Here is a 105822-nt window from a genome sequence, read left to right on the forward strand (position 1 = left end):
GTGGTGCTCCGGCCCCGGAATGCGGGCCGAGATGTGGGTGTAGATCAGGTCGTCCCACCCGTGCAGCGCCACCAGCCGATAGAGCGCAGCCAACTCCACCCGGGCCTGCCACTCCTCGACAGCCACCTTGCCTTGCAGCGACATCACGCCAGCAGATCCGTCGGCCATAGCGGCCTCCCTTTGAGTTCTTGTTCTGTCCCTTAAGAATCCCCCTCCAGCCGGCGATCGTCAAGGGCGCGGCGTTCAGCCGTGGCTGAGCACCCGCCGCACGGCGTCGCGCCAGCGCGCGTGGCCGGCCAGGCGCAGGTCCGGGTCCAGGGCTGGGACGGACGGTTCGGTGGCCGGCCGCGCCGCAGCGGCGGCCTGGACATCGGCATAGAGACCAGCTCCCAGCCCGGCGAAGAGCGCCGCCCCCAGGGCCGTGGTCTCCTCATAGCTGGCCCGGGCGACCCGTTGGCCGGTGAGGTCAGCCAGCCGCTGGGCGAACCAGGGACTGCGAGACATGCCACCGTCGATCCGCAATTCCGAGCCTTCGCCAAAGGCCTCCGGCGCGTCCGAGGCCATGGCCTCGATCAGGTCGGCGGTCTGGTAGGCGCTGGCCTCATAGGCGGCCGCCGCAATCTCGGCCAGGCCGGCGTCGCGGGTCAGGCCGCTCAGGGCGCCGCGGGCCTCGGCGTCCCACCAGGGCGCCCCCAGGCCTGTGAAGGCGGGAACCAGCACCACCCCGTGATCGGCGCGCGCCTGGCGGGCCAGGGCTTCGGCTGCGGCGGGGGATTCGACGCCCAGCCCCTCCACCAGCCACTGGATGGCGGCGCCGGCGATGAAGATCGCGCCTTCCAGGGCATAGGTGGTCCGACCGTTGATCCGGGCGGCGACCGTGGTCAGCAGGCGGGCCTGGGAGACCGGGGCGGCCTCGCCGGTGTTCACCAGCAGGAAGCAGCCGGTGCCATAGGTGGCCTTCATCTGCCCCGGCGCCACGCACCCCTGCCCCATCAGCGCCGCCTGCTGGTCGCCGGCCACGCCGCAGATGGGGATGGCGCGGCCCAGCAGGCCGGCCTCGGTCTCGCCAAACAGGCCGGCGCAGTCGCGCACCTCGGGCAGGATCGCCCGGGGCACTCTGAACAGTTCGAGCATGGCTTCGGACCAGGCCTGGGCCCGGATGTCGAACAGCAGGGTGCGCGAGGCGTTGGTGGCGTCGGTGAGGTGCGCCTTGCCGCCGGTCAACTTCCAGATCAGCCAGGAATCGATGGTCCCGGCCAGCAGGTCTCCGGCCTCGGCCCGTTCGCGGGCGCCCGGCACATGGTCCAGCATCCAGGCGAGCTTCGTCCCGGTGAAGTACGGGTCGATCAGCAGGCCGGTGATCTCGGTGACGTGCGCCTCGGCGCCCTGGCCACGCAGGGCTTCGCAAAGGGCGGCGGTGCGGCGGTCCTGCCAGACGATGGCCCGGTGGACGGGCGCGCCGGTGGCCTTGTCCCAGAGCACCACCGTCTCGCGCTGATTGGTGATGCCGATGGCGGCCACCTGGTCCATCCCGGCGCCGGCCTTGGCCACCGCTTCGGCCATCACCAGGACTGCGGCCTCATAGATGTCCTCGGCGTCGTGCTCCACCCAGCCATCGGCCGGATAGTGTTGGGTCAAGGGGCGGGACGCCTCCCCTAACGCCTGACCCGACAGATCGAAGAGAATAGCCCGCGTGCTGGTGGTGCCCTGGTCCAGGGCCAGGATCAGGGGTTGGCCCATATTGATCTGCTCCTCACGTCACTGTCTTTAGAAACTGCGGCGATTTGGTCGACGCCGGTTTAAGCATGTTTTCATTTGCAGCCATCAGATTCGCCCCAACGAACGACTCGTAGCCGGAGGTCGCCTTGAGCGCGCTCGCGAGGACCGAAGAGATCCTGAGTCTGGCCAAGAGCCGAACGCCTGGCGATCGTGAACGGCTGCTTCTGGCCGTGGTGGATCTATGCGACGTGGCCGACAGCGGCCAGATCATGTCAGCCCCGCCCGTTCAGGACCTGTTGAATTCCATCTTCATGAGCCTGGTGGTCGAGGCCGAACGGGACATCCGTCGGCGTCTCGCCGAAAAGCTATCCGGCGTCGGCTGGGCGCCCATCGCCCTGATCAATGTCCTGGCCCTGGACGATATCGAAATCGCCCGGCCGATCATCGCCGCCAGCCCGATCCTCCAGGATCATGACCTGGTTCGCCTGCTCATCGAGGCGACCGTCGAACACCAGATCGAAGTCGCCCGGCGCCCGGGTCTCGGCGCGCCGGTGGTCGCCGCCATCCTGCGGCAGGCCGAGCCCGCCGTCCTCACCGCCCTGGCCGGCAACACCCAGACGGCCCTCGGCCCAGAAGACATGGCCCTGCTGGTCAAGGCCTCGCGCCGGGTGGCGGCCCTGCGCTCGCCGCTGACCCGACGCAGTGAACTGACCGAAGATCTGGCCCAGGAGCTCTATGCCTGGGTCGGCCAGGCCCTGCGCCAGGCGCTCACCCTCCGGTTCCGCCTCGACACCGAGGCCCTGGACGCCGCCCTCGGCCAGGCGGTGGGCGACGCCCATGCCGGCGCCCTCGTCGAGAACGGCGACGCCATCGTCTGGCAACAGGACGACGAGCGCGAAGAGATGGAGAAGCGCCTGATCAGCAAGCTGGTGGCGGCGGGCCAGCTGCGGCCCGGCTATCTGTTGCGCGCCCTGCGAGAGGGCAAGCTCTCCCTGTTCGTCGGCATCCTCTCGACCCTTGGCGACTTTCCCCCGGACATGCTGCGCCGGGCGATGGACGGCGAGCAGCCCGAGCACCTGGCCCTGGCCTGCGCGGCGGTGAGCATCGACCGCAGCGCCTTTCCCACCATCCTGGAGCTGGTTCGCGGCCTGAACGACAACAGGCCGGGCGGCGGCTCCGAGGGCGCGCGGCGGGCCCTAGCCGCCTTTGGTCCCTTCGCGCCGGACCTGGCGGCTGCGGCCTTCCGCCAGACCATGAGTTCGCACCAGGCCTGACGCAGCCTTGCGATCGGCGTTTGACAAGGCGCCTGCGCTGTCGGCTTTTGCACGCCCATGTTCAAAGCCGAACCCTTCGTGACCCGGGTGGCCTTCGCCGCCAGTGACCGCCCCGAGGCGCAGGACGCCCTGAAGGATCTGACCGCCCGCTATGGCCAGGTGCCCCAGGACCAGGCGCAGGTGATCGTCGCCCTGGGCGGCGACGGCTTCATGCTGGAGACCCTGCACGGCAATATGGGCGCGCCCAAGCCGATCTATGGGATGAACCGCGGCTCGGTCGGCTTCCTGATGAACGAGTACAGCGCCGATGGCCTGCTCGACCGGATCAACGCCGCCGAGCGGGCGCTTATCCACCCCTTGAGCATGGTGGCGGTGGACGCCCGGCGCCGCCAGCACCGGGCGCTCGCCATCAATGAGGTCTCCCTGCTGCGCCAGACGCGGCAGACGGCCAAGCTGCGCATCTCGGTGGACGGCAAGGTGCGTCTGAACGAGCTGTCCTGCGACGGGGCGCTGGTGGCCACCCCGGCCGGCTCGACGGCCTATAATCTCTCGGCCCATGGCCCGATCATTCCTCTGGACGCCAAGGTCATGGCCCTGACGCCGATCAGCGCCTTCCGCCCCCGCCGCTGGCGCGGGGCGCTGCTGTCCCACGCCGCCCGGGTGACCTTCGAGATTCTTGAAGCCGACAAGCGGCCGGTCAGCGCCGTCGCCGACAACTTCGAGGTGCGCGACGTGGTCGAGGTGCACGTGGCGGAGAACCGCGACATCAGCCTGACCATGTTGTTCGACGCCGGCCGAAGCCTTGAGGAACGGGTGCTGGCCGAGCAGTTTTCCGCCTGACGGCCCGTCTCATTCGTTGTTAAGGTTCGCTCACTACGGTGGCCCCGTGCGTCCCCGAGGAGATGGCCGTGAGTGAGCAGAATACGGGTCAGGTGATCCAGGTCCCCAATACCCTTCGCCTCAAGGTCGGCGGGCGGTTTGGCGCGGTCGACGCCAGCGCGATCGCCAAGGCCGAAGCGGCTCTGAAAAGCCTGTCGGGCAATTTCGGCGCCTGGCTTCAGGACGAGGTCACCAAGCTCGAAGCGGCCCGGCAGCAGGTGAAGACCCAGGGCGCCACGGCTGAAACGCTCGAGGCCCTCTATCTGCGCGCCCATGACCTGAAGGGCCTGGGGACCACCTACGAATTTCCGCTGATCACCCGCATGGCCGCCTCGCTCTGCAAGCTGATCGACGACAAGGACAAGCGCATGCAGGCGCCGATGGTCCTGATCGACGCCCATATCGACGGGGTCAAGGCCGCCGTCCGCGACAGCATCAAGACCGACGACCACCCGGTGGGCAAGATCCTGGTGGAAGAGCTTGAGCGCCGGGTCGCCGCCTCCGGCGTCGTCTGAACCCCTACATTCCCGGGACGAAACGCTCGCTGACGGCGCCGTAGCCGGCGCTTTCCGGCAAGACCAGCCGCGCGCCGTCGGGCCCTGTGCGAACTTCCGGCTGTACGGCGACCAGGGGCCGCGCCTGGGCCGCAGCGATGGCGGCCGCCGCGCTCGTCGCGTGCGCCAAACGCCCCAGATTCATGCGTGTGGGAAAGACCAGCTTCCGCTCGCCCCGGGCCCCGGCGTCCAGGGCCGCCTGGGGTGAAAGCCAGCAGGCGTCCACGGTCTCCCGCCCGTCGCAGACCGCCAACTGCCCCGCCGGGGCGTGGGCGGCATAGAACCAGGTGTCGAACCGCTTGGGCGTCACCGGCGGCGTGATCCAGCGGGCGAAGACGGTGAGGGCCGAGAGGTCGAGCCGCGCCCCGGCCGCCCGCACCACCTCGAGGAACGGGGTCTCCCCGCGATCGACCGATTGTCGGAGCTCCAGTGGCGCAGGCTCGACCTCGAGAGGTCCGCCATCACGGCGCGTGGCGAGCAGCAGACCCGCTTCCTCAAAGACTTCCCGGATGGCGGCGATGCGCAGGCCCCGCTGCTCCCCGTCATGGGCCGCCCAGCCGGAGACATGGTCGCCCCAGGCGTCCTCATGGTCGCCCGGATGGGACTTGCCGCCCGGAAAGACCAGGGCGCCGGAGGCGAAGTCGATCTGGTGATGGCGCTCGACCATCAGCACTTCGAAGGCCGGATCGTCCCGCAGGAGCAGGAGGGTGGAGGCCGGCCGGATTTCGGCGTTATCGGGGGTGACGCTCATCCGCGAAATCTGGGGCCAGCCAGCCCGATCGCCAAGGAATAGCTGATCAGGCCGTCTGCATGGCCGGCGCGGCGCGCTCGGCGAGGCGGTCCATGCGGTCGAGGAGATAGTCGGCGTCGTCCCGGGCGCCCACATGGGGCTGGGTCAGGAAGCGTTCGAGCATCTTCTTCTGGAACCGGTCGCGATCGCGGGCCCCACCCTCGAACTCCATGGCATGGAAGGTGTCGACGCCGGCGCGGAAGGCCGGCAACAGCCGCGCCGGCAGGCCGGCCCGCTCATAGATGGCCTTGAGGCCCAGCGGCCCGGCGTCGTGGATCATCAGCCAGGTGCGATGGTGCGGCACGCCGGCCAACTCAGCCAGCCCCCACTCGAAGAAGGCCATGTGGCCGTGGGCCAGGCCTCGCAGAAGCAGGGAGGCGGTCAGGCGCTCGTTGCGGTGCAGGTGGGCCACGAAGGCCTTGAGGTCGGCCGACCGGCCAGCCTGGTCCACCAGGTCGAGGGTCGCCCGCTCCTTGGCGCCGGTGGCGATCTGCAGGGCCAGTTCCGGCGATACCGGATGATGGGTGAGCAGGTGGTCGCGGACCTGGTCGCTGACCATGTCGATCAGTTTCTCGGTCACCGCCAGGGGCAGGGTCTGGCGATAGGCCACCGCGGCCAGCACCCGCTCGGACCGCTCGAACCGCGCCAGGACATTCATCAGCGTGGCGTCGGCGAAATCAGCGTTGTCGTTAGCGCAGGCCACTTCCACGGCGCGCTCGGCCCCGGTCTCCACGAGAACGTCCGTGACCCGGCGCGACAAACGCGGGCGTTTGGCGATGGCCACCTGGCGGACAGGACCGCCCAGCCGAACGATCTCGGCCAGTTCCTCATCGGTGAAGACCGGCGAGAAGCTGAGGATCGGCTGGCAGACGCTTTCCACATCCCGGGCCAGCGTCAGGGCCACATCGTGGGGGACGAGGGGCGAACTCTTGAGCGTGACCGCCAGGGCGCGGCGCACCAGTTCGGCGGCGTCGGCGGCCATGACCCGCAGAATGTCCTGCGCCAGCACCTGTTCCTCGGGCGTCAGCGGCAAGGTGTCGATGCGCCGGCAAAGCTTGTGGGCGACCAGGGCGCGCTCGTCCGGGGTGGCGCCCTTCACCAGGGTGCGGATGTCATCCTCGGTCAGCGCCGCCCGCGTGGTCGTCATAGGACCCGTCCCCCTCCGTCGAGACTTCCATCCCGTCCAGCGACAATGATTGGTTAGGCTTAACGGACGGTTTCGCACGCGCCTGTGGATTAAGGCTATCGCGTAACGTCCCGCCAACCCTGAGCCTCTACCTTCGCGGGCGTCGCCGCAAAGGATATGCCTGTGTCATCCAAAGCCGATTCTGTGCGGTTTGCCCCCCGTGGCGCAACGTCGCTGACGCGTCAGGCCCTGGACGCCCAGGCGGCGCTGCTGCCCTATGCCCTGGTGGCCTTCCTGATCAGCCTGCCCGTCTTCGTCTGGGCTGGCTCCTTCGCCCCGAATGCGGCCTGGATGACGGCCAACTTCGCCCTGTTCGCCATCGCCTGCGCCACCACCTACGCGGCTGTCGGCTGGCTCCGCACGCCCGCCGCCGAGGACCTGGTGAAGCGCGGCCGGGTTCATGTGGTCACCGGCCTGGTCTGGGCCGGATGCGTGGCCCAGATCGCCGCCTTCGCCGACAACGCCGGACCGATGCGCGAGGCCCTGCTGCTGATGGCGACGGCCGCCTCGGTGGTCTGCATCTTCTTCACCGCCCCTTGGCTGCCCAGCCTGCTGATCGTCGGCGCCGCCGCGGCGGCCGGGCCGCTGATCGCCCTGTTCGCCACGCCTCACACCCAGAGCGCCGCAAGCCTCGCCTGGGGCGGCGTGGCGCTGGCCTTCGCCCTCTCCCTGATCCTCAACCGCATTCTCCGCCGCCAGTTCGCCATGGCCGCCGAGCGTGAGGAGCTGATCGCCGACCGGGCGGGCAAGGTCGAGGAAGCCAGCCGCCTGGCCCGCTCCAAGTCCGACCTGGTGGCGACCCTCAGCCACGAGATCCGCAACGGCCTGACCGGCGTGGCCCATGTGCTGGCCGCCGCCGCCGGTCGCAACGGCCGGGCCGCCCCCTCGCGGGACCAGCTGTCGGCGGCGCTGGACGCCGTCAGCGACCTGATCGGCGTGCTCAACACCACCCTGGATTCAGAGACCGCCGAGGCCGGCCGACTGGCCATCGACATCCGGCCCATCGATGCGGCGGGCCTGGTGCGCGATCTGATCCTGCTGAACCGCCCCCATGCGGCGACCAAGGGTCTGGAGCTGAACGTGTTCGTCGCGTCGGCGCTGGAGGGCCGGGTCGGCGCGGCGATGGCGGACCCGACGCGCCTGCGCCAGATCCTGGCCAATCTGCTCGGCAACGCCATCAAGTTCACGGTCAGGGGCCGCGTCGAGGCGCGGCTGGAGCTGACCGACTCCGGGCGGCTGGCCATCGAGATCGCCGACACCGGCCCCGGTCTCTCGCCTGAGGAGCTGGAGCGCGCCTTCGAGGCCTTCCACAGGGTCGAGCGCACCAGCGCCGGCGTGCCAGGCGCGGGCCTTGGCCTTTCCCTGTCGCGGCAACTCGCCCGGCTCATGCAGGGCGAACTGACGGCGAGCAGCGCGCCTGGCGTCGGCAGTTGCTTCCGCCTGGAGCTGCCCTTCGACATCGACGCCGCGCCGCAGGTGGATCTGGTCGTTCAGGACGCCGCTGATTTCCCCGCCGAGGGCCGCAAGCTGCGCATCCTGATGGCCGAGGATGACGGCCTGAACGCCGCCATGATGCGCGCCGTGCTCGAACAGCTGGGCCACCAGGTGGTTCACGCCCAGGACGGCCGCCGGGCGGTGGACCTGGCCAAGGTCTGCGACTTCGATCTTGCGCTCATCGATGGCCGCATGCCGGGCCTGGACGGGCCCGAGGCCACCGCCGCGATCCGCGCCCTGGAGGGGCAGGCCGGGCGCCTGCCGATCATCGCGGTGATCGGGGGGGACGCCGACGAAGCCCAGGCCTGCACCGAGGCCGGCGCCGACGCCGTGCTGCGCAAGCCGGTCAGCGTGACCGCCGTCGCCCGGGCCGTGGCCGACGCCACCGCCGCCCCCCGCCGCCTGAGCGCCGGGCGTCGCGTCGCCTGATCCTGAAGGCCTGACCCTGCGGCAGGGCCAAGTCCAGCTTTCCCCCCTCGCCCGCCCCGGTCACTATGGCCCCAAGCGGACCGTCGCCGACCCAGGCGCGGCCAGGGCGGAGGACAGGGTTCAGTGATACTCAAGGGGCTGAAGGTGGTGGAGTTCGCCACCTATATCGCCGCGCCAGGCGCGGCTGGCGTGCTGGGCGACTGGGGTGCCGAGGTGATCAAGATCGAGCGGCCCGGCGGCGACGACATGCGTCACGTCTTCGCCGACGCCAAGAGCGACCTGGGCGCCAATCCGACCTTTGAGATGGACAACCGCGGGAAGCGCTCGGTGGTGCTCGACATCTCCAAGCCCGAGGGCCGAGACGCCGTGGCCCGACTGGCCGCCGGCGCAGACGTCTTCCTGACCAATGTGCGTCCCGCCTCCCTGAAGCGCGCGGGCCTGGATGAGGCCAGCCTGCGCGGCGCCAATCCGCGGCTGATCTACGCCCTGGTCACCGGCTATGGGATGGAGGGGCCGGACGCCCATAAGCCGGGCTTCGACGTCACCGCCTTCTGGTCCCGGGCCGGGGTGGCGCGGATGACCACGCCCAAGGGGGAAGACCCCTTCCTGCTGCGCACCGGTTTCGGCGACCACATCACCTCGCTGGCCACCACCTCGGCGATCCTGGCGGCGCTCTATGAGCGCGAACAGACCGGCGTCGGGCGGATGGTGCAGACCTCGCTGCTGGCCACCGGCGTCTATACGGTGGGCTCCGACCTCGCCGTCCAGCTGCGGTTTGGCCGACTGTCGTCCAACCGCGCCCGGCGCGAGCCGCTGAATCCCCTGGCCAACTTCTTCCAGAGCCGGGAGGGCCGCTGGTTCGTCACCAATCCCCGGGGCGGTTCGGCGGACTGGGCGGCGATGACCAAGGCCGCAGGGCGGCCAGAGCTGCAGGAGGATCCGCGCTTCGTCACCGGGCGACTGCGCAAGGAAAACACCGCGGCCCTGACGGCTGAATTCGATGCCGCCTTCGGCGCCCTGGACTGGGACGAGATCACCGAGCGCCTGGACGCAGCCGACCTCGTCTGGGCGCCGGTTCAGACCCCGGCCGAGGTGGCCGCCGATCCACAGGTCCGCGCGGCCGGCGCCCTGGTGGAGGTGGAGGATGGCCGGGGCGGGTTCGGCGATTCGCCCGCCGCCCCGGCGCAGTTTCCGGGGATCGAGACGACGCCACGGCCGCCGCCCCCTGGCCTGGGCCAGCACACGGTCGAAGTGCTTTCGGAGGTCGGCTACAGCGCCGGCGAGATCGAGGCGATGCGGGCGAGCGGCGCGGCGGTCTAGGGCGCGCGCCTTAGCTGCCGTCGCGGGCCTCGGACAGCATCCGCAGCATCTCGCTGGAGAACAGCGAGCCGCCCAGGCGCTGGCCCGCGCCGGCGCCCTCGGCCGGCTGGGAGCCGCGCAGGATGAAGTCCACCAGGACCTCCTGCTCGCGCAGGGCTTCGGCGCGACGGGCCGAGGCGTATTGGAAGAACCCGCCGTCAGGGACCACCGGCGACGTCTCCCGCGGGCGGACGGCGTCGCCGCCCCCGCCGGTGCGGGTCAGGTTGGCGTAGACCTCGGCCACGGTGGCCGGGCGGCCGCCCTTGTAGAAGATCGCGCGATTGGCCCGGGCGGCTTCGGGAAACAGGCTGGCGGCGCTGGCGCCGGGTTGGGACCGGGTGGCCTCGATCAGGCGCGCCGAGCCTTGCGGCCCCAGGAAGTGGGCGGCGTAGAGCTCGCCCGCCGTGGGCGTGCGGCCGACGCGGCCCTTCAGATAGGCGGCATGATCTGTGGCCAGTTCCCCGGCCATCAGGGAGGCGGCCTGGGGATCGAACCTGAGATCCATCACCGTCTTGCGGGCCTCGGCGCCGGACACCCGATAGCGGCCGTCGGAGCCCTGCTGGATCAGCTCGGCATAGCGGGCATAACCGTATTTCGAGCCATGCTGCTTGAGGGTGGCCAGCCAGGTCTGCTCGACGAACTGGAAGAGGCCGGCGGCCGACGAGGTCTTCGCCTTGGCCGACGGATTGTAGCCGCTCTCCCGGTGCGCCGTGCCCATCAGAAAGGTGAAATCCACCCCCGTCGCGCTGGATGCGCGCTGGATGGCGGTTTCAACCACACCTCTGAGACCCTGGACGGACATGGCCCCTGAATGCCTCCAGCATGGTTAACGGCCCGCTAACCACGTTTTGCGAGCCTCAGGCGCTGAAGCGGCCCGCAGACAATCTGTCCGCCCAGATCCCAGGGTCTTGCCCCAGCGCATAGGCGCAGACCATGGCCCCCACCAGGGGCGCCAGCAGCCAGCCATTGCGCCGCGCCCCGGCGGCCAGGATGACGCCCGGGGTGCGGCCAGGCCCCACCAGGGGCAGGCCGTCCGGGGTGGCCGCCCGCACGCCGGCCGCCGGCGTCCAGGAGCGGTCCGCCAGTCCCGGAAAGATGGCGATCGAAGCCCGGGCCAGGCTGGAGGCCACATCATCCTGCACCTGGGGGTCGGCGATCCCCGTCTCCATGGTCGCACCGATCAGCAGGCCGGCGGCGGCGGGCGCGGCATAGGCGCCTGGCCCGCGCAGGACGGGCCCGTCATAGGCCAGGTCGCCATAGCGCAGGATATGGCCCTTGATGGGCTCAAGGGCCGCGAGCTCCGGCGCCTCTGCGACAAGGTCACGGGAGGGTCCCGTGGCGACGACCAACCAGTCGAGATCCTGCGCCGGCGGCGGCGCGACGCTGAAGCGAACGCCGAGCGCTGCGGCGGCCTTCGCCAGCCCCCCAAGGCTGGCCGCATCGATTCGCTGGTCGGCCTGGACCCGGAGCGCGCCGTTGATAGCCGCCCCATAGCCTCCCGGAAAGGCGGGTAACTGATCGGCCTTCAGAGCCGGCAGGTCGATCCCTAGATGGCGGGCGGACAGCGACAGCGTCGCCAGACGCGCCTCATCCCCCAGCAGCAACGCGCCGCGGCGATCCAGGACAAGATCCCAGGTCCGGGCGAAGTCGGGCCAGAGATCGAGGGCGGCCATCATGAGATCGAGGTGCGGTAGGGCTGTGGGATCCGTCAGCGCCTCGCTCACCGGCGCCAGCATGCCGGCCGCCACGCCGGAGGCGTTGGCGCCCGCCGGCCCCGGATCATGCAGGCTGACCTGCGCCCCGGCCCTCGCCAAGGCGAGCGCGCTGGCCAGCCCAAACACCCCGCCCCCGGCCACGGCGATTCTCAGTCCCTTGGTCATGGGGCTAACGAGGGGGCCCGGCCTCGGAAATCAAGGGGAACCTACGTCTTCGCCCTCGTGTTGAAGCCCCACCTTCGAGAAGGACTATTATGATGGCCGAGGCCCTGGATCTTGCCGTCCCCCCCGCCCTGGATGACCTGGTGCGTGACGTTCTGACTCTGGCGTGTGACCGGGACCTGAGACTGGCGACGGCGGAGAGTTGCACCGGCGGCCTGCTGGCCTCATTGCTGACGGACATTCCCGGCTGCAGCCACGCCTTTGAGCGGGGGTTCGTGGTCTATACCGAGGCGGCCAAGCACGAGATGCTGCAGGTGCCGAGGGAGATGCTGGAGACCCATGGGGCGGTATCCGAAGCCGTCGCCCTGGCCCTGGCCCGCGGGGCCATCGCCAACTCCCAGGCCGACATCGTCGCCGCCGTCACCGGCTTCACCGAAGCTGGCCCCAATCCGGGCGAAGACGCCGGCCTCGTCCACTTCGCCAGCGCACGGCGCGGCCGGGACGCCCGACACCAGCTGGTTCGCTTCGGCGATATCGGCCGGGGCCACGTACGCCAGGGCGCCTTGGAGACGGCCCTGGCGATGATGCGCGAGGAGATCCTGCGATGAGGCCGCGCAGCATCAGGCTCTAGCGGCGCCATCACAGGACTTCGGATCTACTCAGCGGCGATGGTCACCGGAGCGGCGTGGCGATCCTTGAAGTTGATCTCCTGCAGGTACTTGATCCCCGCCTCGGCGATGTCGTCGCCGACCATCTTCTCGCCCTCGGCCTTGAGCTCATCCATGTCGACATAGGTCGCATAGAAGGCCCGGGTGCGGTCGGTGATCAGGCCGGCGTTGAACAGGGTCTTGATGAGCACCCGGAAGATGTTGGTCTGGCTCTTCAGGCGTTCCCGGCGGCTCTCGTCGTTCTGATAGGTGGCGCGCATCTCGGCGACCACACGCTCCGGGTCCAGGCCAAACTGGGTGTAGATGGCCGCCTGCTGCACAGGCGAACCCATGTTGAACAGCAGGGACTGGAAGCAGTGGGCGGCCCAGTCCTCGACGATGTCGCGCTCTTCCTGCGTCATCTTCGGGATGGTGCGGTCGGCCCAGATCTTCCCGAACTTGTGGTGGAAGGCCTCGTCGGTCATCACCAGCTGGAACAGCTTCTTCGCCAGCGGGTCGCGGTTGTACTGGAAGCCCGCGGCGAAGGCGCCCATGGCCAGACCCTCGACCAGCATCTGCATGCCGATGATCTTCTTGTAGACCTCCGGCGCGCCGATGATGTCCACCAGCAACTGCTGGAGAGTCGCGCCGCAGGGCCGCGGCCGGCCCCAGCGGGCCTTGATGTATTTGGCGAAGCCGGTGACGTGGCGGGCTTCCTCGCGGGTCTGGTTGGCGGCGTATTCCTGCGCCCCCTGGTCCTTCAGCACATGGCAGAGGCTGGCCGACAGGTTCAGTGCGCCCTGCTCGCCATGCAGGATGGACGAGAAGTTCCACAGGACCATCTCGTTGATGAACTTGACCTTCTGGCCGGTCTTTTCGAGGTGGTCGAGGACATAGGGCACCCCCAGGGCCATCACCTGGTCGTCCGGCAACAGGGCCTCGTTCTCCATGTCCCATGGCTCGGAGAAGTCGATGTACTTCGGATCGAGCGGATCCCAGAAATGGTCGTGGGTCGCAGAGATGATCTTGTCGAAGGCGGTGGATCGGGCGTTGTAGCGATCCAGCTCCAGCATGGATTCGAAGTCGTCAGGGGCCACCGCGTCATACATGACGTCTTTGGTGATATTGCCGTCGGCCATTGGGTCCTCCCGGTACAGCAGGCCGCCAGAAGACGACCTGAAACATCGTTTGGATAGGCCTTGCTGATCGGCGATTACTGAAGACGGTTCAGCGGCGCCCGAACATCAGCTCAAGGCCCTGGATCACGTCCTCCATCAGTTCGTCCTGACGCAGCGGGTCGGCGGTGCGCAGGGAGGCCGCCCCATGGCCGCAGGCCCAGACGGCGCGAGCGATCTTGTTGATCTCGACGGCGTCCTCCCGGGCCGGCAGGGCGACGGCGACGGCGCCTTCCAAGACCGCAAAGCAGCGGTCTCGGGCCGTCTCCACGGCGGGATAGGTGGCCACGGCGGGATCGAACATCAGGCCAAACAGGGCGGACTCGGACTTGGAAAAGGCGAAATAGGTCCGCGCCAGGGTGCGGATGCGCCCGCCCTGGGGCGCGGTGGCCATCGCGTCGCTGAGCTCGAGCTCCAGCTGGTGGAAGCCCAGCGCCGCCAGCTCGGCCAGCAGCTCGGTCTTCCCGGCATAGTGGTGATAGACCGAGCCGGGCGCGATCCCGGCCCTGGACGCCAGGGTGCGCAGGTTGAGCTGCGCCAAGCCGCCCTGATCCAGGATGGCGCGCGCCTCCTCGAGGAGCTGCGCTCGGAGATTGCCCACATGATAGCGGCGGCGGGCGGCGGCGTCGGACCAGGCCATGGGAGCGAAAATCGACCCTCAGGATAAAAACATGCCATAGATTGGGCCGCACTCCCTTCAGGAAGTCCAGTGGGCGGGCGGCCAGACGCAAAAAATGGAACCAGGCGCCCGGGGGCGCCGTTGGAAGCCCAGGATATTATGAGGGACTCGTGATGGCCCAGACGGCAAACAACACCACCCCGCACCAGTCAGAACCCCGCCGCCGCCGGGATTGGACGGCGTTCGAGAGCCTGGCTTTCGTCGCGGCCTCGTCGGCCTTGCTCTGGATTGCGATCATCCACCTGGCGCAGGCGGCCTGACCCACTCTACCATTTGACGATCACGATAAAATTAGGACACGTCTGAGGCGACGAAGCTTGGCTTTGCGGAGGATGCCGTTAAAGCGTAGTTCATGTATTTGCATGGTGCGCGCCATAGTGAGCCGCTCGGGGGTCAGATGCAGCAGGTCCTGGCGCGGCCCGCCCACGATACTCCACCTAGGGTTTACTCAGAAACTCGCGCCGAGCTTAAGGCTCGTGATGACTCCAAGCGGTGGTCAACCCGGCGGACGGTCGCCTTCATTATCCTGGCGTCGCTGCTTCTATGGGGACTGGCGATCGGCGCGGTCATTGGACTGATCTTCCTGATTTGAGCCGGGACCGCCCGCCCGCGCGGCGGCGAAGTGGTGCAGCACCACCCCGCTGGTGGTCGCCACGTTCAGCGAATCGAATCCCGGCGCCATCGGAATCCGCACTGTGCGCGCCGCCGACAGCAGCGCAGGCGGCAAGCCCGGCCCCTCGGCCCCGAACAGCACCGCGCTGCGGGCGCCGGGCCGGAATTCGGCCAGGGTCTCCTCGCCCGACGGCGTCAGGGCGACCGGCTCCAGCTTCGCCGCCCGCAACACCTCCAGCAGATCCTCTCCCGTCTCCAGCCGCGCGAACGGCATGATCAGCGCCGCCCCCACCGAGACCCGGATGGCCTTGCGATAGAGGGGGTCGCAGCAGGTCGAATCGATCAGCACCGCATCGGCGCCAAAGGCCGCAGCATTGCGGAACAGGCCGCCCATATTGTCGTGATTGCCTACCCCGTGCACGGCGACCACCACGGCCTTCTCCCCCAGCCCGCCCAGCAATTCCGCCGCGCTTGGCCGGGTCCGCAACCGGCCCAGCCCCAGAAGGCCCCGATGGATCGGGAAGCCGACGATGGCGTCCATCACCGCCTGGGACGCCGCATAGACCGGAGCGGCGACCTCATGATCGCCGATCAGGCCCTCCAGACGCCCCAGCCTGTCCTCCGCCGCCAGCAGGGCCAGGGGCTCGCAACGGGGTGAGGTGAGGAGATGGCGCAGCACCACCTCGCCTTCGGCGATGAACCTTCCCTCGCGGCCGATCAGGTCGCGCTCGCGCACCTGGGTGAAGCCGGCGATCCGCGGATCGCCGGGGTCATCGATCCGGATGATCTGCACCGTCAAAACCTCGCCCTCTTACCCCAGGTAAAATCGTGCGCTGAGCGAACGCTAAAAGTTGACGCAGGCGTCATCTTTAGACTAGGCTGATCGAAAATATGGAGGACTCCCATGGCTGACGGTTCGGTGGACATCTTGAAGGACGCACGGGCCAAGGCCTATGCGACGGCCCTGGCCGATCTCAATCCGGCGCAGCCCGAGCTCTTCCAGTCCAACACCATGTGGCCGATCTTCGAACGGCTGCGGAAGGAAGACCCGGTCCACTTCACCGCCGAGAGTGAATACGGCCCCTATTGGTCGATCACCAAGTACAACGACATCATGGCGGTGGACACCAACCACCAGGTCTTCTCCTCCGAGGGCGGCATCACCATCGCCACCCAGGACGGCGATGAAGGCCCCCTGCCCATGTTCATCGCCATGGACCCGCCCAAGCACGACGTGCAGCGCAAGACGGTCAGCCCGGCCGTCTCGCCGATGAACCTGGCGATCCTCGAGCCGCTGATCCGCGAGCGGGCCGCCAAGATCCTCGACAGCCTGCCCATCGGCGAGGAGTTCGACTGGGTCGACAAGGTGTCGATGGAACTGACGGCCATGACGCTGGCCACCCTGTTCGACATGCCGCAGGAAGACCGCCGCAAGCTGACCTACTGGTCCGACGTGGTCACCGCGGTGCCCGGCCACGGCCTGATCGACACCCTCGAACAGAAGATGCAGATCTTCATCGAGTATCACGCCTACTTCACCGAGTTGTGGAACCAACGGGTGAACGCCGAGCCGGCCGGCGACCTGATCTCCATGCTGGCCCATGGCCCGGAGACCCGGGACATGTCGCCCCGGGAGTATTTCGGCAACATCGTGCTGCTGACCGTCGGCGGCAACGACACCACCCGCAACACCATCACCGGCTCGGTCCTGGCGCTGAACCAGAACCCCGACCAGTACAAGAAGCTGCGCGAGAACCCGGACCTCATCCCCTCGATGGTGTCGGAAACCATCCGCTGGCAGACGCCGCTGGCCCATATGCGCCGCATCGCCACCCAGGACTTCGAGATGGGCGGCAAGACCATCAAGAAGGGCGACAAGGTCGTCATGTGGTACGTCTCGGGCAACCGCGACGACGAGGTCATTCACGACCCCGACAGCTACATCATCGACCGCGAGCGTCCGCGCCAGCACATCTCCTTCGGCTTCGGCATCCACCGCTGCGTGGGCAACCGCCTGGCCGAGCTGCAGCTCAAGATCATCTGGGAAGAGATCATGAAGCGCTTCCCCGACATCCAGGTGGTGTCGGAGCCCAAGCGCGTCTTCTCGACCTTCGTGAAGGGCTATGAGTCCATGAAGGTGATCATCCCTACCCGCCTCTGATCGCCCCCGGCGATCACGCACGCACGGCCCCAGGCCCCGTCGTCCCACCGGACGGCGGGGCTTTTGCTTTGGCCCTGAGCCCCGTCGGCGGCTATGCGAGAGCCATGAAGCCCTGGATCCATCTCGACACCGCCCAGATGCCCGACGGCGGCGGCGACCTGCGCCTGATGCGACGCGACACCGAATTCTCGATCATGGCCGGGTCGATCGAGCTGATGAACAGCCGCCTCAGCGGCTCGGAGGAGGCCCTGGCGACGCTCGCCTGGGACCGGCTGGCCGGCCGCCCGGGTCCACGCATCCTGATCGGCGGTCTCGGCATGGGCTTCACCCTGCGCGCGGCCCTGGCCGTGCTGCCGGCCAATGCGCAAGTCACGGTGGCCGAGCTGGTCCCGGCCGTCGTCGCCTGGGCCCGCGGGCCCCTGGCCGAGGTCTTCAAGGGCTGCCTGGACGATCCCCGCGTGACCGTCCATGAGGGCGATGTCAGCCCGCTGATCGCCGGCGCGCCCACGGCCTGGGACGCCATCCTGCTGGACGTGGACAACGGCCCCGAAGGCCTGACCCGCAAGGCCAATGACGGCCTCTATGATCTGCCCGGCCTGGCCCGAGCCCAGACCGCCCTGCGCCCCGGCGGCGTCCTCGCCGTCTGGTCCTCAGCCCCGGACGAGGGGTTTACGCGCCGGATGCGCCGCAGCGGGCTCGCCACCGAGGTCCTGCGCGTCCCAGCCCGCAAGGGCGGCCGCGGCGGCCGTCACGTGATCTGGCTGGGGGTGCGGGTTTAGGGGGGTGGAAGCGTGTGGCGCGTGCACGCCAGAGCGTGCGATCTCCACGCCCCTCTGACCGACGCTCCATCAAACGAACGTCGTTCTTTGAACTACCCGCTCCGGGAGAAATAGGTCATAGTGCACGCGGGGCCTGTGATGGGAGGGGGAGATGGCGGTCAATCTGGCCGAACTCAACGACGAGACGCGTGTGGCCTGCCGTGCGTTCATGCGGCAGCGATTTAGCGGCGCCAATCCGCCGGCGCCGATCACCATGAGCCGGAGCATGGGTGATGGCGGTGGCTACGGGTTCAATGTGACCGACGTCGTGCAACTGCTGGCCAGCGTTCAGGATCGGCTGCGCGCCCTCCCGGCGTTCGCACCATACGCGGCGCATATCGACATCAAAGGCGGCGCCGCCCTGCCGGGGCTGGTGAGCAAGTCGCTGAGCGATGTGGCCCATCACGCCGCTAGCTCGGTCGCCGCGTCGCTCAAGAATGCCGGCGTGGAGCTGATCTGATGCGCTTGCCATTTCTGACACTCCTGATCGCCGCCGTTCCCGCCGCCGCCATGGCCGATCCGCTCGCCGCCCTCAAGCCGGCCGACTGCGGGCTGACCGGCCGCGTCGACAATCTGGTGCTTCGGGATCGGATCCTCGCCAAGCGAAAGGTGGTCCTCGATCTCCAGCTGGCCCGCGCGCTCACGGGCGGTGACCTCGGAACCTCGGCGTCGCAGGCCAATGCGGCCTGTCTGAAGGGCGCCTGCAACCTCAACCAGGAGGCGCTGAAGGGCGTATTCGAGGACGCGCTGGATCTGACATCGTCGGAGCCGCCGGACTTCGCCAACCACGTGGTGCGCCTCGACAGACGCCTGACTCCCGCGCCAGACGCGCCCCGAACCCGGGCGATCCAGTTCCTGGACGGCGTTTCGCCCTGGCTGTCGGTCACCTGCAAGCCGGAACTGCTCGCAGAGGCGCAGGCGGCGGCGCAGGGCGGCGGCGGCGCGGCGGATCCCCCGTCGCTCCTCACGCAGCTGGTCGTGGGCGGTTCGGTCAGCGACCTGGCGCAGAGCTTCGATAAGCGCGGCTTCGGGACATTCGGCTATTCCGAAGATGGCAAGACGGGCACGGACACCAGGACGGCTGAAATCATGCTGGGCTTCCGGCCGATGGCGCTCGCGGGGAAGGGATCGCTCGAGGAGCTCGCCTGGACGCCCTATGTCGAGTTCAAACGGAAGACCGCCGCGACGCGGGCGAACGAGCTGAATGACCTCACCTTTGGGGCGACGGCGATCACCGCCCGGACTTTCGGCCCGCTGGCGGCGGTCTTTCAGGGCGAGGCCGGGTGGCAGACCGACGACCGCTTCAACGCCTCGGTCTGGCGCGGCGCCCTGGCGGTCACGCCGCCGTCGCTGCCGGCCTGTTTTGCGGGGGTGACGGAGCACACCAGCCTTCGATGTTCCGCCCGCATGTTGGTGGACTACATCCAGGTGGATGATCCGGGGGACAAGGCCAAGCTGGCGACGTTCGAGGACTATGCCCGCCTTGGCCTCGACCTCGAGGTGGTGTTTGGCTGGCGATTGGCCGACGAGGCCGTCATATCCCTGCGCGGCGGGTATCAGGCGCGGCGGCCGATCGACGGATCGGAGTCAGATGCTGAGCTCTGGACCGCGGAAGTAGCGCTGGCGCCGTCCAAGGCGTCCCACTTCAACATAGGCCTCAGCTACACCGCGGGGGAGTCCCTGGACTCCCTTGTCTCTGTCGAGACGTTGCAGCTGAAGCTGGGCGTGCGGAAGTGAGGCGGCCGAGCGGAGCTGTGCGGACCGGGCGCCGCGGACCCAAACGGCGCCGATCGCCTCAACCGGCCGCCGGCCCGGCGCGGCCTGGACTCTGAACCAGCCCGGCAAGGGTCTGTTCGAAGACAAATCGGCCTGCGTCGCGGGCGTCGCCGTCGCGGCCGCCCTGGGCGCGGAGCATGGCCACGCCGTTGGAGGACACCAGGAGCGCCTGCAGGCCGAAATCGACATCGACGGCTAGACGGCCCTCCCCTTGGAGGCGCTCCAGCCGTCCGCGGCACCAGGCCGTCGCCCGCTCCAGAAGGGTCGGATCGGCCTGGGCCCGGGACATGAGCAGGCTGAAAAGCTGCGGCTGCTCGCAGATGAAATCCAGATAGAGATCCCAGGAGGCCACCAGATCCGCCAGCGCGTCGTCGCTCTCCGGCAGCCCGGCCCGATGCGCAAAATAGCGCGTCACGCCTTCCGCAAGGAGCGCGTCGAGCAGGCCATCCTTGTCCCCGAAGTGGTGGTAGAGGGTCGGCGCCGTCACCCCGGCCTCATCCAGCACCGCCCGCGTCGTGACCGCAGCCGGCCCGCCGCGTTCCAGCAAGGATGCGGCCGCATCGAGCAGGCTCCGCTCCGTGGGCGAACGGTTGGGGGACATGGACTCCTCGCGCGGTGCGCGACGCTTAGCGCACACCTGTCTTTCCATACCGCGCCGGGCCGCGGCAACCCTATAGCGCGGATAGGCCGCCGGCCGACCAGGCCACCAGCCCCGGCTCTATAACGACGCTATAGACAGGACTATAGCGGCGCTATATTTCTTTTGGGGCGACGTCGGCCTTTCACGGGCGTCGTCCCGTGGCCGGGGCTCCGCGCCTATCCAGGGATTCAGAACATGAGCCACGACACCCAAGTCGCGCTGGTCACCGGCGCCAACCAGGGTATCGGCCTGCAGATCGCCAAGGATCTGGCGGGGCATGGCTTCACCGTCCTCGTCGGCGCGCGCAATTTCGAGCGCGGCAAGGCGGCGGCCGAAGCCATCGGGCCGAGCGCTCTCCCGGTTCAGCTCGACGTCACCGATCCGGCCTCCATCGCCGCCGCTGCGGCCTATGTCGATGGCGCCCTCGGCCGCCTCGACGTGCTGATCCAGAACGCGGCGATCATGACCACCGGGGCGCATCCCGGCTCGGTGGAGGACTACGCCAGGGCCACGCGCGCCAGCGTGGCGCCCCTCGATGAGATGCGGGCGGTCTGGGAGACCAATGTGTTCGGCGTTCTCGCCGTCTACCAGGCCATGCTCCCGCTGCTGCGCCGGACGCCGGGCGCGCGCATCGTCAATGTGTCAAGCGGATCGGGGTCGCTGACCGTGGCCTCTGACCCCTCGCTGCCCTATCGCTCGCATTTCAGCCCCCTCTATGCGGCCTCCAAGACAGCGCTGAACGCCTTGACTGTGGCGATGGCCATCGAGCTCGAGGCCGAGGGGATCAAGGTCAACGCCGTGTCGCCGGGCTTCACCAGGACGGCGATGAACGCCTACGAGGGGACCGACACGGTCGAGGAAGGCGCCGCCGAGGCGGTGCGGCTCGCCCTCCTCGGGTCCGCGGCGCCGACCGGCGGCTTCACCCATGCGACGTTCGGCGCGATTCCCTGGTGAGCAGAGCCAGCGCCGCGTCTCCCGCGGCCGGCGCGGCGTCCGAGCGAGCCCAAGACCTCCATCCGCTTCAGTCCGGACATCACCATCAACAATGTCCAGCCTGGCCCGACCGACACCGATATGAATCCGGCCGTTGGCCCCAAGGCCGAAGCCCTGCACGGCGTCATGGCCATTCCGCGCCATGCCCATGCCGACGAGGTGGCCGCCATGGTGGCTTATCTGGCCGGCCCCGAGGCGGCCACGTTGACAGGGGCGAACCTGCTCATCGACGGCGGCTTCGCCCCCTGAACCTTCGCCCGGTTCCGCCACCAAAGCGGATGATCCCATTCAGAAGCAGGACAGACACCCGATGAACCAAGTCGTTCTCATAACCGGCGGAACCTCGGGCATAGGCCTGGCCCTCGCCGAAGCCGCCCTGGCGCGTGGGGACGCGGTCGCGGTCTGCGGGCGCTCGACCCCGGCGCTCGACCGGTTGTCGCATCGGCATCCCCAGGCCTTGGCCGTCCGCTGCGATGTGACGACAGGCGCCGATAGAGCCGCCCTGCTGAAGGCGGTCGCCGATCGGTTCGGTCGCCTCGACATCCTCATCAACAACGCCGGGACCTTCGTCGAGCGGGACTTCGTCACGGATCCGGAGGCCACGCGGGACCTGGAGGCGGAGGTCGCCCTCAACCTCACGGCCCCGATCCAGCTCACCCACGAGGCGCTCAGCCAATTTCCGGACCTGCGCGCGATCGTCTTCGTCACGTCAGGATTCGCCCTGGTGTCTCCAACCCGCGCGCCGACCTACGGCGCCGTCAAGGCCGGCCTGCATGGCTTCGCCGAAGGGCTGAGGCGCCAGCTCGCCCCCAAGGGGGTTCATGTCCTCGAGCTCCTGCCGCCCGCCACGGACACGCCCATGAACGCCAGCTTCACGGGCAAGAAGATGTCGCCGGCGGCCGTGGCGGCCGAAACCCTCGACGGGCTCGCGCGCCGCCGGTCCATGGTCCTGCCGGGGCCGGCCAAGCCGCTTCCGCTGCTGCTGCGCATCGCGCCGGCCGCCGTCAAACGCATGGTCGCCGGGATGTAACGGCGCCGGGCGCTGGCCAGCGCCCGCCCCTACTCCGCCGCGCCCAACACCTGCGCCAGGAACGCACCGCCCAACCGCAGGCCCGGCTCGTCGATGCTGTGGCCAAGGCCGGGGGCGGTGTGGGTGGTGATGGGGAAGCCCAGGCGGGTGAAGTCGGCCTGCGCCTGGGCCAGCGCTGAGTAGGGCACCATGGGGTCGGCGTCGCCGTGGACCAGCAGCAGGGGCGGCTTGGTCTTGACCTCGGTCTCCAGGGCCTCGGGGTCGGCCAGCATGCCGGAATAGCCGACGACGCCAGCCAGGGCTTCGGGCCGCCGGGGCGCCACGTGCAGGGCCATCATGGTCCCCTGGCTGAAGCCGACCAGGGCCACCTTGCTGTTGGGCAGGTCATAGGCGGCCCGGTGCATGTCGATGAAGGCGTTCACCAGGGGCGCGGCCTGTCGCACGCCCGCGGCCCGGCTTTCCCGCCCGAGGTCAGTCAGGGACCACCACTGATAGCCGCCGGGCGCGCCCGGGCAGGCCTCAGGCGCGTTGGGCGACAGGAAGACGGTGTCGGGCAGGCTCGCGCGCCAATAGGGCACGAGGCCCATCAGGTCGTCGCCGTTGGAGCCATAGCCGTGCAGCAGGACCACCATGGACTGGGGATCGCGGCCGCTGGCCGGGGCGGCCATGGGTCCGGTGAGACGGGTCAGACTGGTCATGGCGGTCAGGCTTCGGCGTTAGCCGTGGCGCGGCTCGGCGCCTGAGCATGGGCGCGGGCCGGGGCGTGGGCTTGATGGACCGCGGCGGACGACGCCTTGGCCGGATGGCGGCGCGCAGCCTGGCTGAACGAGATCAGCCGGCCATTGGCCTCGTCCCACAGGGAGAGGCGCGCAAAGCCGAAGCTCTCCACAAGGCCGATCTTGCTCATGGCGCGCAGTTCGGGATGGTCGCGCATCACCTGACCCAGGCGATAATAGGGGATGCGGCTCGACAGGTGGTGGACGTGGTGGACGCCGATATTGGCCGTGAACCAGTGGAGCGCCGGCGGCAGGTCGTATTGCGAGCTACCCAGGAGGGCGAAGTCGTGGCGGTTCCACTCACCGTTCCGCGCCCAGGCGACGCCCTCGTATTGGTGCTGGACGAAGAACAGCCAGACCCCGGTGGTGGCGGCGACAAGCACAGTGGTCAGATAGATCATCAGCACCGGCCAGAGCCCGAAGACCGCGGCTGCGCCGCCGATCAGGACGGCGGCCACCGCGGTGGTCCCCAGCGTGCTGGCCCAGGGCCGCCAGCCCAGATGCATGAGACCGACCGGCAGGCGGTTCTGCAGGAAAAAGGTGAAGGCCGGACCCAGCCCAAACAGCACCAGCGGGTGGCGATACAGGCGATAGCCGAGCCTGCGCAGACGCGGCAGGGCCCGATACTCGTCCACGGTGAGTAGGTCGATGCCCCCCAGCCCCCGCCGGTCCAGGTTGCCGGAGGTGGCGTGGTGCATGTTGTGGGTGCGCCGCCAGTAGTCATAGGGCGTCAGGGTGAAGACGCCAATGGTCCGGCCCGCCCAGTTGTTGAGCCGGCCGCCGCGGAAGAAGGCGCCGTGGCCGCAGTCGTGCTGGATCAGGAACAGCCTGACCAGGAAAAGGCCCGCCGGCAGGGTGAGCAACAGCGCGGCCCACCACAGGCCGTTCTGATAGGCCAACCCGGCCAGGGCCCACAGCAGCAGTAGGGGTCCGGCGGTGATCGCGATCTCGGCGGCGCTGCGACCATGGCCAGGCTCATGATAGCTGGCAAGCTGGCGCGCCCAATTCAATCCGCCCGGCGTCTGTTCAGTCAATGTCGCATTTCCAGATGTGTCGGCCAGATGGTCTCGGAAGGGTGATGAACCCGCCCGGGCCTTGCTGATAGGCGCTCTAAAACCGCAGGTGAGCTTTTTCCGGAGTCTCCCGAATTTATCAACCGCGATCCGATGAATTCTGCAGTTCCTGATGTCGCGGCGCTCGCCCGGGACCTTTCAGAAGCACGGGCTCGCGGCGGAACCAAGGCCTGTGGCTACCGAGGGCCGATATCGAGGCCGTGTGGCCCCTTTTCGACATCGTCGCCCAGGGGGTCGCCATGATCGGGCAGTTCGGGAATGTCCTGTCCGGGCGGGCCCTCGCTCGGCAGTTCGGAAGGCTGGTCGGGCCGTTCGCCGTCGGGATCGGGGAGGATTTCGGGGTCGGGCATCGGAGCTCCTTGCGGGGTTCACGCCCTCAACGCCGGCGCGCAACCTCTTGATCCCTCGCCCTAACTCAGATTGCGGCCGAACAGGGCGATCAGCCGTTCCCAGTGGCGTTCGGCGGCGGCCTTGTCATAGGCCGCGCGCTGCGGGAAGGCGAAGCCGTGGGAGACACCGGGATAGAGTTCGAGCTCGGTGGGCGCCTCACGGGCCTCAAGGGATGCGGCCAGATCGCGCACCATTTCCAGGGGCGCCCAGCGGTCGGTTTCGGCGCAGGCGAAATAGAGCTCGGCCTGCGTCTTGTGGGCGGCCAGGTGCGGGCTGTCGGCCTTGTCGGTGACCAGATAGGTCCCATAGATCGAAGCTGCGGCTGCGATCCTGTTGGGATGACGGGCTGCGGCGTTGATCGAGAACTGGCCGCTCATGCAATAGCCCAGGCAGCCGGCGGGGCCCTTGGCCGCGGCGGAATCCTTGTCGGCGAAGGCCAGCAGGGCGTCAGCGTCGGTCATGACCATGGGGATGGTCAGGCCATACATCAGCTCGCCCATCCTCGTGCGCACCGCCTCATCGGCCATGTCGCCGATCTCCATGACGCCGGCCCGGTGATAGAGATTGGGCAGCATGACGTAGTAGCCGCAGGTGGCCAGCCGCCTCGCCATGTCGCGCAGCTCCTCGCGGATGGCCGGGGCGTCCATGAAGAACAGGACTGCCGGGTGCGGCCCATTCCGTTTGGGATGGACCACGAAGGTGGTCATGGGGCCATCCTTGGTCGGGACCTCATGACTCTGTTCGATCATCCCGCGGTCTCCGCCGGCGGGACGAGCAGGCAGGCCCGGGCCAGGGACACCCGGGTCAGGTCCCGGCGACGCAGGAAGATCTGCATGGCCTCGGTGGTCGGGTCCCGGGAGGTCTGCCATTCGCCGAGATCGCGATAGCGGGTCATGAGCAGCAGGCGTCGCGCGCCCTGCGCCCGGTCGGTCGCGCTTTCGGCTGCCAGGAAGAGGCCGAAAATGGTGGTCTCGAACCGCGCCTCGAAGTCCGGCCAGGCCTGGCCGGAAAGGTCCACGAACTCCTCGACCGCATCGCCATCAATGGTGAACCAGTTGTGGACATAGACCCCGCCGGCCAGCGGCCGCGCGCCCCCCGCAGGCCGCAGGGTCGGCGAAAGCGCATGGGCCTCGGCGCCCTCCAGGGCCGGGAGGGCGAACCCCGCCTCCCCCAGCACCAGGGCCTGGTTGGAGGCGAAGCCCAGCAGGGGCGCGAAGACCGCCACGCAACCGGCCTGGGCGTAGGCGTCCCGCGCCAGGTCGCGCACGGCGGTGCGCTCGCGACCCAGTTCGGCCTGGAAGTAGTTATATTCCATGGGCTTGACCCCTAGAAGTTCACGCGGCTGGAAATAGCGCCGTCCACCAGCATGTTGATCCCGGTGGTGAAGGCCGACCGCGGACTGGCGAGGAAGACGGTGGCTGCGGCGATCTCTTCCGGCGTGGCCATGCGGCCGGTGGGGTTGCGCTTGATGATGGTGTCGAAAAACCCCGGCGCATTGGCCTTCACATTGCCCCAGACGCCGCCCTCGAAGAAGACCGTGCCCGGCGAGACGACGTTGCAGCGCACGCCCTTGGCCGCGCCTTCCTTGGCGACGCCCTTGGCATAGTGGATGAGGGCCGCCTTCATGGCGCCATAGGCCGAGGGACCGCTGGCTTCGGCCGCCGAGACCGACGAGGTGATGATGAAGGCCGCGTCCCCGCCGGCCCCGGCGGCCTTTTCCAGATGGGGCTTGGCCGCCTGATAGGTGCGCACCGCGCCCAGCATGTCGATCTCGAACATGGCCCGCCAGTCGTCCTCCGACCCGCCATTGACCAGGGCGCTGGCGTTGGAGACCAGGATGTCGAGGCCGCCTAGTTCCTTGGCCGCGTCCTCGACAAATCCGGTGATCGCCGGCCCGTCGGCGATGTCCACGGCCCGGCCCCAGGCCTTGACGCCCTTGGCCGCCAGGGCCTTGACCGCCGCATCGACGCCGTCTTGCCCTCGGGCGCAGACGGCCACATCGCAGCCCTCGTCAGCCAGCAGCTCGGCGATCGCCAGGCCGATCCCCCGCGACCCGCCGGTGACCACGGCCTTCTTGCCCTTCAGTTGCAGATCCATCGGCGTCTTCCCTTGGCGTTGGTTGGCGGTGTTGGGCGACAGTTACGACGCGCCTTGGGCGGCGGATCAAGACCACGCCCTGAGATTCCTGATCATTGTTCTGTTTGCCGTTGCGCCCCTGCCCGCCTGCGGCCAAGCTGAAGCGAAGGCCCGCCGCCAAGAGCTGGGCTGCTTTGGGAGGATGATCATGCGGAGCTTCGCGCTCGCCCTGTGCGCCTTTGCGCTCGCCGCGCCCGCCTATGCCAAGACCCTCGCCGTGGCGCCTGGGCCCGACGCGCAGGACGCGCTGCAGTTGGCCCTGCTGGACGCCAAGCCCGGCGACGTGGTCGAACTGGCCGCCGGCCGCTTCGAGCTGACCGACGGCCTGTCCCTCGATGTGGACGAGGTCACCATCAGGGGCGCCGGGCCCGACGCCACAATCTTGTCCTTCGACGGCCAGCAGGGCGGCGCCGAGGGCCTGCTGATCACCTCCGACAAGGTGACCGTGCGCGACCTGGCGGTGGAGAATTCCAAGGGCGACGGGGTCAAGTCCAAGGACGCCGACCAGATCAGCATGATCAATCTGCGGGTCGAATGGACCGGCGGGCCCAAGGCCACCAACGGCGCCTATGGGGTCTATCCCGTGGGCTCGTCCAATGTGCTGATTGATGGGGTGACGGTGCGCGGCGCCTCGGACGCCGGCATCTATGTGGGCCAGTCCAACACCATCATCGTCCGCAACAGCGTGGCGGAATTCAACGTCGCCGGCATCGAGATCGAGAATTCCAGCCAGGCCGACGTCTATGGCAACACCGTCACCCACAACACCGGCGGCATCCTGGTGTTCGACCTGCCCAACCTGCCGGTGATGGGCGGTCACTCGACCCGGGTGTTCGACAACAGGATCGTCAACAACGACACGCCCAACTTCGCGCCGGAGGGCAATATCGTCGCCAGCGTCCCGGTGGGCGCCGGCGTGATGATCATGGCCAACCGCAACGTCCACATCTTCGACAACGAGATCGACGGCAACCAGACCGCGGCCATCATGCTGGTGGGCTATACCCGCGAGTTTGACGACGAGAGCTACAACCCCATCCCCCGCGAGGTGGTGGTGCGCGACAACCGGATCGGCCGCAACGGCTGGGCGCCGGCCTTTCCCGGCGGGACAGAGCTGGCTGCCGCCGTCGGCGGGACCCTGCCGCCGGTGATGTGGGACGGGGTGGCGCCAGACGGCGGTCCCCAGGCCATGCGGCTGACCGACGGCCCCGTGCTGAACCTCAACCTGCCCAAGGCCGGGGCCATGGATCAGGCCAATCCCTCGGTCACGCCGACCCTCGAGCGCGGCGAGATCACCGAGCCGGCGGCCGTGGTCCTGCCAGAGGCCCAGGCCGCCCTGACCTCATGAGGCGAGGCCTCGGCGCCCTGCTCGGTCTCGCCGCCCTGGCGCTGAGCGGGGCCGCGGAGGCCCCGGCCCCGGTCCGCCTGGACATGGTGCTGGCCGAAACGCCGGCGCCGCACCTGTCGGACTATGGCCTGTTCCAGGACGCGGCCGCGCGCACGCCCAGCCCGGGCGTCACGCCCTACGACCTGACCACGCCGCTGTTCAGCGACTATGCGGCCAAGCACCGTTTCGTCTTCACGCCGCCAGGCAAGAGTGCGGCCTATAGGCCTGACGGACCTTTGGATTTCCCGGTAGGCACGGTGCTGGTCAAGACCTTCGCCTTCGCCCCGGACATGCGCCAGCCGGCCGTGGACGAGCGCTATGTGGAGACCCGGCTGCTGATCCGCAAAGCGGCCGGCTGGACGGCGCTGGCCTATGTCTGGAACGCCGACCAGACCGAGGCTGTGCTCAAACGCACCGGGGCGCGGCTGGAGGTCAGCTTCATCGATCCCTCGGGCGAGGCCCAGGCGATCAGCTATCTCGTGCCCAACCAGAACCAGTGCAAGACCTGCCATTCGGCGGACGGCGAACTGATCCCCATCGGCCCCAAGGCGCGCAATCTCAACCGCGATCTGGACTATGGCGAGCGCACCCAGAACCAGCTGGCCGCCTGGCGCCGGCTGGGTCATCTGATCGGCGGGCCAGAGCCTGGGCAGGCGCCGCACACAGCGGCCTGGGACGATGCGGCCGAAGGGCTGGAGCCCCGCGCCCGGGCCTATCTCGACGCCAACTGCGCCCATTGCCACAACCCGGCGGGCATGGCGTCCACCAGCGGCCTGTTCCTGAGCCTGGAGGAGACACGGCCGGCCCATCTGGGGATCAACAAGGCGCCGGTGGCCGCCGGCCGGGGATCTGGCGGCCTATCGGTCTCCATCGATCCTGGCCGCCCGGACCGCTCGATCCTGGTCTTTCGGATGGAGTCCACCGATCCCGGCGTGATGATGCCGGAACTGGGCCGCGCACTGCCGCACAAGGAGGGGCTCGCCCTGGTGGCCGACTATATCGACAGCCTGGCGCCCTAGCCCCGACTAGCCCCAACGGCCGAGAATATCGATGGCGAGCCCCTGGTCGGTCTGGCGCGGCCGCGCATCGATGCCGTACGCGGCGGCGAGGATTTCCGGGGTCATGGCCGCGGCCGGCGATCCGTCGGCCAGCACGCGACCATGCCCCAGCACCAGGACCCGGTCGGCCAGGCGGGCCGCCAGGGTGAGGTCGTGGAGGGTCAGCAACACGCCGCACCCCGCCCCCGCCAGCCGCCGGAACAGATCGCCGGCCTCCAGGGCGTGGCGGGGATCGAGGCCGGCAAAGGGCTCATCGGCCAGCAGCCACTCCGGCTCGCCGGCCAGGGCCCGGGCGATCAGGGCCCGCGCCCGCTCTCCGCCCGACAGGGTGGTGATGTCGCGGGCGGCCAGGTCCTCGACCCGGGCGGCGGCCAGGGCGCGGTCGATGGCGGCCTCGTCGGGCGCTGACAGACCCCGGGCGCCGAGCCAGGGCAGACGCCCCAGACCGACCACGGCGCGCACCTCCAGACCCCAGGCGATCTCGGGAGTCTGCGGAATGAATCCCAGCCGCTGGGCGCGGCGCCGCGGGGCGAGGGCGAGCAGCGGGCCGTCATCCAGGCGCACCTGACCTCCCTTGGGCTGGGACAGCCCGGCCAAGGCCGCTAGCAGGGTGGACTTGCCGGCGCCATTGGCGCCGAGGATGGCCGTCACCTGACCGGGGACGAATTGGGCGCTCACGCCGCTGAGCACGGTCCTGCGACCGGCCTGAAGGTGAAGGTCGCGGGCCTCGAGCAGGCTCATGACAGCCTCCGGCGTTGGACCAGGAGCAGGCCGAGGAAGAAGGGGCCGCCCAGGGCCGCCATGGCGACGCCGAGCCGCACCTCGGCCGCCGAGGGAATCAGGCGCACCAGGATGTCGCCGGCCAGGACGATCACCGCCCCGCCGAGCGCGCTGGGCAGAAGCAGGCCCGCCGGACGCGGCCCCAGGAAGGGCCGCAGCAGGTGCGGCGTCACCAGCCCGACGAAGCCGATCACCCCGGTGACCGCGACGCTGGCGCCCGCCGCCAGACCAACGCCCAGGGCCAGCAGCAGCCGGGTGCGGCTGAGGCTGATCCCCAGGGACTGGGCGCCGGCCTCGCCCAGGGTCAGGGCGTCCTGGGCGCGGCCGGTGGCGAGCAGCAGAGCAAGGCCCACCGCGACGAAGGGGGCGGCCATCTGCAGGTCGGCCAGGCTGCGGTCGGTGAGCGAGCCCATCAGCCAGTTGACGATCTCGTTCACCGCCCAGGGATTGGGGGCGAGGTTGAGCGCCAGGGCCACGCCCGCGCCGGCGACGATGTTCAGGACGACGCCCGCCAGGACGAAGGTCACCGTACCCGACGCCGAGCCGGTCAGCCCGATCAGGACCAGCACGCCGATCAGGGCGCCGGCCATGGCGCAGAGCGGCATCAGCCAGGCGATGCCCGCCAGGCCGGGGACATAGAATCCGAAATAGAGCGAGACCACCGCGCCCAGGGCGGCCATGGAAGACACCCCCAGAACCCCCGGATCGGCCAGGGGATTTCGCGTATAGCCCTGCAGCGCCGCCCCGGACATGCCGAGCGCTGCGCCCACCACCATGGCCAGCAGGGTGCGGGGGATGCGCAGCTCCAGGATGATGATCCAGCCCGGATCGCCGGCGCGCCAGGCCTCCAGGGGAACCCAGACCCGCCCGGCCATCAGGCTGAGGGCGCCCAGGGCCACCAGGGCGGCGGTCAGGCCGATCATCACCGCGGAGGGAGAAAGCCGTCTCATGCCGCCCTCAACACATTGCGCCGGGCGGTCGCCAGGGCTGCGGCGGTTTCGATCAGCACCGGGCCGCCGCAATAGAGCAGGCGCTGGGGGAAGACCTCGCGCTGCATCCTGCCCGCGATGCGGTTCAGCGCCGGATGGCTCAGCACCCGGTCGGCCCAGGTCGGCGCCCCGGGCGCCGGCTGGCCGGCCAGCAGCACCTGGGGCGGATCGGCGACGATCTGCTCCAGGCCGATATTGCCCCAGCGGCCGAGGCCATAGCGGGCGGCGACATTCTCGAACCCGGTGAGCCGAAGCATCTCGTCGGTCAGGGTGCCGGCCCCGGCGGCGAAGCCATTGGGCTGGTAGACGATGGCGGTGAGTTTCGGCGCGCCGGGCGGCGGGGCGGCGGCGGCCAGGGCCGCCTCGATCTTCGCGACCACAGCCGCCCCGCGGGCCGGCTGGCCGATCAGGCGAGCGATCTGGCGGATCTGCGCCAGGCTGGCGGCCACGGTCTGGGGCACGTCGAACATGGCGGTGGGGATACGCAACCGGGCCAGGGCCTGGCGGGTGGCCGGGGCCGAATGCTCGCTCATCAGCACCAGGTCCGGGCGCAGGGCCACCACCTCCTCGGCGGTCTCATAGGTGATCGGCACGGCGCGTGCCGCCTGGGCCAGGGTGGAGGCCTGGGCGTCCCGGGCATAGTGGGTCAGGGCGGCGATCTGATCCCGCGCGGCCACGTGGAAGAGGATCACGTCCAGGCAGGGATTGAGCGACACCACCCGCTGAGGCCTTGGCGCCGGGGCGGCGCCGGCGAGGCCGAGCGCCAGGCCGCCCACCGCCGTGCGGCGGGTGAGCAAGCCGGGGTCCTGCCTCGCCGGCCCGCGCATCAGAACCGCGCCCGCACGCCCAGCGCGCCGAAACGACCCAGCTCCCCATAGCCCCGGGTGGAGGGATCACGGTCGTCGAAGACGTTCTCCACCCGGCCGTAGACCTCGAAGGTCTCGCTGACCGGCCAGGCGGCGCGGACGTCCAGCAGGGCGCGGGGCTCCAGCCTGTTGAGGTTGGCCGCGTCATCGAAGGCCTCGCCGATATAGCGCACGGCAAGCGTCGCCGACGCGCCGGCCGACCAGACGTGCGTGGCCGACATATAGCCCTGGTGCTCGGGCCGCCGGGCCAGCTGGTGGCCCTCATTGGCCGAGCCCGACACGGCATTGGTGGCGTCGGTCCAGGTGTAGTGGGCGGCCAGATCGAAGGGGCCGACCTTGGCCTGTCCGGTCAGTTCCAGCCCCTGGGCCTCGGTCCTGGCGATGTTGTTGTAATAGCCATACCGCATGACGCCGCCGACCATGCAGAGCGGATCGGTCCCGGTGAAGCAGGAGACATAGTCGATCTGGTTGTCGGTCTCGCGCTGGAACCAGGTGGCCGAAACCACGGCCAGGCCGCCGGCCAGGACCTGTTCGACGCCCAGATCCCAGGCGTCGGCCTCCTCGGGTTCGAGGCCCAGATTCCCGTACTCGCTATAGAGCTGGTAGAGGGTCGGCGCCTTGAAGCCCTGGCCGAAGCTGGCCCGCAGGATGGTGTTCCCGTCGTTCAGGGCCCAGGCCAGCGCCCCCTGCCCCAGGGTGTGGCCGCCGAAGGTGTCGTGCTCGTCGCGACGAACGCCGACGGTCAGGGTCAGGCCGGTCAGCAGCGGGCCCTGGACCTGGACATAGGCGCTGTCGAGGTCGGCGCTAGCCTCCAGGGTCGGCGGATTGGGATTGAAGGCGCTGGGCGAGGCCGTGCGCATGCTGGCCTCTTCCCGCTCCAGGCCGAACACCGTCTGCCAGACCTCGGTGAGGGCGAAGGTCCCCTGGTACTCAAAGCGCTCCACTTCGGAGAGGGCGTCGAAGGTGACGTCCGTCACCGCCTGCGCCGGGTTGAGGCTCTGGCGATCGGTGCGCGTGCGGGAATAGGAGAGCCGGTTACGCAGCCGGTCGTCCAGCAGGGCGAGGTTCAGGCCGGCATAGCCCGCCAGCTCCTCGGTCACGCCATATTCGGCGGTGTCGCCGAAGCTGTAGGCCGGGGCCGGATAGCCGTCGACCTGCACGCGGCCATAGGAATAGATCCCCCGCAGATCGAGGGAGAGGTTGTCGGTGACCTTGATCCCCAGGCGTCCATTGGCGCTGGTGTGCTGGAAGCCGTCATCCTCGGCCCCGCCCGCAAAGGCCGAGACGCCGTCGGTGGTGTAGTAGCCGGCGCCCAGGCGCCAGACGAGGCGCTCGCCCGCGCCGCCGATCCCGCCGCGGACATAGGCGGTGGCGTTGTCGCCGCCTTCAACATCTAGGCTGGCCTGGAAGGGCTCAGTCGGCACGGTGGTGACCACATTGACCACGCCGCCGATGGCCTGGCTGCCCCACAGGGTGGACTGGGCGCCGCGCAGCACCTCGACCCGCGCCACATCGCCAGTCAGCAGATTGGCGAAATTGTAGCCGCCGCCGGGCTGGGCCACATCATTCAGGCGCACGCCGTCGATGACCACCAGGGTCTGGTCGGTCTCGGCCCCGCGGATGCGCAGGGCGGTGACGCCCCCAGGTCCGCCGTTGCGCGACAGGGTGACGCCGGCGGTGCGGCCGAGCAGGTCCGGCAACAGGATGGCCTGGCTGGCCTCGATCTCGGCCCGATCCAGGACGGTGATCGCCTGGGCGACCTCGGCCGCGGCGGCCGGCGCGCGATTGCCCGTGACAACGACGCCGCGCACGGCGTTGGCGGCCGCAGCGCCGGCCACGTCCGGCGCCGACGCCGGCTGGGCCAGGACAGGCGAGGCGAAGGCCGCCAGGGCGGCGGTGGAAAGGGCGGCGGTGGAAAGCAGTGCGAGTCTCATCTGGGTCTATCCCCCTCGTTGACGACAACGAGCCGCGAGGAACGAAAGGACCACGGAGAGGACGAACGACGGGCGCGCGACCCCGCCGGGACCCACGCCACGCGCGGCCCTGGACGGTTGTCGCCACCCGGGAAGACCCGTTCGCATGGCGCACCCCGGCCAGACGAAGGACGACCGCGACAGGCAGGTCTCCTGGCTCGCGGGTCATCGCCCTGATGCGCGCCGCCTTCCCAGGTCGGAGGACCCAGTGGCTTCGTGGCGTGCGGGCTCACCGCTTACAGTTGCGGGGGCAGCCCAGGTCTTACACCTGAGTTCCCTTTTGATCCCCTTGCGGGGAACCTGTCACCGGGCAGGCCATAGGGGGGCTCGGGACCGCCGTCAACGCTGACGCTGCGGCGGCCTCACAGGTTGAGCAGCGCTCAGGGCGCTTCGGCCGGCAGGCGGAGGGCGTGCCGCATCACCTGGAACAGGTAGGGCTGGTCCATGGAGCCGGTCACCAGATAGGCGCCGGGGCCGTCAGCATAGGCCGGCACGTCCTCGCCGGTGTGCGCCGCGCTGCCGATCAGGACGCCGGCCTGACGGACATGATCGATCGCCGTCACATCGACGCCTTCCAGGGCCGGCCGCCCCTCCCCGGCCTCAGGGCCCCCGGGACCGGTGGCGTAGAGCAGGATCGGCAACGGCTTGCCATCGCCGGCCAGGCGCGGCGCGCCGGTGGGTCCCTTGATCAGGCCCAGGACATCATCGCCGCGCTCGCCGCCATTGATGGTCAGGCCATGGCTGTGGTCGGCGGTGACGATGATCAGGGTGTCGGCCGGATCGGTCAGCTCCCGGGCGGCGGCCACGGCCTTCGACAGCTCGATGCCTTCGGTCAGGGAGGCGTTCAGCAGGCCGGCATGGTGAGCCTTGTCGATATGGGCGGCCTCGACCAGCAGCACATAGCCCTGGGGTTCGGTGGCGAGCCGGGCGATGGCCGCGCGGGTCATCTCCTCCAGGGTCGGGATCTGCGGCGTCGCCGTCGGACGATCGACCTCGTGGGGCATGTTGACCTCAGCGAAGAGGCCAAGCATATCGCGGCCGGCGGTCAGGGCGGCGTTCATTCCGTCGCGATCCGTCACGACGGCGGCGTTGGGCCGAGCCGACCACAGCGCGGCCAGATCCTGCCCATCCTTGCGCCGCCCACCTTCGGCTTCGGTGCGGAAGAAGCTGGCGCCGCCGCCCAGGGCGATGTCGGGTCGCAGGTCGTCGTCGGCCAGGACGAGCTGAGCGGCGATGTCGACGCAGCCCGCCTGCCGGGCCGCCGGCGGCATGTCCACGTCGCTTTGCCAGCTGCGGGTTGGGGCGTGGGCGTAGAAGGCCGCCGGCGTGGCGTCGGTCAAGGCGGCGGTCGAGACCACGCCGACCGCCTTGCCCAGCTCCCGCTTGGCCCGCTGCGCCAGGGTCGGCACGTTGCGCGCCGTGTCGCAGACCCCGCGCCGCGCAGCCCCATCGACCCCGATGCCGCCATTGATCGTGCGATAGCCGGTGGTGATGGCTGAGGCGCCATTGGCCGAGTCGGTCACCAGTCCGTCGACCGAATAGGTCCGCACCAGGCCGCCATAGGGCATGGTGTCGAAGGCCAGGTCATAGGAGGCGCCATCCACGCCGGCCCGTTGTCCGGCCAGGATGCGTGTGGCCGTGACGGTGGAGACTCCCATGCCGTCGCCGATGAACAGGATGATGTTCTTGGCCGGCTCGGTCGCAGGCTGACGGGCCAGGGCGGCCTCCAGGGCGGCCTGCGGCTCCATGGCCTGGACGGCGACGGCCGTCATCGAGATCGAAAGGGCGACGACGCCGGCCGCCAGGCCCGCGCAGGGATGGATACGAAGAGTCATGAACGCCTCTGCCTCGGCCCGCGCAACGCCGGCCAGCTAAGGCGCCCGCTTATGCCTGCACTTCGTGACGTCCCTGCGAACGCCGAACTGAAAAACAATCTGGAAAACGGCTGTAAAACCGACACCCGGACGCGGAACGGTCCGCCACCCCAGACGCAAAAAAGGCCTGACAAGTCAGGCCTTTGCGCGATGGTACCACCTCTCGGGTTCGAACCGAGGACCTCCAGAGCCACAATCTGGCGCTCTAACCAACTGAGCTAAGGCGGCGCATCGCGAGGGATAGGGTTCTAGTGGCGCCGGCCAATGGGATCAAGAGCCATCGGCGCAGGCGCGCGGCAAAGAAAAAGGCCCCGGAGACCTGGGTCCCCGGGGCCGATTTTGTCGGTCCTTTCGCCGTCCCTTAGCCGGGAAGACGGAAGGAGATCGGGATCCGAACCGTGCCACCTTCGACGGGCGCGCCGTCGGCGGTGCGCGGACGCATCCGGAACAGTCGGGTCATCCGCATCGCGGCGCTGCCGAAGTCCTGGTCTGCGGGGCTTTCTTCCACCACAGAGCAGTTTTCCAGCGTGCCACGCGCAGTGACCGAGCAGCTCAGAACCACCCGACCCTCTGCTCCCATCCGCTGAGCGCGGTCGGGATAGTAGCGGGCCACGTCCTCGCCGCTGGGCAGTCGGGCCCAGTCGGGATTGGTGATCACCGACGGACGCGGCGGCGCAGGCGGCGCCGGAGCCGGAGGCTCAGGCCGCTCGACCCGTTCCTGCACCGGCGGAACCGGCAGCGGGGGGATCGACGTCACACCGACGGGCGGTGCGACCGGCGGACGCGGCTGCAGCTTGGGCGGCGGCGGCGGCGGGGTGTTCGTCGGCGGCGGCGGGGGCGGCGGAGGCGGCGGCGGCGGAGCGGGCTTAATGATCGCCACGTCCGTCACATCCTCCGAATACTCCCGATACTCCGGCTCGAACTTGGTCTTGTAGAGGTAAAGACCCAGGGCGACGTGCACCACGATCGAAACGATGATCGCAATGATGATGCCCTTGTTCCGCTTAGGCGCCGGGGCGTCGAACGGACTGTGATGAATGTGAGTCGTGTCACTGGTGTCAGACATGCCTCACCTCCCTCAATTGTCTTCTTCGCCGATGAGCGCCACGCTGTAGAACCCATTGTCCTGCAGCATGTTCATCACGCCCATGAAGTCACCGTACATGGTGTCCCTATCGGCGCGGATGAATATCCGCTCTCGTTCCGGGTTCCGCTGCCCAATGTTCGATCGCAGGTCGTCGCCCAGGGCCGACAGATCGGTAGCGAAGTCACCGATGTAGATGGACCCGTTCGACTGGATCGAAATGTAGACCGGTTTAGGCGGGTTCGCGGATGGCTCGGCGACGGCTGGCGGAAGAGCGACTTGGACCGTTACGCTGGCCAGAGGCGCCGCCACCATGAAGATGATCAGGAGAACCAGCATGACGTCCACGAAGGGCGTCACATTGATTTCGCTGTTCTGATCCGTCTCGTACCTGCCACCCCCAGACCCTGAGAGTTTAGCGGCCATTGGGATTAGGCCCCCTTGTCGAGCTGCCGGGAAATCGCGTTCAGAAGTTCAGCGACATACCCTTCCGAACGGGCGCCGTAAGCAGAGATGCGCGTCTGGAAGTAGTTGTAGAAGATAACCGACGGGATAGCGGCGAAGAGGCCCATGCCGGTAGCGAGCAGGGCTTCGGCGATACCGGGCGCAACGACGGCCAGGTTGGTCGTGTTGGTGTTCGCGATACCGATGAACGAGTACATGATCCCGTAGACGGTGCCGAACAGACCGATGAACGGACCGTTGGAGCCGACCGAGGCCAGGAACTGCATGCCGCCCGAGAGGCGCTTGGCGAGCGAGGCTTGCACGCCGCTCACCGCGGCGATCGCGCGGCCGATGGTGGTTTCACGGTGTTCGCCGGTGATGTTCAGGCCCGCTTGACGCGAAACCTCAACTTCTTGAACGGCGGCCGCAGCCATGTCGGCCAGCGGGTTGCCTTCGAACTCGTCGGACATGGCGACGCGGCCAATGTCGTTGATGTTCTTGGCGCCCCGGAAGGCTTCCAGGAAGCGGTTCGATTGACGCTCCAGGGCCGAGAACTCGAAGAGCTTGGTGAGCAGCAGGGTCCAGGAGAAGATCGAGGCCAGGGCCAGGCCGATCAGAACGGCCTTACCGACCGGCTGAGCGTCCAGGAACATGGTCATGATGGTCAGTTCGCCGTGACCACCAACATCAGTCGAGACTTCTTCCGCCGGGGCTTCAGCTGCCGGAGCAGCTTCGCCGGGGGCGGTTTCGGCGGCCGGGTCGGCAGGAGCCTCGGCGGCGGCCGGATCTGCGGGAGCGGCGTCCTGAGCGAACGCCGGCGCACCCATCACAAGCGCAGCGGCGCCAATGAGAGCGATGAAGGGGATCTTCCGTTTATTATCGAGCATCTGTCGCCAGTTCCTAATGGTCTAGCACGTTTGGACCGAGGGTCGTCACGCGAGAGCGTCTCCACCCTAGTTGAATAAGCCTGGCCCCGAGACGACTTTCGTCGCGCCGAGACCGAAACCGCTATCGCTGCACCCGACCCGTAGCGCCACTCTCCCACATTCGTGTGAAGACCGGCGCCGCGATTGGGCGAGGCGAGACCGCTACACCTTTCGGAAAGCGGACCCTCACCGCAAAGTTAGACGTGCGGCGAGGCTCCTTTGGCAACCCCCAAACGGAGCGTCAAGTGCGAGAGCCGCCAGCTAACCGCCGATAATCTAATCAGAAATTTGGGTATTGCTGCGCCGCACAACATGAATTGGCTGCAATAATTGGCTAATCTCGCCTAAGCCGGGAGGAATATTGCTGCGCCGCAACAGCCGGCATCGAACGCCGGTAGGTCAATATGGGCAAATTCTGGCGAGAATCGTCCGGCCAGCGCTTAGCAATTGCGCACCTTGGCGTTGCTGGACGGCAAATGAGCGCGGCGCCCCGCCAAGTCAAGGCGGCCGCCCCTTTCGCGGCGCAACCAAGCCGCCCGCTGTCACCGGAAAGCCTCACCCCCGGCGCCTGGCCCACCCATTACGGGCGGCCGCTTAGCCGCGGGGTATGGTCGAGTGAAGGAAAAGTGGCCCAGGACGGCGGCGCGGGACCTGGGAGGGGCCGGTCACGGGCTCAGCCGCCGGATGAGGCGTGGAGAGCCTGCCCGCCCGGCGCGCCGCAGATCCAATTCGCAAGAGGGGAAGTGTGGTGCCTGGGGGCGGATTCGAACCACCGACACGCGGATTTTCAATCCGCTGCTCTACCAACTGAGCTACCCAGGCCTGGGCCCGCCGCGCGGGAGCCGCGTCTATAAAAGAGCCGCCGACCGAAGTCCAGCGCTCCGGACGCCGATCTTCTCAGACCTAGTCCTCGTCGTCGGAAACCTCTTCCTGTTCAACGGCCGGCACCGCATAGGCGCCGGTGAACCAGCGCTGCAGATCCACGTCGGCGCAGCGCTTGGAGCAGAACGGGCGAAACTCGGCGACGGCGGGGCGGCGACAGATGGCGCATTTGGGCGCGGTGCTGGCGGGCCGGCTCATCGGGCGTGAACCTCGATCTTGTCCCAGGCCGCGGCCGGATCGCTGGTCACCTCGAATCGGGCGCCGATGCGGGCGGCCAGCAGGACCAGGAGGGGCTTGGCGGCCTCGGCCACCATGGGCGAACAGCGGGCCGACAGCCGTCCGCCCGGCGCCGCGCGGCCCTCGGCCTCCAGCCGACGGACAAGACGGTGGGCCAGGGTGTCGGCCGAAACGCGGCCGGCGGCGTCGATCAGGATGTCGGTGATCGGCCGGGTGCGCCGGGGCACGGTCAGTTCGATCGTGCCGAACCGGCTGATCGGGCCGATGGAGACGCCGGGATTGTCGGGATTGAAGGCGGCCCGCGCGGCGGCCATCAGGGCTGCCCCGTCGTGTCCGCGGCCCGCCATGTCGAACACCACCAGTCCGCCCAGCCCCTTCAGGCGAAGCACACGGGCGGCGACCCCCAGGGCGGCCAGATTGGCCTGGCGGGTGACCCGCTTGGCCTCCGCACCCTTGCGCTCGCCAACATCGACGTCGATCGCGGTCAGCGCCCGGGTGGGCTCAATGGCGATGCTGCCGCCGCCAGGGAGCGGATGGAGAATTTCCAGGGCCTCGGCCTCGGCCTCGTCGGCGATCTGGCGCGCGGCCTTGCCGGTGATCAGCTCGCCGTCCCTGGCCAATTCGCGCATCTGGTCGAGCAGGCCGGGGGCGGGCGACAACAGGGCGGGATCGCCCTTGGCCGGGCCGATGAGGCGCGCAGTCGCCAGCTTGCCGATCCGCGCCTCGGTGCGGATCTCGATCTCGACGGCCTCGCCCTGCCGCGGGCGGGAATCCGGCTTGAAGGAGAGGCTGGCCTCGGCCCCCTCACCCAGGTCGAGGAAGGCCATGGAGAGCGCCGGCTCCACATGCCGCACCCGGGCGCGCAGCCGCGCGCCGAGCGCCAGTCGCTGGGAATCGCCGTCCCGCTGGATCAGCAGCCGCTCCGGCCTGTCGTCCAGCAATACGCCGCCCCGGATCTCCCCAAGGCCCTCGTCGAGAAAGTAGGTCCGTCGGCTCATGCCGCGGGATAGCCCAGACCCTGCAGCAGACAAAGGGTTTCATAGAGCGGCAGACCGACCACGGCCGGATAGGACCCCTGCAGCCGCAGGACAAACCCCCCGGCCCGGCCCTGGATTCCATAGCCCCCGGCCTTGCCGATCCCCTCCTGACTCTGGAGGTAGGCGGCGATCTCGGTCGGGCTGAGCCGCTTGAAGGTCACCCGGGTCTCCACCAGCCGGTCGGCGGTCCGGCCATCGGGACCGTGAACCGCCACGGCTGTATAGACCCGGTGGGTGCGGCCGGAGAGCAGGTCCAGACAGGCGGCGACCTCGCCGTCGTTCTGCGCCTTGGGCAGGACGCGGCGACCGACGGCCACCACCGTGTCGGCGGCCATGACATAGGCCTCGGGGTGAAAGGCTTTGACGGCGGCGGCCTTGGCGGCGGCCAGCCGCAGAGCCAGCAGTCGCGGGGTCTCGCCCCGCAACGGCGTCTCGTCGATGTCTGATGCGGCCACATGGTCTGGCGTGACGCCGATCTGGGCCAGCAGGTCCAGGCGGCGCGGGCTGGCCGAAGCCAGGACGAGACGGGGGGCGGCAGGCGTCGTCAGATCGGCCACGCCTAGCGAACGCGGAAGGTGATGCGGCCCTTGGTCAGGTCGTAGGGGGTCATTTCCACCAGCACCTTGTCGCCGACGGCCACGCGGATGCGGTTCTTGCGCATCTTGCCGGCGGTGTGGGCGACGATTTCATGCTCATTTTCGAGCCTTACGCGAAACATGGCGTTGGGCAGCACTTCGCTGACCACGCCGGGGAACTCCAACAGCTCTTCCTTGGCCATGCCGGCTCCATGGGCGCTCACCTAAGCGAACGGGACGCGCCTGGAATCGGGCCGCGAGCCGTCAACCTGCCGATTATAACCCAGGTTGAGGACGGCCCGGTAGAGCCTGGCGCATCACTCGCCGTCCTCGCCAAATCGCTCCCGGAGTCTCCGGGCCAGGGCGTCACGGACCTCCCGATAGGCCGCCAGCCGATTTTCCCGGGGACCGTCGGCCAGGGTCGGGTCGTGGGTCGGCCAGTACTCGATCTGGGCGGCCCGATGCCGGGTCAGCTCGACGGCTCTGTGCTGGGCCTCCGGCGTCAACGAGATCACCAGGTCAAAGGAATCGTCGGTCAGGTCGTCGAAGGTTTTCGGCCGGTGCCCCTCAAGATCGAAGCCCTGCTCGGCCATCACGGCCTGGACAAAGGGATCGGCCCCCTCGGCGTCGAGGTCGGGCTTCAGGCCGCAGGAGTCCACATAGACCCGGTCGCCGAGAATCTGCTTGGCCACCGCCTCGGCCATGGGCGAGCGGACCCGATTGAAGTTGCAGGCGAACAGAATGGCGCCGGGCAGCGGCGGACGAGACCCCGAACCCATGGCCCCCTCAGTTCCGGTGATGCAGGGCGCAGATCAGGGTGAACAGCCGCCGGGCGGTGTCGAGGTCGGTCTCGATCTTGCCCGCCAGCCGTGTCCGCAACAGTTCGGAGGCTTCGTTGTGCAGGCCGCGACGGCCCATGTCCAAGGCCTCGATCTGGGCCGGCGTGGCGTTGCGGATGGCCTGATAATAACTCTCGCAGATCATGAAATAGTCTTTGATCAGCATCCGGAACGGCGACAGCGACAGGATATGGCGCTTCTCATAGGTCGGGCCGCGCACGTCGAAGACCAGGCGATTCTCCATCAGCCCCATCTGCAGGTCGTAGGGGCCGCTCTCGGCCCCATCGGGGGCAAAGTGGTTGGACTCCAGCAGATCGAAGATGGCGATCTGCCGCTCCTGCTCCTGGTCGCGCGAAATCGCGCCCAGGGAGTCCTGGTCGATCTCGACGCTCTGCAGCCGGTGGTTCTTCTGGTCGTCGTCAGCCATGACGCTCTGGCGAAGCGCTGGAGCGCGTTCCGTAAAGGTGGAACCCGGTTTTACGGTCGAAACGCGCTCGAACTCTAAATTCTCGAGCGCGATTCAACGATCAGACGGCCCGTCTGATCGCATCACGCTCTAGGCGTCAGCTTTAGTGCAATCTGGCCCCCAACGTCATCCCGCCATGCGGGCGCAGGACGGGTCCAGACAAGAAAAATCCCCCGCCGCCGGAGCGACGGGGGATCTTCGCGCCTGTGGAGCGGCCTCTAGTAACGATAGTTGGCGTTGCGATAGCCTTCCGGCTGGACATAGGCGCCATGGACATAGCCCACGCCCACGCCGTTCTGGCCCACCAGGACCCAGTCGCTGCCCCGCACCTGGGCCAGGGCCTCGAAGCGCTGGCCGGCGCGCAGCTGGCCGACCCGCGGGCTGCTGGTGGTCGGAGCGGCGCGCAGGTTCACCGTCGAGCGGGCGACCATGGCCCCTCCGCCGCGATTGAAGCTCGCCGGCGCCAGGTTCCGGTCGAGGCGGTAGCCGTCGTGGGTATAGGTGGCGGGCTGGTTATAGGCGTAGCCCTGGCCCTGGGCGTAGCGACGATCCTGATCATCATGCTGCAGCTTGCAGCCGATCGCCGAGCCGGCCGCGGCCCCGACGACGGCGCCGAGCGCCGTGCCCGTGCCCCGGTCGTTCTTGGCCAGGTTGGAGCCGGCCGCGGCCCCCACCAGGGCGCCGATCAGGGCGCCGCCCTCCTGCTTGCCGCCGCTGGCGTTGCACCCCAGCACGCCGCCGAAGTTCTGGGCCTGGGCGGCGGGCGCCGTGGCGGCCAGCAACAGGGCGCTCATCATCGCGGTGGCGGCCGCGCCCGAGGCCAGTTTGGAAACACTCTTGTTCGGCATGACTTGCCTCCATCAGATCGAGTTCGCCGGGCCGCGAGTGGCCCTACGAGACTGACCTTAGAAGGCCTTGGCTGAACGCCCCCCCGACGCCGATTGACAGTTTTCGTTCAGACTTTAGGGGCCGCGCCCTGTCCCAGGCGCAGGGCGGCCGAGCGGGCGTGGGCCGGCAGCCCCTCGGCCTCGGCCAGGGCGACCGTGGCCGGGCCCAGGGCCTGGAAGGCCGCCGCGTCACACTTCACAAACGATGTCCGCTTGATGAAGTCATAGATGGAGAGACCCGACGAGAACCGCGCCGCGCGGCTGGTGGGCAGCACATGGTTCGAGCCGGCCACATAGTCGCCGATGGCTTCAGGCGCATGCCGGCCGAGGAACATCGCACCGGCGTGGCGAACCTGGGCGGCCAGGGCGTCGGGGTCGGCGACGGCGAACTCCACGTGCTCGGGCGCCAGGCGGTCCACCAGGGCCGGCGTTTGCGCTAGCGGCGCAAGGATCACCGCGCCATGGTCGCGCCATGAGGCCTCAGCCACGGCGCCGGTGCTCAGGGTCGCGATCTGGGCTTTGACCTCCGCCTCCACCTTGGCGGCGAAATCAGCATCGTCGGTGATCAGGATCGATTGGGCCGCGGGATCATGCTCGGCCTGGGACAGCAGGTCGGCGGCGATCCAATCGGCGCGATTCTGAGCGTCGGCGACCACGACGATCTCGGAGGGGCCGGCCAGGGCGTCGATCCCCACCACCCCATAGACTCGCCGCTTGGCGGCGGTGACGAAGGCGTTGCCGGGGCCGACGATCTTGTCCACCGGCGCGATCGGCCCGGCCCCATAGGCCAGGGCCGCCACTGCCTGGGCGCCGCCGACCCGCCAGATTTCCGTCACGCCCGCCGCCTTGGCCGCCGCCAGCACGGCGGGCTGCAGGCGGCCCGGCGGGGTGACCATGGCGATCCGCGACACGCCGGCCACCGCAGCCGGCACAGCGTTCATCAATACGGTGGAGGGATAGGCCGCGCGGCCCCCGGGCACATAGATTCCTACGGCCTCGATGGGCGTCCACCGCCAGCCCATCTCCACCCCGGCCTCATCGGTGAAGCGGGCGTCGGCGGGGCGCTGCCGTTCGTGATAGCTGCGGATGCGCTCCGCGGCGAAATCGATCGCCTCGCGGACCTCCAGCGGACAGGCCGCGGCGCCGGCCTCGATCTCGTCGGCCGTGACCCGCAGGTCCGCCTCGCTGATCTCCATCCCGTCGAACTGCGCGCCATAGCGCAGCACGGCGGGCAGGCCCTCGCTGCGGACCGCCGCCAGCACGTCGCGCACGATGGCCTCGACATCCTCGGGCGTATCGCGGCGTTCGTTCACCAGGGCGGCGAAGCGGGCTTCGAAGTCGGGATCGGAAAAGATAAAGCGGCGCATGGCGTGGCTATGTAGCGATCCTGGCCGGCCAGCGCCATGGCGCCGCGGCCACAGGGCTGGATCGGTGGGCCTTACGCCTCGTGGCGGGGAGTCCGAGGGGTCGGCCAGGGGTCCGAGACGTCGGCCAGCACCGCCTCGATGCATTCGACCTTGATCTTGAGGTCACCGCCGCCGGCGAAGTTCAGCACCACAGCCCCGCCGGGGGGCTCAACCTCCGGCTCGAAGGTGATGGCCAGCAGTTCGACCACCGCGTCGGGCGCATCGCGCCGCAGCCGCCGCGCCTCGACCTGTTCGACCGATCCAAGCTGCAAGGCGCTGCGCACGCGCGAGCGGCCTCCCGCCTCCCAGCGGTAGCGGTTGAACGCGATGGTCAGCAGCCGGGTCTGGGCCTCGAAGCGGATGTCGCCGATCTTGGCCACGGCGTCCTGAAGGGCCGCAGAGATCACAGCCAGATCCTCGGCGTCCTCGGCCCGCAGCTTCAGGGGTCCCCGGGAAACGTCAGGCATCGGCGGTCATGTCCTCGATCATCTCCGCGCCCTGCAGGCGCCGGATCTTCGCTCCGCAGGCGCCGAGCTTGGCCTCGAGGCGCTCGAAACCTCGATCCAGGTGATAGACCCGCCCCACCTCGGTCTCGCCCTTGGCCGCAAGGCCCGCGATCACCAGGCTGACCGAGGCGCGCAGGTCAGTGGCCATCACCTGGGCGCCGTTCAGGCTCGAGACCCCGCGCACCCGGGCTTCGCCGCCCTGGATGGCGATGTCGGCGCCCAGCCGGGCCAGTTCCGGCGCATGCATGAAACGGTTCTCGAAGATGGTCTCGCGGATCACCGATTCGCCGTCAGCCAGGGTCATCAGGGCCATGAACTGCGCCTGCAGGTCCGTGGCGAAGCCGGGATAGGGATCGGTCTCGATGGTCACGGCCTTCAGCCGCTGGCCGTTGCGCTTGATGGTGACGCCGTCGTTATGATGCGTCACATCGACCCCGGCTTCTTCCATCTTGTCCAGCAGATTGGCGATGAAGTCGCTGCGGGTCCGGGTCAGCCGCACCTCGCCGCCGGCCATGGCCGCGGCCAGGGCGAAGGTGCCGGTCTCGATTCGATCAGGAATGACAGAGTGTGTCGTTCCGCCCAGTCGGCTGACCCCCTGGATGCGGATCAGGTCCATCCCGGCGCCGCTGATCCGCGCGCCCATCTTGTTCAGGCAATCGGCCAGATCGACGATCTCGGGTTCGCAAGCGGCGTTACGCAGTACGGTCTCGCCCTCGGCCAGAACCGCCGCCAGCATGGCGTGCTCGGTAGCGCCCACTGAGACGAAGGGAAAGACGATCTCCGCGCCGATCAGGCCCCGCGGCGCCTGGGCGTACACGTAGCCCTCGTGGAGATCGATATGAGCCCCGAGCGCCCGCAGCGCCGACAGGTGAAGATCCACCGGCCGGGCGCCGATGGTGCAGCCGCCGGGCAGGGAGACCTTGGCCTGGCCGGAGCGGGCCAGCAGCGGCCCCAGCACGTTGAACGAGGCCCGCATCTGGCGGACCAGGTCATAGGGCGCGATGGCGCTGATGATTTCGGACGTCTGCAGCACGGTTTCGGCGCCGTCCGGCCCGTCCCGCTCCTCGACCTCGGCGCCCAGACGCCTGAGCAGCTTGCCGAGGAACCGCGTGTCGGCCAGACGCGGCATGTTGGTCAGCCGCAGAGGTTCGTTCGTCAGAAGACTGGCGGCCATCAGCTTGATGGCCGAGTTCTTGGCGCCGCTGATGGCGATCTCGCCTTCCAGACGCGCGCCGCCTTCGATGACGATTCGATCCAATCCCAGCCCCTTCAAGCGCCGCAGCCCCGCAGCGTGAACAACCCAAGAGGCGCTTCTATCCTGAGGCCACCGCGGCGCAAAGCCACGGGACTCTCACGAACGCTTGTCATCCTCGGGGTCCGGAGCATCCGGCGCCCTTGGCGCGGCCTTGCGGCGGCGCAGATTGGCGCGAAGAGCCTGGGCGAGCTTGGCCTCCCGATCGGTGGGGGACGGCGATCTGGGCTTTTCCGGCGGGCTCATGAACAGGGCTTGCGACCGGGGCCCTGCGAGGTCAAGTCCGAGAAATCCGGATTTGGGGGCTTCACGCGGGCCGTCGGGTTGGCTATAGCCCCCGCCTCGCCTTTCGCCGCCGTAGCTCAGTGGTAGAGCGCATCCTTGGTAAGGCTGAGGTCGGCAGTTCAATCCTGCCCGGCGGCACCACTATCCGGAGGCTGGTCCACCCAGCCTCAAGGCGTCTCCGGAGCGGCCCTGCGCCGCTCCGGAGCTCCCCTCACAGGTCCAGCGTATCGAACTTGTCAGGCGGCCGTTCGAGCCCCCTTTGTCGAGGCCCCTTCGAGGCCTTCGAAAAAATAATCCACCCCGACCCGCAGAACCCTGGCGATCTCATAGAGCCGCGAGGCGCTCAGCCGGTTCATGCCCCGCTCGTACTTCTGGACCTGCTGAAAACTGATCCCGAGGTGTTCGGCGAGTTCGGTCTGCGTGATCTTCAAATCCCGCCGCCTGAGACGCAGGCGCATGCCCACGTGCAGGTCGACGGGGTGGATGCTGACGCTGGCCACCATGACTCAGCTCCCCGCCTGCATCAGCGGCGAAGATTCGAGGCTGAGCCGCACCCAGACGGGAGCGCCGGCGGAAAGCGGCAGGGCCAGATGCAACCGCCGGTGTTGGGAGGCGGCGTCGAGGACGATGGCTTCGTACTGTCGGGGATTGCGCCACTGGGCGTTCAGAGGCAGCCAGAGCCGGCGGATTTGGACCGGCCGAACCCGGTGGCGCGCCGCCACCTCTGCGAGGATCGCATAGTCGCCGGCGCGAGAGCCTAGATACCTCCAGGCCAGGGCCGCGCCTGCCGCAAGGACGACAGCGCCGGCGCACAGCGCCAAAGGCGATGGCCGGACGGCGGCCAGGACGGCCACCCCAAGGATGGCCGGCGTGAACCAGGCCAGTCCCGCGAGCGCCGGAGCTGGTGGCTCCAGCCGGCTGGGTTCACTTCCATTCTGGCCCGATGAAAAGGCTGTTGGCCGGCAATCCATGCTTGTTCTCCCCCGCAGGCACGCGCTGCAGTGGGGGGGATGGAGGCCCTCAAAACAAGGCTTCCGCATTTGAATTTACAACTGTTTACATAGTTAAGCCTGCCGCCGGACGGGCGTGGGATTGCGCTTGCGCGGCCTATTAGTGGATCGCCCCGAAGCGCTGGTGACCCGGCGCCGAAATCCCGCCGCAGTAGTGTTCGATGGTCTCGAACAACGCCTTGGCCGCAAAGGGCTTGCTGATGACCGCATCCATGCCCGCCGCCAAGCAGGCCTGTTGATCCGCCTCACCGGCGCCGGCCGTGATCGCCACGATGGGCACGCGGCCCAGGCCCAGGCTCGCCTCGGTGCGGCGGATGATCCCCGTCAGGGCGAGGCCGTCGATCAGCGGCATTTTCACATCCATCAGGATAAGGTCCCAACGCGAGCCCCGCCACGCCTCCAGGGCCTCGGAACCGTCCCGGGCGATGACCGGGGTCAGGCCGACGAAATCCAGCAGGGCGATGAGCAGCCGTTGGGTTCGCGGATCGTCTTCGGCCACCAGGATCTGGACCTGCCCAGCCGGGCCCTTCGCTCGCCCCCCGGCGGCCAGTTCAGATGACATCACGCGCAACCCTCCTCTATTGAGGACGGCCTCGACTCTCTCTGACCCGACCTCATTCGGGCCTAGTAACGCTAAGCGAACCGGCTGCACGGCTTTGAGGCTGAGTTTTACAACTTCTTACAATCCGTTCTCCGCCATTGCCCAAATTGGGCCGGTTTCACATTATAGGGGGGCATCGATAGTGGCGTGTACGGAGGCGACCCGTAGCCGAGGCCTCAGGCATAGCTCCAAGAGGTGTGCGAGCGCTTCTTCGGGGAGGAAAAGCCTCATGAGGGTCGCGATACTGGAGGATGATCCCGCCCATGGTGATCTGGTGGAAGCCGCCCTCCTCTCTGAAAATCACCTCTGCCTTCGCTTCACGTCCGGAGCCCCCCTGCTGGTTCGCCTGCGCCAGGAGACCTTCGATCTTCTGATCCTGGACTGGAATGTGCCGGGGCCATCAGGTCTGGACGTCTTGGCCTGGTCCCGGGCCAATTTGCAGGCTCCGCCGCCCGTCCTGATGATTACGGCCCGGGCCTCGGCCGAGGATATCGTCACCGCCCTCGACGCGGGCGCCGACGACTTCATCATAAAGCCGATCGAGCGGTCGGTGCTGCTGGCGCGTGTGAACGCCGTCCTCCGCCGGGCCTATCCCAGCGGCGCGACGATGCGCCCCGAGACTTTCGGCGATCACCTGTTCGATCCGATGGCTGAGACGGTCACCCATGGCGAAAAGGCCGTGAAGCTGACCACCAAGGAGTTCGCCCTGGCCCTGGCCTTCTTCCGGAACATGAACCGGCCGCTGGGCCGAGCCTATCTCCTGGAGACGGTCTGGGGTCGCAATCCGGATCTTCCCACACGCACCCTCGACGCCCACGTCTCGCGCATCCGCGCCAAGCTCGACCTGCGTCCGGCGCTTGGCTACCGACTCGCCCCTGTCTACAGCTATGGCTACCGCCTGGAGGCGATCTCAACCGACGCCGAGGAGTCGTCCGCCCCATGAAGGTCATCCGCCTCGCCGTCGCCGTCGCCTGCGCCATCGGCCTTGGCCTCGCGCCCCTCACGGCCAAGGCCCAGACCCCCCAGACCGCATCTGACATCGCCACCTATGTGGTTCGGCCTGGTGACACACTCTACGACCTGGCCGAGCGCTACATGGTTCGGCCCGGTGACGCCCAGCGGGTGGCCCGCCTCAATCGCATCGCCGAGCCGCGGCGCCTCCAGCCAGGAACAACCTTGCGGATTCCCGTGCGCCTGCTGCGCACCGAACCCGTCGTCGCCCGCCTGAGCGCCTTCCGTGGGGATGTGACCATCACAGCCCCGGCGGGTCCGCTGGCCCCGGTGATCGGCCTGGTCATCCCGGAAGGTTCACGCCTGACCACCGCCGCGGGCGCCTTCCTGACGCTGGAAATGCCGGACGGCTCGCGGATCACCCTGCCCTCCCAGAGCCGGGTGGTCCTCGACCGCGCAAGGCGGGTGCTGCTGAGCGGCGACATTCAGCGGCGGCTCACCCTGGAGGCCGGGCGCAGCAGCTCGGTGGTCGCCCCGGCTCCGACGCCCGGCAGCAGCTTCATCATCACAACCCCGCTCACCGTGTCTGCGGTGCGCGGGACGGAGTTCCGCGTCGCTCATGACGCCGAGGCCAACCGTTCGACTCTTGAGGTGGTGGAAGGCTCGGTTGGCGCCCGGGCCAGCTATGAGGCCAGCGAAATTCTCGTGCCCCGGGCCTTCGGCCGCCGGGCAGACGCCACCAGCGCCACCGCCCCGCAGGCGCTATTGCCCAGCCCCAAGCTCCGCGCCCCTGGACGAGCCCAGGACGAACCGGAACTCAGCTTCGACCTCGTCCCCGTCGATGGAGCGCAAAGCTATCGAGGCCAGCTGGCGACGGACGCGGGCTTCGTCGATATCTTCGCCGAGGCCGAAAGCGAAGGTCCGACCCTGACCTTTGGTTCGGTCCCCAACGCCATCTACTTCCTGCGCCTGACGGCCATCGCCGTTGACGGCCTGGAGGGGCTTCCCGAGGTCTACGCTGTGGAGCGTCGGCTGAACGCCATTGGCCTTGCGCCACCGGCTGGCCTGGAAGGGGTTGATCGCAGCTTCCTGTTCCGCTGGAGCGACTCTGGCGAAGGCGCCGCCAGCTTTCGCTTCCAGCTCGCCGTCAATGCCGAGATGGACGGGCCGATCATCGACGAGCCAGGCCTGACCGAACGACAGATCTCGGTCGCCGAACTCCCGGACGGCGTCTACTTCTGGCGGGTGCTGGTCACACGCTTCGAGGATGGTCGAGCCTCCGAGAAGTGGTCGCCGGTCCAGCGGTTCCAGCTGGGCGGCTGATCCTGTCGCCCATTCCACCTCACAGGGACCGACCTCAGCGATCATGGCTGATGGGCGAATGGCTGCTGACGGCGGCCTTCACCCTGGCGCTGACGGGGCTCCTGGCCTGGAGCGGGGGCGCAAGCCGACTCGACCACCTTCTGTACGACGCCCTGGTGCGACAGGCGCCCCAGGCGATCAGCGACGACATCATCCTGGTCGTCATTGATGATCGAAGCCTGCAGGAGGTCGGGGTCTGGCCCTGGCCCAGGCAGGTCCACGCAGACCTCGTCGACCGCATCGCCGAGGCCAACCCCAAGGCGCTCGCCTATGATGTCCTGTTCGTTGAGCCCGGCTCCGACCCGGCCGGGGATCGGGCCCTGGGCCAGGCGTTCGCCAAGACCGGCGTCGCAGCCCTTCCCCTGGTCATCGAGACTCCGGGTCCCGACGGCGCCGCCTTCGCCCTTCGCCCCCCCGTCGGCGTGATCGCCAGGGGCGCCGCGGGGCTCGGCCAGGTGAACCTACAATTTGATCGTGACGGCGTGGTCCGCCGCGCCGCCCTTCTCGAGAGCGCCGGCGCGCAGAAGGTGCCTCATCTCGTCGAGGTCGCCCGTCGCATCGGCCAGGGTCTCCCGCTGCCGGATCTCGCGCGTCCGGCCACAGGCAGCCCCCTGGTGCGGACGAGGCCGATCCTCATTCCCTATGCCGGGCCGCCGGGCCACTACCGCTCCATCTCCGCCAGCAGCGTCCTGGCCGGCGAAACGCCCCCGGAGTTCCTGCAGGGTCGCTACGTTCTCCTCGGCGCCACCGCCGCCGGGCTCCACGACAGCTACGCGACGCCCACCAGCACCGCCGCGCAGTTGATGCCCGGCGTCGAAATACAGGCCAACCTGCTCGACGCCCTCCTTCAGGGCCGCACCATCCAGCCGCTGAATCCTTGGGTCCAGACAGCCCTGTCCCTCGGCCTGGTTCTCGTCCTGCTGATCGGGCTTCTGCGGCTCGGACCTCGAGAAAATCTTCTGCTGGGCGCCGCCCTCATCCTCCTGGCGCCCGGCGCCAGCGCCATCGCTCTGATCAGTTTTGGTCTCTGGGCGCCGCCGGCCGCGGCCTTGATCGGGATTCTGGTCGTCCTCCCCCTTTGGGCCTGGCGGCGGCTGGAGGCCTCGAGCCGCTACATGGTGCGCGAACTGGCCCGCTTCTCAGCCGAGCCGGATCTCGTCGCCCGCCCGCCTCAGTCCCCCGCGGGACAGGATATCGTCGCCCGGCAGATCGCCCTCATGGAGGACGCCATCGCCCGGGCGCAGGACGCCCGCCGCTTCGCGCTCGACACCCTGCAGGGCCTGCCAGATCCCACCCTCGTCGTCACCGCCGCCGGCGAAGTCACCTTCGCCAACACTGCGGCGCGAGCGCTCTTTCCCCAGGCTCTGGGCGCCGGGCTGCCCACCTTGCTGGAGGGCTGGTCGGCCGATGATGCGCCCGTTGCGGCGCTGATGCTGGGCGAAACCCACTTGGCTGGCGAAGTGGTCAGCCCCCGGGGGATGATCTTCCAGGTCACCCGCGTGCGACACCAGCCGGGCGCCGAGGCGCCGCCGGCCTGGATCGTCCGGCTCACCGACATCACCCCGATCCGGACAGCCGCCGCCCAGCGCGAGCGCCTGCTTCAACTCCTCAGCCACGACATGCGCTCGCCGCAGGCCTCGATCCTCGCGGTGCTGGACTCCCTCTCTGCGGAAGGCGCCCCCAACGCCATCCTCCAGCGCATCGGCGGCTATGCCCGCCGCACCCTGGCCCTGGCCGACAACTTCATCCATCTCGCCCGCGCCGAATCGAGCGCCATGACCTGGGAAATCCTGAACCTCGCCGACCTCGCCACGGAGGCGGTCGACGACATCTGGCCCCAGGCTCAACGTGCGGCCACGACCATAGATCTCGATGTCCCGGCCGAGGAGCTGCTGGTGCGCGGGGACCGGGCGCTTCTCTCCCGCGCCCTTGGCAACCTGCTCGACAACGCCCTGAAGCACGGTGGCCCATCCGGCAAAATCACCTGCGCGCTATGGGCGCAGGACGACCAGGTCGTGTGCGAGATCACCGACAGCGGACACGGCGTCGCGGATGACGCCATGGCCCAGCTTTTCCAGCCGTTCCAGCGGCTCGGTCGGCCAGACGCGCCCCGCGCCGAAGGTGCGGGCCTGGGCCTGAGCCTGGTGCGCGAGGTCGTGCAACGTCATGGCGGCGAGATCTCCTGCCGCAATGCAGGGCCAGATGGCGGGGCCATCTTCACCCTGCGCCTGCCGCAGGTCACCGAGGCCTGAGACGCTCGGCCAGGGCGGCCGTCAGCAGCGGCGCCATCTCCGCGCCTTCGCCGGCGGGGCCCTGCTGTTGGGCGTTGGCGCGAAAAGCTGGCGTTCCGGTTTGCGTATCCACAAGGACGACGGTCAGGCTGTAGTCGCTCCGGCGTCGCTGCCAGAACCGCGCCTTGCGGCTTTTCGCCAGCCAGTGAGGAGCCGCCCCCTCCGCCCCGGGTACAAAGGCCCCGACCCCGGCGGGACGCTCCGCGAAGCCGGCCTGCACCAGATAGTCCGCCCTGACGTCATTCCCCTCCACCAGATGGAAACCCGCCGCCCCAAGCGCGGCCTCAAGGTCCTCCCCCCAGGTCGCCGCCTCGACGGGGAGGCGGACACGCGCCCCAGGGGGCGGCGCCTCGGGCGCCAAGCTCAGCTCAACCGGAGGCGTGGCGCAGCCCGCCAGTCCCGCGCACATCAAGCCTGCAATAACCGTCCCGCGTCGCATGTCGCCCCCGTCCGCCGTATGGCCCGAGTAAACATGCGGAAGCTCCCAGGTCCAATCCCTCACGGCGCCTTCTTTATACCCGGATGTTATTGACGCCATCATCGCCGTGCGTCAGGAAGCGACATGGAGCCAGCCTTGACCCCCACCCTGACCGCCTTCGTCGATGGCGTGCGTATCGCCAGTGGCGACCCCGCCCAGGTCGCCGCCGTTCTGCGCGCCCGCGCTGACGCCCACGAGTCGCCGCCGATCCTGCTGTCTGACGCCGACGGCCGGCCGGTGGACATCGACCTACGGGCGTCGCCCGCACCTCCGACGGCTGAGGAGCCATCCCCCGCCCGAGCGACTCGGGGCCGACCGCGCCTCGGCGTCGTCCCGCGGGAGGTCACCCTCCTGCCCCGCCACTGGGACTGGCTCGCAGCCCAGCCCGGCGGCGCCTCGGCCGCCCTCCGCCGCCTGGTGGAGGAGGCTCGCAGGACGCACGCCGACGCCGACCGCCTTCGCACCCGGAGGGAAGCCGCCTATCGCGCCATGTCCGCCCTGGCTGGTGACGCCGCCGGCTTCGAGGCCGCCGCGCGCGCCCTGTTCGCCGACGACCGGACGGCGCTCGACGCCGTCCTGACGGCCTGGCCTCCGGATGTCGCCGCCTACATCCAGGCGCGCCTGGAGGCCTAGCGGCTCTTCCCCGCGCCCAGCGCCTGCTGAGCCTGGTGGGTCCCGACCGCAAGTCTTCGGGCGGCGTCGCAAGCGACCAGATCCGCGCCCCGCATCACATAGCCGATCTCCAGATCCGCGAGGGTCGGCGCCGGCGGCAGCACATGCAGCTTGCAGGGGCGCAGGGCTTCAGGCGCCAGGCTCAACTGCGGCGCAGCCGACAAGCTCGGGGGCGGCTTGGCACAACTGGCGATCAGCAGCGTGCAGGCGATCGGCGCGAGCCGCATCAAGGGGCGCATGTCCGTCCTCCGTGTTCAGGGCTTGGGGAATGAAGGCCGCCGCAACCTGGTCGGCGCGGCTGCTCCGGGCCAGCGCCTCGCTAAGGCGCGCCTGGGCCGCCCGCTCCCCTTCGGCCTCCAGGCGGGCGACGTCTCGCTGCTGGGTGAGCGCGGCGACGGCGTCCCGATGAAGCTCGGCCCCATCCCGGCGCCCGGCCACATAGAGCGACAGCGCCGAGGCGGCCAGGCCGCCGGCCGCGACGGCGATCATGATCAGGCGCAGGTTCATGCCGAAAGGCCTCGCACATAGCCGCCGCCCGGCCGCCAGGTCAGCACCTCGCGGCGCCAGCGGCCCCCAAGACCCAGGTGAATCCAGGCGCCGGCCTCTTCGATCAGCTGGTCGAAGGCGAGATCCGACTCCGCGATCGCCCGGCACACCGCCAGGGGCGAGCCAAACCGCGGGCAGATGAAGTCCGCGGCCTCGCCGCGCATATGGGCGCTGGTCGCCGAGCCGCCCACCGCCCGGTTCACCGCCGGCGAACGATAGCCGCTGGTGATCAGGACCGGCGAGTCCCCGAGCAGGGTTCGAACCTCTTCGAGCACCTTCGCCGTGGCCTTGAGACGCCTGAGCAAGGCAGGCGTCGGCTGGTTGTCCAGGCCGCGCTGCTGGGTGGCGATCATTTCCTCCAGGGAAAAGTGCGCCGAAAGCCATGTGGTCATGGCCGACCTCCAGTTCATCGATCGATGGGAGAGGGCTCAGGGCCGGTCGCGGCGCCCGGCGGCCACCAGCTTGGCCCAGTCGGTCACCGTAGCCCCGGCGAGATAGAGCGTGCCCAGCACCACATTGGCGCCGATCAGGGCCAGGCCCAGCCACTTCAGGGCGACGGGGTCGTCCAGCCGCAGGATGATCGCCGCAAGGCCGGCGAAATTGGCCCCACAGGCGCAGTAGGTGAAGATGCGGCGATAGAGCCACCGCACCTCGATGGGCGGCCGCGGCTCGCTCACGGGCTGCTCGCCGGCTTCAGGCCCAGCCCCGCCAGAAAGGCGATCAGGCCGGTGGCCAGCCACGGCATGCTGCGGGCCAGCCAGGTCCAGAAGTCGGCGGCCCCCGCGACCCGGTCACGCTGGCTTTCCAGCTGGTCGATGCGGCCCAGGGCCCCCTTCAGCTCGCCGCGTAGGCCCTCCACCAGCTTACCGGCCTCCAGGGCCTCCAGCCGCGCCAGCCGCTCGCGCACATCGTCCATCTTGGCGGCCAGCCCTTCCAGCCGGGCGGTCTGGGCGGCCACATGTTCGCCGATCTGCCGCAAGGCGACGATCTGGGCGTCTGCCATTTCCAACGCGCCAGTCATCCGGTCCCCGTCTTCGTAGGAAACATCGCTTTGCCCAAGCTGAAGATGTCGCCCGCGATCCCGGTGGCCTGCGCCAGATTGTCGAGGAAGCTCGGCGTATCTGTCCGCGTCCCCGTCGTGCTGGACGTTCCCTCGGTCGTGGACCCGCGGAACAGCTCCAGGGGCAGCTTGGCCATGATGTCGGCCTGGCTGTTCAGGGCCGTATAGGGCGCCATCCGATAGGCCTGATCCACGCTCCGCGCCTGCGCGCCGATCGCCGCCTGGGTCGCCACGTCGTCCCGGTCGCTGGCCGCCCGGGATCCGGCCAGGCCGGCAAGACTGTTGGCCGCCTGCAGGCGCAGCGCGGCGTTCTGGGCGGCCAGCTGCGCATTCTGAGTCGAGGCCTGCTGCCGGCGATCGGCGTCCTGGCTGGCCAGAGCAGCGCTGGTGTTGAACATGCCGGCGAAGAGGTTGGACACCTGGGCGTTCCGCGCTCGGGCCAGCTCGCCTTCGGTGAGCGAGCGGGTGAGCGCCGCGCCGGAGCCGCCAAACGCGCCCTGCCCGGCCAGATCTAGCGCCTGGCTGGCCCGCGTGCGCCCGGCTTCAGCGTCGAAATCAGCGGTGGCCGCATCCACCACCTGGTTCCGATAGGGATTGTAATAGGCCTCGATCCCGTCCAGCAGGCTGGCGGACTGGACGCTGGGCGTTTCCTGCGCGGCCACGCCCCGCACCCAGTCGGCGGCCTCGTCATAGGCGAAGCCATAGCCGTTCAGACCAGCCGCGCCCCGCATCGCCTGCTGCTCCAGCCCGCTCAGGGGCGCGACCAGGCTATAGGGGTCCACTTGGCCCAGCTGGCTGACCCGGGCGCTCAGGCCCTGGACGCCATCGGTCACCCATTGGGGGTTGGTCGGCGTCACGGTCGCCCGTTCCGTCGTACTCGAACTCGTCTTCGTCTTCTTCTTGCCCATCACAGGCTCCTTCTCAGAATCTCGCCATGCCGCCGGTAGCCCAGGGCGCTCAGCACCCGCGCCCAGCCCGATCGGCCTTCGATGGTGACGCACACGCATCCCAGGCCCCGCGCCCAGGCCTCGACGCCCGGCCGCAGGGCCAGGATCGTGTCCAGCCGGCCCCCCGCCAGCCAGACGTGCAGGCTGCGGCCCTCTGGCCCCTCGACGCATTGGGTGACCAGAGCCCCGCCCTCGCCAGCCCAGAGCTGCGCGTCTCCCGCCAGAATCTCGTCTCGCAGGGTCGCCTCGTCCCCATCCTCGGGGCGCAGGGCTGGCAGCAGCCAGCTGCGGCACGCCGCCCAGGTCTCCGCCCTCACCGCATGCCCGCCGGCGCGACATCGAACACCGGGCGGCCAATCCGCCCGCCGGTCGGCGAGCCCTGGCCGCTCAGCCGGACGCGGAACAGCCGACCGCTCGCGCGCACGTCCACCCGCTCGACGCCTGGCGCCAAGGGATAGGGGCCATAGGTCCGGCTCTCCCCCTGGGGCTTCAGCCGAGTGCTCAGGCGCAGCGCGGCCGGCCCCGCCTGCCCAACCATGTCCGGCCACAACCCCCGCACCATCAGGGTCTGGTCCTCGCTCAGAAGCTGGTCGGCGCTCTCGATGAACCAGGTGAAGGCCCCGCCATCAGCCGAGCGGCCCCGTTCGTGCCAGAACACCTGGCCCCCGGGGGTCACGCCGATCGGATCCTGCTGCGGGCCGGCGTCCACAAAGGCGGTGCGGGCCATGACCCCCTTGGACCAGGACCCATCACCCAGGCAGACCGCCAAGTATCGGCTGTTCTCATTGCCATCACGGGCGTCGGGATAGTCGAAACGGATCTCGTCATAGATGCTGATGGAGGTCGCCGTGATCTTGTCACCCTGGGCGCTGGCCAGGTTCTGGGCCATCTCGTCACGGATCGGGCACGGGATGATCTGCACAGCTCCACCCAAGGCGTAGCTGCGAAACTGCAGGTCCGGCGCCAGCCACACCGCCTGCGAGCCGGCGACCGCAAAGGCGTTCGGCCCGATCAGGCCGCAATGCTCACCCACCGGATCGAACCGCCAGGGCTGGTTCAGCGCGCCAACGAAGGTTCCGACGAACAGCCGGTCCGAGGTCCAGACCAGGATGAACTGTCCGGCCACACTAGCCCCGACGATGCGCCCGCCGCCGGCCAGGACATATTCCCGCGCTGTGGTGTGGCCCGCGGTGATCCACTCATCGGCCCGCCTCACCCCGCTATGGCGAATGCACAGCGGGTTGAAGACACCGGAAACTTCCTCGTTACAGCCCAGGGCGAAAATTTGGTCGGTGTGCGAGACCAGCGACGCGGTGATTTGAGCCGGCGCATTCGCCAGCGGCGCGGCTGCAGCGTCCGTGTCATTGGCCCACGCATAGAGGGCTCCGCCCCGGGGACTGGCGATCAGCCGCTCACCGAAGGCCGAAAGACTCCAGGTCCGCGGGAAATAGTCCGCCGACGAGGGCGAGGAGTAGGCGCCGGTTGAATAGGCCCCGGTGCCGTATCCCTGGCCCCCCGTGCCGTCGATCGCCCCGGCCCCGAAGGGCGCCTGGGGCGCGACAACCACGGCCGGGCCACCACCGGTCGCGCTCGATGCGGCCGCCGACATGGCGTCATAGGTGAAGTGATCGGCGTCGATCACCGTGACCGACGCCTCTTCGATGTTCGGCGTCATCCCGCCCAGGTTCGCTGCGCCGGACACATCGACCAGATCGCCGTCGGCCAGCCCGTGCCCAGCCATGGTGACGCTCACCGTGGCCTCGCCCTCGCCGACCGACAGGGGGTCGACGCCCAGGGCCCGGGCCGGCTGCGCCAGTTCCGGCGTGATGTCGTGCAGGCCCCCGCCGATCCAAACCTGCAAGGCGTTGTGAGCGCCGAATGCGACGTTCAGCACCGCGGCGTTGTCCGTCCAGGCGAAGACCTTGCGGCAGACACCGGCCAGCAGCTCGCTGGTCAGGCCCTCCCAACCCCCGACGACTTGGGGTCGCCCCCGCCAGAACCGCACATTGGAGCCGTCCGCCCAGCGGCCCGCGACCGCGAACGAGGTATCGTCCCCCACCAGCCCCGGCGGAATATCGAGAGGTATTCTCATCACATTTTCCCCTGGCTAGAATTGGGCCATGGAAGCCAAGCGCTATTTCGTGCCGACGCCCTACGGTGAGGTGTCCTTGGTCTTCGCGCCAAAACCGCGCGAAGAGGTTGTCGTGATCATCCACGGCGCAGGCCGCCGTGCGTTCCAGCTACGGTCCTGGCTCGCCTACGACGCGGTGCGGGCGGAACTCCCTGGCCATGACCAGGGCCCTGAAATGGCTGGCCTTGGGAACACTCTGCGGCACACGCCGGACAGGGCGGCTCAGTCTGACGCTCACCCGCTGATGGTCTGGGCAATGCCGCGCCATAACCCGCCGTTGGACTCGTCACGCCACCGACCAGCGGAGACGTAGGATGTGTCATCGCCAATCAGGCCGGGCGGATTTTGGGATATCCTAATCGGTCGCCCTCCAAGCTATAGTGCGGCGATGGACGCTCTGCGACACACCGCTGTGGAGACCCGGCTAGGGCCGGTATGGTTTTCGGCTGGCCCGATGCAGGCGGGGCCTGCAGTATTTCTGCTCCACGGCGCCATTAGGTCGGCGGCGACTGTTCAGCACATGATGGATCTCGTGCCGAACTGCGTTCTAGGCCATCTACCGGGACACGGCGTATCTGAACTTGCCGATCAGAGCGTTGACGGATGGTCGAAGGCGTTCGCGGTCGCCGCGGCCACCTATTTTAAGGGCCGATCCGTGGTTCTCGCTGGCGAATCGCTGGATGCTATCATTTCCCTTGGCATGGGCCGCTTCCGCCTGCCCCCGTTTCGCTGCGTTGTGGCGATTGCCCCCCCTCGCCCCGGCATGGCCGGTTCGACGAGCCGCCATCGCAGAACCCATGGCCACCATGATGAAGGCGCCACTACATCACATCTTTGAGGCCCCCAATTGCCGGTGACGCTTCTAGTGGGAAGCGAGCCGTTGGAGCCTGAGCGGGTCGTCGCACGGACGCCTTCCGTGGTGTCGGCGGCCGATAGGGCAACCCTGTACCCTCTCGTCATCGACGGCGGCCATGACCTGTTGTCACAAAAACCAGAGGCGTGTGCTCGCGTGCTACGCCAGACGACTGAGAACATAGATCAGCCGACCTACGCCACCAATGCCTGACGGGCCACCGCCGTCACTACCGCCCGCCCCGGCGCCGGGTGCGCCGCCAGCGCCCGACCCGGTTCCATAAGCCGACCCGGCGCCGCCAACGAAATCGGTGAAGTTGCTGTACTCGCTGAGCGAAGGCGCTGGGGCGCCGGCGCTATTGTTTGTCCCGGAGGCAGTGCCATGCTTGTTGATAAGGCCGCCCGACGCCAGGCCGCCAGCCCCCGTAGCTTTCCCGCCGCCGGCCGTGACAATTAGCCCCGTTGGAAGCCTTACCCAGGTGTCGCCACCATCGGAACCGGGGTTTGGAGCCGCAGTCTGTGAACTCCCTCCAGCCCCAACCACATACGGCACACGCTGGCCGGGTCGCAGCTTAGCGATCGCCACCGATGCCGCGCCAGAGCCGCCGCCCCGGTTGCTGTTGGCCTGGACGGAGCCAGAAGCGCCGGCACCCCAAAGAAACGCCTGAAGCACACAGCCTTCGGTAGCCAGAATTTCCCCGGTGCCCGCGCTGGTTACGCGCTTAATGGACAAGACCTCGAAACGCGCGCCCCCCTCGCGCCGAGGCTGCTCGCCCCTCGGTCCGTACGCCGCCATCACGGCAACGGGGAGTAGGAGCCGCCCGAGGCGCGGCAGACGATCCCGTCGGCGACCGTGACGCCGATGGCGAAGGACAGGCCCTCGCCTGGATGCAGGAACAGCGGGTCCTCCTCACTGAGGCTGAACGGCGTGCGGGCGTTCGCTACGGTTCCGCTCGCCGCCACATCCGGCAACAGGACGCTGTCGATCAGCACGTGAACCGCGCCGACCGTCCGGTACAGCTGACAGTTCACCGCCGAGGTCGGATCGGCCCGGGCGATGGCGTAGATCCGGGTCAGCCGCATCCCCTGGGGGTTGTCCCCCGGCGGGATCAGTTCGACCGCCTGGGTCGGGGTGTCGAAGTCCGTGTTGGCCGCCGTCGCGACGGCCGTATAGGCCACCGGACTCTGCACGGCGATGTAGGCGTTGGTGGCGATGGCGCTCATGGGCTCTCCTCAACCGAAATAGGTCAGGCCGGCCGCGCGCCAGTCGGCCGCGGCGGCGCGTTGGATCTGATCGTGGGCGTAGTCGGGAAGGCTGGTGACCAGGCTCCAGCCGGCGTCGTCGCCGTTGGTGGCCACCACCTTGCCGGCGTTGCCGGTCTGGGCCGGCAGGGCGCCGGCGTTGTAGCTCCAGGCCACGGCCTCCACATAGGCCTTCAGGGTCAGGCCGCCGACGCCCAAGGTGAAGACATTGGTCCCGTCGCAGGCGGCCAGGGTCACGTCCTGGCTGTCGACCACAGCCGTGATTCCCGCCCCCGTGGTCAGGGTCACCGGTCCGCTGGCGGCGTTGCGCACCAGGTAGATCTTGCTGGCCGCAGGCAGGGTCACTGTGGCTGGGCCGGCGCCGGAAAAGTCCAGCATGGCCCGCCCGGCCTCGTCGTCGCCGACATTGGCGCTGGTCAGCACATGATCGCCTTCCAGCACGATGGCGCTGCGCCCGGCGATCGCCTGGTCCAACCGGTCGATGACCGCGTTCAGCCGCGGCGCGCCCCAGGTGTTCAGGTTCTCCCCGGCCGCCTGCATCTCCAGGCGCAGGGAGGGGGTGTAGGTCGAAGGCATCAGAGGATAGCTCCCGTGTCTTGCCGCACCCAGGCGCTCCCGTTCGAGACCGCCAGGGTCGAAAGGTCGGCCACCAGGACCAGGGTCTGCGGCCAGGCCTTGGCCGGCGGCAGATCGGCGGCGTCGCAGGCGAAGATCCGCGTCGGCGCCCCGGGCTCACGCAGGACTCGCACCGCCTCCACCAGTTCGCCCACCAACGGCCGCAAGGCCGGTGGAACATCCGGGCCTACGGTCAGCATGTGATCGCCTCCCGCCGCGGCAGGTCCGTGACCAGGGTCGCCATTCCGTGCCGCCGGGCGTCGGCGGCGCGGGCCTGGGCCAGCGCCATCTCAAACCGGGCGTTGAAGTGGCCGGCCATCTCCCCGTCCCGCAGATAGGGGCAGGCCTCGGCCAGGGCGGCGAACAGATAGAGGTCCGGGTGCTCGGCCAGGACCGCATTGCTCGGCGCCTCGGCGCCGAGCGCCAGCCGCCCCACCTGCCGCAACACGAAACTGGTCTCCTGATCGCAGGGCCGCTCCAGCACGATCGCTCGACCCTCCAGGCTCCAATAGTTTGGCCGGCCGCCCACATCGCTCCGCGGCAGCAGGCCGGCCGGGCGGTAGCGCATGGGCGCGCGCAACGCTCCGTCCTCCCGCCACAGGCCGAGCGCCTCGCGGCAGTCGGCCGGCAGGTCCAGGCTCCTCGCCCCGGGAGGCGCCACCAGACTGGCCTCGGACTCCATCACCGCCAGCCGTAGCTCGCGGTTCATCCGCGCCTCGGCCAGGGTGATGAAGTCGCCCGCCCGCCCGGCCAGGTCGCTCCGCTCCAGCCAGTCGGCCACGGCGGTCTTCAGGTCGTCATAGGTCATGAGCGCCATGCGCCCTCCTCCCTGCCAGACGGGCGGCGGCGGGCCAGGCCCCCGCCGCCCCGGTTCGTGTCACCCCCATTCTCGTCGAACGGCGGGTGGGCCTAGTTGTTGGCCAGGCGGCAGGCGAGCTGCGGGCGCAGGGTCTGGAAGCCATAGAGGACGTCCAGGCGGCAGGGGAACTTGTCGTTGTTGATGTCGTACTGCCGCACGATCCGCATCGACACGCCGTCGAAGACCTCACGGGCGGCGAAGTCCACCCCCCGCGGCATCACCATGTCGGCGGTGGCGAAGGCGAAGGCGCCCTTGTGATAGGCCATGGAGATCCCGTGTGCGGCCGCGCCGGTGCCGGCCACCTGGATCTGCATATTGTCCCCCGGCGCGTTCGACACGTTCTGCGCGGCGCCCGTGGTGATGATGGCCGGCGAGATCTGCAGGCTCGCCACCCCCGACCCATTGGAGCTGGCGTCGGCCCGAACCACGAACTGCTGCTGCACGCCCGTGGACTGCTTGGTCTCCGGATGCACCCGGAAGACGCCGGTGATGGTGAAGACGTCGCCGGCCTTCAGGATCGCGGAGCTGTTGGACCAGCCGTCGGTGGCCAGCGTCCCGCCGGTCTGACCGGCGCCGTTCACAAGCGGCGAGCCGGCCTTGGTCCCCACCGTGTGCGAGGGCCACAGCGTATTCTCCATGAAGTCGAAGCCGGCGCTGCGGCCCATGAAGCCTTCGCGGTACTGCTTGGAGATGCTGGCCTTGTCGTTGAACAGGCCCTTCAGGGCGTCCACCAGGTCCACATTGTCCTGGGTGTTCAGGTTGCAGGTCCGGCCGGCCAGGGGCGCCAGATTGTCCACCTGGATCTTCCGGCCCTGCAGGATCTTGGCGAAGCTGGCGGCCGCGCCCTGGTTGTTCACCTGGTTGTAGACGTCCTTGTACATGCCCATGGCGTCGGCCTCGATATTGGCCGCCAGCACGCTCATGGCCGGTTCGATGATCCGCTCGGAGAAGTCGTCCAGCGACAGCGTCAGGTCCACCGAGGTGAAGTTCAGGTCCACCCCCTTCTGGGTCTGCACCTTCAGCTCGACGCTGGTCTCGGTGGTGTCCTGGGCGTCGAGGGTCGGCCCGGTGCGCACCACATACTGGTTGGGCAGGCGCACCTTCAGGGTGTCGCCCACCTTGGCGCCCTGGCGTGCGAAGCTGTCGTCATACTCCCGCGTGATCGAGCCCACGAAGTTCAGCTTCTGGTGCAGCACACGCAGGGCCTCGCGGGTGACCGCGGTCGGGGAAAGCAGCGAATTGGCCATGAGGTCTCGTCTTCCTTGAGGATGGAATGCGGGTCGGCGCAGCTGCGCCGTTCGGGTTGTCGGATAGGGATCAGGCGCGCACGTGCGCCCGGAGGGTCGCTCCGGGGGCTGCCGCGCCTACGATTTCAGAATGCGGCCCGGCGCGCGGCGCCGGAGCCCTTAGTCGACGAAGGTCACGCCACGCTCCGGCGCCAGGCGAACGCTGACAATATCCTTGAGCGCCAGCTCGCCGTCGAAGTCCTGGCCAGGGGCCGGGATGAACATGTTGACCACGTCCGGCCAGGTCCTGGGATCGATGCCCAGGGCGTCGCCCGCATAGCGTGGGCCGACCGCCACCATTTTCAGATCCTCGGGCGGCAGGCCGTCATAGAGGATCGGCGGATCCATCTCCATCAGCCACCGCCCGCCATTCAGAGGCCGCACCAGCTCGCCGGGCCAGTCCTGCTCATCGCGATTGTCAACCTTGCGCAAGGTCAGGCAGGCCCGCCCCCAGACAGACATCGGGACAGGCGTGTGAGGCGCCGGCTCACTCGGCTTCGAACGCCCGAACAGGCGACGGAACAGTTCCAACCTGACCTCCTTGGAAACGGGTCGGCGAAGCTTCAGACTTGCCTCGGGTGGAGACGCAGCTAAACTAGAACAAATGACGAACTACGGCAAACTTTCGGTTCAAGACGAGGGCTTCGTCTTCCAGGCGCCAAAGCGAGGCTGGTTCTGGCAGAAGCCGCCACCTCCCTTCTCCGCGGCCTTCGCGGCGATCGAAGAGATCGTCGCCCTCAAGCTCGACCTCATCACCACCGACGAGGTGGTCTTCGACATCTGGCTCGACGACGGCCGCAGCGTGAGGCTTTGGGAAAGTGTTGAAGGCTTCGTCGAGCTGGACGCCGCCCTCGCCAACCACCTGCCCCATTACTTCCGCGACTGGCGGGGGGTCGTGATTTTTCCGGCCTTCGAAGAAAACCGGACGATCATCTTTCGGCGGGAGACTGAGAATGCCAACTAGTGGGCGCCCCCAACTCAGAACTCGGGATTTACCCCCGACACGCGTGTGGTCCGCAACTGAGACGTCGGGTCTGGCACGATGACTTCGTCCCAACCGCCACGATTGGGACCAAGCGGCTGTGCAGGCCGAGTTTTGAAGTTCGTCAAATCGTGTGTGCGCCCTTGGATGACAAATCGTCCGCTGTTCTGAGGGGGCAGACCCGCATCGTCACGAAAATCAGGTGACCCGTCGGGCCTACGTCGCGTCCACGAATGGCCGTAAGGCAGAGCCTCATCACCGAAGACGCGATAGAGAGTTTGACCAATATAGGGCTCTCCACGCACCCGGCGGCCAGCGTTGATCAGACCGGCTGCCACGCGCGGAGCTGCGACCGCTGCGCCGCGGATAGCGGCCACTCCACCACTGATGAAGTCGGCGGGTGAAGGGGCTTCGTCCACCTTCCCAGTGGCGATCCACCGGGCGGAATGCACAGCGCCATCGCTTTGGAATCGGGTCACGGAGAAGGCTTCAGCGCCGTTGTTCCGGGTCTGTACGATCTGGGTCGTCATCGGCTCCAGAGATGCGCCCGGCGAACGTCGCCCCTGGGCGACGGGGTAAGCATGCCCCACCATCACCGCCCCGCCATGGCCTGAGCATTCCTGCGACGCATCCATTCGGCCGCGCCCATGTCGTCGCGCACGGCGCTGGCCGGAGCCGAGCCGCCGCCCACCTGCACGGCGGGGCGCACCTGCATGGCCGGCGCCCGGGCCGGCGCACCGCCCATCTGCGGCGCCTGCGTCTGCGCCTGCAGCGCCGCCTCACCCTGCTGGGCCCGGTGCAGGATCATCCATAGCCGCGGATCGGCCACCTCGCGCAGCTCCTCCAGGGTGACGCCGAAGGCCTGGGCGTATTCCACCAGCTTGGCCGCCACCTCCGGCGACCAGCCCTCGATCTGGCCGGCCAGGACCCGGCCGGTCTCTTCCAGCTCGATCCGCGCCCGCTCGCCGGCCGCAGCCCGGGCCATCTCGTCCTGCTGGGCCAGGGCCTGGCCATAGGCCTCGCGGGCCTGGGCGACGTCGTTCGCCTGCCCCCACAGCGCCTGGGCCAGCTGCGGGTCCTGCTGGCTCAGCGCCTGCCAGTCGACGCCCTCGAACTGCGCCAGCTGCTGCTCAAGCGCGATCAGCACCGCCCGGTCCTGCGCGCTGGCGCCGGCGAGCTCGGCCTCCAGCTCCATCATCTTCGCCCGCTCGGCCAAGGCCCGGCGCTCGGCCGCCACCGCCTGGGCGGCGCTCTCATGATCGATATTGGCCATCAGCTGCGCCTTCAGCGCCCGCGGCAGGCGGTAGAACTGCCCGCCGTGCTCGATCTCGTCGATGGCGTCAGCGTCCGCGCCGGGGCCAGACAGGCGCGGGTCGGCGCCGCCCAGATAGGTCGGGTCTTGCATCATGGGGTCGTGTCCTTGGATGTCATGGCGCTCAGCGCCGTCAGGGGGCGCCTGGCTCAGTCGAAGTCCGGCCAGGCCAGGTCCGGGTCGATCTCGATCACGGGGGAGTCGGCCAGCCGCGCGTGCGCCTCCCGGTGGGTGGGGTCTTCCCGCACCGCCAGGGCCAAGGCATAGCCCCCCGCCAGCGGGCCGGCGGCGATCGCCCGCGGCTTCAGTCGCGGCCCCGCCACCGCGATCACGGTGGCTTCGTCCAGCAGCATCACGCTCACGCCCATGCGCCCACTCCCCGCAGATAGGTCGCCAGGGCGGCATGGGTCAGCGCCATCTGGGTCGGGCTCAAGCCGGCGCCGAAATGCGCCGCCCCCAACCGCCAGGCGGCGAGGCCGCTGGGATTCCCTGTCGTCCCGTAACCCAGCAGGATCAGGGGATGGCCGGCCAGGGTGGTGTTGGCGATGTCCGGTTCGCCCAACAGCGCCCCGTCCTTGACCACGTGATAGCGCTCGGTCTCCGTCCGGCTCATGGCGGAATGGCCAAGCCCCGAGTCCACCGGGCTCTGATCGCTGATGGTGCTGTTGGACCGGGTCAGGATCTGGCCGGCGCTGGTCCAGGGCTGCAGTCGGTTGCGGCTGTTGCCGAACACGATCCCCGTCCCGCCGCCGTCGACGACGAAGACTCCGGCATGGTGGTCGGCGATCTTGTACTTCATCGCCGATGACTGGACGAAACCGGTCTCCAGATAGCTCGTCGCCCCATCGCCCTGATAGCCGAGGTCGGGCGCGAAGTCGGGGCTGTTCACGGGCGTCAGGGACGCCCCCCCCGGCGCGGCCCAGTTCAGCCCCGCCGCCTGGGCGTCCGCCGCCGCCATGACAAACAGTGCGTCCAGCCGCGCCCAAACCCCGGCCGCCTTGAGGGCCGAGACCAGGTTGTCCATCAAGGCCGCCCGGCGGCCATCCGGGCTGATGGCCATCGCGGCCGCCACGGCCTCGGTCTCCGAGTGCAGCGCGCGATCGCCGCGCACCGGCACCCCGGCGGCCAGGCCCCGCGCGGTCCTGCAGGCCGGCGTCATTGGCTCAATCGGTAGCTCACCGCCCCTGAGCTGAGCGTGGAACAGTTCAGGCGGTACAGGACCCCGGCCTCCGGCTCCTCCAGGACCAGCGACACCGGTGTGGAATAGACGGCCGGGGTCCCGGCGCCATCCCGGGAGCAGCCGATCCAGCTGGCGCCGCGGTCAAACGACCGCTCCACCCCCACCACACCGGTGAAACTCCCCCATAGCGACAGGTTGAACCTGCGCGGCGCGCCCGGCCTGGAATCGGGCGCGAAGCTCTCACTCGGGCCCGTCTGCGAAAACGCGCCCGTCACCTTGCCGGTGGCCATGTCTTGCTCCTCTCAAGCTCTCAGGGTTCACTCGGGCGCGCGCCCGGCGGCCAGGGCGCGCATCCGCTGCGTCTCGGCCTCGAAGGCGGCGATCTCCAGCTTCCGCAGCTCCAGCGCCTGGTCGCGCCCCATGGCCTCCAGCTTCTGATTGGCGCCCGCCAGGGCCTGGGACAGCTTCTCGATGGCCGCCCGGGCCTCGCCCAGCTCCGGCGCCTCGCCGCGCACCTGAGCCGGCAAAAGGCTCGAGAGCCGCTGGGCGATCTCATCGGCGCCGGGCCAATCCAGATTGCGCGCCAGCAGGTCCCCGATCACCGGCGCTGCGGCCGGATAGGCCTGGATCAGCTGGATCATCTGGGTCGCCGCCTCTTCCCGGCGGCTGGTGAAGCTGGGGCCGGCCCGCACCGTCAGGTCATACTTGCCGACGCTCAGATCATAGATCCGCCGCACCTCGCGCACCTGGCCCTGCGCATCGGCCTCGCGCACCGCCACGGGCTGGTTCACCTGCGCCAGCCTCGCCTCCCCGCTCGGCCCCAGCACGCGGACCACCCGCGGCGCAGCATAGACCTTGGGGATCAGGTCGATCAGGATTCGACCGGCGTGCCGGATCGCCCGGCTCAGATTGTCGATATAGTGGAAGGTGGAGACGTCCCCCTCCCGCTGGCGCGCCATGATCGCCCGGCCGCTGGTTTCATTCGACCGCGCCCCCAGGCTGGCGTCATGCAGGCCCATGATGGCCTTCATGTCGTCGCTGGCGTTCAGCGCCTCCTGCAGCGCCCCGGCCGGCACCCCGGCGAAGGGCTGGCGCATGGGCGGCTCGGGGCCGTCATATTCCAGATAGGCGTGGGTCTGAACATTCGCGCTCGCCCACTTCTCCGCATCGGTCTCGAAGGCGCCCTTGCGCCCGATGAAGGGCGCCTTGGGCGCCAGCGCCACCAGCTCGGTGGTCGTGGTCCGCCAGTAGTTGAACATCCGCTGCGGGTCCTTGGCGTCGCGGACCAGGCTGCGCAGCCGCCGCCGGCCATCGATCCGCAGTTCCTCGCCATAGACCGGCACGATGGGGATGAACCGCCCGGCCCATTCCACGGTCTCCAGCACCTCCGCGCCGGTGACCACATGCTGCACCACGCGGTGGCTCGCCACCTCCCGCGGCGCGCCCACAATGCTGATGCCAAGCGCATCGAACAGACCCTTCTGCGCCTCATAGGCGGCAAGCTCGATCACCTGCCCGTCGCTCAGGGCCACGATCTTCCGGCGCACCGCCTCGCGCCGCCAGAACTCGGCCACGGTCACCCGATCGCCGTCGCCCCAGGCCTCGGCCAGACCGCCATAGGCCGCCCCCGACCAGTCCACCGCTTCGGCGCCTTTCCAGCGCGCCTGGAAGGCGGCCCGCGGCAAGCTGTCGACCACAAACGCGGTGTTCCAGTCCGAGGAGTCGGCCGCCGTGGAGTCCGGGTCCCCATAGACGCTGAACGGATCGGCCACCCGCTCGATGACGATGTCCTGCTCGAAACTGTCGTCCCGGGCATAGCGGGTGTTGATCCGGAAATAGCCGAAGCCGCAGGTGACGGCGAAATCCAGCGCCGTGTCATAGGCCACCTCGGCGTCGCTCGACTGCTCGATATGGCGGATCAGCCCGTTGAAGATCTCAGCCGTCTGCGGGTCGGCGCCGTCGTCCACCGGATGGCAGGCGATGGCGGGCTTGTTCAGCCGCGCATCGTTGACCACCTGGCGGATGAAGGCCGGCAGCCGGTTGATGGTCAGGCAGGGCCGCCCGTCCAGCTCCCGGTCGCGCCGCACCTTCTCGGGCCACTGTTCGCCCAGCCTGGCGAACCGGAGGTCATCGCGGGCCTCCTCGCGGATCTCGGCCTCCTGGGCCTGCACACGCTCGAACGCGTCGCGGGCGTCCCGCAGGATGTCGTCATGGGTCATGCAAACGCCCTTTAGCGTCCCAAGCCGGGGACGCTGTGTCAGAGAAATCCGATTTTCTTTAGGTCCGGCGGGCGCTTAGTCCGCCGTCTTCACGAACGCTGCACCATCCCAGGCGAAGGCCTCGTCCTCGCCGTCCGCGGCCTTCACCACCAGGGATGGCGGGCTATTGGCCTCAGCCTCATGCACCGCCAGGGACCTCCCGGGCAGCGCCGTCATCGGCCGGCCCGGCGCCAGCATCACTGGCTCGCGGCCCGCCGGAAACGCATAGATCGCGAAACTCTCATAGGCTTCGTCCAACAGGATGGCCGCCTGGTCCTCACGCCCGTCGCCATCGAAGTCCGCCCGCACCGCCAGCCGCTGATAGTGGTCGAGCGCCTTCATCCAGGGAGGATCGTCTCCATAGATCGGCATCAGGTCCGCCGTCGTCCGGAAGACCCAACCGTCCGGCGGGATCACTGTCAGGCGCGGCATGTGACAGTCCAGTCGGCTCCGAACGCCACCATGGTCGCGGCAGCGCTCCCCGTACTCGAAAGCGCGGCCATTGCAGCCGACAACACAGGAGCCCATCAGCAAAACGACCATCACGACTGACGCGAGCAGGCCTCTCAGCAGCCGCCAAGTGGGAAAGGGAGGCGGCTCGATCGTCATGACGCCACCTCGACCAGGCGGCCTTCCGCCCAGGTGTAAGTGGTGTCCTGGGCCCTCCAGTCGATCCTCTGCCGCAAAGTGAAGCTCGCCGCCGCAGCGGAGGACGGCGCCGGCTTGTTAAATTCCACGGACACCTCATCCACCTCAGCGATGGGCCGCGCCTCGGTCAGCGCACGGGCCGCATCCCCGGAGAAATCATCCTTGGCGAAGAAGGCGAAGACACGGAACTGGGTCAGCGTCGGGTCCACAAGGACCGCGACCGCATCGCCTTCGCCGTCGCCGTCGAGATCGGCCCCGGACGCTGTGAGCCGCCCCCAGTCATGAGCCACGTCCTTGACCGCCGCCAACTCCGCGGCCTGCACGCTCTGCCAGCCGCGCGGCGTGCTCTGGCGCGCGCCGATGATGTAGCAGAGGCCATCTTCCCAATAGCCAGCCTGGTCATTGCAGCCGTCACCGATCCAGAAGCCGCCGGTGGCGTAGCCGCAGCTGCCGGCGCTCAGCATCGCCGCCCCTGCCGCCACCCATCGCCACTGCCGCCACGTCCAAGCCATATCGATTAGCACCCGCAAACTCAAAATAAACCAATGGCCAAGCCCAGGAACATAGCGAGAACACGAAGCTATTGAAAAGGCAACCTATCGGTAGCGCTGCGGGAGAACGACCCAGCTTTTCATCAAGTCCTTACAGCCCTCGTAGCACTGGCCGCCGGCGCTACCCACTCGCCGTCCCTGGCGGTTTGCCTCTCGGTCGGCCTCTTCGGCGCCGCCCTTTGTCGTGTACTCGTCGATAAACTCCTTCGCGTTGTCACTTGCCCAGCCGGCGGTTGCCTCCGCGACAGGCCCCGCCTGAGCGGCCTGGCAGTTGGCTCGACAATGAAAGTACTTATCCCGGTCTGAGTATTCCGTTTTTGGAACCGTCGGCGGTCGACTGGCCTCGACGGCTGCCTTCGAAGCCGGAACATTCGCCCAGTTCCCCGCCAAGGCCGCGAAGGCGACACCTAATTGGGCCGCCGCCGGCATGCCACCTCGGCCGTAGCCGGGTCGCAGGCCCTGCGCGGGCTCGCCGTATCCGTCGGTCGCGAGACCCGAGGCGCCGTTTAGCCGCTGCACCTCCGCGTCCGTTCCCAGAACGCGTCGCAGCCCATCGCTCACCCACCCCGGCAGGCCAAGATCGTCGAAACGCTTCGCCATCTTCTTCTCCGTCTCCATCATCACCCCATCCAGCTCCCGCTCGCCCCGCCGGCCCCACGCCGCCCGGCCCTCCGCGCCCCCGCCCCGCGGCGGTTAAGGGCGAATTCGCCGAAGGCGTCGGCGCCGTGGCTGGCGGCGTCGTGCAGCGGTCCGCCATAGGCCCGCGTCGCCGCATTCCAGCGCTTGCGATAGGTCCGCAGCCGGTCGAGCCCCAGCGCGCAGGCCTCACCGTCGAACCAGGTCATGGGGATCATCAGCCGCGCGGCGTTGATCCGCTCCTCCGGATGGGTCGCCTGGCCCACCTCAATGGGTGAGACGCCCAGGCCGCCCAGGGTCTCGAACCGCGACCGCCCTCCAGCGCCCAGCTCGCGCACCATCACGTCGTGCGGCAGGTGGTGGGCGCCATAGACGTAGGGTTTCGCCGCGATCGCCTCGCGCACGATGGCCTGCAGCCCCTCGCCGCTGGTTTCGAAATAGTCGATGGCCCGCACCTCAGGCCCCACCTGCTGGAAGAACCAGACGGCCGTATAGTCGTCGATGCCCAGGTCCCAGGCCGTATGCACCGCCAGGGCCGGGTCGTGCGGAACACGTCCGATCCGCCCGGCGCCCTGCGCCTCCCCCAGCTGCCCGGCATAGTAGGCGCCTGGCGCAGCCGCATCGAAGTCCACCAGATATTCCGAGGCGAACCGGGCCTCCCCCTCCTCCTTCGACCCGGTCTCGGCCACCAGCTCGGCCCGTTCCCGGGCCAGCTGGGCCGGCGTGAAAACCCCTGTCTCCGTGGCCGGCGAGCGCTGGGTGAACCAGGCCGCGTCCCGCGCTCTCGCCTCAAAGGCGCGCACCGCGTGGTTGCGTCCCCGCGGCGTCCACAGAAACAGCGCCCAGCCGCCATTCTCCGCCAGGATCGGCCGGATGTAGGTCCAGGCCTCAGGTTTGGCGAGCGCCCATTCAGAGAACACCACGCCGACCGGCGGCGCCCCCACCAGGCTGTCATAATTGTCCGAGCCCAGCACCTGCCAGACCGCGCCATTGGCCAGGCGGATGCTCATGTCGCCGTCGCGGGTGGCGCTGCGGATCTGCGGCGGGAAGGCCTCGTCGATCCGCCGCCTGCCCGTGTGCGGGTTCACCGCCTCCCAGATCGCCTTGCGCCCCTGGGCGCTCTCCGGCAGCAGGTGCCAGTAGACGCCGGGCTTCTGCACCGCGCTCACCGCGGTCCAGTTCAGCGCCACATCGTCCTTGCCCCAGCGCCGGTGGGCGGCCACGTCGGCCCTCAGGCCCCCGCCCTCCAGATAGCGCCAGAGGCTCGCCTGATAGTCCCGCGGGCGCCAGCCATGGGGCAGCTCGATCTCGGCGCCCTTCATTCGGCCGGGCCAGGCTCGGCGTCCCCGGGGTCGGAAAACCGCCGCACCACGATGGTCAGCCCGCCCTCGCCCTCGGCGGGCTTGCCCTTGGCGTGGGCGCGGTCCAGCACCTCCCGGGCCGCGGCGATGCGCGCAGTGTCGCTGCCGGCCCCGCGCATGATCTCCGCCAGGGTCTCCACCGCCAGCGGCGCCAGGGCCAGCACCGCCTCGCGCGGATCCTTCCGCCGCCGCACCGCCCGCGCCATGGCTGACCTCATACTCAGGAAACAGGTTGGGCCGTCCGCCCCGCGCCCGCTCCGCGCCCCACGAGAGGCGCGCACATGGCTCCTGGAGCCGGGCGCGGGGCTCCTGCTGCGCCTGACAACGCCGCCTCGCACACACCACCTCAGGGCGCGCCGCCGCCCCGGGGGAGGGACAGGGGGCGGCTTCAGCCCAGCCACGCGCCAGGCCGGCCGCCGAAAGGCCGCCGGCTCAACGCTTCGCCAGGAGAGATGTCATGCCAGTGCGGGGCCTCGCCCGCCGCGGCGTCGTCAGCGCCTCAGACGCAAGAACGACCCATACACAGAACCTACCAAAATCCCGCGGGAACGCAAGAACAAAATAGGAACAACTAGGGGTTCGCCCTCAATTGGCAACCGCGGCGCCCCGCGGCACGTTCAAGCGATCCTGCAACAATCGGAGCTTCCAGATGATACTTCCCAATGGCGCCCATGTGGCTGTCGTCGATGGCGAAAAGCTGGCGCTCTTCCAGAATGTCGGCCACACCGACATCGACCTGAAGGCCCTGTCGACGCCCGAGATCGAGGATCGCGCCTCCGGGGCCGCCGGCCGCATTTCCAGCGACGCCAATCCCGACAATGACACCCAGGCCGAGGACGGCTTCGCCATGGGCGTCGCCGACGTCCTGAACCACATGATCCTGACCCACCGCGCCGAGAAGCTGCTGGTCATCGCCGCCCCCAAGACCCTGGGTCAGCTCCGCAAGGGCTGGCACAAGGAGACGGAGTCCCGTCTGGTCGGCGAGATCGCCAAGGACCTCACCGGCCACACCACCGACGAGATCGCCGCGGCCATTCAAAAGGCCTGAGCCCTAACGACAACAGGCGGGGCGATCCTTCGCTCCGCCTCCCACACTCGCCTCAGTCCGCCGACCGCGCCGCATAGGCGCCCATCAGCCGCCCGAAGTCCGCCGGCTGCGGAAAGCCCTCGAACCCCTCCACCGCCGGCGTGCTCACCCAGGGCAGCTTTTCCGCCGTCATGGTCTCCATGAAGGGCTCCAGCCCTGACGGGTCATCGAACAGGGTCGAGCGCACATTGACGAACCGGTCGGCCCCCTCCGGCCGCGTGAAAATCCAGCTCATGCAATACGGACAGAAGAAGTGCCGCGTCGGGCCATGCAAGCCCCCGATCGCCGGCTCGCCGGCCGTCACCTCGAAGTCGTCCGAAGCAAACAGCGCGCTCAGCGAGAACGCGCTGGCCGTCATCTGCTGACAGCCCCGACAGTGGCAGGCCATGGTCACCTTCGGCGCCGCCGTCACCCGGAACCGCACCTGCCCGCACCGGCACCCGCCGTCTCTGGTCTTGTCGCCCATGGTCACCTCCCCTGCCTGGAACCGGTAAGCTGCGCAGGACGGGCCGGCGCCGTCCAGACCGCAGGACCGAGGATGTACCACCACGCGTTCATGAGCGTGAGAATCCGCTCCTGCGCCGGGGATGGCCTCGCTATCCTCATTCGTAGACCGGGGCTCCCGATGAGCCCCCACAGGCGGCCCACGCTCATGACCCTACCCGACCGGATCGTCCTCTCCAGCGACCACACCGCCATCCCGCTGCGCCAGGCCATCGCCGCCCACCTCGCGGCCAGGGGCTGGACGGTCCTCGACATCGGTCCGACCACGGCCGAGAGCACAGACTATCCGCGCCACGGCGAGGCCGCCGCCCGCCGCGTGGCTTCCGGCGACTGCCGCTTCGGGATCGTGCTCTGCGGGACCGGCCAAGGGATCATGATGGCCGCCAACAAGGTGAAGGGCGTCCGCTGCGGCGTCTGCGCCGAGCCCTATTCCGCGGCCATGATCCGCGCCCACAACGACGCCAACATGCTGGCGCTCGGCGCCCGCGTGGTTGGAGAAGGCCTGGCCCTCGCCATCATTGACGCCTTCCTCACCACCGACTTCGAAGCCGGCCGCCACGCCCCCCGCGTGGCGATGATCCAGGCGCTAGAGAGCGAGTGACGCCGGCTCCTACGCCGCAGCCAAGGATGCGCCCTGCACCTGGATCCGGCGTGCGCGGTACCTGACGATCCGCGCCTCAACCTCAGGGCGGAAATGACGGAAGAGCCCCTGGATCGGCCAGGCGGCCGCATCGCCCAGGCCGCAGATGGTGTGGCCTTCCACCTGCGAGGCGACGTCGAGCAGCAGGTCGATCTCGGCCATCTCGGCCTCGCCGGTCGCCATCCGCTCCATCACCCGCCACATCCAGCCGGTGCCTTCGCGGCAGGGCGTGCACTGGCCACAGCTCTCGTGCTTGAAGAAGCGGGCGATGCGCGCCACGGCGGCGACAAGGTCGGCCTCCTTGTCGAACACGATCATGGTCGCTGTGCCCAGGCCTGAACGCATGGCCCGCAACGCGTCGTAGTCCATGACGGCCTCTTCGGCCATTTCGGCCGGGATCATGGCCATGGACACGCCCCCAGGCATGACCGCCTTCAGATTGCCCCAGCCGCCCCGCACCCCGCCAAAGTGTGCGTCGATCAGGGTGCGCATCGGCACGCCCATGGTCTCTTCCACCACGCCCGGCCGGTTCACATGGCCAGAGCCGGCCATCAGCTTCACGCCGACATTGTTGGGCCGGCCAAAGCCTGCGAACCACTGCGCCCCGCGACGCAGGATGCTGCCGACCACGGCGATGGTCTCGACATTGTTGATGGTGGTGGGCGCGCCCCAGATGCCGGCGCCGGCCGGGAACGGGGGCTTCAGCCGCGGCTGGCCCTTCTTGCCCTCGAGGCTCTCCATCAGGGCGGTCTCGTCGCCGCAGATATAGGCCCCGCCTCCATGGGTCACGTAGAGGTCGAAGTCCCAGCCGTGGATGTTGTCCTTGCCGATCAGCCGGGCCTCATAGGCTTGGCGGATGGCGGCTTCGAGTCGCGCGCGCTCGGCGACATATTCACCGCGGATATAGATGTAGCCGGTATGGGCGCGGATCGCGTAGCTGGCGATCATGCAGCCCTCGATCAGCAGGTGCGGGTCGTTGCGCAGGATCTCGCGGTCCTTGCACGCGCCGGGCTCGGACTCATCGGCATTGACCACCAGATAGTGCGGCCGCGCGCTAGGCGGCGGCATCAGGCTCCACTTCAATCCGGTCGAAAAGCCGCCGCCGCCTCGTCCCCGCAGGCCCGAAGCCTTGATCTGGTCGCAGATCCATTCCGGGGTCTGGGCCAGGATATCGGCCGTGCCGTTCCAGGCGCCGCGCCGCTGGGCGCCCTCGAGGCCAAAGTCGTGCAGGCCATAGAGGTTGGTGAATATCCGGTCCCTGTCTTCCAGAATCCCGACCACGACCGTCTCCTCTGAGGACTTCGGCTCAACCTATCCTGCGCCCATGACAGATCTGCGCCAAGACCCGCCAAGGCGATAGATCAGGCCAGGCCCGCCTCGGCTCGAAACCGCGCCGCCCAGTCCCGGTTGGTGTCGTCCGCCATCTTCCGCACGCTGGGCGAAACTCGGTCGGCCGCCGCGGGGTCCAGCCCCAGCGCGCCCAAGACGCGGCGCACGGTTCCTGTCGGATCGGCCGACAGGTCATCATAGGCGATGCGGACCGGCGTGATGGCCTCAGCGGCGAACCATGCGGTCCAGTCCCGGTCATAGCCGACCATGGCCTCGACCCAGGCCTGCAGCTTCTGGCCGTCATATTCCGGCTCACGAGGCGGCCCGACGCGCTCCAGGTCCGAACCGTCGGCCGCCACGTGCCAAAGCCCGGTCTGCTCGGCCTTCAGGCAGGACACCGCCTGCTCGACCTTGTCGGCCCTGGACAGGTGAATGAACAGGGTGCGCCCGAAGACACCCTCAAACCGCGCCCGCTCCGACCCTCCATCGGCATGGACCACCGCCAATCTGGAAAAGAAGAAGTCGAAGCTGGGCCGCTGCAGCCGCAGGCCGAACACCCCGTTGTCGCTGCGCCCCCGCGCCAGGGCCGCCTGGATGCAGGCCTCGACGATCTCGCCTTCCGAGGCGCCGGCCCCTGGATCGAGGCCGAGCCGCCGCGTCCATTCGGCCAGCGAGGGCTCGTGGAAATGCGAAGCGGGCCGCCCCGCCACCCCCGTTTCGGCCAACAGTCGGCACAACAGGGTGCTCCCGCTGCGCGGGGCGGTGCAGATCATATACGAGGCGTAATCTGTCATGATCGATCTGCTAGATGGCCGGGTACATTTCATGAACACTCTAGCGGGGCAAGGCGATGGCGCACAACTGGATGATCGCTGAGCGGGAGTATCTTCGCCAGGAAACCCGCCGCGGACGACGCCATGCCTATGAGCGTCTCGACCCAGCGACCACGGCCCTCGTCGTCATCGACATGGTCCCCTTCTTCGCGCAGGCCAATGTCCACTGCCGCGACGCCATTGCGCCCATCAACCGCCTGGCCGCCGCCCTGCGCGAGGCCGGCGGCCTGGTCGCCTGGGTCCTGCCCGCCGACGCTGGGCCGCCCAACCCCCGCGCCGTCGAATTCTATGGAGAACAGATCGCCCAGGCCTATGGCTCCTCCGGCGGCCAGGGCGCGCCCCGCGACCGGCTCTGCCCGGAACTCGACTTCATCGAGGGCGAGATCGTCGCCGAGAAGTCCGCCGCCAGCGCCTTCTTCCCCGGCCGCTGCGACCTGCATGACCGCCTCGCCGCCCGCGGGATCGAGACGGTGATCATCACCGGCACAGTGACCAATGTGTGCTGCGAAAGCTCGGCCCGCGACGCCTCGACCCTGGGCTACCGGGTCATCTTCGTCGCCGACGCCACCGCCACGGTCACCGACGCCGCCCACAACGCCGCCCTCTACACCATCTACCGCTCGTTCGGAGACGTCCGCCCCACCGCCGAAATCCTTGAGCTCATCGCCGCCGGCGCCCCCCACCCCGACCTGGCCTATGGCTGATCTGGGCGGCGGGCCGTCCCTGCGGGCCCAACTCGTCGCCACGGCCACCCGCCTTCGTCGCTTCATGGGGCCGGTGTGGGACGACTGGCTGGCCGCCGAGCCGTGGCGCCGCGGCGCGACGCCGTCTGCCGGCCAAAATCCGCAAGCTGCGGAAATCCCTCGAACCCCTCCACCGCCGGCGTGCTCACCCAGGGCAGCTTCTCGGCCGTCATCGTCTCCATTAACGGCTCTAGGCCCGACGTGGCTTACTCCGGCTTGGGCGGGGGCTTCGGCTCGCGCCCCTTCTTCATCCACGGCGGCGGCGCCCCCAGCGTCCGCTTGGTTACCTCGTCCCGGCAACTCGCGGCTTCTATCAGGCGAAAATCATCCTCAGGGCATCCAATCTTCGTCACCAAAATCCGTCTTGGCCCCATCACTCATATGCAAAATCCTGTGACCGGCAAGCTTCTCACACCCGCTCTCAACCAGATGAATGAACTCTCTTGCATCCGAAAAGTAGTTTCGGAATGCAATTCTCACGTCATCAGTTGTGTCTCCGCGAACCAATACAATGTCCTTACCTGGGTTAGACTGTTCTAGTTCAAATAACACTCTTAGCGCTTCGGTCGCGCTGGCAAAACTGCGAGTTTCCAATTCATCCTTGTCAGAAAATATCAATATAACATTGCGGTTAGCGCTCACATCTGCGTCAGCGGCATTCAGGCTCCGCAGTAGATTCATCAGCCCCAACTCATGATCGAGATTAACAAAGGACTGTAGAACATCCTCGTCTTCCATCGACGGTAGAAATCCATGCGTACCTTCATGCGCGCGCGCGATGATCTCGCTCGCAAACAGCATGGCATTCTCGTACCGCTGATCGCCCTCTTGGAACTTTGGTTGACTAGACGTGATGAAACCAATCACTTCAACCGCCGTAGCCCAAGCGTGCTGAACCGAGGTGCGATACTGCAGCTCGATTAGAAGGCCTTTGCTGCCTACCCCGCTCTCGGACTGGACGTCGTACTCGTAGACATCATGGATGCCGCGATAGCCCGTGCTCTTCGGGCACTTGATGTAGTCGTACTTATCGACCTCGTTCTTACGCTTGTGGTTGAACTTCGCCAGGTGAAGTCGATCGCGAAATTCGTAAAGGTCACTGATCGTCGGAAAAATGAGTCGGCACCCCGCCACATCATCCATCCGAGCAAGCTCCATCCCAGGAAAGCGAAGGAGCTTCCCGAAGATTGTCCGCTTTCGCTTGTGGCGCTGAGCGACAACGACATCAGTGCCCCGCGTTCGATTGCGTAGGATGGCCTGAAAGGTGTTCAGCACGGGCTTGTGGGCTGCCCGCCAGACGTTGATGACGATCAGGTCGTCTAAGTCTTCGGTACCACTGCGAACGGCAGCGCCCGCTTTCGTAACGCGCTTCTTTGAGCCGCCCGGGTAGTCAGAAGCTGGTGCCCTGCCCAATGCCGTCTCCTACGGAGCAGTCTAGCAACGTCGCCCCTCGTCCAAGCGTCATACAACCTTGGAGGGGAGTCGCGAAATCCCAACGCCGGCCTATCAGTTGACACCGGAGATCCGTTCTTGGCTGGGGCCTAGCAAGTCTGGTGCCTCAAGCGCTCAAGCTCATCCTTCAACCGCTGTGCGGCGTCGGGATTGTCGTCGGATATGTAGTCCAGGATCTCGAGCAGGTCAGCGCGCGCCGCCTCTCGCCATTCAATCGACCAGGCGGTCACGGCGCTTCCGGTCGATCCGCGCCTGGGCTTCGTCCATCATCTGCCGATGGGGCGCTGCTGGGCTTGTATCAGCGAGCGCCTCCTGCACCTTGGCGCGGAACCAGGCGTCGTGGGCTTCCGGATCGGACGTAAGTCCGGCCGGCAGCCCCCCCTCCCTGGCGATGCGGGTCAGCAGGATGCGAACAGCGTCAGAGACCGTGAGGCCGACACGGGCGAGCTTCTCCGAGGCGTCGGCCTTGAGCTGCTCGTCCACGCGCACATGGAGCATTGAGGTTTGCACGGCCATAGCTGTTCCTCCTGGAGGCGCCGTTAATTTGCATCTCAATTGAGAGACGATCAAGCTTGGTCAGAAGCTAGCCCTGCGCGCGAGCCGGTGTCAGAGCTAAGCTGAAGCTGCTTGAGCACCTTAGGGGTGAGGCCCAATGATCTTCTGGAGCGCTTCTCTGGCTGGTTGGCTAGCGGCCTACCTCCTCGGGTCCATCCCGACGGCCTATCTGATCGGCCGGCTTTATCAGCTGGACATCCGCAATCATGGATCAGGATCGGTTGGCGCAACGAATGCGCTGAGAGTGCTCGGCAAGGGACCCGCCCTAGGCGTGCTGATGGTGGATGTCCTGAAGGGCGTGGCGGCCGTCATCCTGGTTCGTTGGCTCAGCGCCTGGCTCTTTGAGTCATCGATCTCCCTGCCGGTCGTCCTCGATGAGCAAGTCTGGACCCCCTGGGCCGCCAGCCTGGCGGCGGCCGCCGCCTTGCTTGGGCACAGCCGCTCGATCTGGCTCGGTTTTGGTGGCGGAAAGTCCGTGGCGACGGGTCTGGGCGTCGTATTGGCGCTTGCATGGCCTGTCGCCATCGGTGCGCTGGCCGTCTTCGCAATCGCGCTGGCCGTCACCCGGATTGTCTCTCTCGGTTCCATATTGGCCGCGCTGACGGCGATGCTTCTCGTCGTCATCCTGGAGCAGCCCCTGCCTTACCAATTGGTGGTCTGGGCGGGTGGCGTCTATGTTGTTGTCCGCCATCGCGCCAATGCAAAGCGGCTACTGAACGGGACCGAACCTCGGATCGGGCAAGTCGCAGGCGACTGAACATTTGCCCTCACCCCCGCCCACCCGCCAGCACATCCAGCGCCACGCCGAGCAACGCCTCGATGCGCCCGACCTCCCGCTCGCTGGCCACGGCCTCGCGGGGCGCCAGCTCCTGGCCGCAGACCAGGTCGCAGGCGCTCACCAGATCGGCCTGATCCCACAGCCTCGCCCGCATCGCCGCCAGCCGCGCGGCTGCCTGGGCCGAGCCTTCGGCGGCCATCAGCAGCACCTCTTCCCGGGCGCCCGGACCCGCCGGGCCGCCGCCGCCGGGCCGCACGTCCAGGGTCGAGCGGATGGCGCCCTCCCGCGCAGCCCGGCGATAGAGGGCGCCGTAGCGCTCGCCGGCGCTCTTCTGGGCCGCGGTGATCTTTCCTTTACGCGCCAGCCAGTCCAGCCCCGCCTGCCGGCGATAGGGCCGGCCGGGCGAGGCCGGCCCCTCGAACGCCGCCCCGCGGGCCTCCGACAGACCGACCGTCTCGGCCACGCCCCCCGTAACCGCCTCGGCCTCCGCCCGCGCCTTGGCCCGGCTCTCAAGCGCCCGCAGCCGCGCCCGGGTCCGGGCTGCGGGGTCAAAGATCTGTCCCCTCATGGCCGCCCCCGCGACACCACCGCATCGGCCAGGCGATAGACCGCCTCGCTGGCGGCCCGCTCCCCCTCCAGGATCACCAGGCCAGCCGCCGTATGGGCCAGCAGCTCCTTCAGGAACTGAGCCCGATCCCCCGGCGTCCGATGACCCAGGGCCTGGGCCACCAGGCTGCCGGCGTCCCCCGGCGCGCCGCTCATCGTCCGCCCTCCGGCCACACCAGCGGCAGGCCCACATGGACGCCGTTGCGCCCCACCCGCGTCTCGGTCAGGGCCGGAAAGCCGCCCTGCCCCATCACCTTGGCCACGTGGCGGTCATGGTGGGCGAAGCGCGGCTGGGCCTCGCCCGCCCCGCGGGCCACCTGGCCCCGGAAGGCCCGCTCCAGCCGGGCGAGCTCGCGCTCCTCCAGCCGCAGCAGCGCCCGGGCCCTGCCCGGCGATGTCCCACCGCGGCGGAGATTGGCGTAGTCCCCCAGGCTGGTGGGGCTTCGGGCCGGGGCCCGGACGGGATGTGTCTGTTGCATGGGCAGACTGTATTTTTCATACATACAATCGGCAAGCAGAAACTGTAGGCTATGTACAGTTATCCCAAGTTGCGCTAGACCACCGCCATGAACGAGCGCTCCGACCGCCTCCGCCAGGCCCGCCTCGACGCCGGCCATGAAACCGCCGCCGCCGCGGCCGAGGCCTTCGGCTGGAACCGCAACACCTACGCTTCCAACGAGAACGGCAACGCCCCCTTCTCCTATCGCAAGGCCAAGGAGTACGCCGCCGCCTTCGGGGTCAGCGCCGAATGGCTCTATGACGCCGCCGGCCCCATCCGCGCCTCGGCGCTGGCCGGCTACGTCCCGATCCTCGGCCGGGTCGGCGCCAATCCCGACGGGGTCGTCCTGTTCGCCACCGGCCAGGATGCGGGGGATCTGGCCCCCATCCCCCCAGGCGGCACGGACAAGGCCGCCGCCCTGCGGGTGGTCGGCCATTCCATGCGCGGCCTCGCCGACGACGGGGCCCTGATCTATTTCGAGGACCAGCGCACCCCGCCGACGCCCGACATGCTGGGCCATGTGGTGGTGGTCGAGGTCGACACCGACGAGGTGCTGGTCAAGCGCCTGCTGCGCGGCTCCCGCTCGGGCCTGTTCGACCTGGAGAGCGTGGCTGGCCCCACCCGCCAGGACGCCCGCCTGCGCTGGGCGGCCCATATCACCGCCATCATCCCGCCCTTCCAGGCCCGACGGATCATTCAGTCCGCCATCTGAGCCTGCACTTCTGGTTGCGCAATTCTGTATCTATTATACAGTTTTCCCATGCCGCAATCCGCCACCGATGCTGAGCTCCCTGCCGCCTGCGCCGCCCTCGACCGCGCCGATGAGCAGGTCTGGCGTCACGGCCAGGCGAACCGCGCCTGGGGCGTCGCCTGGGCAGGGTTGGCCCCTGAGCCGCCCCGTCGCCGCAGCCCCGACCAGATCCGCCACCTCACCCAGAGCCGTCTGGCGAGCGCCCGCGCCTGGGCCCAGTCCCCCGAGGGTCGCCTGAAATCGGCGCTGACCGATCTCCAGCGCGCCGCCCGCGCCCTTGATCAGCAGGCCGAAGCCCTCCGCGAAGCCGCCTCCCGCGGCCTGGCCGACCCGGCCTCGCCCGCCGCCCGTCGTCGACTGGCCCAGTTGTCGCACGAAGCCCGCGCCGCCCTCTGCGCCCTGCGCGCCGTCCGTAGCGCCCTGCCTTAAGCCGGGTCTATGCTGCCCCCACGCGCCCGTCAGAGGCGCGAGACGTTGGGAGCACGCCATGGACCTGCCGACCGCGACCTTCGACGTGGAAGCCCATGCCGCACGCATGGCCCAGGACGGCTACACCCGCCTGGACAACCTGCTGGATGAGGCGGCGCTGGCCCAGGTGCGCGAAGACCTCGCGCCGCACCTGGGCGGCCACCGCGGCCGCAACGCCTTCGAAGGCTTCGACACCGAGCGGGTCTACACCCTGGTGGCCCGGGGCAAGGTGTTCGAAGACCTGACCGAGGATCCCCGTATCCTCGCCCTCCTCGACCGCTTCCTGCTGCCCGGCTATCTGCTCACCGCCAGCCAGGCCATCGCCATCCAGCCCGGCGAGGCCGCCCAGGGCCTCCACTATGACGACAGCTTCTACCGCCTGCCGCGCCCGAGGCCGCCCGTCAGCCTCAGCGTCATTGTCGCCATCGATCCCTTCACCGACCAGAACGGCGCCACCGACATCCTGCCGGGCAGTCATCTGTGGAGCGACGATGAGGTGGCGGCCTTCAGCCAGGACCCTGACGCCGCCAGCCGCTTGGAGCCGGTGGTGATGCCGGCCGGCTCGGCCATCGTCTTCCAGGGCCACATGCTGCACCGGGGCGGCGCCAACCGTTCATCGGCCCCCCGCCTGGCCCTGACCAACCAGTATTGCCAACCCTGGGCTCGCACCCAGGAGAATTTCTATCTTGGCGTTCCTCGGGAGCAGGTGCGCGCCATGAGCCCCAGGCTGCAGACCCTGCTGGGCTATGACATCTGGCCCTCGTTCATGGGGCACGTCACCGCCTCCCATCCCCGCAAGGCCCTGGAGGAGGGTTGGATTCCGCCGGTCCTGCGCCCGCCGCAACCCGCCTGAACGGCTGCTGCCACGTCGCTGTCAGCAGCCTCGGCCTATAGGGTCGCACACAACAGGAGCTGACCATGACCAACCTCGTTTTCTACACCAACCCCATGTCGCGTGGCCGCATCATCCGCTGGATGCTCGAAGAGGTCGGCCAGCCCTATGAGACCAAGGTCCTGCGCTGGGAAACCGGCGACGCCAAGGCGGCCGACTACCTGGCCATCAATCCCATGGGCAAGGTCCCGGCCATCGTCCATGACGGGGTGGTCGTCACCGAATGCGCCGCCATCTGCGCCTACCTCGCTGATATCTTCCCCGACGCCGGCCTCGCGCCGCCGGCGCACAGCCCGCTCCGCGGACCCTATTATCGCTGGCTGTTCTTCGGGGCCGGCCCCATCGAGCAGGCCGTCGGCGCCAAGGCGGTGAACTTCGAACCCACGGCCGAGCAGAGCCGCATGCTGGGCTTCGGCCGCCTCGAGGATGTGCTGGACGCGGTCGAAGGCGCGGTCAAAGGCCGCGCCTATCTCGTGGGGGACCGCTTTACGGCCGCCGACCTCTACCTCGCCTCGCACCTGTCCTGGGGGATGAACTTCAACACGATCGAAAAGCGCCCGGCCTTCGAGGCCTATGTCGAGCGCCACCTCCAGCGCCCCGCCGCCCAACGCGCGGACGAGATCGACAACGCGCTTCTGGAAGCCCAGCCGGCATCCTGAGTCCCAGGCGTCCGAGCGCGTTCCGTCACTACGAACGGAACGCGCTCGATCCTTGGGCGCCGAACCACAACACGCCCCCGACAATAGGGCCGGCCGGCGCCCTTGACCTGAGGCGTCAGGGGTCTATCTACCCAGATAGATAGTTCACCTACTTAACTAGATCGCCTCATGTCCCCCGAGCCCGCCCTCGACCCCGACCAGCTCGCCGAGCTGCTTCGCCCCGCCCTGCTGCGGGTGTCGCGTCGCCTGCGGCAGGAGGCGTCCAAGGCCGGCCTCTCGGCCCTCGACGTCCTGCTGCTGGTGGAGATCAAGCGCCAGCCCGGCGTCGGCGTGTCCGACCTGGCCGACGCCGAGCAGATGTCGCGCCCGGCCATGAGCACCCACATCAAGCGCCTGGAGAGCGCCGGCTGGATCAGCCGCCTCAGCCACGCCTCCGACGGCCGTCGCTCCGGCCTGACCATCACCCCGGCCGGCATGGCCGCCCTGGCCGAGACCCGGCGGCGGCGCAACGACTGGCTGGCCGCCCGGCTCAGCGCCCTTGATCCCGACGCCCGCATGGCCTTGCACGCCGCCGCCGGCCCGCTCATGGCCCTGGTGGAGGCCCAGCCATGACCGAGGTCTCCGCCATCGACACCCCCGCCGACCCCGACAAGCCCGTCGTCGCGACGCCTGAGGAACGGGCCGCAGCGCTGAGCCGCGGCTGGATCGTGCCCGCCGTCATCGGCTCGGCCCTGATGATGCAGACGCTGAACGCCACGGTGCTGTCCAACGCCCTGCCCGCGATGGCGAGGGACATGGGCGAGGACCCTCTGCGCCTGAACCTGGCCATCACCATGTATCTGCTGGCTGCGGCGGTCTTCCTGCCGATCAGCGGCTGGGCGGCCGACAAGTTCGGGGCCAAGCGGATCTTCGTCCTGGCCATGGCCCTCTACGCCGTCTCCTCGGCCCTGTGCGGCTTCGCCGACACCCTGATGGAGCTGGTCGGGGCGCGGCTCCTGCAAGGGGCGGCGGGCGCCATGATGGCGCCGGTGGGCCGCCTCGTCCTCCTGCGGACCACGCCCAAGAACGAGCTGGTCGGGGCCATGTCGGTCCTGACCATGCCGGCCCTCCTGGGTCCGGTGATCGGCCCGCCCGTGGGCGGCTTCATCGTCACCTTCTGGGACTGGCCATGGATCTTCTTCATGAACCTGCCCATCGCTGCGGTGGGCCTGCTGCTGGTCCTGCGCTTCGTGCCCAATGTCGCCCTCCAGGACGCCAAGCGCCTGGACTGGAAGGGCATGCTGCTCACCGGGGTGGGCCTGGCCTGCGTGATCTTCGGCTTCGAGAATCTGGGCCGCGATTTCCTCCCCGCCGCCGCCGTGGCCGGCCTGTTCTTCGGCGGGCTGGCCATGCTCTGGCTCTATGCCTGGCACGCCAGGCGAACGCCCCACGCCATCCTGGACCTCTCCCTCTTCCGGCTGCCCACCTTCCAGGCCTCGGTGGTCGGCGGCGCCTTCATGCGCATCGCCATGGGCGCCACGCCCTTCATGCTGGCCATGCTGCTGCAGGTGGCGTTCGGCATGACGGCGCTGGCGGCGGGCCTGCTCACCTTCGTCGGCGCCGCCGGCGCCCTGATCATGAAGACCACCGCACCGCCGATCCTGCGCCGCTTCGGCTTTCGCCGCGTGCTGATCGTCAACGCCGTCGTCACCGGCGTCTTCTTCCTGGCCTATGCCGGCTTCCGGGTCGACACCCCCCACTGGGTGATCATGCTGGTGCTGCTGGCTGGCGGCTTCTTCCGGTCCCTGCAGTTCACCAGCCTGAACGGCCTGGCCTATGCCGAGATCGAGCAGGACCGGATGAGCCGCGCCTCCACCATGTCGGCCATGGCCCAGCAGCTGATCCAGTCGGTGGGCATCGGCCTGGCCGCCACCCTGATCCACGTCTTCACCCGGATGGCGGGCGAGGCCGAAATGACCGCCGCCACCATCTCGCCGGCCTTCCTGGTGATCGGGGCCATCACCTTCGTGTCGCTGATTTTCTACGTCCGCCTGCCCCGCGATGCGGGCGACGAGATGAACAGCCGAAGCTGACATCCCAGCCTTGACGCCGCCCTTCCCCTGCCCCCTATGGCGGGGAAAGGAGCCTCCCCATGAAGTTCGTCTCCGGGACCGCCGTCGCTGCGGCCCTGGCGCTTTGCGCCTGCTCACCGGCCGAAGAGCCCGCCGCCCCGCCGCCGGCGCCCGGGGCTGAGGCTGAGGCTCCTGCGCCGGCCGCCATCGAGCCTGGCCTGTCCTGGGGCACGGCCTCCACCGGCGAAGGAATCGCCCTGATCCTCAGCGACGCCGCGGGCGCGCCCATCCTGCGGCTGGGCTGCATCCGCAACCCGGCCATCATGACCCTGGCGGTTGAAGGCTTCACCCCCATCGGCAGCGAAGAGCGCCTGACCGTCGGCCTCGATGACGATCTGTTCGTCTTTGTCGCCAGCGCCAGCGGCCGAGAGCCCGGGGTGCGGGCCCAGGCCGACATTTCCGCCGATTTCCTCGATCGCCTGGAAGACGCCACGGCGATCAGCGCGGTCTATGGCAGCCAGACCGTCGGCCCGCACATGGTCCCGCCCGCGGGCCTCTCCGCGGGTTTCGCCGCCGAGTGCCGCCGCGCCGTCAGCGTCTCATAACGAGTCAGCGCTTCATCACCTGGGCCAGCGCCGTACAGGCGGCCGAGCCGATCGGCCCCTGTTCGTCATAGAGGAAGCACTCCCCCACCGCGACGCCGTCGCTGGCGCCGTGATTGACCACCTCGAAGCCGATCCATTCCGTGGCCGGCAACCGGTGCAGATAGACCGTCACGTCGCTGTTGATATAGGCCAGTCCCTTGTCGCCGGCATTGGCGAAGGGGCTGGCGAAGTCGGCCGCCACCGCCACCCGGGTGAAGGGCGTCAGCGCCTCCCCACCCACCAGCTCGCGCACCTCGCTCATCCAGGTGCGCTTGACGCCCACCTCGCCGAAATCGCCGGTGATCCGCCGCATGGCCCACATGCCGCCCATGCCCATGCGCTTGTCCTCCGGCGGCGGGATGTCGGCAGGCGCCGGCACGTCCCAGTTCCCCGGCGTCCAGACCGTTCCCTCAGGGTTCTCCGTGCGACGCAGGAACTGGCAGCTCGCCCGTCCCATGCTGACCCCGCCGCTGATGAACTCGGCGTCCACCACCTTGATGCGCTTGCCCGCCCGCACCACTCGCGTGGTCACCTCGACGACTGAGAAGTCCGGCAGGCGGTACATGTCCACCGTCAGCCGGGCGGGGATGAAGTCGGGGTCCCCGTGCTCGGCTTCCAGCACATGGCCCAGCAGGCCGACGATCACCCGCCCATGCAGGGACTGCGGATTCCACGGGCCTCGGCTGGCCGGTGTCGGCAGGAAGCGGCCATCGTCTTGCCGCTGGAAGAAGGGGTCATTTGTCATCGGCGCGATCCATCATGGATTCCCGCCTACGGAGCAAGGCCTCAGCGCGGGATGTTGAGCTGATCGGTGTCCAGGCCCTGGAAGGTCGCCCATCCCGTCCCCAGCCCCGTGTCGGGAAGCCCCTCGGCGATATCATCCATCGGATTAGGATCGATGTGCCGCCCCTGCCGATGCAGATGCGCCTTGGCGATCATGTTGGCCGAGATGGGCGCGGTCAGGAACAGGAACAGGGTGATCAGCAGCTCATGGGCCGAATAGGTCCCCTGGATCGCCGGGAAGAAGATCATTGAGGCCACCAGCAGGGAGCCGACGCCCAGGGTCGTCACCTTGGTCGGCCCATGCAGGCGCGTCATCAGGGACGGCATCCGCGCCAGGCCCCAGGAGCCCACCAGGGCGAAGACGCCGCCAATGACCAGCAAGGCCGAGATCAGGATTTCGAAGGGTCCGACGTCCATCATCGTCACTCCACGATATCGCCGCGCAGCAGGAACTTGCAGTAGGCCACCGTGCCGACGAAGCCGACCATGGCCAACAGCAGGGCGGCCTCGAAATAGACCGCCGAGCCCTGCTGAATCTGCATCAGCACGATCAGGGCGATGGCGTTGATGGTCAGGGTGTCCAGCGCCAGGATGCGGTCGGCCGTAGTCGGGCCGCGCGCCAGCCGCCAGAGGTTCATGGTCATGGCCAGCCCCACGCAGGAGATGGCGAACAGTACGGCGATCCCGATCATGCGAAGATCCTTTTCAGCCGGGCCTCATAGCGGCGCTTGATCCGGGCGACCTCGGCCCCAGGATCAGGGGTGTCCAGGGCGTGGACCAGCAGGGCGCGCCCGCAGGACGAGACGTCACAGGACACGGTCCCCGGCGTCATGCTGATCGTGCCGGCCAGCATGGTGATGGCCTCCGGCGAGCGCAGGTCCAGCGGCACCACGAGCCAGGCCGAGCGCAGATCCTCGGATTTCTTGAACAGCACGATCATGGCGATCTGGAAGCTGGCCGTGACGATGTCCCACAGCACCAGGCCCAGATAGCCCCAGGTCGCCGGGCCAAAGCGCACCTTTGGCCGATCGGGCCAGAAGGGGCTGGTCAGGATCGGCACGACCACGCCGATCACGACGCCGAGCACCAGCCCTCCGACCGTCAGGCGGTTGGCCAGCAGCATCCAGACGAGGATCAGGGTGACGGTGAGCGCCGGGTGCGGCAGCAGCTTCTTGATCATCGCGCGGCCCTCGACTCGTCCAGGACGGCGTCCGGATAGGCCTGCACATCATAGATCTGCGCCGCGGTGGCGTTGAGATAGCCCGTCACCGGCCCACCGGCGATGGTCAGGGCCGCCAGGGCCGCTAGCAGCGCCGCGACGATCGCCGCCGAGGCCTGCGGCGCCACCGGCGCGCTGGCCTTCACCTCGCCCTCGGTGACCACGCTCTTCCAGAAGATGGCGCTGCCCGCCCGGGCGAAGGCCAGCAGGCTGATCACCGTGGTCCCCAGGATGAAGCCCCAGACCCACCAGCCTCCGGTCGTTCCCCGCACGGCGTCGAGGATGAGCAGCTTGCCGGGAAAGCCCGACAGCGGCGGCAGGCCGACCACGGCGATGGCGGTCAGGAAGAACAGGCCCGACAGCACCCCGGCCTGCGCAAAGGGCGGGCTCGGCGCCAGCGTGTCCCCATAGTCCCCCCGTCGCGCGGCGATCATGTCCGCCAGCAGGAACAGGGCCGCAGCCGACAGGGTCGAGTGCGGCAGGTAGTAGAGCGCCGCGGCCGTGGATTCCGGCGTGAACATGGCCAGGGCGCAGAGCAGCGTGCCCATGGAGCCGACCACCGCATAGGCGGCCATCTTGCGCAGGCGCCGCGCGCCCAGGACCCCGATGAAGCCCAGCAGCAGCGTGGCCAGCGCCGCCGGCAGCAGCCAGGGGCCCGGCGCCCAGGCGAGCTCCCCCGCACCCTCCCCGAAGACCGTCGTCGTAAAGCGCAGGATGCAGTAGGCGCCGACCTTGGTCATAATCGCAAACAGCGCCGCCGTCGGGGCCGAGGTCGAGGCATAGGTGCGCGGCAGCCAGAAGTGCAGCGGCACAAGCGCGGCCTTCAGGCCGAACACCGCCACCATCAACAGGCCGCCGGCCAGGATCAGGGCATGGTCGCCCGCCGGCGCCTGCGCCACCCGCTCGCCCATATGGGCCATGTTGAGGGTGCCCGTGGCGCCGTACAGCAGGCCAACGGCCACCAGGAACAGGGTCGACCCGACCAGGTTCACCACGACGTATTGGACGCCCGCCTTCAGCCGCGCCGCCCCGCCCCCGTGCAGCATCAGGCCGTAGGAGGCGATCAGCAGGACCTCGAAGAAGACGAACAGGTTGAACAGGTCGCCGGTCAGGAACGCCCCGTTCAGCCCCAGCAGCTGAAACTGGAACAGGGGATGGAAGTGCCAGCCCTTGCGGTCCAGGCCGCTGGCGATCGCATAGGCCATCACGGGCAAGGCCAGCACCGCCGTGGTCACCAGCATGAGGGCCGAGAGCCGGTCCAGCACCAGGACGATGCCAAACGGCGCCATCCAGTCGCCCATGGCGTAGACATCGATCTGACCGCTGGCGGCCTGGGCCATCAGGCCGCAGCCGACCGCCAGCATGGCCAGGCATGCGCCCACCGACAGGGTTCGCGAAATCACGAGCCGGTGCCGCAGGAACAGCAGCATCAGCGGCGCCAGCAGCGCCGGGATCAGGATTGGGGCGACCAGCCAGGGGTTCATGGCCGGGCCTCCACGTCGCTGCGCACCTGCGCCTCGGAGGCGGACGTCTCGGCCAGGGTCTCCAGCTCGGCCGGCGTCTCGCCCAGTCCGTCCACCTGATCGGTGCCGGCTTCGAGGAAGGTGCGCAGGGCCAGGACCACCACCAGGGCGGTCATGCCAAAGGCGATGACGATGGCCGTCAGCACCAGGGCCTGGGGCAGAGGGTCGCTATAGGCCGCGACGTCCTGGCCGTAGATCGGCGGTTCATTGACCACCAGCCGGCCCGACGAGAACAGGAAGACATTGATGGCGTAGGACATGAAGGCCAGCCCCAGCACCACGGGGAAGGTCCTGGCCCTCAGCACCAGATAGATGCCGGCGGCCGAAAGCACGCCCACCGCCGAGGCCACAAGGAATTCAATGCTCATGCCCCTGCGCCTCCCGCAGGCGGGGTCGGGCCGACAGCCGGGGCCCGGCTGGGATCGACATCCATAGGCAGGTCGCTGGGCGGCAGCTTCTCGGCGCGCCCGGCCACCCCCGACAGGTGGTGCAGGGCCAGCATCACCGCGCCGACCACCGTAAAGGCCACGCCGATGTCGAAGGCCAGCGCGCTGGACAGGCCCACATCGCCGATCAGCGGGATGGAGACATACTCATAGGCGCTCTTCAGGAACGGCGCCCCCAGCATCATGGCCACCACCCCGGTCAGGGCCGCCACCGTCACGCCAAAGCCGATCAGGGCGTGGTGATCGGTGGGCAGCCGGCGGTTCGACCAGGCATAGCCCGAGGCCATGTACTGCATGAGCAGGGCGATGGAGACCACTAGGCCGGCGATGAAGCCGCCGCCAGGTTCGTTGTGGCCGCGCAGGAAGATGTACAACCCCACCACCGAGGCGAGCGGCAGCAACAGGCGCGTGGCCACCACCAGCATCATCGGGTGGCGCTCGGGGCTGCGACGCTGATCTGGCATCCAGTTGGCCAGCCGCTGGCCCGAGGCCCCGCGGTCGGCGGTCTCCAGCAGGGCGAAGATGGTCAGGGCGGCAATGCCCAGCACGATGATCTCGCCGAAGGTGTCGAAGCCCCGGAAGTCCACCAGGATCACATTGACCACATTGGTGCCGCCGCCGCCGGAATAGGAATTGGCCCAGTGGAACTCCGAGATCGAAGGCGGCCCGTCCCGGCGCAGCAGCGCCCAGGTGGCGCCGGCCATACCCAGGCCGCCGAGACTCGCCAGCACCCCGTCGCGGGTCCGCCGGGCGCGACTGCTCTCCACCGGGCTGGTCTTCGGCATCAGATTGAGCGCCAGCAGCAGCAGCAGGATGGTGACCACCTCCACCGAGATCTGGGTCAGGGCGAGGTCTGGCGCCGACAGATAGACAAAGCCCAGCGAGACGACGAGGCCGATGACGCTGATGAAGATCAGCGCCAGGTAACGCTGCCGATGGCCCAGCACCACCGCAGCGGTCCCGCCCATCAGCAACAGCCAGGCCACGATCGCCGCCCCGGGCGCGGCCAGCGTCGGGCGCAGGCCCTCCACATGCGGCGCGCTCAGGAAGCCGCCCGCCGCCGCCAGGATGGCCGCGCCCAGGATCATGGCCAGGTAGCGCTGCAGCGAGCCGTTATGCACCAGCTCGGTGGTCTTGCGCGCGGCGCCGGCGCCGGCGGCCACGGTCCTGTCGAACAGGGTCTTGGCGTCGGGCAGGCCAAGGGCGGTCCAGATCCGCGCCGCCGGACGATGCAGCGACAACAGGATGGCGCCGCCGATCACGGCGCCCAGGCTCATGGCCAGGGGCAGGTTGAAGCCGTGCCAGAGCGCCAGGTGCTTTTCCCCGGCCGCCCCGCCCGTCACCGCCGCCGCCACGGCGTTGACCAGCGGCCCGGCCACCAGGGCCGGCGCCAGGCCAATGGCCACCGCCAGGATCACGAGCAGGGCCGAGGGCGCCCACATGCCGAACGGCGCGTCATGGGGCTTGGAGGGATAACTCTCGCGCTTGGGCCCGAAATAGACGCCAACCACATAGCGGAAGGCGTAGGCCGCCGAGAACAGGATGCCGACCATCACCATCACGGGGATCAGCCACGGCAGGCCGAAGGCCGAGGCCTGCACCGCCTCCTCCAGCATCATCTCCTTGGAGATGAAGCCGTTCAGCGGCGGAATCCCCGCCATGGCCGCCCCGGCCAGCACCGCCAGCGTCGCGGCGATGGGCATCAGCGTATAGAGGCCGCCCAGCTTGCGCAGGTCCCGGGTGCCGGCCTCGTGGTCGACAATGCCGGCGTTCATGAACAGGGCGGCCTTGAAGGTCGCGTGGTTGATGATGTGGAAGACGCCCGCCACCGCCGCAGCCGGCGTGCCGAGCCCGAACAGGAAAGTCAGCATGCCCAGATGGCTGATGGTCGAATAGGCCAGCAGCCCCTTCAGGTCGTCCTTGAACAGGGCGACCACGGCGGCGAACACCATTGTGAACAGGCCGACCCCGCCCACCAGATAGAACCAGGCCTCGGTCCCCGACAGGGCCGGCCACAGGCGGGCCAGCAGAAAGACCCCGGCCTTCACCATGGTCGCCGAATGCAGATAGGCGCTGACCGGGGTCGGCGCGGCCATGGCGTGAGGCAGCCAGAAGTGGAACGGGAACTGGGCCGACTTGGTGAAGCAGCCGCCGAGGATCAGCAGCAGGGCCGGCAGGTACAGGGGCGAGGCCTGGATCGCCTCCCCGCTCTGCAGGATGACGCTCAGATCATAGGAGCCGGCGATCTGGCCCAGGATCAGCAGCCCGCCGATCAGCGACAGCCCGCCCATGCCGGTGATGGTCAGGGCCATCCGCGCGCCCTGCCGCCCCTCGGGCAGGTGGCGCCAATAGCCGATCAGCAGGAAGGACGAGAGGCTGGTCAGCTCCCAGAAGATCAGCAAAAGCAGGATGTTGTCCGACAGGACGATGCCGACCATCGCCCCCTGGAACAGCAGCAAGAAGGCGAAGAAGCGGCCCATCGGGTCGGTCTTGTTCAGATAGAACCGGGCGTAGATGATCACCAGCAGGCCGATGCCCAGGATCATCCCGGCGAACATCAGGCCGAGCGCGTCGAGGAAGAAGTTGAGGTTCAGGCCGAGCGTCGGGAACCAGGCGATCCTGGTGGTCACCACCTCCCCGGCCATGACCTGCGGGGCGAGGCTCAGCAGTAGGACCAGGGCGGTCGCGGTCACGAGCCCCGTGGCCAGCGCGCAGGCATTGCGGCCCAGGCGGATGGTCAGCGCCGGCGCTAACGCGCCGAGAAACGGCAGTAAGGCGATCCACGCCAGGGTCAAAATGGCCCTCGAGCTGAAGTCGTCGATAGGGGAAGGCGCCCATCAATAGCGGCGCCGCGCCGCAGCCCCAATGAATTTCGCGTTATTGCGGAGCTATCGGCTCCGCCTCGCGCCCCGCCTTAGCGGCGACGGAACTGCGGACGCTGGCCGCCGCCCATGCGCGGGCCTTCGGTCTTGTGGCGATAGGTGATGCGACCCTTTTCCAGGTCATAGGGCGTCATCTCCACCGTGACCCGGTCGCCGACCAGCGAGCGGATGCGGTTCCGCTTCATGCGGCCGGCGGTATAGGCGAGAATGGTGTGTTCATTGTCCAGCTGCACCCGGAACCGGCCCTCGGGCAGCAGTTCGGTGATCACGCCTTCGAACTCGATGAACTCTTCTTTGGACATACGTATCGTCTCCTGCTGGCCGCCGACGCCCGGCGTGTTGGCCCACAGGCCGCGCCCCAACCTGCAGAAGGGGCTGATTTAGGTCTGCGCCCCAAAAAGCGGCGCCGTGCGGTCCAGACGCGCCAACGGCCCCGCTCTGCCCCGGCGAACCGATGCATCTGAGGGGCGCTTGTGAGGCGAGCTTTGATCGAACCGCGCAGATGAAAGACCTAGGTCGAGCGTCGCGCGACGAAATGTCGAGACTTGATAGGTAGGCTTACAGGGCCCAAATGTCCAGCCAGCACCGCTCCCCCGCCCCCTGCCCGCGATTCTCCGGTAGAGAGGCGCCCATGGAACCCAACTACGATGTGGTGGTGGCCGGCGCCGGCGCGGCTGGCATGATGTGCGCCGCCCAGGCCGGCCAGCGCGGCCGCAGGGTGCTGATCCTCGACCACGCCAAAGCGCCCGGCGAGAAGATCCGTATCTCCGGCGGCGGCCGCTGCAACTTCACCAACATCAACACCACGCCCAACAACTTCCTGTCGGAAAACCCGCGCTTCTGCATCTCCGCCCTGCGCCGCTATCGGCCCAAGGACTTCATCGCGCTGGTGGACCGCTATGGAATCGCCCATCACGAAAAGACCCTGGGCCAGCTCTTCTGCGACGGTTCGGCCCGGCAGATCATCGACATGCTGCTGGCCGAAATGGCCAAGGGCGGGGTCGAGCTTCGCCTGCAGACCACGATCGACTCTATCGCCCGCACCGAATCCGGCTTCGCCCTGTCCATCGGCGGCCAGGCGGTCACCTGCCAGAGCCTGGTCATCGCCACCGGCGGCAAGTCGATCCCGAAGATGGGGGCCACCGGCTTCGGCTACGACGTCGCCCGGCGGTTTGGCCTGCGGGTCACCGAGACGCGACCAGCCCTCGTCCCCCTGACCTTCGACGTCTCCCTGCTGGAGCGCACCGCGCCCCTGGCCGGGGTGGCCGTGGAGGCGACCGTGGCGGCCGGCAAGACCCGGTTCAATGAGGCCCTGCTCTTCACCCACCGGGGCCTGAGCGGCCCGGCCATCCTCCAGGCCTCATCCTACTGGCGCGAGGGCCAGGAGATCGCGGTCGACCTGGCGCCGGGCCAGGATGTCTACGCCCACCTCCGCGCCGCCCGCACCAGCCGCGCCAAGGCCGCGCCGGCCACCATCCTGGCCGAAATCCTGCCCAAGCGTCTGGCCCAGTTCCTCACCGACACCCACGCGCCCAAGGGCAATATGGCCGACCAGTCCGACAAGGTCCTGCGCCCCCTGGCCGAGGCGGTGAACGCCTGGCGGGTCAAGCCCGTCGGCTCCGAGGGCTACCGCACCGCCGAGGTCACCCTGGGCGGCGTCGACACCGCCGAGCTCGAATCGCGCACCCTGGCCGCCAAGCAGGTCCCCGGCCTCTACTTCATCGGCGAAGTGGTCGACGTCACCGGCTGGCTGGGCGGCTACAACTTCCAATGGGCCTGGGCCTCAGGCTGGAGCGCCGGGCAGTCGGTTTAGGGGGCGGCCTCATGGCTATATGAGTGGCTGCTGATCAAGCTGGATCAGCAAGGTCGGGTTTCGGCCTACAGGGTCGCGTCGGACTAAAGTCCGTCTTCCACCCTCTCGGCGGTTCAAGGCAGCTTGGACGCTAGATGCGGGCTGCGACGAGATAGGCGTGGCAAGCCCGCGGAAGCTCAATACGCAACCGCTCCAGATTGCCATCGGATGGATCCGCCTCCATCACCATCCGCACCGATCCACCCAGCAAGGCGGCCAGCATGAAGGCCACTGACGCCCGATCGGCAAATCGGGCGTCGGGCGCATTGGCCAGCAATGCGTCGAACAGCTCCGTCATCACTGTTGCCGCCCGCCCCATCGCGGCCGAAAGATCGAACTCGGAGGCGATCCCGTAGATCGCCCTCGACGACACAATGTCGGCCGTCTTGGCGTCGAGCCAAGCTGCCGCCAGCCCCTCCGCGAGGGTCTTGAGGTCCTCCCCCATCAGGCGGTCGGAGGCGGCGCACATCGCTTCTTCGATCAGAAGCAGTTGCTTCTCCACGATCCCGAACAGCAGGGCCTGCTTGTGCGGGTAGTACTGATACATCGTGCCAACCGAAACGCCCGCCCGCTCGGCGACGCGCGTTGTTGTGAGACGCCCCACACCTTCGACCAGCAAAACCTGAATGGTCGCCTGCCGGATCGCTTCGATCGTGGCGGCGGAGCGGGCCTGTTGCGGCGTTTTGCGGGGCTGCAGCAGCGTTGGATTAGGCCGGTTCAAATGCGAATTCCGAAACTGAATGATACTTCATATTTTGAAACCTCACGTCGTCCCCCGCAAGGAGTTTCCCATGCAAACCGTGCTCATCACCGGCTGTTCGACCGGCTTCGGCCGCGAGACCGCGCTAGAGTTTCTCGACAAGGGCTGGAACGTCGTCGCCACCATGCGCGACCCGTCCGCCAGCACCCTGCCCGCCGCTGGGCGTCTACGGGTGCTCCCTCTGGACGTCACCGATCCTGACAGCATCGCTGCGGCGGTCGCCGCTGCAGGTCCCGTCGACGTTCTTGTCAACAACGCCGGCATCGGCTGGCTGAACGCCATCGAAGGCACGCCGATGGAGACGGCACGGCGCATCTTCGACGCCAATCTGTTCGGGGCCGTCGCGATGATGCAGGCGGTGCTGCCGGATATGCGCGAACGGCGAACCGGCGCCATCGTCAACGTCGGGTCCAGCTCGACCTACAAGCCTCTGCCCTTGCTGTCGGTCTATCGCGCCAGCAAGGCCGCCCTGAACGCCCTGACCGAATCCGCCGATCTCGAGTTGGCCAGGTTCGGCATCCGCGCCCGTGTCGTCCTGCCGGGCAGGGCGCCCTCGACGGCATTCGGCGACAGCGCTCGAAGCCAGGTCATGGGTAGCGGCGGCTTCCCCGAGCCCTACGCCGATTTCGCGCATGAGGTTATGACCACCATGATGGCCGCCGACGACGAACCGCTAACAACGGCCCGCGATGTCGCCGAGGCGATCTATCGCGCCGCCACGGACCCCGACTGCCCGATGATGCTTCCGGCCGGGCCGGACGCCATTGCTTGGGCCACTGAGAAGTAGCCGGTCGCACCACAGCCCGCGGCGAGGGATCTGGCGGCGTCGGTCGAATGATGGACCAGGGGCGAAGAAGACGTCTGTCGGGCTGACGATCCGACGCCGGCCAAGGTGCGCGGCGACGCCTTATCCAGTCACGCGCCAAGACCGGTCCCGTCGGCTGGCTCACGCCACAAACCCCACCTTCGCCACCGCCGCCCACGGCCCGCCGAGATAGCGCCAGACCAGCAGCCCCTCGGCCGTGATGTCGAACGGTTCGAACTCCAGCTGCAGCCGCTCGCACAGCGCCCTCGCCTCGGCCGGCTCGGCCTTGTTCTGGATGGTGATGTGCGGGCGGAAGGGGGCGCGGTCCTGGGACGTCAGCCAGGGCGCGAAGGCCTGCGCCAGTTCGGCGCGAAGGGCCTCCAGTTCGGCAGAAGCGATGCGATAGGCCACCCCGCGGCCGATGAACCAGGGACCGCGCACCGCCAGGGTCATGGGCGCGCGGCGCGCACACGCCGCCCTCAGCGTCTCGGCGATAAAGGGCTCCTGGTCGCCCGGCAGGGCGTGGAACAGGGTCAGGTGGGCGGGGACCACGTTGCGCGCCTTCGGGAAGTGCGTCCGGCGCAGGTCATCGAACCAGTCGAAGGCGCCCTCGTCCAAGGCGGCCGTGAGGATCAGGGGCCGACTCGCGCTCATATCGATTCAACCCATTCCAAGCCCCATCCCCTCTTCTCTTGTCTAGCTTCCGGTATGCTGGTCACCCAGTTGACGTGCGGGGCAAGCTCGGGCTTGTTCTGCCGACAGAGATGCGCCGATCCATTTTAAGAGCGTGCTCGGGGAGGATTTGAAAGTGGCCCAGAATTCATCGGGCGTCAGCGAGCGGCTGCCGTTCAAGACCAAACTGGCCTTCGGGGTCGGCAGCGGCGCGGAGTCCATCGCGCTGTTCTCCGTCGGCTCCTACGCCATGCTCTATTACAATCAGGTCCTGGGCCTGGAGGCCCACCTGGCGGGCCTGGCCATCTCGGCCAGCCTGTTCCTGGACGGGATTTCCGATCCCCTGGTGGGCTCGCTGTCGGACCGCACCAAGTCGCGCTGGGGCCGGCGCCACATCTACATGTTCTTCGCCCCCATCCCCATCGTCCTGTCCCTGTGGGCGGTGTTCAATCCGCCGGACGGCCTGGGGACCTGGGCGCTGTTCTCCTGGTTCGCCGTGACCGTGGTCATGCTGCGCCAGTCGATGACCTTTTATCACACGCCCCACCTGGCCTTGGGCAGCGAGCTCAGTCGCGACTACACCGAACGCTCCAAGGTGATGTCCTATAACAGCTTCTTCACCTGGGCAGGCGCAGCGGCCACCACCTGGATCGCGCTCTCCTACTTCTTCCAGGCGACGCCGGAATACCCCCGCGGCCTGCTCAACCCTGAGCCCTACGGCCCCTTCTCCTTCATCATGGGCGGCATCGCCCTCGCCCTGCTGGCGGCCTCGGCCTGGTTCACCCGCGACCGCATCCCCTACCTGCCCAAGCCGCCGGAGAACCTGCCGAAATACAGCCCCTTCGAGTTCTTCAAGGACATCAGCAAGGCGTTCAACAACGTCAACTATATCTGGCTGCTGGTGGCCTACTTCTTCCTCAGCATGATGATCGGCCTGCGCGGCGGCCTGCACCTCTATACGAACACCTACTATTGGGGCCTGGGGTCGGAGCAGATCCGCTTCTTCGTCATCGGCTCATTCGCCGGCTACCTCTCGGCCTTTCTGTTCGCCGCCATGCTGCACGGGCGGTTCGACAAGAAGGCGACCATCATCGTCTCGGCCATCGTCTACGCTCTCGCCCCCTCGATCCCGATCCTGATGGGCTTTGCTGGGGCGCTGACCCAGGACACGCCCAACCTGCTGGCCATCCTCATCGCGTTCTCGGTGCTCAGCTATGGGGCCGCCAGCGTGCTGTCGATCAGCATCATGTCGGCCCTGGCCGACATCGCCGACGAGAATGAGCTGAAGTTCGGCCTGCGACAGGAGGGCGTGCTCTATTCCACCCGCGCCCTGTTCGCCAAGGTCGACCAGGCGATCGGCGCGGCCTTGGCGGGCTTCGTCCTGACCCTGATCTCCTTCCCGGTCCGGGCCCAGGTCGGGGAGGTGCCGGCCCAGGTGATCTGGAACCTGGCCCTGTGGGACGGCGTCCTGGCCGGCGTCCCCGGCTTCATCGCCGTCTTCTTCTACGCCCGCTACAAGATCACGAGGGCGTCCTACGAAGAGACCAAGGCCGCCCTCGCGGCGCGCCGGGCCGAAACCCTCGCGCCCCAGGCCGTTGCGGCCTCCGCGGCGATCGACGTGCCCGAACCTCTGATCCCCCCCGTCGCCCCCCGGCCGGCGGAATAGTCCAGACATAGAAAAGGCCCCTGCCTCACGGCGGGGGCCTTCTCCAGGCGGGTCGAAAGCTAGGCTAAGGGCCTATTCGGCCGGCATCAGGACGGTGTCGACCACGTGGATCACGCCGTTGGACTGGTCGAGGTCGGTCGCCGTCACCATGGCTGTGCCACCGCGGGCGTCGGTCAGCTGGACGGCGCCATTGACCACCGTGGCGGTCAGATTGTCGCCCTCGACCGTGGTCAGGGTGGCCGTGCCGCCGCCAGCTTCGATGGCGGCCATCAGGTCAGCCGCTTTCATTTCGCCAGCCACCACATGATAGGTCAGGACCGAGGTCAGCATGTCCTTGGAGTCGGGCTGCATCAGCGTGTCCACCGTGCCGGCCGGCAGCTTTTCAAAGGCGGCGTTGGTCGGCGCGAAGACGGTGAACGGACCCGGACCCGACAGGGTCTCCACCAGGCCGGCGGTCTGGATGGCGGTCACCAGGGTGGTGTGGTCGGGCGAGGCCTGGGCGCCGGCGACAATATTGGTCTCCATGGCGGCAGGTTCGGCGGTGGCCATCGGCGCGGCGTCCGGCGCGGCGGGCTCTTCCGGCTGCGAGCAGGCGGCCAGGGTGAAGGCCATGGCGATGGCGGAGGCGCCGGCGAGAATGCGGATTTTCGGGTCGATCATAGCTAGTCCCTCGTAGTCAGGCGCGGCCGCGATCGGCGCGACGGCTAAGGTGAATACGCGCCGGACCCCTTCACGGATGCGTCATCGCCACTTTCTTTTCGCGTTTGCCGTGTAGGCAAGCTCCGCCATTGCCACAGCGTGCAGCGCCTTCTAGGGTCCCAGCCCTTCTCATTTTCATCACGGGCGTCCGCCCATGCCACAGATCCTCGTCGAGGACCTGGCCAAGACCTATCGCGTCGCCGAGCGCGATCCCGGCCTGCTGGGCGCGGTCAAGGGTCTGGTCCATCGCCGCCACCGCACGGTCCAGGCCCTGCGGGACGTCTCCTTTTCCCTGGAGGCGGGCGAACTGCTGGGCTTCATCGGTCCCAATGGGGCCGGCAAGTCCACCACCATCAAGATCCTGTCGGGCATTCTGAAGCCGGATGCCGGGACGGTGCTGGTGAACGGCCGCGTCCCCTTCACCGACCGCATCGCCCATGTGTCGAAGATCGGCGTGGTGTTCGGCCAGCGCACCCAGCTCTGGTGGGACCTGCCGGTATCCGAAGGCTTCGACCTGCTGGCCGACATCTATCGCGTCGAGCCGGCCCGCTATCGCGCCAACCGCGATGAGTTGGTCGCCCTGTTGCGGCTGGAGCGGGTGCTGGACCAGCCGGTGCGCCAGCTGTCGCTGGGCCAGCGGATGCGCGCCGAGATCGCCGCGGCCCTGTTGCACGAGCCTGACATCCTGTTCCTGGACGAGCCGACCATCGGCCTGGACGCCCCGTCCAAGCTCGCCGTCCGTGAGGTGGTCCGTCGCCTGAACCGCGAGCGCGGCGTCACCGTCCTGCTCACCACCCACGACATGCACGACATCGAGGCCCTGGCCCAGCGGGTCATCGTCATCGGCCACGGCCAGGTGCTGGCCGACAGCCCCTTCGAGACGTTGCGCGCCAACGTCCTGGCCGAGCGGCGGCTGGTGGTCGACTTCGCCCATGAGGCGCCAGAGATCGTCATGGCCGGCGTCGAGGTGCGCCGCCGCCAGGGCCAGACCCTGGAGCTCGCCTTCGATCCGGCCCGGACGCCGACGCCCAACCTCATCGCCGCCCTCGCCGCAGCCCACGAGGTGGTCGATATCCATGTGGGCGAGCCGGCCATCGAAGAGGTCATCGCCCGCTTCTACGACCTGCATGGCGCGGGCGAGGCCTGAGTCCTCCCATGGACGCCGCCCGCCCCTATCTGGCCGCCTTTTCCAGCCGCTTCCTGCTGATGCTGCAGTATCGCGCCGCGGCCATCGCGGGCTTCGCCACCCAATGCTGGTGGGGCGGCATCAAGGTGATGATCTACGCCGCCTTCTTCGCCGCGGCGCCGGCCGCCGCAGCGGCCTCCCCCATGACGCTCGCCCAGGTCATCACCTACACCTGGCTCGCCCAGGCCCTGCTGGCGCTCACGCCATGGAGCGCCGATCCCGAGGTGGCCCTGTCGGTGCGCACGGGCTCTGTCGCCTTTGACCGCCTGCGGCCGGTGGACACCTACAGCCTCTGGTATGTGCGGGGCGCCGCCTGGATGGCTTCGCGGGCGCTCCCTCGGGCGGCCCTGATGCTGGTGGGAGCAGGCCTGGTCCTGCCTCTGGTCGGCCTGTCTGACTGGGCCTGGAAGCCGCCGCCGACCCTGGCCGCGGCCGCCGCCTTCGCTATCTCCCTGCCCCTGGCCCTGGCCCTGTCCTCGGCCTTCCTGATGATCGTCAACATCATCGTCGCCGCCACCCTCACCGACCGCGGCGTCAATGTGCTGTTCAACAGCCTGATCATCGTCTTCTCCGGCAACCTCCTGCCGCTCGCCCTCTATCCGGACTGGGCGCGCACGGCCCTACTGGTCCAGCCCTTCGCCGGCATGATGGACATTCCCCTGCGCCTCTATGTGGGCCAGCTGAGCGGAACCGGCGCCCTGCTCGGCCTGGGACTGCAGGCCTTTTGGACCGTGACGCTGATCCTCCTCGGCCGCTGGGCCATGGCCCGCGTCATGCGCCGCCTGGAAGTCCAGGGGGGCTGATGCGATGAACAGCTTCCACCTGATCCTCCGCTACTTCAGCGCCTCCCTGCGCAGCCAGCTGCAATATCCCGGCTCGGCCATCATGCTCGGGATCGGCGCCTTCCTGACCACCATCATCGACATGCTGGCCGCCTGGGCGCTGTTCGATCGTTTCGGCCAGGTCCAGGGTTGGAGCCTGGGGCACATCGCCGTCTTCTACGGCGTGGTCTCCACCAGCTTCGCCCTGACCGACTTCTTCACCCGCGGCTTCGACGTCTTCGGCGGCGAATGCGTCAAGACCGGCGCCTTCGACCGCATCCTGCTGCGGCCACGCTCGCCGGCCCTGCAACTGGTTGGCTACGAGTTTCGCCTCAGCCGCTTTGGCCGTCTGGCCCAGGCCCTGCTGGTGCTCTTCGTGGGCGCCGCCGTCGTCGGGGTGGCCTGGTCTCCGGACAAGGCTCTACTGCTCGTCTGGACTATCGCCGGCGGCGTCGCCCTGTTCACCGGCCTCCTGGTCCTGCAGGCCAGCTTCGCCTTCTGGACCACCGAGAGCCTGGAGGTGTTCAACGTCCTGACCTATGGCGGCATCCAGGCCGCCCAGTTTCCCCTGAGCCTCTACGCCGCCTGGTTCCGCAACTTCCTGATCTTCGTCGTGCCGCTGGGCTGCGTGGCCTACTATCCGGTCCTGGCCATCCTCGAGCAGCCCGACCCCCTGGGCGCCCCGGACTGGTGGCTGCCCACGGCGCCGGCCATGGGCTTCCTTTTCCTGGCCGCCTCCTTCCTCGCCTGGCGCGCCGGCATCGCCCGCTACACCTCGACGGGGAGCTGAACCGCCGCCAAGCGTAAAGAAGGCCACCACAAAGCCCACGAAGAGCACAGAGGCGTTCGAGTCCTTCGTGGTTCGAGCTTCTGTACGGGCCCGCGAGTTGGCTAAACTAATCTTCGCCCGCTACATGATGACCATTCACTGGTCTGGAGTGACCCATGAGCGCCGTGGACCTCGCTGAAGCGAAGGCTAGGCTGAGCGAGCTCATCGACCGAGCGGAAACCGGCGAGGCCATCGAGATCACCCGCGGCGGAAAGCGCGTCGCATGGCTCACCACGGATGACCGCCCCCGCAGGCCTGTCCGCCTGGCCGATCTGCAGGCGCTAACGCGCTCGCTGCCGCCCTCCACCGAAACCGCGGCCGACCTCGTGCGCGCCATGCGCGACAGCAATTGCGCCCTCGGCTTCTCGACGCAGCTTCCAGCCTGAGCCCCCTCCTCCGTCATTCTCGGCCTTGTGCCGAGAATCCCTCTCGAAGCTCGCACCGGCCGCGAACAGGGATGCTCGCCACAAGGGCGAGCATGACGAAGAGGTCTATAAGCCCGCGCCGTCTGACGCCGCGGGATTTCACCAAAAAGCACACGAAGAACGCCAAGGCGCCGCAGCCCCCACAGCCTCTTCGTGGCCTTCGTGCGCTTCGTGGTTGAACCTATCCCTACTCGGCCGCCATCAGCACGCGGCCGGCGGTGAACGAGGTCTTCTCCGCCAGCGACGCCTTGGCCGCCTCGTATTCCGCGGCCAGGCGGGCCACCAGGTCGCCGGCGCCGAGGATTTCCTCCACCGCGCCGATGCCCTGGCCGCAGCCCCAGATGTCCTTCCAGGCCTTGGCCTTGGTGTTGCCGCCCGAACCGAAGTTCATCTTCGACGGGTCGGCCTCCGGCAGATTGTCGGGGTCCAGGCCCGCCGCCAGGATCGAGGGCCGCAGATAGTTGCCGTGCACCCCGGTGAAGAGGTTCGAATAGACGATGTCCTCGCCCGAGCTCTCGACGATCATGTCCTTGTAGCCCTGGGCCGCATTGGCCTCCTTGGTCGCGATGAAGGCCGAGCCGATATAGGCCAGGTCCGCCCCCATGGCCTGGGCGCCCAGGATGGCCGCGCCGTTGGCGATGGCGCCCGAGAGCGCGATGGGCCCGTCGAACCAAGTCCGCAGCTCCTGGATCAGCGCAAACGGCGACAGCGCCCCGGCATGGCCGCCGGCCCCGGCCGCCACCGGGATCAGGCCGTCAGCGCCCTTCTCCACCGCCTTGCGGGCGAAGCGGTCATTGATGATGTCGTGCAGGACGATGCCGCCATAGGCGTGCACCGACTGGTTCACATCCTCCCGCGCGCCGAGCGAGGTGATGATGATCGGGACCTTGTACTTGGCCGCCATCTCCACATCGTGCTCCAGCCGGTCATTGGTCCTGTGCACGATCTGGTTCACGGCAAAGGGGGCCGAGGGCAGGTCCGGATTCTTGGCGTCCCAGGCGGCCAGCTCCTCGGTGATCTGGGCCAGCCACTCGTCCAGCTGGCTCGCCGGCCGGGCGTTCAGCGCCGGGAAGGAGCCGACGATGCCGGCCTTGCACTGGGCGATCACCAGCTCCGGGTTCGAGATGATGAACAGGGGCGAGGCGATGACCGGCAGGCGCAGGCGGTCACGGAGGATGGGCGGCAGGGCCATGGGAGTCGTTTCCTTCATCATCGAGCGTTCTGATTTACGATGTAAGCGAAAACCAGCGTCCAGCGCAAGAAGCCTCACACGCGCCGGAGGCGCGGCCGCTCGGACCCAAAATCCGCAGGCAGGCGCCGTGGCGGCGCCCTTGACGCTCCCCGCGCCTGCGGCTCATCACAGGGGTGATGGTCCAGATCGCTTCCCCCGCCGTGGAATTTCCGCCGGCCAGCGCCGAAGACTGGCGCGCCCTCGTCCTCAAGACCCTGGGCGACAAGCCCCCGGAGGGTCTGACCACCACCACGGCTGGAGGCCTGACCATCGCCCCGCTCTATGGGCCGATGGACGCACAGCCGGTCCCCACCCGGCCCTTCGACCCCGAGCGCGCCTGGGACCTGCGCGGCGTCACCCGCCATCCGGACCCGGCCCGGGCCAATGCCGACCTCCTGGCCGACCTGGAGGGCGGCGCGGCCTCGGTGCTGGTGGCCCTCGATCCTCAAGGCCAGGCCGGCTGCGCCGTCGGATCGGCCGACGACCTCGCCCGGGTCCTCAATGGTGTCATCCTCGAGCTGGCGCCGGTCGCCCTGGACGCGGGCTTCCAGGGGACCATCGCCTCGGACTGGCTGAGCGCCGTCGCCAAGACCGCCCCGGCCGCCCAGCTCCTGTTCCACCTCGATCCGCTCAGCGCCTTCGCCGCCACGGGCCAGAGCCCCGGCCCCATCGAGGCGCACCTCTTCGCCGCCGCCGGCGCGGCCGCCCGCCACGCTCAGACCTATCCCCAGGCCCAGCTGTTTCTCGCCTCCGGCGCCGTGGTTCACGAGGCTGGCGGCGGCGAGGCCTGCGAGATCGCCTTCGCCGCCGCCAGCGCGCTCGCCTACGCCAAGGCCATGGTCCGCGCCGGCATGGGCATGGACCAGGCGTTTTCCCGCATCACCCTGGGCCTCACCGCCGAGGCCGACTACTTCCTGACCATCGCCAAGCTGCGCGCCGCCCGGCTGGTCTGGGCGAGGCTCGTCGGCGCCTGCGGCCTGGACGTTCCGGCCCGCATCGAGGCCCGCTCCTCCCGGCGCATGCTCACCCGCCGCGATCCCTGGACCAATATGCTGCGCCTGACCTCTGCCGGCTTCGGGGCCGCGGTCGGCGGGGCCGACGCCGTCGTCCTGGGCGCCTTCACCGACGCGCTCGGCCTGCCCTCAGCCCTGGCCCGTCGCCAGAGCCGCAACACCCAGCTGGTCCTGATGGAGGAGGCCCATATCGGCCGCGTCGCCGATCCGGCCCCGGGCTCGGGCTATGTGGAGGCTCTCACCGACCAGATCGCCCGGGCCGCCTGGTCGGCCTTCCAGGTCACCGAAGGCCTGGGCGGCGTGGTCTCGGCCCTGACCGCTGGCCATATCGCCGCCGAGGTGGAGACCACCTGCGCGGCCCGCGCCGATCTCGGCCAGCCGGCCATCGTCGGCGTCACCGCCTTCCCGCCTTCAAAGGACGAGCCCGTGGAGATCGACACCCCGGCG

126 protein-coding genes, 3 tRNA genes, 1 pseudogene and 1 riboswitch (1 of these 131 only partly in view) are annotated in these 105822 nt (G+C 68.7%); of the genes and pseudogenes, 42 read left to right on the forward strand and 88 right to left on the reverse strand.

Going from position 1 to position 105822, the window contains the following annotated elements; translation table 11 throughout:
• Both Q7S93_RS01970 and glpK read right to left on the reverse strand, forming a co-directional pair.
• Positions 1 to 168, reverse strand: a pseudogene (locus Q7S93_RS01970) (class II aldolase); the annotation flags it as partial.
• 75 nt (positions 169 to 243) lie between these two features.
• Positions 244 to 1740, reverse strand: coding sequence for a glycerol kinase GlpK (gene glpK / locus Q7S93_RS01975; RefSeq protein ID WP_304711899.1), 1497 nt, complete (start codon positions 1738 to 1740; stop codon positions 244 to 246).
• 125 nt (positions 1741 to 1865) lie between these two features.
• On the opposite strand from glpK, the gene Q7S93_RS01980 reads away from it, so the two are divergent.
• The 3 genes from Q7S93_RS01980 to Q7S93_RS01990 all read left to right on the forward strand — a co-directional run bounded on the left by Q7S93_RS01980 (position 1866) and on the right by Q7S93_RS01990 (position 4387).
• Positions 1866 to 2993, forward strand: coding sequence for a DUF2336 domain-containing protein (locus tag Q7S93_RS01980; RefSeq protein WP_304711900.1), 1128 nt, complete (start codon positions 1866 to 1868; stop codon positions 2991 to 2993).
• A 57-nt stretch (positions 2994 to 3050) separates the two neighbouring features.
• On the forward strand, positions 3051 to 3833 hold the full coding sequence (locus Q7S93_RS01985) for an NAD kinase (RefSeq protein ID WP_304711901.1): 783 nt from the start codon (positions 3051 to 3053) through the stop codon (positions 3831 to 3833).
• Between the two features lie 62 nt (positions 3834 to 3895).
• Positions 3896 to 4387, forward strand: coding sequence for an Hpt domain-containing protein (locus Q7S93_RS01990; protein WP_370652043.1), 492 nt, complete (start codon positions 3896 to 3898; stop codon positions 4385 to 4387).
• 4 nt (positions 4388 to 4391) lie between these two features.
• On the opposite strand, the gene Q7S93_RS01995 is transcribed toward Q7S93_RS01990, so the two are convergent.
• Both Q7S93_RS01995 and Q7S93_RS02000 read right to left on the reverse strand, forming a co-directional pair.
• Positions 4392 to 5177: an NUDIX hydrolase gene (locus Q7S93_RS01995; RefSeq protein WP_304711903.1), complete on the reverse strand. Its 786-nt coding sequence runs from the start codon at positions 5175 to 5177 to the stop codon at positions 4392 to 4394.
• Between the two features lie 46 nt (positions 5178 to 5223).
• The gene (locus Q7S93_RS02000) at positions 5224 to 6363 is read right to left on the reverse strand and encodes a DUF2336 domain-containing protein (RefSeq protein WP_304711904.1); all 1140 of its coding nucleotides are present in this window, start codon (positions 6361 to 6363) and stop codon (positions 5224 to 5226) included.
• A gap of 162 nt (positions 6364 to 6525) precedes the next feature.
• Between Q7S93_RS02000 and Q7S93_RS02005 the strand changes: the two genes are divergently transcribed.
• Positions 6526 to 8325 (forward strand): ATP-binding protein, encoded by a 1800-nt coding sequence (locus tag Q7S93_RS02005; RefSeq protein WP_304711905.1) that lies wholly within the window; start codon positions 6526 to 6528, stop codon positions 8323 to 8325.
• Between the two features lie 123 nt (positions 8326 to 8448).
• Entirely contained in the window at positions 8449 to 9645 is a 1197-nt protein-coding gene (locus tag Q7S93_RS02010; protein WP_304711906.1) for a CaiB/BaiF CoA transferase family protein, read from the forward strand.
• A gap of 10 nt (positions 9646 to 9655) precedes the next feature.
• Here Q7S93_RS02010 and Q7S93_RS02015 read toward each other — a convergent pair whose 3' ends face one another.
• Both Q7S93_RS02015 and Q7S93_RS02020 read right to left on the reverse strand, forming a co-directional pair.
• Positions 9656 to 10486 carry a transglycosylase SLT domain-containing protein gene (locus Q7S93_RS02015; protein WP_304711907.1) on the reverse strand — a complete coding sequence of 277 codons (831 nt, stop codon included), beginning with the start codon at positions 10484 to 10486 and terminating at the stop codon, positions 9656 to 9658.
• Positions 10487 to 10541: 55 nt separating this feature from the next.
• A complete protein-coding gene (locus Q7S93_RS02020; protein WP_304711908.1) occupies positions 10542 to 11564 on the reverse strand; it encodes an FAD-dependent oxidoreductase in 1023 nt (340 codons plus the stop codon).
• A gap of 92 nt (positions 11565 to 11656) precedes the next feature.
• On the opposite strand from Q7S93_RS02020, the gene Q7S93_RS02025 reads away from it, so the two are divergent.
• Entirely contained in the window at positions 11657 to 12169 is a 513-nt protein-coding gene (locus tag Q7S93_RS02025; RefSeq protein ID WP_304711909.1) for a CinA family protein, read from the forward strand.
• Between the two features lie 47 nt (positions 12170 to 12216).
• Here the strand turns inward: Q7S93_RS02025 and Q7S93_RS02030 are convergent, their stop codons facing one another.
• Complete coding sequence (locus tag Q7S93_RS02030) at positions 12217 to 13347, reverse strand: ferritin-like domain-containing protein (RefSeq protein WP_304711910.1); 1131 nt, start codon at positions 13345 to 13347, stop codon at positions 12217 to 12219.
• An 88-nt stretch (positions 13348 to 13435) separates the two neighbouring features.
• On the reverse strand, positions 13436 to 14023 hold the full coding sequence (locus tag Q7S93_RS02035; protein ID WP_304711911.1) for a TetR/AcrR family transcriptional regulator: 588 nt from the start codon (positions 14021 to 14023) through the stop codon (positions 13436 to 13438).
• A 152-nt stretch (positions 14024 to 14175) separates the two neighbouring features.
• Between Q7S93_RS02035 and Q7S93_RS02040 the strand changes: the two genes are divergently transcribed.
• Positions 14176 to 14322: a hypothetical protein gene (locus Q7S93_RS02040; RefSeq protein ID WP_304711912.1), complete on the forward strand. Its 147-nt coding sequence runs from the start codon at positions 14176 to 14178 to the stop codon at positions 14320 to 14322.
• Positions 14323 to 14603: 281 nt separating this feature from the next.
• Here Q7S93_RS02040 and Q7S93_RS02045 read toward each other — a convergent pair whose 3' ends face one another.
• Entirely contained in the window at positions 14604 to 15467 is an 864-nt protein-coding gene (locus tag Q7S93_RS02045; protein ID WP_304712032.1) for a TrmH family RNA methyltransferase, read from the reverse strand.
• A gap of 111 nt (positions 15468 to 15578) precedes the next feature.
• Between Q7S93_RS02045 and Q7S93_RS02050 the strand changes: the two genes are divergently transcribed.
• The 4 genes from Q7S93_RS02050 to Q7S93_RS02065 all read left to right on the forward strand — a co-directional run bounded on the left by Q7S93_RS02050 (position 15579) and on the right by Q7S93_RS02065 (position 19390).
• Positions 15579 to 16835 carry a cytochrome P450 gene (locus tag Q7S93_RS02050; protein WP_304711913.1) on the forward strand — a complete coding sequence of 419 codons (1257 nt, stop codon included), beginning with the start codon at positions 15579 to 15581 and terminating at the stop codon, positions 16833 to 16835.
• A 104-nt stretch (positions 16836 to 16939) separates the two neighbouring features.
• Positions 16940 to 17614 carry a spermidine synthase gene (locus tag Q7S93_RS02055; RefSeq protein ID WP_304711914.1) on the forward strand — a complete coding sequence of 225 codons (675 nt, stop codon included), beginning with the start codon at positions 16940 to 16942 and terminating at the stop codon, positions 17612 to 17614.
• A gap of 151 nt (positions 17615 to 17765) precedes the next feature.
• Positions 17766 to 18113, forward strand: coding sequence for a hypothetical protein (locus tag Q7S93_RS02060; protein WP_304711915.1), 348 nt, complete (start codon positions 17766 to 17768; stop codon positions 18111 to 18113).
• A complete protein-coding gene (locus Q7S93_RS02065; protein ID WP_304711916.1) occupies positions 18113 to 19390 on the forward strand; it encodes a hypothetical protein in 1278 nt (425 codons plus the stop codon). Before Q7S93_RS02060 ends, Q7S93_RS02065 begins: the two co-directional genes overlap by 1 nt.
• Before the next feature lie 58 nt (positions 19391 to 19448).
• Here Q7S93_RS02065 and Q7S93_RS02070 read toward each other — a convergent pair whose 3' ends face one another.
• Complete coding sequence (locus tag Q7S93_RS02070; protein WP_304711917.1) at positions 19449 to 20030, reverse strand: TetR/AcrR family transcriptional regulator; 582 nt, start codon at positions 20028 to 20030, stop codon at positions 19449 to 19451.
• Positions 20031 to 20264: 234 nt separating this feature from the next.
• On the opposite strand from Q7S93_RS02070, the gene Q7S93_RS02075 reads away from it, so the two are divergent.
• From Q7S93_RS02075 to Q7S93_RS02085, 3 genes are all read left to right on the forward strand, one after another.
• Entirely contained in the window at positions 20265 to 21023 is a 759-nt protein-coding gene (locus tag Q7S93_RS02075) for an SDR family NAD(P)-dependent oxidoreductase (protein ID WP_304711918.1), read from the forward strand.
• 84 nt (positions 21024 to 21107) lie between these two features.
• A complete protein-coding gene (locus Q7S93_RS02080) occupies positions 21108 to 21311 on the forward strand; it encodes an SDR family oxidoreductase (protein ID WP_304712033.1) in 204 nt (67 codons plus the stop codon).
• A gap of 61 nt (positions 21312 to 21372) precedes the next feature.
• Complete coding sequence (locus Q7S93_RS02085; protein ID WP_304711919.1) at positions 21373 to 22092, forward strand: SDR family NAD(P)-dependent oxidoreductase; 720 nt, start codon at positions 21373 to 21375, stop codon at positions 22090 to 22092.
• Positions 22093 to 22121: 29 nt separating this feature from the next.
• Here the strand turns inward: Q7S93_RS02085 and Q7S93_RS02090 are convergent, their stop codons facing one another.
• The 6 genes from Q7S93_RS02090 to Q7S93_RS02115 all read right to left on the reverse strand — a co-directional run bounded on the left by Q7S93_RS02090 (position 22122) and on the right by Q7S93_RS02115 (position 26428).
• The gene (locus Q7S93_RS02090; RefSeq protein ID WP_304711920.1) at positions 22122 to 22790 is read right to left on the reverse strand and encodes an alpha/beta hydrolase; all 669 of its coding nucleotides are present in this window, start codon (positions 22788 to 22790) and stop codon (positions 22122 to 22124) included.
• Between the two features lie 5 nt (positions 22791 to 22795).
• The gene (locus Q7S93_RS02095) at positions 22796 to 23902 is read right to left on the reverse strand and encodes a fatty acid desaturase (protein WP_304711921.1); all 1107 of its coding nucleotides are present in this window, start codon (positions 23900 to 23902) and stop codon (positions 22796 to 22798) included.
• Between the two features lie 215 nt (positions 23903 to 24117).
• Positions 24118 to 24291 carry a hypothetical protein gene (locus Q7S93_RS02100; RefSeq protein ID WP_304711922.1) on the reverse strand — a complete coding sequence of 58 codons (174 nt, stop codon included), beginning with the start codon at positions 24289 to 24291 and terminating at the stop codon, positions 24118 to 24120.
• Positions 24292 to 24351: 60 nt separating this feature from the next.
• On the reverse strand, positions 24352 to 25080 hold the full coding sequence (locus Q7S93_RS02105; protein WP_304711923.1) for a dienelactone hydrolase family protein: 729 nt from the start codon (positions 25078 to 25080) through the stop codon (positions 24352 to 24354).
• Positions 25077 to 25646: a hypothetical protein gene (locus tag Q7S93_RS02110; RefSeq protein ID WP_304711924.1), complete on the reverse strand. Its 570-nt coding sequence runs from the start codon at positions 25644 to 25646 to the stop codon at positions 25077 to 25079. The genes Q7S93_RS02105 and Q7S93_RS02110 overlap by 4 nt, the downstream gene beginning before the upstream one ends.
• An 11-nt stretch (positions 25647 to 25657) precedes the next feature.
• Complete coding sequence (locus Q7S93_RS02115; protein ID WP_304711925.1) at positions 25658 to 26428, reverse strand: SDR family NAD(P)-dependent oxidoreductase; 771 nt, start codon at positions 26426 to 26428, stop codon at positions 25658 to 25660.
• Between the two features lie 187 nt (positions 26429 to 26615).
• On the opposite strand from Q7S93_RS02115, the gene Q7S93_RS02120 reads away from it, so the two are divergent.
• Entirely contained in the window at positions 26616 to 27815 is a 1200-nt protein-coding gene (locus Q7S93_RS02120; RefSeq protein WP_304711926.1) for a parallel beta-helix domain-containing protein, read from the forward strand.
• Positions 27812 to 28873: an SO2930 family diheme c-type cytochrome gene (locus tag Q7S93_RS02125; RefSeq protein WP_304711927.1), complete on the forward strand. Its 1062-nt coding sequence runs from the start codon at positions 27812 to 27814 to the stop codon at positions 28871 to 28873. Before Q7S93_RS02120 ends, Q7S93_RS02125 begins: the two co-directional genes overlap by 4 nt.
• A 6-nt stretch (positions 28874 to 28879) precedes the next feature.
• Here Q7S93_RS02125 and Q7S93_RS02130 read toward each other — a convergent pair whose 3' ends face one another.
• From Q7S93_RS02130 to Q7S93_RS02230, 21 genes are all read right to left on the reverse strand, one after another.
• A complete protein-coding gene (locus Q7S93_RS02130; protein WP_304711928.1) occupies positions 28880 to 29653 on the reverse strand; it encodes an ABC transporter ATP-binding protein in 774 nt (257 codons plus the stop codon).
• Positions 29650 to 30642, reverse strand: a complete 993-nt coding sequence (locus Q7S93_RS02135) for a FecCD family ABC transporter permease (protein WP_304711929.1) — start codon at positions 30640 to 30642, stop codon at positions 29650 to 29652. The genes Q7S93_RS02130 and Q7S93_RS02135 overlap by 4 nt, the downstream gene beginning before the upstream one ends.
• A complete protein-coding gene (locus Q7S93_RS02140; RefSeq protein WP_304711930.1) occupies positions 30639 to 31478 on the reverse strand; it encodes an ABC transporter substrate-binding protein in 840 nt (279 codons plus the stop codon). The genes Q7S93_RS02135 and Q7S93_RS02140 overlap by 4 nt, the downstream gene beginning before the upstream one ends.
• A 29-nt stretch (positions 31479 to 31507) precedes the next feature.
• Positions 31508 to 33481: a TonB-dependent receptor plug domain-containing protein gene (locus Q7S93_RS02145; RefSeq protein WP_304711931.1), complete on the reverse strand. Its 1974-nt coding sequence runs from the start codon at positions 33479 to 33481 to the stop codon at positions 31508 to 31510.
• A gap of 165 nt (positions 33482 to 33646) precedes the next feature.
• Positions 33647 to 33839, reverse strand: a riboswitch (cobalamin riboswitch).
• A 61-nt stretch (positions 33840 to 33900) separates the two neighbouring features.
• The gene (locus Q7S93_RS02150) at positions 33901 to 35355 is read right to left on the reverse strand and encodes an alkaline phosphatase (protein WP_304711932.1); all 1455 of its coding nucleotides are present in this window, start codon (positions 35353 to 35355) and stop codon (positions 33901 to 33903) included.
• A 190-nt stretch (positions 35356 to 35545) separates the two neighbouring features.
• A tRNA-His gene (locus Q7S93_RS02155) sits at positions 35546 to 35622 on the reverse strand.
• Positions 35623 to 35755: 133 nt separating this feature from the next.
• Positions 35756 to 36460 (reverse strand): energy transducer TonB, encoded by a 705-nt coding sequence (locus tag Q7S93_RS02160; protein ID WP_304711933.1) that lies wholly within the window; start codon positions 36458 to 36460, stop codon positions 35756 to 35758.
• 12 nt (positions 36461 to 36472) lie between these two features.
• Complete coding sequence (locus Q7S93_RS02165; protein WP_304711934.1) at positions 36473 to 36904, reverse strand: ExbD/TolR family protein; 432 nt, start codon at positions 36902 to 36904, stop codon at positions 36473 to 36475.
• Between the two features lie 5 nt (positions 36905 to 36909).
• The gene (locus Q7S93_RS02170; RefSeq protein ID WP_304711935.1) at positions 36910 to 37809 is read right to left on the reverse strand and encodes a MotA/TolQ/ExbB proton channel family protein; all 900 of its coding nucleotides are present in this window, start codon (positions 37807 to 37809) and stop codon (positions 36910 to 36912) included.
• Between the two features lie 785 nt (positions 37810 to 38594).
• Positions 38595 to 38670: transfer RNA gene (locus Q7S93_RS02175), tRNA-Phe, on the reverse strand.
• 81 nt (positions 38671 to 38751) lie between these two features.
• The gene (locus Q7S93_RS02180) at positions 38752 to 38928 is read right to left on the reverse strand and encodes a DNA gyrase inhibitor YacG (protein ID WP_304711936.1); all 177 of its coding nucleotides are present in this window, start codon (positions 38926 to 38928) and stop codon (positions 38752 to 38754) included.
• Entirely contained in the window at positions 38925 to 39965 is a 1041-nt protein-coding gene (locus Q7S93_RS02185; RefSeq protein WP_304711937.1) for a ribonuclease E/G, read from the reverse strand. The genes Q7S93_RS02180 and Q7S93_RS02185 overlap by 4 nt, the downstream gene beginning before the upstream one ends.
• Positions 39962 to 40561, reverse strand: coding sequence for a Maf family protein (locus Q7S93_RS02190; RefSeq protein WP_304711938.1), 600 nt, complete (start codon positions 40559 to 40561; stop codon positions 39962 to 39964). The genes Q7S93_RS02185 and Q7S93_RS02190 overlap by 4 nt, the downstream gene beginning before the upstream one ends.
• A gap of 2 nt (positions 40562 to 40563) precedes the next feature.
• Complete coding sequence (gene infA, locus Q7S93_RS02195) at positions 40564 to 40782, reverse strand: translation initiation factor IF-1 (RefSeq protein ID WP_304711939.1); 219 nt, start codon at positions 40780 to 40782, stop codon at positions 40564 to 40566.
• Between the two features lie 114 nt (positions 40783 to 40896).
• Positions 40897 to 41358 (reverse strand): arsenate-mycothiol transferase ArsC, encoded by a 462-nt coding sequence (locus Q7S93_RS02200; RefSeq protein WP_304711940.1) that lies wholly within the window; start codon positions 41356 to 41358, stop codon positions 40897 to 40899.
• Between the two features lie 7 nt (positions 41359 to 41365).
• The gene (locus Q7S93_RS02205; protein ID WP_304711941.1) at positions 41366 to 41845 is read right to left on the reverse strand and encodes a UPF0262 family protein; all 480 of its coding nucleotides are present in this window, start codon (positions 41843 to 41845) and stop codon (positions 41366 to 41368) included.
• A gap of 257 nt (positions 41846 to 42102) precedes the next feature.
• Complete coding sequence (locus Q7S93_RS02210) at positions 42103 to 42732, reverse strand: SH3 domain-containing protein (RefSeq protein ID WP_304711942.1); 630 nt, start codon at positions 42730 to 42732, stop codon at positions 42103 to 42105.
• 107 nt (positions 42733 to 42839) lie between these two features.
• The gene (hisD, locus tag Q7S93_RS02215; protein WP_304711943.1) at positions 42840 to 44138 is read right to left on the reverse strand and encodes a histidinol dehydrogenase; all 1299 of its coding nucleotides are present in this window, start codon (positions 44136 to 44138) and stop codon (positions 42840 to 42842) included.
• A 71-nt stretch (positions 44139 to 44209) separates the two neighbouring features.
• Entirely contained in the window at positions 44210 to 44644 is a 435-nt protein-coding gene (locus Q7S93_RS02220) for a DUF2948 family protein (RefSeq protein ID WP_304711944.1), read from the reverse strand.
• The gene (gene murA / locus Q7S93_RS02225) at positions 44637 to 45941 is read right to left on the reverse strand and encodes a UDP-N-acetylglucosamine 1-carboxyvinyltransferase (RefSeq protein WP_304711945.1); all 1305 of its coding nucleotides are present in this window, start codon (positions 45939 to 45941) and stop codon (positions 44637 to 44639) included. The genes Q7S93_RS02220 and murA overlap by 8 nt, the downstream gene beginning before the upstream one ends.
• Positions 45942 to 46034: 93 nt before the next feature.
• The gene (locus Q7S93_RS02230) at positions 46035 to 46181 is read right to left on the reverse strand and encodes a hypothetical protein (protein ID WP_304711946.1); all 147 of its coding nucleotides are present in this window, start codon (positions 46179 to 46181) and stop codon (positions 46035 to 46037) included.
• Between the two features lie 105 nt (positions 46182 to 46286).
• Between Q7S93_RS02230 and Q7S93_RS02235 the strand changes: the two genes are divergently transcribed.
• Positions 46287 to 46361: transfer RNA gene (locus Q7S93_RS02235), tRNA-Thr, on the forward strand.
• Positions 46362 to 46456: 95 nt separating this feature from the next.
• Here Q7S93_RS02235 and Q7S93_RS02240 read toward each other — a convergent pair.
• From Q7S93_RS02240 to Q7S93_RS02250, 3 genes are all read right to left on the reverse strand, one after another.
• Positions 46457 to 46723: a helix-turn-helix domain-containing protein gene (locus Q7S93_RS02240; protein WP_370652045.1), complete on the reverse strand. Its 267-nt coding sequence runs from the start codon at positions 46721 to 46723 to the stop codon at positions 46457 to 46459.
• A 3-nt stretch (positions 46724 to 46726) separates the two neighbouring features.
• Positions 46727 to 47191, reverse strand: coding sequence for a hypothetical protein (locus Q7S93_RS02245; protein WP_304711947.1), 465 nt, complete (start codon positions 47189 to 47191; stop codon positions 46727 to 46729).
• Between the two features lie 139 nt (positions 47192 to 47330).
• Entirely contained in the window at positions 47331 to 47792 is a 462-nt protein-coding gene (locus Q7S93_RS02250) for a response regulator (RefSeq protein WP_304711948.1), read from the reverse strand.
• A 268-nt stretch (positions 47793 to 48060) separates the two neighbouring features.
• On the opposite strand from Q7S93_RS02250, the gene Q7S93_RS02255 reads away from it, so the two are divergent.
• From Q7S93_RS02255 to Q7S93_RS02265, 3 genes are read left to right on the forward strand one after another with little or no spacing between them, the layout of a single operon-like run.
• A complete protein-coding gene (locus Q7S93_RS02255; RefSeq protein ID WP_304711949.1) occupies positions 48061 to 48774 on the forward strand; it encodes a response regulator transcription factor in 714 nt (237 codons plus the stop codon).
• Positions 48771 to 50105 carry a FecR domain-containing protein gene (locus Q7S93_RS02260; RefSeq protein WP_304711950.1) on the forward strand — a complete coding sequence of 445 codons (1335 nt, stop codon included), beginning with the start codon at positions 48771 to 48773 and terminating at the stop codon, positions 50103 to 50105. Before Q7S93_RS02255 ends, Q7S93_RS02260 begins: the two co-directional genes overlap by 4 nt.
• Before the next feature lie 50 nt (positions 50106 to 50155).
• Positions 50156 to 52396, forward strand: a complete 2241-nt coding sequence (locus Q7S93_RS02265; protein ID WP_304711951.1) for a CHASE2 domain-containing protein — start codon at positions 50156 to 50158, stop codon at positions 52394 to 52396.
• Here Q7S93_RS02265 and Q7S93_RS02270 read toward each other — a convergent pair.
• Positions 52383 to 52796 carry a hypothetical protein gene (locus tag Q7S93_RS02270; RefSeq protein WP_304711952.1) on the reverse strand — a complete coding sequence of 138 codons (414 nt, stop codon included), beginning with the start codon at positions 52794 to 52796 and terminating at the stop codon, positions 52383 to 52385. The genes Q7S93_RS02265 and Q7S93_RS02270 overlap by 14 nt on opposite strands.
• 213 nt (positions 52797 to 53009) lie before the next feature.
• On the opposite strand from Q7S93_RS02270, the gene Q7S93_RS02275 reads away from it, so the two are divergent.
• Positions 53010 to 53546, forward strand: coding sequence for a DUF2239 family protein (locus tag Q7S93_RS02275; protein ID WP_304711953.1), 537 nt, complete (start codon positions 53010 to 53012; stop codon positions 53544 to 53546).
• On the opposite strand, the gene Q7S93_RS02280 is transcribed toward Q7S93_RS02275, so the two are convergent.
• Genes Q7S93_RS02280 through Q7S93_RS02315 form a run of 8 tightly spaced genes read right to left on the reverse strand, consistent with a single transcriptional unit; the run spans position 53543 to position 58230 of the window.
• The gene (locus Q7S93_RS02280; protein WP_304711954.1) at positions 53543 to 53731 is read right to left on the reverse strand and encodes a hypothetical protein; all 189 of its coding nucleotides are present in this window, start codon (positions 53729 to 53731) and stop codon (positions 53543 to 53545) included. The genes Q7S93_RS02275 and Q7S93_RS02280 overlap by 4 nt on opposite strands.
• Positions 53715 to 54092, reverse strand: a complete 378-nt coding sequence (locus Q7S93_RS02285; RefSeq protein ID WP_304711955.1) for a hypothetical protein — start codon at positions 54090 to 54092, stop codon at positions 53715 to 53717. Before Q7S93_RS02285 ends, Q7S93_RS02280 begins: the two co-directional genes overlap by 17 nt.
• Positions 54089 to 54523 (reverse strand): D-Ala-D-Ala carboxypeptidase family metallohydrolase, encoded by a 435-nt coding sequence (locus Q7S93_RS02290; protein WP_304711956.1) that lies wholly within the window; start codon positions 54521 to 54523, stop codon positions 54089 to 54091. Before Q7S93_RS02290 ends, Q7S93_RS02285 begins: the two co-directional genes overlap by 4 nt.
• A gap of 36 nt (positions 54524 to 54559) precedes the next feature.
• The gene (locus tag Q7S93_RS02295; RefSeq protein ID WP_304711957.1) at positions 54560 to 54808 is read right to left on the reverse strand and encodes a hypothetical protein; all 249 of its coding nucleotides are present in this window, start codon (positions 54806 to 54808) and stop codon (positions 54560 to 54562) included.
• Positions 54805 to 55134, reverse strand: coding sequence for a hypothetical protein (locus Q7S93_RS02300; protein WP_304711958.1), 330 nt, complete (start codon positions 55132 to 55134; stop codon positions 54805 to 54807). Before Q7S93_RS02300 ends, Q7S93_RS02295 begins: the two co-directional genes overlap by 4 nt.
• A 14-nt stretch (positions 55135 to 55148) precedes the next feature.
• Positions 55149 to 56099, reverse strand: a complete 951-nt coding sequence (locus Q7S93_RS02305) for a hypothetical protein (protein ID WP_304711959.1) — start codon at positions 56097 to 56099, stop codon at positions 55149 to 55151.
• Positions 56099 to 56455: a hypothetical protein gene (locus Q7S93_RS02310; RefSeq protein ID WP_304711960.1), complete on the reverse strand. Its 357-nt coding sequence runs from the start codon at positions 56453 to 56455 to the stop codon at positions 56099 to 56101. The genes Q7S93_RS02305 and Q7S93_RS02310 overlap by 1 nt, the downstream gene beginning before the upstream one ends.
• Positions 56452 to 58230, reverse strand: a complete 1779-nt coding sequence (locus tag Q7S93_RS02315; protein WP_304711961.1) for a hypothetical protein — start codon at positions 58228 to 58230, stop codon at positions 56452 to 56454. The genes Q7S93_RS02310 and Q7S93_RS02315 overlap by 4 nt, the downstream gene beginning before the upstream one ends.
• A 28-nt stretch (positions 58231 to 58258) precedes the next feature.
• On the opposite strand from Q7S93_RS02315, the gene Q7S93_RS02320 reads away from it, so the two are divergent.
• Positions 58259 to 58582: a hypothetical protein gene (locus Q7S93_RS02320; RefSeq protein WP_304711962.1), complete on the forward strand. Its 324-nt coding sequence runs from the start codon at positions 58259 to 58261 to the stop codon at positions 58580 to 58582.
• 699 nt (positions 58583 to 59281) lie between these two features.
• Here Q7S93_RS02320 and Q7S93_RS19005 read toward each other — a convergent pair.
• From Q7S93_RS19005 to Q7S93_RS02350, 7 genes are all read right to left on the reverse strand, one after another.
• Complete coding sequence (locus Q7S93_RS19005; protein ID WP_370652047.1) at positions 59282 to 59917, reverse strand: glycine-rich domain-containing protein; 636 nt, start codon at positions 59915 to 59917, stop codon at positions 59282 to 59284.
• Positions 59917 to 60345: a hypothetical protein gene (locus Q7S93_RS02325; RefSeq protein ID WP_304711963.1), complete on the reverse strand. Its 429-nt coding sequence runs from the start codon at positions 60343 to 60345 to the stop codon at positions 59917 to 59919. Before Q7S93_RS02325 ends, Q7S93_RS19005 begins: the two co-directional genes overlap by 1 nt.
• 9 nt (positions 60346 to 60354) lie before the next feature.
• On the reverse strand, positions 60355 to 60960 hold the full coding sequence (locus tag Q7S93_RS02330; RefSeq protein ID WP_304711964.1) for a hypothetical protein: 606 nt from the start codon (positions 60958 to 60960) through the stop codon (positions 60355 to 60357).
• Positions 60960 to 61199 carry a hypothetical protein gene (locus tag Q7S93_RS02335; RefSeq protein WP_304711965.1) on the reverse strand — a complete coding sequence of 80 codons (240 nt, stop codon included), beginning with the start codon at positions 61197 to 61199 and terminating at the stop codon, positions 60960 to 60962. Before Q7S93_RS02335 ends, Q7S93_RS02330 begins: the two co-directional genes overlap by 1 nt.
• Positions 61193 to 61816, reverse strand: coding sequence for a phage adaptor protein (locus tag Q7S93_RS02340; RefSeq protein WP_304711966.1), 624 nt, complete (start codon positions 61814 to 61816; stop codon positions 61193 to 61195). The genes Q7S93_RS02335 and Q7S93_RS02340 overlap by 7 nt, the downstream gene beginning before the upstream one ends.
• A 92-nt stretch (positions 61817 to 61908) precedes the next feature.
• On the reverse strand, positions 61909 to 63105 hold the full coding sequence (locus Q7S93_RS02345; protein ID WP_304711967.1) for a P22 phage major capsid protein family protein: 1197 nt from the start codon (positions 63103 to 63105) through the stop codon (positions 61909 to 61911).
• Positions 63106 to 63264: 159 nt separating this feature from the next.
• A complete protein-coding gene (locus tag Q7S93_RS02350; protein ID WP_304711968.1) occupies positions 63265 to 63576 on the reverse strand; it encodes a hypothetical protein in 312 nt (103 codons plus the stop codon).
• Between the two features lie 109 nt (positions 63577 to 63685).
• Between Q7S93_RS02350 and Q7S93_RS02355 the strand changes: the two genes are divergently transcribed.
• On the forward strand, positions 63686 to 64108 hold the full coding sequence (locus Q7S93_RS02355) for a hypothetical protein (protein ID WP_304711969.1): 423 nt from the start codon (positions 63686 to 63688) through the stop codon (positions 64106 to 64108).
• Between the two features lie 14 nt (positions 64109 to 64122).
• Here the strand turns inward: Q7S93_RS02355 and Q7S93_RS02360 are convergent, their stop codons facing one another.
• The 11 genes from Q7S93_RS02360 to Q7S93_RS02410 all read right to left on the reverse strand — a co-directional run bounded on the left by Q7S93_RS02360 (position 64123) and on the right by Q7S93_RS02410 (position 72278).
• Complete coding sequence (locus Q7S93_RS02360; protein WP_304711970.1) at positions 64123 to 64656, reverse strand: hypothetical protein; 534 nt, start codon at positions 64654 to 64656, stop codon at positions 64123 to 64125.
• Positions 64657 to 64718: 62 nt separating this feature from the next.
• Entirely contained in the window at positions 64719 to 65534 is an 816-nt protein-coding gene (locus Q7S93_RS02365; protein ID WP_304711971.1) for a hypothetical protein, read from the reverse strand.
• 53 nt (positions 65535 to 65587) lie between these two features.
• Positions 65588 to 65806, reverse strand: coding sequence for a hypothetical protein (locus Q7S93_RS02370; RefSeq protein WP_304711972.1), 219 nt, complete (start codon positions 65804 to 65806; stop codon positions 65588 to 65590).
• On the reverse strand, positions 65797 to 66597 hold the full coding sequence (locus Q7S93_RS02375; RefSeq protein WP_304711973.1) for a hypothetical protein: 801 nt from the start codon (positions 66595 to 66597) through the stop codon (positions 65797 to 65799). The genes Q7S93_RS02370 and Q7S93_RS02375 overlap by 10 nt, the downstream gene beginning before the upstream one ends.
• Complete coding sequence (locus Q7S93_RS02380) at positions 66594 to 66908, reverse strand: hypothetical protein (protein WP_304711974.1); 315 nt, start codon at positions 66906 to 66908, stop codon at positions 66594 to 66596. The genes Q7S93_RS02375 and Q7S93_RS02380 overlap by 4 nt, the downstream gene beginning before the upstream one ends.
• 27 nt (positions 66909 to 66935) lie before the next feature.
• Positions 66936 to 68837, reverse strand: coding sequence for a portal protein (locus Q7S93_RS02385; protein WP_304711975.1), 1902 nt, complete (start codon positions 68835 to 68837; stop codon positions 66936 to 66938).
• A 75-nt stretch (positions 68838 to 68912) separates the two neighbouring features.
• Positions 68913 to 69485: a hypothetical protein gene (locus tag Q7S93_RS02390; protein WP_304711976.1), complete on the reverse strand. Its 573-nt coding sequence runs from the start codon at positions 69483 to 69485 to the stop codon at positions 68913 to 68915.
• A complete protein-coding gene (locus Q7S93_RS02395; RefSeq protein ID WP_304711977.1) occupies positions 69482 to 69988 on the reverse strand; it encodes a hypothetical protein in 507 nt (168 codons plus the stop codon). Before Q7S93_RS02395 ends, Q7S93_RS02390 begins: the two co-directional genes overlap by 4 nt.
• A 132-nt stretch (positions 69989 to 70120) precedes the next feature.
• A complete protein-coding gene (locus tag Q7S93_RS02400; RefSeq protein WP_304711978.1) occupies positions 70121 to 70696 on the reverse strand; it encodes a hypothetical protein in 576 nt (191 codons plus the stop codon).
• Positions 70696 to 72033, reverse strand: coding sequence for a hypothetical protein (locus Q7S93_RS02405; protein ID WP_304711979.1), 1338 nt, complete (start codon positions 72031 to 72033; stop codon positions 70696 to 70698). The genes Q7S93_RS02400 and Q7S93_RS02405 overlap by 1 nt, the downstream gene beginning before the upstream one ends.
• Complete coding sequence (locus Q7S93_RS02410; protein WP_304711980.1) at positions 72030 to 72278, reverse strand: hypothetical protein; 249 nt, start codon at positions 72276 to 72278, stop codon at positions 72030 to 72032. Before Q7S93_RS02410 ends, Q7S93_RS02405 begins: the two co-directional genes overlap by 4 nt.
• 443 nt (positions 72279 to 72721) lie before the next feature.
• Between Q7S93_RS02410 and Q7S93_RS02415 the strand changes: the two genes are divergently transcribed.
• Positions 72722 to 73120, forward strand: coding sequence for a host attachment family protein (locus Q7S93_RS02415; protein ID WP_304711981.1), 399 nt, complete (start codon positions 72722 to 72724; stop codon positions 73118 to 73120).
• Positions 73121 to 73172: 52 nt separating this feature from the next.
• Here Q7S93_RS02415 and Q7S93_RS02420 read toward each other — a convergent pair whose 3' ends face one another.
• Positions 73173 to 73625 (reverse strand): GFA family protein, encoded by a 453-nt coding sequence (locus Q7S93_RS02420; RefSeq protein WP_304711982.1) that lies wholly within the window; start codon positions 73623 to 73625, stop codon positions 73173 to 73175.
• Between the two features lie 186 nt (positions 73626 to 73811).
• Between Q7S93_RS02420 and rpiB the strand changes: the two genes are divergently transcribed.
• The gene (rpiB, locus tag Q7S93_RS02425; protein WP_304711983.1) at positions 73812 to 74264 is read left to right on the forward strand and encodes a ribose 5-phosphate isomerase B; all 453 of its coding nucleotides are present in this window, start codon (positions 73812 to 73814) and stop codon (positions 74262 to 74264) included.
• 9 nt (positions 74265 to 74273) lie between these two features.
• Here the strand turns inward: rpiB and nuoF are convergent, their stop codons facing one another.
• Entirely contained in the window at positions 74274 to 75584 is a 1311-nt protein-coding gene (nuoF, locus tag Q7S93_RS02430; RefSeq protein ID WP_304711984.1) for an NADH-quinone oxidoreductase subunit NuoF, read from the reverse strand.
• Between the two features lie 80 nt (positions 75585 to 75664).
• Entirely contained in the window at positions 75665 to 76426 is a 762-nt protein-coding gene (locus Q7S93_RS02435; RefSeq protein WP_304711985.1) for a Stf0 family sulfotransferase, read from the reverse strand.
• A gap of 56 nt (positions 76427 to 76482) precedes the next feature.
• Between Q7S93_RS02435 and Q7S93_RS02440 the strand changes: the two genes are divergently transcribed.
• Positions 76483 to 77169, forward strand: a complete 687-nt coding sequence (locus tag Q7S93_RS02440; protein WP_304711986.1) for an isochorismatase family cysteine hydrolase — start codon at positions 76483 to 76485, stop codon at positions 77167 to 77169.
• A gap of 369 nt (positions 77170 to 77538) precedes the next feature.
• On the opposite strand, the gene Q7S93_RS02445 is transcribed toward Q7S93_RS02440, so the two are convergent.
• The 3 genes from Q7S93_RS02445 to Q7S93_RS02455 form a co-directional block, all read right to left on the reverse strand.
• A complete protein-coding gene (locus tag Q7S93_RS02445) occupies positions 77539 to 78621 on the reverse strand; it encodes a RelA/SpoT domain-containing protein (RefSeq protein ID WP_304711987.1) in 1083 nt (360 codons plus the stop codon).
• 128 nt (positions 78622 to 78749) lie between these two features.
• Positions 78750 to 78890 carry a type II toxin-antitoxin system RelE/ParE family toxin gene (locus Q7S93_RS02450; RefSeq protein ID WP_304711988.1) on the reverse strand — a complete coding sequence of 47 codons (141 nt, stop codon included), beginning with the start codon at positions 78888 to 78890 and terminating at the stop codon, positions 78750 to 78752.
• Positions 78871 to 79176, reverse strand: coding sequence for a type II toxin-antitoxin system RelB/DinJ family antitoxin (locus tag Q7S93_RS02455; protein WP_304711989.1), 306 nt, complete (start codon positions 79174 to 79176; stop codon positions 78871 to 78873). Before Q7S93_RS02455 ends, Q7S93_RS02450 begins: the two co-directional genes overlap by 20 nt.
• 136 nt (positions 79177 to 79312) lie before the next feature.
• Between Q7S93_RS02455 and plsY the strand changes: the two genes are divergently transcribed.
• Entirely contained in the window at positions 79313 to 79972 is a 660-nt protein-coding gene (plsY, locus tag Q7S93_RS02460) for a glycerol-3-phosphate 1-O-acyltransferase PlsY (RefSeq protein ID WP_304711990.1), read from the forward strand.
• 10 nt (positions 79973 to 79982) lie between these two features.
• On the opposite strand, the gene Q7S93_RS02465 is transcribed toward plsY, so the two are convergent.
• Genes Q7S93_RS02465 through Q7S93_RS02475 form a run of 3 tightly spaced genes read right to left on the reverse strand, consistent with a single transcriptional unit; the run spans position 79983 to position 81078 of the window.
• Positions 79983 to 80561 (reverse strand): hypothetical protein, encoded by a 579-nt coding sequence (locus Q7S93_RS02465; RefSeq protein WP_304711991.1) that lies wholly within the window; start codon positions 80559 to 80561, stop codon positions 79983 to 79985.
• Positions 80558 to 80755 carry a hypothetical protein gene (locus Q7S93_RS02470; protein WP_300574762.1) on the reverse strand — a complete coding sequence of 66 codons (198 nt, stop codon included), beginning with the start codon at positions 80753 to 80755 and terminating at the stop codon, positions 80558 to 80560. The genes Q7S93_RS02465 and Q7S93_RS02470 overlap by 4 nt, the downstream gene beginning before the upstream one ends.
• A complete protein-coding gene (locus Q7S93_RS02475) occupies positions 80752 to 81078 on the reverse strand; it encodes a hypothetical protein (protein WP_304711992.1) in 327 nt (108 codons plus the stop codon). Before Q7S93_RS02475 ends, Q7S93_RS02470 begins: the two co-directional genes overlap by 4 nt.
• Before the next feature lie 87 nt (positions 81079 to 81165).
• Between Q7S93_RS02475 and Q7S93_RS02480 the strand changes: the two genes are divergently transcribed.
• The 7 genes from Q7S93_RS02480 (at position 81166) to Q7S93_RS02510 (ending at position 86524) form a co-directional block, all read left to right on the forward strand.
• Entirely contained in the window at positions 81166 to 81810 is a 645-nt protein-coding gene (locus Q7S93_RS02480) for a helix-turn-helix domain-containing protein (RefSeq protein ID WP_304711993.1), read from the forward strand.
• 48 nt (positions 81811 to 81858) lie between these two features.
• Positions 81859 to 82278, forward strand: coding sequence for a hypothetical protein (locus Q7S93_RS02485; RefSeq protein ID WP_304711994.1), 420 nt, complete (start codon positions 81859 to 81861; stop codon positions 82276 to 82278).
• A gap of 58 nt (positions 82279 to 82336) precedes the next feature.
• On the forward strand, positions 82337 to 83170 hold the full coding sequence (locus Q7S93_RS02490) for a phytanoyl-CoA dioxygenase family protein (protein WP_304711995.1): 834 nt from the start codon (positions 82337 to 82339) through the stop codon (positions 83168 to 83170).
• Positions 83171 to 83235: 65 nt separating this feature from the next.
• On the forward strand, positions 83236 to 83868 hold the full coding sequence (locus Q7S93_RS02495; RefSeq protein WP_304711996.1) for a glutathione S-transferase family protein: 633 nt from the start codon (positions 83236 to 83238) through the stop codon (positions 83866 to 83868).
• Between the two features lie 168 nt (positions 83869 to 84036).
• Positions 84037 to 84480: a MarR family winged helix-turn-helix transcriptional regulator gene (locus Q7S93_RS02500; protein ID WP_304711997.1), complete on the forward strand. Its 444-nt coding sequence runs from the start codon at positions 84037 to 84039 to the stop codon at positions 84478 to 84480.
• Positions 84477 to 85940: an MFS transporter gene (locus Q7S93_RS02505; protein WP_304711998.1), complete on the forward strand. Its 1464-nt coding sequence runs from the start codon at positions 84477 to 84479 to the stop codon at positions 85938 to 85940. The genes Q7S93_RS02500 and Q7S93_RS02505 overlap by 4 nt, the downstream gene beginning before the upstream one ends.
• Before the next feature lie 59 nt (positions 85941 to 85999).
• Positions 86000 to 86524 (forward strand): hypothetical protein, encoded by a 525-nt coding sequence (locus Q7S93_RS02510; protein ID WP_304711999.1) that lies wholly within the window; start codon positions 86000 to 86002, stop codon positions 86522 to 86524.
• Positions 86525 to 86528: 4 nt separating this feature from the next.
• On the opposite strand, the gene Q7S93_RS02515 is transcribed toward Q7S93_RS02510, so the two are convergent.
• The 8 genes from Q7S93_RS02515 to infA (Q7S93_RS02550) all read right to left on the reverse strand — a co-directional run bounded on the left by Q7S93_RS02515 (position 86529) and on the right by infA (Q7S93_RS02550) (position 93718).
• Positions 86529 to 87308, reverse strand: coding sequence for an acyl-CoA thioesterase domain-containing protein (locus tag Q7S93_RS02515; RefSeq protein ID WP_304712000.1), 780 nt, complete (start codon positions 87306 to 87308; stop codon positions 86529 to 86531).
• Between the two features lie 41 nt (positions 87309 to 87349).
• Positions 87350 to 87766: a Na+/H+ antiporter subunit G gene (locus Q7S93_RS02520; RefSeq protein WP_304712001.1), complete on the reverse strand. Its 417-nt coding sequence runs from the start codon at positions 87764 to 87766 to the stop codon at positions 87350 to 87352.
• Between the two features lie 2 nt (positions 87767 to 87768).
• The gene (locus Q7S93_RS02525; protein ID WP_304712002.1) at positions 87769 to 88038 is read right to left on the reverse strand and encodes a K+/H+ antiporter subunit F; all 270 of its coding nucleotides are present in this window, start codon (positions 88036 to 88038) and stop codon (positions 87769 to 87771) included.
• Positions 88035 to 88526, reverse strand: coding sequence for a Na+/H+ antiporter subunit E (locus Q7S93_RS02530; protein ID WP_304712003.1), 492 nt, complete (start codon positions 88524 to 88526; stop codon positions 88035 to 88037). Before Q7S93_RS02530 ends, Q7S93_RS02525 begins: the two co-directional genes overlap by 4 nt.
• Positions 88523 to 90049 (reverse strand): monovalent cation/H+ antiporter subunit D, encoded by a 1527-nt coding sequence (locus Q7S93_RS02535; RefSeq protein ID WP_304712004.1) that lies wholly within the window; start codon positions 90047 to 90049, stop codon positions 88523 to 88525. The genes Q7S93_RS02530 and Q7S93_RS02535 overlap by 4 nt, the downstream gene beginning before the upstream one ends.
• Positions 90046 to 90456: a Na+/H+ antiporter subunit C gene (locus Q7S93_RS02540; protein ID WP_304712005.1), complete on the reverse strand. Its 411-nt coding sequence runs from the start codon at positions 90454 to 90456 to the stop codon at positions 90046 to 90048. Before Q7S93_RS02540 ends, Q7S93_RS02535 begins: the two co-directional genes overlap by 4 nt.
• Entirely contained in the window at positions 90453 to 93329 is a 2877-nt protein-coding gene (locus tag Q7S93_RS02545; protein WP_304712006.1) for a monovalent cation/H+ antiporter subunit A, read from the reverse strand. Before Q7S93_RS02545 ends, Q7S93_RS02540 begins: the two co-directional genes overlap by 4 nt.
• A gap of 119 nt (positions 93330 to 93448) precedes the next feature.
• On the reverse strand, positions 93449 to 93718 hold the full coding sequence (gene infA, locus Q7S93_RS02550; protein ID WP_300574777.1) for a translation initiation factor IF-1: 270 nt from the start codon (positions 93716 to 93718) through the stop codon (positions 93449 to 93451).
• 329 nt (positions 93719 to 94047) lie between these two features.
• Here infA (Q7S93_RS02550) and Q7S93_RS02555 point away from each other — a divergent pair, with 329 nt between their 5' ends.
• A complete protein-coding gene (locus Q7S93_RS02555) occupies positions 94048 to 95229 on the forward strand; it encodes an NAD(P)/FAD-dependent oxidoreductase (RefSeq protein WP_304712007.1) in 1182 nt (393 codons plus the stop codon).
• A gap of 130 nt (positions 95230 to 95359) precedes the next feature.
• On the opposite strand, the gene Q7S93_RS02560 is transcribed toward Q7S93_RS02555, so the two are convergent.
• Positions 95360 to 95989 carry a TetR/AcrR family transcriptional regulator gene (locus Q7S93_RS02560; protein WP_304712008.1) on the reverse strand — a complete coding sequence of 210 codons (630 nt, stop codon included), beginning with the start codon at positions 95987 to 95989 and terminating at the stop codon, positions 95360 to 95362.
• Positions 95990 to 96059: 70 nt separating this feature from the next.
• On the opposite strand from Q7S93_RS02560, the gene Q7S93_RS02565 reads away from it, so the two are divergent.
• Positions 96060 to 96815, forward strand: coding sequence for an SDR family oxidoreductase (locus Q7S93_RS02565; RefSeq protein ID WP_304712009.1), 756 nt, complete (start codon positions 96060 to 96062; stop codon positions 96813 to 96815).
• 159 nt (positions 96816 to 96974) lie between these two features.
• Here Q7S93_RS02565 and Q7S93_RS02570 read toward each other — a convergent pair whose 3' ends face one another.
• On the reverse strand, positions 96975 to 97487 hold the full coding sequence (locus Q7S93_RS02570; RefSeq protein ID WP_304712010.1) for a 2'-5' RNA ligase family protein: 513 nt from the start codon (positions 97485 to 97487) through the stop codon (positions 96975 to 96977).
• Positions 97488 to 97641: 154 nt separating this feature from the next.
• On the opposite strand from Q7S93_RS02570, the gene Q7S93_RS02575 reads away from it, so the two are divergent.
• Entirely contained in the window at positions 97642 to 99171 is a 1530-nt protein-coding gene (locus tag Q7S93_RS02575; protein ID WP_304712011.1) for an MFS transporter, read from the forward strand.
• 72 nt (positions 99172 to 99243) lie between these two features.
• Here Q7S93_RS02575 and Q7S93_RS02580 read toward each other — a convergent pair whose 3' ends face one another.
• A complete protein-coding gene (locus Q7S93_RS02580; RefSeq protein ID WP_304712012.1) occupies positions 99244 to 99831 on the reverse strand; it encodes a fasciclin domain-containing protein in 588 nt (195 codons plus the stop codon).
• Between the two features lie 193 nt (positions 99832 to 100024).
• Between Q7S93_RS02580 and Q7S93_RS02585 the strand changes: the two genes are divergently transcribed.
• The 4 genes from Q7S93_RS02585 (at position 100025) to Q7S93_RS02600 (ending at position 103092) form a co-directional block, all read left to right on the forward strand.
• Positions 100025 to 101017 carry an ABC transporter ATP-binding protein gene (locus tag Q7S93_RS02585; protein WP_304712013.1) on the forward strand — a complete coding sequence of 331 codons (993 nt, stop codon included), beginning with the start codon at positions 100025 to 100027 and terminating at the stop codon, positions 101015 to 101017.
• Positions 101018 to 101025: 8 nt separating this feature from the next.
• The gene (locus Q7S93_RS02590) at positions 101026 to 101859 is read left to right on the forward strand and encodes an ABC transporter permease (RefSeq protein WP_304712014.1); all 834 of its coding nucleotides are present in this window, start codon (positions 101026 to 101028) and stop codon (positions 101857 to 101859) included.
• Between the two features lie 4 nt (positions 101860 to 101863).
• A complete protein-coding gene (locus tag Q7S93_RS02595; protein ID WP_304712015.1) occupies positions 101864 to 102667 on the forward strand; it encodes an ABC transporter permease in 804 nt (267 codons plus the stop codon).
• 155 nt (positions 102668 to 102822) lie between these two features.
• On the forward strand, positions 102823 to 103092 hold the full coding sequence (locus Q7S93_RS02600) for a type II toxin-antitoxin system Phd/YefM family antitoxin (protein WP_304712016.1): 270 nt from the start codon (positions 102823 to 102825) through the stop codon (positions 103090 to 103092).
• Between the two features lie 226 nt (positions 103093 to 103318).
• Here the strand turns inward: Q7S93_RS02600 and Q7S93_RS02605 are convergent, their stop codons facing one another.
• Positions 103319 to 104323, reverse strand: a complete 1005-nt coding sequence (locus tag Q7S93_RS02605; protein WP_304712017.1) for an NAD(P)H-dependent flavin oxidoreductase — start codon at positions 104321 to 104323, stop codon at positions 103319 to 103321.
• Between the two features lie 176 nt (positions 104324 to 104499).
• Between Q7S93_RS02605 and Q7S93_RS02610 the strand changes: the two genes are divergently transcribed.
• Positions 104500 to 105822: the 5' portion of a methylmalonyl-CoA mutase family protein gene (locus Q7S93_RS02610; protein ID WP_304712018.1), read on the forward strand. It continues 123 nt past the right edge of the window; 1323 of the gene's 1446 nt are visible here — the first part of the coding sequence; its start codon is at positions 104500 to 104502; the stop codon falls past the right edge of the window.

The organism is Phenylobacterium sp. (assembly GCF_030646615.1).
In the GTDB taxonomy this organism is placed as follows: domain Bacteria; phylum Pseudomonadota; class Alphaproteobacteria; order Caulobacterales; family Caulobacteraceae; genus Phenylobacterium.

Excerpts from the sequence above, each read along its gene's own strand:
- glpK (WP_304711899.1), bottom strand. The coding sequence starts at position 1,740 with ATGGGCCAACCCCTGATCCTGGCCCTGGACCAGGGCACCACCAGCACG.
- Q7S93_RS01985 (WP_304711901.1), top strand. The coding sequence starts at position 3,051 with ATGTTCAAAGCCGAACCCTTCGTGACCCGGGTGGCCTTCGCCGCCAGT.
- Q7S93_RS01990 (WP_370652043.1), top strand. The coding sequence starts at position 3,896 with ATGGCCGTGAGTGAGCAGAATACGGGTCAGGTGATCCAGGTCCCCAAT.
- Q7S93_RS01995 (WP_304711903.1), bottom strand. The coding sequence starts at position 5,177 with ATGAGCGTCACCCCCGATAACGCCGAAATCCGGCCGGCCTCCACCCTC.
- Q7S93_RS02000 (WP_304711904.1), bottom strand. The coding sequence starts at position 6,363 with ATGACGACCACGCGGGCGGCGCTGACCGAGGATGACATCCGCACCCTG.
- Q7S93_RS02015 (WP_304711907.1), bottom strand. The coding sequence starts at position 10,486 with ATGTCCGTCCAGGGTCTCAGAGGTGTGGTTGAAACCGCCATCCAGCGC.
- Q7S93_RS02020 (WP_304711908.1), bottom strand. The coding sequence starts at position 11,564 with ATGACCAAGGGACTGAGAATCGCCGTGGCCGGGGGCGGGGTGTTTGGG.
- Q7S93_RS02025 (WP_304711909.1), top strand. The coding sequence starts at position 11,657 with ATGGCCGAGGCCCTGGATCTTGCCGTCCCCCCCGCCCTGGATGACCTG.
- Q7S93_RS02030 (WP_304711910.1), bottom strand. The coding sequence starts at position 13,347 with ATGGCCGACGGCAATATCACCAAAGACGTCATGTATGACGCGGTGGCC.
- Q7S93_RS02035 (WP_304711911.1), bottom strand. The coding sequence starts at position 14,023 with ATGGCCTGGTCCGACGCCGCCGCCCGCCGCCGCTATCATGTGGGCAAT.
- Q7S93_RS02040 (WP_304711912.1), top strand. The coding sequence starts at position 14,176 with ATGGCCCAGACGGCAAACAACACCACCCCGCACCAGTCAGAACCCCGC.
- Q7S93_RS02050 (WP_304711913.1), top strand. The coding sequence starts at position 15,579 with ATGGCTGACGGTTCGGTGGACATCTTGAAGGACGCACGGGCCAAGGCC.
- Q7S93_RS02055 (WP_304711914.1), top strand. The coding sequence starts at position 16,940 with ATGAAGCCCTGGATCCATCTCGACACCGCCCAGATGCCCGACGGCGGC.
- Q7S93_RS02060 (WP_304711915.1), top strand. The coding sequence starts at position 17,766 with ATGGCGGTCAATCTGGCCGAACTCAACGACGAGACGCGTGTGGCCTGC.
- Q7S93_RS02065 (WP_304711916.1), top strand. The coding sequence starts at position 18,113 with ATGCGCTTGCCATTTCTGACACTCCTGATCGCCGCCGTTCCCGCCGCC.
- Q7S93_RS02070 (WP_304711917.1), bottom strand. The coding sequence starts at position 20,030 with ATGTCCCCCAACCGTTCGCCCACGGAGCGGAGCCTGCTCGATGCGGCC.
- Q7S93_RS02075 (WP_304711918.1), top strand. The coding sequence starts at position 20,265 with ATGAGCCACGACACCCAAGTCGCGCTGGTCACCGGCGCCAACCAGGGT.
- Q7S93_RS02085 (WP_304711919.1), top strand. The coding sequence starts at position 21,373 with ATGAACCAAGTCGTTCTCATAACCGGCGGAACCTCGGGCATAGGCCTG.
- Q7S93_RS02090 (WP_304711920.1), bottom strand. The coding sequence starts at position 22,790 with ATGACCAGTCTGACCCGTCTCACCGGACCCATGGCCGCCCCGGCCAGC.
- Q7S93_RS02100 (WP_304711922.1), bottom strand. The coding sequence starts at position 24,291 with ATGCCCGACCCCGAAATCCTCCCCGATCCCGACGGCGAACGGCCCGAC.
- Q7S93_RS02105 (WP_304711923.1), bottom strand. The coding sequence starts at position 25,080 with ATGATCGAACAGAGTCATGAGGTCCCGACCAAGGATGGCCCCATGACC.
- Q7S93_RS02110 (WP_304711924.1), bottom strand. The coding sequence starts at position 25,646 with ATGGAATATAACTACTTCCAGGCCGAACTGGGTCGCGAGCGCACCGCC.
- Q7S93_RS02115 (WP_304711925.1), bottom strand. The coding sequence starts at position 26,428 with ATGGATCTGCAACTGAAGGGCAAGAAGGCCGTGGTCACCGGCGGGTCG.
- Q7S93_RS02120 (WP_304711926.1), top strand. The coding sequence starts at position 26,616 with ATGCGGAGCTTCGCGCTCGCCCTGTGCGCCTTTGCGCTCGCCGCGCCC.
- Q7S93_RS02125 (WP_304711927.1), top strand. The coding sequence starts at position 27,812 with ATGAGGCGAGGCCTCGGCGCCCTGCTCGGTCTCGCCGCCCTGGCGCTG.
- Q7S93_RS02130 (WP_304711928.1), bottom strand. The coding sequence starts at position 29,653 with ATGAGCCTGCTCGAGGCCCGCGACCTTCACCTTCAGGCCGGTCGCAGG.
- Q7S93_RS02135 (WP_304711929.1), bottom strand. The coding sequence starts at position 30,642 with ATGAGACGGCTTTCTCCCTCCGCGGTGATGATCGGCCTGACCGCCGCC.
- Q7S93_RS02145 (WP_304711931.1), bottom strand. The coding sequence starts at position 33,481 with ATGAGACTCGCACTGCTTTCCACCGCCGCCCTTTCCACCGCCGCCCTG.
- Q7S93_RS02150 (WP_304711932.1), bottom strand. The coding sequence starts at position 35,355 with ATGACTCTTCGTATCCATCCCTGCGCGGGCCTGGCGGCCGGCGTCGTC.
- Q7S93_RS02160 (WP_304711933.1), bottom strand. The coding sequence starts at position 36,460 with ATGTCTGACACCAGTGACACGACTCACATTCATCACAGTCCGTTCGAC.
- Q7S93_RS02165 (WP_304711934.1), bottom strand. The coding sequence starts at position 36,904 with ATGGCCGCTAAACTCTCAGGGTCTGGGGGTGGCAGGTACGAGACGGAT.
- Q7S93_RS02170 (WP_304711935.1), bottom strand. The coding sequence starts at position 37,809 with ATGCTCGATAATAAACGGAAGATCCCCTTCATCGCTCTCATTGGCGCC.
- Q7S93_RS02180 (WP_304711936.1), bottom strand. The coding sequence starts at position 38,928 with ATGAGCCGGCCCGCCAGCACCGCGCCCAAATGCGCCATCTGTCGCCGC.
- Q7S93_RS02185 (WP_304711937.1), bottom strand. The coding sequence starts at position 39,965 with ATGAGCCGACGGACCTACTTTCTCGACGAGGGCCTTGGGGAGATCCGG.
- infA (WP_304711939.1), bottom strand. The coding sequence starts at position 40,782 with ATGGCCAAGGAAGAGCTGTTGGAGTTCCCCGGCGTGGTCAGCGAAGTG.
- Q7S93_RS02200 (WP_304711940.1), bottom strand. The coding sequence starts at position 41,358 with ATGGGTTCGGGGTCTCGTCCGCCGCTGCCCGGCGCCATTCTGTTCGCC.
- Q7S93_RS02205 (WP_304711941.1), bottom strand. The coding sequence starts at position 41,845 with ATGGCTGACGACGACCAGAAGAACCACCGGCTGCAGAGCGTCGAGATC.
- Q7S93_RS02210 (WP_304711942.1), bottom strand. The coding sequence starts at position 42,732 with ATGCCGAACAAGAGTGTTTCCAAACTGGCCTCGGGCGCGGCCGCCACC.
- hisD (WP_304711943.1), bottom strand. The coding sequence starts at position 44,138 with ATGCGCCGCTTTATCTTTTCCGATCCCGACTTCGAAGCCCGCTTCGCC.
- Q7S93_RS02220 (WP_304711944.1), bottom strand. The coding sequence starts at position 44,644 with ATGCCTGACGTTTCCCGGGGACCCCTGAAGCTGCGGGCCGAGGACGCC.
- Q7S93_RS02230 (WP_304711946.1), bottom strand. The coding sequence starts at position 46,181 with ATGAGCCCGCCGGAAAAGCCCAGATCGCCGTCCCCCACCGATCGGGAG.
- Q7S93_RS02240 (WP_370652045.1), bottom strand. The coding sequence starts at position 46,723 with ATGGTGGCCAGCGTCAGCATCCACCCCGTCGACCTGCACGTGGGCATG.
- Q7S93_RS02245 (WP_304711947.1), bottom strand. The coding sequence starts at position 47,191 with ATGGATTGCCGGCCAACAGCCTTTTCATCGGGCCAGAATGGAAGTGAA.
- Q7S93_RS02250 (WP_304711948.1), bottom strand. The coding sequence starts at position 47,792 with ATGTCATCTGAACTGGCCGCCGGGGGGCGAGCGAAGGGCCCGGCTGGG.
- Q7S93_RS02255 (WP_304711949.1), top strand. The coding sequence starts at position 48,061 with ATGAGGGTCGCGATACTGGAGGATGATCCCGCCCATGGTGATCTGGTG.
- Q7S93_RS02260 (WP_304711950.1), top strand. The coding sequence starts at position 48,771 with ATGAAGGTCATCCGCCTCGCCGTCGCCGTCGCCTGCGCCATCGGCCTT.
- Q7S93_RS02265 (WP_304711951.1), top strand. The coding sequence starts at position 50,156 with ATGGGCGAATGGCTGCTGACGGCGGCCTTCACCCTGGCGCTGACGGGG.
- Q7S93_RS02285 (WP_304711955.1), bottom strand. The coding sequence starts at position 54,092 with ATGAACCTGCGCCTGATCATGATCGCCGTCGCGGCCGGCGGCCTGGCC.
- Q7S93_RS02290 (WP_304711956.1), bottom strand. The coding sequence starts at position 54,523 with ATGACCACATGGCTTTCGGCGCACTTTTCCCTGGAGGAAATGATCGCC.
- Q7S93_RS02300 (WP_304711958.1), bottom strand. The coding sequence starts at position 55,134 with ATGGCAGACGCCCAGATCGTCGCCTTGCGGCAGATCGGCGAACATGTG.
- Q7S93_RS02305 (WP_304711959.1), bottom strand. The coding sequence starts at position 56,099 with ATGGGCAAGAAGAAGACGAAGACGAGTTCGAGTACGACGGAACGGGCG.
- Q7S93_RS02315 (WP_304711961.1), bottom strand. The coding sequence starts at position 58,230 with ATGAGAATACCTCTCGATATTCCGCCGGGGCTGGTGGGGGACGATACC.
- Q7S93_RS02320 (WP_304711962.1), top strand. The coding sequence starts at position 58,259 with ATGGAAGCCAAGCGCTATTTCGTGCCGACGCCCTACGGTGAGGTGTCC.
- Q7S93_RS19005 (WP_370652047.1), bottom strand. The coding sequence starts at position 59,917 with ATGGCGGCGTACGGACCGAGGGGCGAGCAGCCTCGGCGCGAGGGGGGC.
- Q7S93_RS02325 (WP_304711963.1), bottom strand. The coding sequence starts at position 60,345 with ATGAGCGCCATCGCCACCAACGCCTACATCGCCGTGCAGAGTCCGGTG.
- Q7S93_RS02330 (WP_304711964.1), bottom strand. The coding sequence starts at position 60,960 with ATGCCTTCGACCTACACCCCCTCCCTGCGCCTGGAGATGCAGGCGGCC.
- Q7S93_RS02335 (WP_304711965.1), bottom strand. The coding sequence starts at position 61,199 with ATGCTGACCGTAGGCCCGGATGTTCCACCGGCCTTGCGGCCGTTGGTG.
- Q7S93_RS02340 (WP_304711966.1), bottom strand. The coding sequence starts at position 61,816 with ATGGCGCTCATGACCTATGACGACCTGAAGACCGCCGTGGCCGACTGG.
- Q7S93_RS02345 (WP_304711967.1), bottom strand. The coding sequence starts at position 63,105 with ATGGCCAATTCGCTGCTTTCCCCGACCGCGGTCACCCGCGAGGCCCTG.
- Q7S93_RS02360 (WP_304711970.1), bottom strand. The coding sequence starts at position 64,656 with ATGACGACCCAGATCGTACAGACCCGGAACAACGGCGCTGAAGCCTTC.
- Q7S93_RS02365 (WP_304711971.1), bottom strand. The coding sequence starts at position 65,534 with ATGATGCAAGACCCGACCTATCTGGGCGGCGCCGACCCGCGCCTGTCT.
- Q7S93_RS02370 (WP_304711972.1), bottom strand. The coding sequence starts at position 65,806 with ATGGGCGTGAGCGTGATGCTGCTGGACGAAGCCACCGTGATCGCGGTG.
- Q7S93_RS02375 (WP_304711973.1), bottom strand. The coding sequence starts at position 66,597 with ATGACGCCGGCCTGCAGGACCGCGCGGGGCCTGGCCGCCGGGGTGCCG.
- Q7S93_RS02380 (WP_304711974.1), bottom strand. The coding sequence starts at position 66,908 with ATGGCCACCGGCAAGGTGACGGGCGCGTTTTCGCAGACGGGCCCGAGT.
- Q7S93_RS02385 (WP_304711975.1), bottom strand. The coding sequence starts at position 68,837 with ATGACCCATGACGACATCCTGCGGGACGCCCGCGACGCGTTCGAGCGT.
- Q7S93_RS02390 (WP_304711976.1), bottom strand. The coding sequence starts at position 69,485 with ATGACGATCGAGCCGCCTCCCTTTCCCACTTGGCGGCTGCTGAGAGGC.
- Q7S93_RS02395 (WP_304711977.1), bottom strand. The coding sequence starts at position 69,988 with ATGCTGAGCGCCGGCAGCTGCGGCTACGCCACCGGCGGCTTCTGGATC.
- Q7S93_RS02400 (WP_304711978.1), bottom strand. The coding sequence starts at position 70,696 with ATGATGGAGACGGAGAAGAAGATGGCGAAGCGTTTCGACGATCTTGGC.
- Q7S93_RS02405 (WP_304711979.1), bottom strand. The coding sequence starts at position 72,033 with ATGAAGGGCGCCGAGATCGAGCTGCCCCATGGCTGGCGCCCGCGGGAC.
- Q7S93_RS02410 (WP_304711980.1), bottom strand. The coding sequence starts at position 72,278 with ATGGCGCGGGCGGTGCGGCGGCGGAAGGATCCGCGCGAGGCGGTGCTG.
- Q7S93_RS02415 (WP_304711981.1), top strand. The coding sequence starts at position 72,722 with ATGATACTTCCCAATGGCGCCCATGTGGCTGTCGTCGATGGCGAAAAG.
- Q7S93_RS02420 (WP_304711982.1), bottom strand. The coding sequence starts at position 73,625 with ATGGGCGACAAGACCAGAGACGGCGGGTGCCGGTGCGGGCAGGTGCGG.
- rpiB (WP_304711983.1), top strand. The coding sequence starts at position 73,812 with ATGACCCTACCCGACCGGATCGTCCTCTCCAGCGACCACACCGCCATC.
- Q7S93_RS02435 (WP_304711985.1), bottom strand. The coding sequence starts at position 76,426 with ATGACAGATTACGCCTCGTATATGATCTGCACCGCCCCGCGCAGCGGG.
- Q7S93_RS02440 (WP_304711986.1), top strand. The coding sequence starts at position 76,483 with ATGGCGCACAACTGGATGATCGCTGAGCGGGAGTATCTTCGCCAGGAA.
- Q7S93_RS02455 (WP_304711989.1), bottom strand. The coding sequence starts at position 79,176 with ATGGCCGTGCAAACCTCAATGCTCCATGTGCGCGTGGACGAGCAGCTC.
- plsY (WP_304711990.1), top strand. The coding sequence starts at position 79,313 with ATGATCTTCTGGAGCGCTTCTCTGGCTGGTTGGCTAGCGGCCTACCTC.
- Q7S93_RS02465 (WP_304711991.1), bottom strand. The coding sequence starts at position 80,561 with ATGAGGGGACAGATCTTTGACCCCGCAGCCCGGACCCGGGCGCGGCTG.
- Q7S93_RS02470 (WP_300574762.1), bottom strand. The coding sequence starts at position 80,755 with ATGAGCGGCGCGCCGGGGGACGCCGGCAGCCTGGTGGCCCAGGCCCTG.
- Q7S93_RS02475 (WP_304711992.1), bottom strand. The coding sequence starts at position 81,078 with ATGCAACAGACACATCCCGTCCGGGCCCCGGCCCGAAGCCCCACCAGC.
- Q7S93_RS02480 (WP_304711993.1), top strand. The coding sequence starts at position 81,166 with ATGAACGAGCGCTCCGACCGCCTCCGCCAGGCCCGCCTCGACGCCGGC.
- Q7S93_RS02485 (WP_304711994.1), top strand. The coding sequence starts at position 81,859 with ATGCCGCAATCCGCCACCGATGCTGAGCTCCCTGCCGCCTGCGCCGCC.
- Q7S93_RS02490 (WP_304711995.1), top strand. The coding sequence starts at position 82,337 with ATGGACCTGCCGACCGCGACCTTCGACGTGGAAGCCCATGCCGCACGC.
- Q7S93_RS02495 (WP_304711996.1), top strand. The coding sequence starts at position 83,236 with ATGACCAACCTCGTTTTCTACACCAACCCCATGTCGCGTGGCCGCATC.
- Q7S93_RS02500 (WP_304711997.1), top strand. The coding sequence starts at position 84,037 with ATGTCCCCCGAGCCCGCCCTCGACCCCGACCAGCTCGCCGAGCTGCTT.
- Q7S93_RS02505 (WP_304711998.1), top strand. The coding sequence starts at position 84,477 with ATGACCGAGGTCTCCGCCATCGACACCCCCGCCGACCCCGACAAGCCC.
- Q7S93_RS02510 (WP_304711999.1), top strand. The coding sequence starts at position 86,000 with ATGAAGTTCGTCTCCGGGACCGCCGTCGCTGCGGCCCTGGCGCTTTGC.
- Q7S93_RS02515 (WP_304712000.1), bottom strand. The coding sequence starts at position 87,308 with ATGACAAATGACCCCTTCTTCCAGCGGCAAGACGATGGCCGCTTCCTG.
- Q7S93_RS02520 (WP_304712001.1), bottom strand. The coding sequence starts at position 87,766 with ATGATGGACGTCGGACCCTTCGAAATCCTGATCTCGGCCTTGCTGGTC.
- Q7S93_RS02525 (WP_304712002.1), bottom strand. The coding sequence starts at position 88,038 with ATGATCGGGATCGCCGTACTGTTCGCCATCTCCTGCGTGGGGCTGGCC.
- Q7S93_RS02530 (WP_304712003.1), bottom strand. The coding sequence starts at position 88,526 with ATGATCAAGAAGCTGCTGCCGCACCCGGCGCTCACCGTCACCCTGATC.
- Q7S93_RS02535 (WP_304712004.1), bottom strand. The coding sequence starts at position 90,049 with ATGAACCCCTGGCTGGTCGCCCCAATCCTGATCCCGGCGCTGCTGGCG.
- Q7S93_RS02540 (WP_304712005.1), bottom strand. The coding sequence starts at position 90,456 with ATGAGCATTGAATTCCTTGTGGCCTCGGCGGTGGGCGTGCTTTCGGCC.
- infA (WP_300574777.1), bottom strand. The coding sequence starts at position 93,718 with ATGTCCAAAGAAGAGTTCATCGAGTTCGAAGGCGTGATCACCGAACTG.
- Q7S93_RS02555 (WP_304712007.1), top strand. The coding sequence starts at position 94,048 with ATGGAACCCAACTACGATGTGGTGGTGGCCGGCGCCGGCGCGGCTGGC.
- Q7S93_RS02565 (WP_304712009.1), top strand. The coding sequence starts at position 96,060 with ATGCAAACCGTGCTCATCACCGGCTGTTCGACCGGCTTCGGCCGCGAG.
- Q7S93_RS02570 (WP_304712010.1), bottom strand. The coding sequence starts at position 97,487 with ATGAGCGCGAGTCGGCCCCTGATCCTCACGGCCGCCTTGGACGAGGGC.
- Q7S93_RS02580 (WP_304712012.1), bottom strand. The coding sequence starts at position 99,831 with ATGATCGACCCGAAAATCCGCATTCTCGCCGGCGCCTCCGCCATCGCC.
- Q7S93_RS02585 (WP_304712013.1), top strand. The coding sequence starts at position 100,025 with ATGCCACAGATCCTCGTCGAGGACCTGGCCAAGACCTATCGCGTCGCC.
- Q7S93_RS02590 (WP_304712014.1), top strand. The coding sequence starts at position 101,026 with ATGGACGCCGCCCGCCCCTATCTGGCCGCCTTTTCCAGCCGCTTCCTG.
- Q7S93_RS02595 (WP_304712015.1), top strand. The coding sequence starts at position 101,864 with ATGAACAGCTTCCACCTGATCCTCCGCTACTTCAGCGCCTCCCTGCGC.
- Q7S93_RS02600 (WP_304712016.1), top strand. The coding sequence starts at position 102,823 with ATGAGCGCCGTGGACCTCGCTGAAGCGAAGGCTAGGCTGAGCGAGCTC.
- Q7S93_RS02605 (WP_304712017.1), bottom strand. The coding sequence starts at position 104,323 with ATGGCCCTGCCGCCCATCCTCCGTGACCGCCTGCGCCTGCCGGTCATC.